We start from the raw sequence: 99,449 nt of genomic DNA on the forward strand, positions 1-99,449 counted from the left end.
TGACTCTCTATTCTGTCTAACATAAAAGAAAACATATTTGTTAATAATGAAAACGCATTTAATGAAGGCATTCTATTGAATTGCGTGACCTCCGTTTGCAAAATAATAGCATCTATATGTGTGGCTCCTCGTTTGATAGCTTCTTCAATTGGCACCATAGAACCCAAACCACCATCAGCATATTCACATCCGTTTTTCTTTACTAAAGACATAAATGGCGTGTAATTACAAGAAATCCAAACCCATTCACAAAACGCTTCATAATCAAAATCATTAATAGACTTGTACTCAACCTGATTTAACGATAAATTAGAAACAGTAATAACAATATCTTTATGAGACACCTTTAGTTGATGAAATTCAGCTTCAGACAAGGTGTTTTTAATCAATTTTTTAAGATTATAACTTTCACCAAAAGTCTTACTACCTCTCAACAAGTTTCGTAAAACATTTAAATGATTAATTTTTATGGTTTCAATCCCTCTTTTATTTTTAATTGCAAAAGGACATACATTAAAAATAGCTTGCTGATTGACATTGGTGTATATCTCTTTAATCTTTTCTACTTGATTTAATGCCAAATGAGACACTAATAAACTCCCAGTAGACGTACCTAAAAACAAATCATATTGATGCTTTTTGTTTTCAATAAGGTATTGCGCCACACCTCCAGCAAATGCACCTTTACTGCCTCCTCCCGAAATAACTAATGCTCTCATTTAATTCGAATTTTGCAATCTTAAAATGGTTTCTTTATAATTTGAGTTTTTTGATAATTCTTCTAGCATATTTTTAGCATACTTTTTAAACTGCCAATTATAATGCCTCGAAGCTTCTACTAAATTAACAAAAACAGTTTCATTAAAAATCCCTAACGAATTTAAGTAATTAAATGCTGTTAATCGGACTTCAAAGTTATACCTGGGATTGGAATAACCAATTAATTCGTTTAAAAAATTTTCTTTTTCATCAGCTTTATATAAAGGCGTTGAAAGTGCTAAAGCCAACCAAAGTTGCCTGACATTTTTATCGTTAAAACCAACAATGCCACGTGTCTGACTTAAATAAAGCTCTCTATCTTCAACAAAATTAATCCACAAATGAAACAAAGCAGACTCTATAGTCTGATAAGATTTATCCATTAACAAAGTCTCATAATCATCTTTCAAATTTAGAGGGATTTTATCCATATTCTGAGCAATGGCTTGTCTTGTTTTTAAAGAGCCTTTAAACACTTTAGAAGTCACTCTGTCTGGAATTTGAGAAATCACCTTCTCTTTTGCTTGGTCTGAAATTGGAGCCGTTAAATAATAGTCGCATTTAGACGTTAGCAACTCACAATCTACCATTTCGTATTCCTGGATAAAAGCTGACTGCATCAAGCTTTCCAGAGCATTTTCAAGAGGAAACTCCACCTGTACCAACCAGGCATTTACAAACTCGGTTAAATCCATGCCACTGGTTTTTTCTACTTCAGAAATAAAATCGTCAGTTTCAACAACTGAAAATGGATATGCTTCTAAATAATTCTTTACAGCCTTTTTAAAAGCCTCATCGCCAACCTGCTCTCTTAAAGCGTGTAAAACCCAGGCGCCACGCTTATAAAACGTGACACTACTCGACTTCGGATTAAACAAAGATGTACTAGTTCCGGATCTGTTTTGATCCATCAGTTGCTGAGCATATTCATATAAGCGCCAGTAATAATAATTCTCACCAAACACATCTCTTTCAGCCAAAAGCGCATAATAGGTTGCAAAACCCTCCTGCAACCAATGGTGTTCGCCACTCTTAGCGGTTACATAATCGCCAAACCATTGATGTGCCAGCTCATGCGCATTCACATTCACATAATTTTTATCTACAAAGGCCGTGGAGTCAATCACAAAGGCATCCGAAAAAATGGTTGCACTTGTGTTTTCCATCCCTGCATACAGAAAATCGTGAACCGGAATCTGCTTGTAATTTTGCCAAGGATAGTCGATACCTATTTCTTTCTCCAGAAAATCGAACATCTGTTTACTGTAGCGATAGGTTGGCTCTACTTTCAAAGAATCTTCCGGATAATAATACATATCTAAAAGTATTCCACTATTTGAAATTTCTTCATGTTTATTGTATTTTCCAATGACCAAAGCCACTAAATAGCTGGACATGGGTGCTTTCATATCAAAATGCCAAACAGTGTTTTCTGCTTCAACAGCCTTATCTACAAGATTCCCGTTGGCAATTACTTCGTATGCGCTATCAAAAGCAACCGATAAATCAAATTCTATTTTATCATTGGTATCATCCAGACTTGGCAACCAATTACTCGTATATTTTCCCTGGCCTTGCGTCCAAATCTGATTAGGTGCTTCATTATCCCAGCCCACAAAATAGAGAGCCTTTTTTGGCTGTGCTTCATATTTAAAACTCAATTTATAGGTTTCCCCAGCTTTATATTTGGAATAAACCACAAGTTGCTTGTCGTTGTTTTCATAAACTACTTTTTCATTATTAAGCAAAATTTCATCAAAATGCATCTGCATGGCATCAATATAAATTGAATCGACAGATTTTAATATTTTAAACTCATACTCTACCAGTCCAAATACCTTAGAGGTATTCACATCAAAACTCAAATCAGCTTTAACACGAGTAAAATCAACATTTTCAAGCTGTTGCGCTTGTGTTAATCCTACCAAAAACAAAAAGACATAAAAAAGAAAATGTTTCATACATATACCATATCAACGACCTGACTAAAATACATAAATTTTGAAGTTTAAAGTTTCAAGATTAAGGTTTATATTCGTGTTATGTCTAATAATTTACAAACCCCCATAGATTATTTAAAAGGTGTTGGACCGAATCGTGCCGATTTGCTCCGAAAAGAACTAAGCATTCACACCTATCAGGATTTAATTAATTTATTTCCAAACAGATACTTAGACAGAACCCAATATTACAAAATCAATCAGTTACAACGCAATACGGCCGAAGTACAAATTATTGGAGAGATTATCAGTTTAAAAGAAGTTGCTCAAAAACGTGGCAAACGTCTAGTAGCCACCTTTAAAGACGACACAGGAACCATGGAACTAGTGTGGTTTCGGGGGCAGAAATGGATTCGCGAAAGCATCAAACTTAAAAAACCCTATGTTGTTTTCGGGAAAGTAAACTGGTTTAATGGTGTTTTTAGCATGCCGCATCCAGATATGGAACTTCTGGAGGAACACCAAAAGAATTTAAGCTCTGCCATGCAGCCCATTTACCCTTCTACCGAAAAATTATCGAATAAAGGCATTTCCAATCGAGTAGTTAATAAAATCATGCAACAATTGTTTCTGGAAACCAAGGGACGGTTTGTAGAATCGTTACCCGAAAGTATTCTTTCAGAACTCAAATTAACATCCAAATCTGAGGCTGTTTTTAACATCCATTTTCCGAAAAATCAAGAGCAATTAGCACGGGCACAATTCCGATTAAAATTTGAAGAATTATTCTATATTCAATTGCAATTAATTCTGAAAAATTTAATCCATAAATCGAAAATTAAAGGCTTGCCTTTTACACAAGTTGGAACCCATTTCAATACGTTTTATAAAAACCATTTACCCTTCCAATTAACCAGCGCACAGAAACGTGTGTTAAAAGAAATAAGACAAGATCTAGGCAGTAATGCACAAATGAACCGTCTCTTACAAGGAGATGTGGGTTCAGGAAAAACCATAGTCGCCTTCATGTCAATGCTCATAGCGCTTGACAACGGTTTCCAGGCCTGCTTAATGGCTCCGACTGAAATTTTGTCAGTCCAACACCATAACGGATTTAAAGAGCTATCTAATAATCTAAATATCAGTATAAAACTACTTACTGGTTCAAGTAATACTTCAGAAAGAAAAGAAATTCATAAATCGCTTGAAAATGGCGAATTAGACATCTTAATTGGCACCCATGCTCTCCTTGAAGATAAAGTAAAATTTCAGAATTTAGGCCTCGCCATTATCGACGAACAACACCGTTTTGGAGTCGAACAAAGAAGTAAATTGTGGCGAAAAGGCCCTCCTAAATTCTCCCAAAACGGACCAGATTCAGGGGCTACTCCACCACACATTTTGGTCATGACTGCAACACCTATTCCAAGAACTTTAGCCATGTCTGTTTATGGCGATTTAGACATCTCGGTGATTGACGAATTACCTCCGGGAAGACAGGCCATAAAAACGGTACATCGGTATGATACTAACCGACTAAAAGTCTTCAGGTTTATAAGAGATGAAATTGATAAAGGTAGACAGATTTATATGGTGTATCCATTAATCCAGGAAAGTGAGAAAATGGATTATAAGGATTTAATGGATGGTTACGAAAGTGTGGCCAGAGACTTCCCCCCTCCGAAATATCAGATTTCGATTGTGCATGGACAAATGAAACCAGCAGACAAAGATTACGAAATGCAACGCTTTATAAAAGGTGAAACCAACATCATGGTTGCTACAACGGTTATAGAAGTTGGTGTAAACGTACCCAATGCCTCGGTTATGATAATAGAAAGCGCCGAACGCTTTGGTCTCTCGCAATTACACCAGTTGCGTGGACGTGTAGGCCGTGGTGCCGAACAAAGCTATTGTATATTAATGACTAGCCACAAATTAAGCAACGACAGCAAAAAACGTATAGAAACCATGTGCAGAACCAACGATGGTTTTGAAATTGCCGAAGTAGATTTAAACCTTCGTGGCCCGGGAGACATTATGGGAACCCAGCAAAGTGGCGTTTTAAACCTTAAGATTGCCGATTTGCTAAAAGACAAAGACATCTTACAGTCTGCCAGATATTACGCTAAAAAAATACTTAGTAGCGACCCGACTCTAAAAGCACCAGAAAACAAAACCATTCTACACACCTACCAGCAGCTTAGCAAATACAAGAATATCTGGAATTATATTAGTTAAATATACGTGTTACTACGTATTTAAATTTTAGTTTAATAATGTTAAATTGCACTCAATTTTAACACAACCCTAAAACTACCTTTTATGAATAAACTGAATTTACTACTAATCATTTTATTTGGATTTACAGTTTTATCTTGCTCTTCTGACAATGATGAACCAAATAATACATCACCAGAACAGACTGAAAAAAAATTAATCAAAATCACTGAAGAAGACAATTATGGTGTATATAAAAACATCTATATCTATAATTCTGAAAATAAAGTTATTGAAATTGAAAGTAGCTTTACAGAATTTGGCCAAAATATCCCTGATGATATTCATAGTATAATTTTTACATATGAAAATGATTTAGTGATTTCAGCCACAGAATATGAGAATGATGAATTGTATCTAACAATTGAATATAATTATGTAAATGATAAACTTGCTGAGAAAATAAGCTACACCTCGAATGGGACTGAAGATGAAAAAATGGAGTTCTTTTATAATGTCAATGGCGAATTGAATGGTTTCATCTTTTATGTAGAAGGAATTCTTCAACAAGAAGTAAGTTATGTTTATTCGAATGGGAATGTTACAATTTCTGAAGACAATTATGACCATTCTGAAATTTCACATGATACTAAGCCAACTCCATATTCTAATTTTACTGATACTAATAAAATAATTTTTGGCCAACTCTTAATACAAAGCTTATCTGATAACAATATTGTGAATGAAATAAGAACTTACAATGTTGGAAATTCCAACGAGTCTATCCGTAATTACGAAACAACCATCACATATGATTCTGATAATTATCCAACAACTAAAATAGTAACAGAAACGTACAATAGTAACACAACTACAATTAGTACTACCACATTTGAATATGAATAAGTTGTTAATTTAAATATTACCAACTATTATAATCTAACGTAAAACATTGAAGCGATTTAATTATAAGTCGTCAACAAAAAATTAAAACCAAATGAAAAAATTGACCTTTACTTTTATAATAGGATTTTTAATAATATCCTGTTCAAATGATGATACTAATAATATTGATGATAATGAAGGACCAAACAATCCTACAGTAATAACTGTAACTACAAGTGATTTTTCAATAACAATTGATGAAAACCCATTATCAGGCCAAGTTTTAGGAACTATTGAAGGAGTTACAAATGAAGGAACCGTAACTTTTTCAATTTTAAATGAATCCTTAAATGGCGCGTTCACTATAAATTCAACCACAGGCAAGTTAGCTGTGAATAATGAAACTTTATTTGATTTTGAAATTAATCCCACTATTACTGGAACCATAAAAGTTTCAAATGGCTCTGTTTTTGAAGAGTCTAATGTAATTATAAATTTAAATGATGTTGAGGAATCAAATATATATGAAGGAAATGTTAGTCTTCTTACTCAGGCAGAAGTAAACGCATTTGGATCAAATCAATATACAGAAATAACTGGAACACTCCGTATAAACGGCTGGGTTACATCATTGAACTCACTTTCTTCAATCATAAAAGTTGGCAGCCTAAACTTAGACAATTGTGTGCAATTAACTAATTTAAATGGTTTGAATAACTTAGCAGAGATAGAATCTGATTTAACTATTTTAAACTGCTATCTTTTAACTGGAATTACAGAACTAAGTAATCTAAATTCAATTGGCAATAACATAAATATACAAGGAAATGAATCTTTAACAAGCTTAAATGAGTTGTCAATCGTCAATTCTATTAATGGTTTTTTAATAATAAATTATAATGAATCTCTTACTAACTTAAACGGGTTAAATAATTTAGCAACTGTCGGCGACTTTCTACGAATTAGTACTAACCAAAATTTAGAAGATATTACGAGCCTAACTAGCCTTACTCATGTAAATGGCCAAGTTATAATCCAAGCAAACACTGATTTGACAACTTTAAATGGCTTAGATAATTTAATTTCTATTGGAGGATTTTTATATATCGATGCTAATTTCTTATTGACAGATTTTTGTAGTATTTCTACTTTAGTGAATAATGAAATAATTGAAGATTATACTGTAACAGGTAATTCTTTTAATCCAACTCAACAAGATATTATTGATGGAAATTGTAGTCAATAATAAATTAAATTAATACGTAATAATGAATTGCTTGGATTTTAGCCCCCTTCTGAAAAACCCTCAAGTTTTTTGCTTTCAGCCAGTTCACTTAGCTTGTGTTTATTTGGTTTATATTTACTGAATTAGTTGCTTAACCACGCAACTACTCATAGTCGAGACCGATAAGCGACAACTCAAAACCCTTCAAAATCATTTACAATAACTCATGAACAAACACCTATTTTGGAAAACTAAAATAAACCCCATATCTTACAGCATCTAATACTATTTCTAACCCATGAACCAAACCCATGAACCACACATTTAAAATTACATTCTTAGCTTTTGTATTCGTTTCATTTACAGCCTGCAAGCAGGAAAACAAAACAATTCCAACCCTACAACCAACTCAAGTAGTTGTTGAAAAACCTATAACCGGATTGGTAGAAGACGTTATAACGAAAGAACAGCAAAAAGCTTTAACACCAGACATGGTGATTCAATCGCTTAAAGATGGGAATGTACGTTTTACCAACAACGATTTAACTTCTAGAAACCATTCGCAACAAGTAAGAAACAGCTCTCTATCTCAACACCCTAAAGCCATTATTTTATCTTGTATTGATAGTCGTGTACCTGTAGAAGACGTCTTTGACAGAGGTATTGGTGGTGTTTTTGTTGCACGTGTTGCTGGAAACTTTAGCAATGAAGATATTTTAGGTAGCATGGAATATGCTTGTAAAGTCTCTGGTTCCAAACTTGTTTTAGTTTTAGGTCACGAGTATTGTGGTGCTATCAAAGCTAGTATTGACGATGTGCAATTGGGCAATATAACACCTATGCTTCAAAAAATTAAACCAGCAATAGACAATGTGGTTTACGATGGTGAAAGAAATTCTAATAACGAAAAGTTTGTGCACCTAGTTTGTGAAAGCAACATAGAAAATACCATGAATCAAATTCGTTTAAACAGTCCTATTTTAAAAGACATGGAAGCCAATGGTGACATTAAAATTATCGGTGGTATTTATAACATGAGCACAGGCTTGGTAGAATGGCTAGAATAAATCTACTCTTGAATTAAGTCTTTGACAAAACTTTCAAATTCATTTACAAATTCCGTGTACTTATCTCCTGTTGCTGGACCATTAAATCCAGTGTGGATTTTACGTACGACACCTGTTTTATCTATAAAAATGGTGGTTGGATAACTCAACACATGATTTAACATAGGCAGTTTTTCTTGTGCAGACACTTTGCTGGCTGTTCCAAATTGTGCTAACAATACTGGATACTCAATATTTAAGCGTTTTTTAAGTCTTTGTATGTTGGCAAAGGCTTGGTCTTCAGTTTTTGTGTATTCAAAAGCCAATCCTACAATTTCAAAGGCTTTGTTTTTGTTGTTTTTATAATAGCTTGTTAAGTATTTGCTTTCATCTAAACAGTTTGGACACCAGGTTCCCATAATTTGTACCAAGACCACTTTGTTTTTGAATCTGACATCATCTAGAGAAACCATGTTACCATTTTCATCAGGAAAGGAAAAAGCCACTTTCTCATAACCTTCCTTTAAAAAGGTTAAATCGTTTGCATCAGGTAATTCGTAAACATCATTACGTTTCGCACTAAAAGGCTCTTTAAAATGGTTTCCAGAGTAGAACATACCTTGCATGGAACTATCTGTTACGGTTGCCGTAAATAGAAAGGCATGAGAACCATCGAAAGTGGAGAGTTTTAATTGATTACCATCTAAAACTCCTTCCAAATACCTGTAATCTCCAGTCGTGGTTCTAAAAGTTCCAGTTACTTTGTTATTGTCTTGTTTAAAAACACCTTTAGCTATATACCTATCAGCTTCAATGTCTGGACTAAACGTGGCCTCCCAGATTCCAGAAACATCTGTTCTAGCTTTATCAACTGTTTCAAAACGTTTGGTTTCACCATACACAGCTGCAAAAGGAACAGTTCGATTTAAATCGTCTTTTATATAACTACCTTCCAAGCCTGTATCAGTAATCTTTGCAGCTATATAACTATCGAATACAGGAGGTTTTATAAAAACAGAATCGTTTCTATAAGTCACCTCATCGACAAAAATCACTTCTTCAGCATTAAAAATCTGAAATTTACTTTCAGATAACACTTCAAACACGAATGGTAGATTGACGCTATCGTTTACTTTCAAAAAAGCTTTGTAAGTTCCTGTTTGTAAAATCTTAAGTTGTTTTGTTTCTTCTTTACAGGAAACCAAAATAATTAATAGACTCAGTAAACTAATGATTCGCATATGTGACAATTTGTATTAAAAGAAAAAAGCGACCAACTGGTCGCTTCTTATTATTTATTTTTTTTTGGGATTAAATATTGGGAGCAACTGAGTCGAGACTTCACCAAAACCAATTCTGGTGCCATCTTTTTCGCAGTAACCACGCATGGTAACCGTATCATAATCGTTTATAAACTTACGTTCTGTTCCGTCTTTCAGTTTAATAGGCTTTTCGCCTCTCCATGTAAGTTCCAACATAGAACCGTAAGAATCTGGTGTTGGACCGGAAATAGTTCCAGATCCCATCATATCACCTGAGTTTACAGGGCAACCATTAACCGTATGATGTGCTAATTGCTGTACCATATTCCAGTACATGTATTTGAAATTAGATTTACTAACAATGGTTTCCTTAGCCGCTTTTGGTGTGATACCTACTTCCAATTTAATGTCATAGCTTTTCTTTCCTTTATATTGTAAATAAGGCAATTGCGGCTTTAGTGGTTTAGGACTCTCCACTCTATAAGGTTCTAAAGCATCCAGTGTTACAATCCATGGTGAAATACATGAAGCAAAACTTTTCGCTAAGAAAGGGCCTAAAGGCACATATTCCCATTTTTGGATATCTCTAGCAGACCAGTCATTAAAAAGAACAAGTCCAAAAATATATTCTTCAGCTTCCTCGATTGGAATGGGTTCGCCAAGATCGTTTGCATCTGTGGTAATAAATGCCATTTCAAGTTCGAAATCTATTAATTTTGACGGTCCGAACACAGGCTCCGTAGCTCCAGCAGGAAGGGTTTGTCCTTGTGGTCTATGAATAGGAATTCCCGAAGGGATTATAGAACTACTTCTACCATGGTATCCTACAGGAATGTGCAACCAGTTAGGCATTAAGGCGTTTTCTGGATCGCGAAACATGGTTCCTACATTGGTAGCATGTTCGATGCTTGAGTAAAAATCTGTATAATCTCCAATTTGAACAGGTAATTGCATTTCAATCTCGTCTAAACGAAATAGGACTATTTCTTTATGCTTCAAGTTATTTTTTAAATCGCCATTTTCAGCATCAAAAATTTGGGCAATTCTATTTCTAACCAAACGCCAAGTTTTTCTTCCATCTGCTATAAAATCATTTAAAGTATCTTGAAGAAAAATATCATCCGTTAACGGTATGCCTTCAAAATAACCTAACTGGTGCAAAGCACCCAAGTCAATAGCTGTATCTCCTATTCTTGTTCCTATGGTAATAATATCATCACGTGTTAAGAACACACCAAAAGGAATGTTTTGAATTGGAAAATCTGAATTTTTATCGACGTGTAACCACGATCTTCTATCTGGATTGTTAGCTGACATTGGCATAACTTTTAGTTGATTAATTTTTGTTAAATTCTATTCAAACCTACATAACTTTTTATTTTTATACTAATTATAAAGAGAAAATGTGGTTTCACTTTCAACATTAAAAAAAATATTAAAAGTGAAGTAAATATATGTTTTTTGATGAATTAAACTAATCAATTTGTTATTTTTGACATGATTTTAACTATAATAGAATTAACACCCAGAAACTCTGAATTTTCGGGTATTTAAAAACAAGACAAATATGCAACGTGACGAACAAATATTCGAATTAATAGAAGCTGAAAAACACAGACAACTAGAAGGCATAGAATTAATTGCTTCAGAAAATTTTGTAAGCAATCAAGTCATGGAAGCTGCCGGCTCAGTTTTAACAAATAAATATGCTGAAGGCTATCCTGGAAAACGTTATTATGGAGGTTGTGAAGTGGTAGATGAAGTCGAGCAGTTAGCTATAGATAGAGCAAAAACTCTGTTTAACGCTGCTTATGTAAACGTACAACCACATTCTGGAAGTCAGGCAAACACTGCTGTTTATGCTGCATGTTTAAAGCCAGGTGATAAAATTCTTGGTTTTGATTTATCTCATGGCGGCCATTTAACTCATGGGTCTCCTGTGAATTTTTCTGGAAAACTATACAATCCTGTATTTTATGGTGTTAAAAAAGAAACTGGACTTATAGATTACGATCATGTAGCTGAAATGGCTGAAAAAGAAAAACCCAAATTAATTATTGCAGGTGCTTCTGCTTATTCAAGAGACATGGATTTTAAACGTTTTAGAGCTATTGCAGACAGTGTTGGTGCTTTACTTTTAGCCGATATTTCGCATCCAGCTGGATTGATTGCCAAAGGTATTTTAAACGATCCGTTGCCGCATTGTCATATAGTAACTACAACAACCCATAAGACTTTACGTGGGCCAAGAGGTGGAATGATTATGATGGGTCAGGATTTTGATAATCCGTTTGGATTAACCCTTAAAAATGGAAACCTTCGTAAAATGTCTTCTTTATTGGATTCTGCTGTTTTTCCTGGAAACCAAGGTGGTCCATTAGAACATATTATTGCCGCTAAAGCTATTGCTTTTGGTGAAGCATTAACGGATGACTTTATGCATTATATGCTGCAAGTAAAGCAGAATGCACAAGCTATGGCAAAAGCGTTTGTAGATAGAGGTTACCATATTATCTCTGGTGGCACAGACAATCACATGATGCTGATTGATTTGAGAAATAAAGATCTTACAGGTAAAGATGCCGAACAAGCTTTAGTAAAAGCAGATATTACAGTCAATAAAAACATGGTGCCTTTTGATGATAAATCGCCATTTGTAACTTCTGGGATTAGAATTGGAACACCTGCGATTACTACCAGAGGTTTAAAAGAAGAAGATATGGAAGGCATTGTGGCTTTAGTAGATGAAGCTTTAATGAATTATCAAGACGAAGATAAACTAACTGCAATTGCAGGGAAAGTCAATGCCTTGATGAGTGGTTTGCCTTTGTTTGCATAAATTATATAGACATAAAAAAAAACCTGCTAATGATGCAGGTTTTTTTTATGTCTATATTTTTCAAGCACAACCTACTAAAGCACCTGTTTTAATTCCGTTTTGTAATTCAACTATAAATTTGTTAATATCATTTTCAATATCGTCTTTGATTATTTTTTAATTTAGAGTCAAATTATTTTAAACATGTGCTTTTCAACTTCATTGCGTAAAAATAGAGAGGAAATTGAGAAAAAACTGCTAAGTCAGATGCCTGCAAATTTTGAAATCCCTTTGGAATATGAACCATATTATCATTTAAACGGATTTACTCATGGTAACTTTTATATTATAAAAATGGATGAGCAAAAATCTATTTATCCTGCAAGTTGGGGTTTAGTACCAGATTGGGCAAAACAAGATCCTAAATCGTTTTTAAAAAAGAGTAATACTTTAAATGCAAGAAGTGAAACAATCTTTGAAAAGAGTTCGTTTAAACAAAGTGCTGAAGCAAAAAGATGTCTAATATTAGCAGATGGATTTTATGAACCACATCATGAAAATGGTTTGTCAATTCCTTATTTCTGTTATCAACCTTCAAAAGAAGTTCCAGAAGGAGATTTATTTATGTTCGCAGGACTTTATACAGAATTAGATGATGATTTGTTTACAGCTACAATTATTACTACTGAAGCCAATGACTTTTTCTCAGAAGTTCATAACAAAAAAAAACGAATGCCTTTAGTTTTAGCAGATGATTTATATGAAGATTGGCTTGATGATGGTGTTAATTCACAAACGTTAAATGAACTTATGGCACATGGTTTTACCACAAATGAATTTCGTGCTCATCCAGTTAGTAGAGATTTTTATAAGAAAGGCATAGACACTAATAAGCCTTATATTGTTGAACCTGTTGAAAAATCCACACTCTTTTAATTATGGATTTAAAGATATTACATTTCAAATGTCAAAGAGTTGTAAAAGGTGCTTATGAAGACTTCAAACATTATATAAAAAATGCCATTTTTGAAGTAAATGATTCTTTAGTAGAAATTGAAATAACATCAATGAAACAAACTATTGGCACTAAGATGAACAATTGGTATGCAGATTGTAATTTTTCTGAAAAACAATATATGTACATGAAACATGTGATTACCTATTATGAAGATATCGCTATTAACTCAGCATTAAGGTTTGCTAAGAAATATTATCGTTCAGAGTTTCATTATCATAAAGAGGATTGCAAGAGACCAACTAAAGGCTAACTGATAAATCAATAGATACCTCCATTAGTCGGAATGACTAAACATTATTTTTATAAAAATCTAAAACATGATATGCTGATAAGCGCCAGCATCTGGTGAAGCTGTTCTAGGTTCACCTAATATATCGAATGGCACTTGACCTGCAATTATTGTATCCCCAATACCATTTGCAGCAGAGTTATTACCAATAATCAAATCGTTTTCATTGGCGTCCCTAAAGTCTGGGCTCAAATTGTAAATATTGTTTTCGTAATGAGGTCCATTTAAATTGTAATTTTCACCAGTAAAACTCCCATTGGTATCTTCGAACCTCAACAAACAGTTTGTGAATTTAAAATTGAACACCACTGAAGGATCTTCAATTTCATCTAAAATAAATTCAGGATTATCGTTTCCGTAAATAATGCAGTTGTTAAAATTAGCCTCGGTTAAATCGGTAATATATCTCGTATCAACAGTATCGAAAAAATTGTTTACCAATAACGCTGGAAATTGTCTAAAACTATTATTCCAGTAATTGGCTATTGTGCAATGCGTTAGGTTATAATTCCCGCCATAGGTGGCAGCAAAGGAACTTTGTCCTGCATTATTAATAACAAGGTTTTCACCCAGAATAGACGTATTTCTTCCTAAAATTCCAAAGTTACTAGAATTGTAAACTTGCGAATTTGTGATGGTTAATTTATTGTTTATAGCATCTGGATTCCCTTCACTTAAAACGCCAACAGCCGCATTTTTAATGGTTGCATAATTGATGATGTTATTAACACTACCATCAAAGAGCCAAATGGTTCCCCACTGTCCTGGAACATCAGAAAATGCAGGTTCTAGCCTATCACCTTCAAAAATAACTTCGTTTTCTAAGAGGTCTTGATCTGCACTTAAATCTCCATTAACATGTAAACTTGCTCCTTCTGCAACTAAAAGTCCAGAATTTGCATGAAAATGTACTCTTGCTCCAGCTTCAACTGTTAAAGTTTCATTATTTGGAACAGCTGCGTAGCCATAGACCACATATGGTTTTTCGTTTGTAAAAGTCAATTCCGTAGGCAATAAGTAACGTCCTTGAATTTCTGTTTCTACTACCTCTCCTCCTATATTTAAAGTCAACGTTTCAATGACTCCGGTGGTATTATCTTTATCTGGATAGATAAAAACAGCGTCTTTGACTAAGGTGACTAATTCAACCGATTGCGAATTAGACCCAGAATCAAATTCTATTTTATCTGTATATAAAAACTCACCATTTAAATTAGGTAAATTATTAATATCAATGGTTGTTTCAATAAACACATACATACTGTCTTTGGCTAGAATCTCCACATTCTGGAATTCTTTTCCTGGCATGCCATCGACATTTAAACGGTATTCTGAACTTTCGCCTAAAGCCAGTCTAATAGATGGAATACTTATATCGTTACTGCTTCTGTTATACACTTTTAGGTTGTAAGTACTTGAACCAATATTGGTGAAAACGGTATCTAAGTAAATGGTGTCTTTTGAAAATTCTAGGTTTCCAGAACTTGGTCCAAAATCTAAATCTTTTCTACAAGAATTGGTGGAGATTAAAACGCTTAAACAAAAAATAAGATAAAAGGCTTGCTTCATTTTTTAATGATCATTTATTAATTGTGAATCATGTACTTGGTAAAAATATAACTTTTGAATTGATGAATTCGTATGAAAGTTCATTTTTACTGAAATATTTTTGAAATCTCAACTGGAATTCTTGCCGGCTTTAAAGTCTTAGAACCCATAAAACACCATGTAGTTTCGGACTTTGCAAGTAACTTACTTGTTTTGTTATTGATAATTTCTACCACTCTTATAGATGTAACGCCTTCAGATTTAATAACGTAGGTTTTTAGTTTAATCACCTCGTTAATTAGCGCCGGACGTTTATATTCTATAAAATGCGACAGCATGATCCAAAAATATGCGTCTGTAATTTCTTTAGGTGCTTTACTTAACCAATGCTGTTTAGCAACCTCTTGAACCCATTGTACATAACGCACATTGTTTACGTGGTTTAGGTCGTCTAAATCATCTTCTGTGACAGTTAATAAGGTCTCGTAAGTTTGCAAGATTAGTTTTCTATAATTTCTACTTCAAAAAGTTTATCCCAACGCTTACCAGTAATAAATAAGGTTTGTGTATCCGGATTGTAAGCAATACCATTTAACACATCTAGCTTTGGATGTTGAGTTACTAATTTTCTTAATGGTGTAAAATCAATTACACCCTCTACAGCGCCACTTTCTGGGTTTATTATGGCTACACCATTTTTATTATAACGGTTGGCATAAATTTTACCATTAACCCACTCAAGCTCGTTTAATTCAACCACTTTTCCTTTATTATGATAAGCTTGAATATAACTTTCTTCAACAAGTGTTTCAGGGTTCAGTGTCCAAATTTTTTCTGTACCATCACTCTTATAAAGTTTCTTTCCATCGTTACAAATCCCCCAACCTTCTTTACTATTTCCGTATTTAAAGCTTCCTGTTTTTTCGAATGTATCAACATCATAAACAAATCCCGTACCTCTCTTCCATGTAAGCTGATAAATTTTATCATTTAAAACAGTTAAACCTTCCCCAAAAAACTCATCGTCTAAATTGATGTTTTTTAACACTTCTCCTGTTTTATAATCTACCTTTCTAAGTTTCGATTCTCTATATTGTCCCGTACTTTCGTATAATTCTCCATTATAAAACTCCAACCCTTGTGTGTAGGAAGTGATGTCGTGAGGATATTCGTTTATAATTTTATAGGAATAGACCTTTGGTGTCTGGTTGTTTAAAATGGTAATATTTTGAGTAATGGTTGCTGTTTCACCTCCAAAATTTAGAGTTGCTTCTACCAGATGATCTCCTAGTCTAAGTGTTTTTAGCTCCACATGTTCAGAAACTGGTTTTCCATCAAGTTTATATTCAACAGAAGCAATCTCATGGCTTTTTGGATTAGAAATTTCTAATTCTAATGTTTTATCTGCTGTTATTGCATGACCTTCAGCATTCGTTTTGATAGAAATATCATTTTTTTTCTGTGCAGAATTACTCCCACAAGACAAGAAAAAAATTCCTAAAATTATGATTGTAAGATGTTTAATAGTATTCATTTTGACTGTTAATATTTTTAGCAAGTTATTTATTAAAATTCAGTTTAAAAAATCATTGTGATAAAATTAAAAGATTGTATCTTTGCATCCGGCAAGTCCTACACAACCAGCTCCTGTTGAATCCTCCAGGGTGGGAACACAGCAAAGGTAAATGGTCGTAGCGGTGTGATGTAGGTAGCTTGCCTTTTTTTGTGCCCAAAAATGAAATCTTGAACGCTCTGTTACAAGATTTTTTTAATTTAAGACGCTCTCACTTTCAAAAGAATCTCTTCTTACATTTTTTAAATCTTTTTCTTTTTATATCAACTTTATGTAATACATTATTAATTTTACATTTTTAACTATACATTTAAAATATGTCTAAAGTTGTATTGATTACAGGTGGTTCTTCAGGAATTGGAAAATCGATTGGCGAATTTTTAATCAACAAAGGCTTCAAAGTCTATGGAACAAGTAGGTCTCCAGAAAAATATCCTCAAAGTAAATTTCCAATTGTAGCTTTAGAGGTTACAAATAATCAAACTATTAAACAAGCTGTCAATGATGTGCTTTCTAAAGAAGGACGTATTGATGTTTTAATTAATAATGCTGGTGTTGGAATTACAGGACCAATTGAAGAAATTCCAGAAGCTGAAATTAAGAACAACTTTGAAACCAATTTATTTGGTCCTATAAATGTGATTAAAGCAATTTTACCAAGTATGCGAGAACATGGTTCTGGATTGATAATAAACATTACATCCATAGCTGGATATATGGGCTTGCCATATAGAGGTATTTATAGCGCAAGCAAAGGAGCTTTTGAATTGGTTACCGAAGCTTTTAGAATGGAATTAAAAGATTTCAACATTCATATGACTAATGTAGCTCCAGGCGATTTTGCCACGAATATTGCTTCTGGACGGTATCATGCACCAATTTTAGAATCATCGCCCTACAAAACACCATATGGAAATACTTTAAGTTTAATGGACTCTCATGTTGATTCAGGCAAAGACCCCTTGCTCATGGCAAAAGCTATATTTAAAATAATAAACACCCCAAATCCTAAAGTACATTACAAAGTTGGTGAGTTTATGCAAAAATTCTCCATTGTGTTAAAACGCATTTTACCCGATAAAGTCTACGAAAAACTATTAATTAATCATTATAAATTATAGTTTCATAAATTGCTTTCTATTAAAAGTGATTTGTAACGTTAACTATGAAAAACATTTTATCCCTCATTATTTTACTCTTTAGTTTTGCTGGATATTCTCAAATTATCAGCATTAATGATTCTGCAGATATAGAATCGGTTTACAGTTTGCAACAATTGGTCGAAGAAGTCTTAATTAGTGGCGACTGTGCTGAAGTCGATAATTTTTCTAGTCAAGTTTATGGTTCTGCAAATCAACATACAACCAAAAGCTATGGTTATTTTAAAAAAGCAACAGGAAGTGCCTTTCCGTTTAATGAAGGCATAATAATTACTAGTGGTAGAGCTCATCCAGCTGGTAACACAACCAATAATTCTTTTCCATTTCCAGATTACAACAATTCTCTACCTGGTGATGCTGATTTAGAATCTGCTTTAGGCATTAACTTTACCAATGATGCTACTTTTATAAAATTTAATTTTGTACCAACATCTCCCGATTTTAGTTTTCGCTTTATAATGGCATCTGAAGAATACGACGGTAATTTTGAGTGTACTTATACAGATGGTTTTGCATTTTTATTACGAGAAGTGGGCACCCCAACTTACACAAATTTAGCGGTATTACCAGACGGTACTCCTGTTAGTGTTACTAGCATAAATAATTCTAATAATTGTGCTGCTAATTCAGACCTTTTTGAAGGATATAATTTGTCTTACACAAACTATGGAGGCCAAACAAAAGTTTTAACTGCAAGTACCACTGTCATTCCTAATCAAGCTTATGAAATAAAATTAGTAGTAGCAGACCAAGGAGATGCAGCATTTGATTCTGCTATTTTTTTAGAGGCAGGTGGATTTAATTTAGGTTTAGATTTAGGAGAAGATCTTACAGTATCTAATGGTAATCCCGTTTGTTCTAACGATGTCCATACTTTAGACACACAAATTCCAACAAACATCGGTACTCATACCTGGTTTTTGAATGGGGTAGAAATTGTTGGTGAAACAAATTCGACTCTAGATGCCATTATTCCTGGAACGTATAGTGTAACCGTTGATTTTAACACCAATTGTGCTGCAACGGATAGTATTAAAATTGAGCATAAAACAATTCCAATGGCCTACCCCATACCCAATCAATTTATTTGTGACGATGATGCTGATGGTTTTTGGAACCTTAACCTCCTTTCTTTAAATAACAATATATTAGGAAATCAATTAGCAACAAACTACTCGGTTAGTTATTATAAAAGTCAATTGGATGCAGATAGTGGCAACAATCCTTTAGGAAATAATTATACGAATCAAGTAGCTTATCAACAAGAAACGCTATTTGCAAGAATTGAAGACAACATCTTTGGTTGCTTCAATACCACTAGTTTTAAAATTAATGTGTTTGATCTACCAATCACAAACCCTTATCTTTATAACCTTTGTGATGATGGTGGAGATGGCAACAACACTAACGGGTTTACTGAATTTGATTTAAGTTCCATTACTAATAAGATATTAGGTACCCAAAATCCAGCGCAATTCAATATTAGCTATCATTTAAATCAGGAAGATGCCAACAATAACGCTTCACCTTTACCTTCTCTTTATACGAATCAGATTAAAGACACGCAAGATATAGTTGTAAGATTAGAAAATACAGATAATACTAGTTGTTTTTCAACTTCAGTAGTGACTCTACATGTACTAAGTATTTCGCTTGAAGAGCTTTATGTGATTTGTTTAGATGCTTCTGATAATGTTATAGATGCTGTTACAGAAACCTTGATTCCTAATCCACCAATAGAAACTTATTACAGCGATGCAGAATACACATTTCAATGGTATTATGGAGAAGAAATTCTTACTACTGAAATTATTTTAGGAGCAACACAATCTTTTTATTATCCAACAACTCCGGGGTATTATACAGTAAATGCTACAGATGTTATTTCTGGCTGTACCATACCTGCAACGACCTTAGTTGTTAGCTCGTATCCTCCAGAAAGTATTTCTGTAGAAATTATAACAACAGCATTCGAAAACAACAATGCTTTAGACGTAAGTGTTGTTGGAAATGGAAGCTATCAATACAGTTTAGATTATGGCGTTTGGCAAGATTATAACATTTTTCAACAGGTAACTGGTGGAGAACACCACATAAGAGTCAGAGATCTTTATAAATGTAACGAGCTCACTTATGACATTACAGTTATAGATTACCCAAAATTTTTCACACCAAATAATGATGGATATAACGATACCTGGAATATTTATGGTATTAGCAATCAATTAGATGCCAAAATATACATTTTTGATCGATATGGTAAATTTATAAAACAATTGAATCCTAATGGAAATGGTTGGGATGGCACTTTTAAAGGAGAGCTTTTAAGCACTGATGATTATTGGTTTACTCTAGAGTATACTGAACCAAAAGACAAAGTAAAAAAGCAATTTAAATCTCATTTTACACTAAAAAGATAACCTAATAAAAGTGTTAATAACTATGATTTTGTTTGTTAAAAACAAAATCGAAACCATTATAAATTGTAATTTTGTACATCGAAAATACACAAGTAAAATATTCACTTATTCCTAAATAAAGGAATATAAAAAATCAATATTTATGAAGTTTTTTATTGACACTGCAAATTTAGATCAAATTAAAGAAGCCCAAGATTTAGGCGTTCTTGATGGCGTTACAACAAACCCTTCTTTAATGGCCAAAGAAGGCATTACTGGTCATGATAATATTTTAAAGCACTATGTAGACATTTGCAATATTGTAGATGGAGATGTAAGTGCTGAAGTGATATCTACAGATTTTGAAGGCATGGTTCGAGAAGGGGAAGCTCTAGCTGATTTACACGAACAAATAGTTATTAAGTTACCTATGATTAAAGATGGAATAAAAGCTTGTAAATATTTTTCAGATAAAGGTATTAAAACCAATGTTACTTTGGTGTTTTCTCCTGGACAGGCGTTATTAGCCGCAAAAGCTGGCGCAACTTATGTTTCGCCTTTTATTGGAAGATTAGATGATATTTCAACAGATGGATTAAATCTTATCGCTGAAATCCGTCACATTTATGATAACTATGGATTTGAAACTCAAATATTAGCAGCATCTGTTCGTCATACTATGCATATTATTGATTGTGCAAAACTTGGTTCTGATGTTATGACTGGGCCATTAAGCGCAATCGAAGGTCTTTTAAAACACCCATTAACAGATATAGGACTAGCTAAATTTCTGGAAGATTTCAAGAAAGGAAATTAAAGTTTAAAAAATCCTCAATATAATTGAGGATTTTTTTATTGGTTTAATACTCCCAACAATTCTTCTTCAAAGTTAATAGAGAACATATTGGTATGTGCGTTCTCAATTAATCCTTTTTTATTTATTATAATAACTTTATTAATTGGATATATAGCCAATGCTTGATTTGCTTCTTTTGGGAATTTGAATAAATATTCTTTTTCTGCAGACAAGCCATATTTTTCCAATGTTTTCAACCATAACTCCTTGTTTTCATTATTTGCATTTACTCCAATAAATGAAATTTCAGGATATTTAGTTTTCAACTCTTTTACTTTATTATGACATTCTTTTAAGTGCATTAGGTTAGCCTGAGACCAAAAGAAAACAACACTAGGTTTTTTATTCGTAACGCGTCTTAAATTTAGCTCATTATCGTTTACATCAAAAACTTTTATATCTGGTAATGGATTGCCTGCTTTTAACCCTTTTAAAGCTTTAACAATCTTTTCTACATAGTTTTTTTGTCCAGAATTGGTGCTTTTACTAGTATATGAGATTAACATAGCATCGTAACTATCTACATCTTTATTATTACTAATAAACTCGATAGCTGTTCCTATTAATAAGGAGTTTTTAATACTTTCGTCTGTTAATAAACTATCAATTAAATTTAGTTTAATTAAACTAAATTCTAACGATTTCTTATCAAAGACACTATCTGTTGAATGCTTAAAATGTTCCGCTAAAGCAACGTTTTCGAAATGATGTTTTAAAAATGAATAGTAAGGGAAATAATCCTTTAAATTATCATCATTATAATTTAATTTCTCTCTAAAATCGTAAAACCCTTCAGGTAATCCTTCTAAAATTTCTCGTTCTGTATTGGTATAATTAACAAAAGGATAAACCTCTTTACTTAAATAATAATCGTAATTTATATTAGCTTCCACTAACTCAATAAACAAATCAGATAATGTTAATTTTCCGCTAAACCTTTTTAGTTTTCTTAATTTACTATCACGAATGGAATCTAATTTACTTTCAAAATCTTTAGCAGGTAACTGACTAAATCCTAAAATTGCTTTTTCTTCAACTTCGCTATTCAAAAACAGATTAATTAGATAATTATTCTTTCTGGCTCCTTTTCCTGTAAATACCAAAGATTCATCAAACTCCATGGTATTAAGTCTAAGCATTAAACTATCATTGGGTTCCAAAAGTATCATTTGATACTCCACACCATGATGAAACTTATATAACCCAGGTTCCATATGGCTTATCTTATAATTAAATCTGTTCTTTTTATTTAGAGTAACTGTATCTAATACTTCTTTCCCTTTTGAAATAATAACATAATTTACTGTAGGATTAATTAATTCACCACCAATAAAAGCTACATCTCCCTCATCTGTCTTGGAATCTTTTTTGCAAGAGATAAGAGTTAAAGCAAATAATAATATTAGATAAAAATACTTCATACGTCTTTTCAATAAAATTCAATATGGTTGTTATTAACTACAAAAGTAAAAGTTGCCCTCTATAAGTGCTGTTAATTCGTTGTTAAATATTAATAAGATTGGTTTTCTTTCATGTTGTTGTTGCTTTTTTCTACTTTTGCAAAACTTACAAGAATATTTTATGTCAAGGAGTAAAATTTATTAAACTGTAAGTTCTCGAAAACCTTTATATTTAGTAATAATTATCTGAGTAAAATTAAATTAATCTATTATGTTATCAGTTTCTAATTTATCTGTTCAATTTGGAAAACGTGTGCTTTTTGATGAAGTAAGCACCACATTTAATCAAGGGAATTGCTACGGAATTATTGGTGCAAATGGCGCAGGGAAATCTACTTTTTTAAAGATTTTAGCTGGCAAACAAGACCCTACTTCTGGGCATGTTCATTTAGAACCTGGAAAACGCATGTCTGTTTTTGAACAAGACCATTCGCTTTATGATGAGCATACCGTTTTAGAAACCATTATAATGGGTAACAAGCCTTTATTTAAACTAAAAACTGAAATTGATGCTTTGTATGCCGATTATTCAGATGAAAACGCTGAGAAAATTGGAGAACTACAAGTACAATTTGAAGAGATGAATGGTTGGAATGCCGATAGTGATGCTGCTGCCATGTTATCTAACCTAGGTATTCCAGAAACATTGCATTACACGTTGATGAAAGATTTAGATGGAAAACAAAAAGTTCGTGTACTTCTTGCACAAGCCTTGTTTGGTAATCCAGATGTGTTAATTATGGATGAGCCAACCAACGATTTGGATTATGAAACTATTTCTTGGTTAGAAAACTTTTTGGCTAATTATGATAATTGTGTGATTGTGGTTTCTCACGATAGACACTTTTTAGATGCAGTTTGCACACATATTTCCGATATTGATTTTGGTAAAATAAATCATTTTTCTGGAAATTACACCTTCTGGTACGAATCGTCTCAATTAGCTGCAAGACAACATGCGCAACAAAACAAAAAGGCTGAAGAAAAGAAAAAAGAATTAGAGGAGTTTATTAGACGTTTTTCTGCTAATGTTGCTAAATCGAAACAAGCAACTAGTAGAAAAAAAATGATTGAGAAATTAAATATTGCAGATATTAAACGCTCTAGTCGTCGCTATCCAGCCATTATTTTTGAAAGAGAAAGAGAAGCTGGAGATCAGATATTAAACATTGAAAATTTATCGGCATCTTTAGATGGTGAACTTCTATTTAGTAAAATAGATTTGAATTTGGTAAAAGGAGATAAAGTGGTATTATTCTCTAGAGATTCTAGAGCAACAACTGCTATGTATCAAATATTAAATGGAAAAGAAAAAGCCGATTCTGGAACTTTTAATTGGGGAATTACCACGACACAGTCTTATCTACCTTTAGATAATAGCGAGTTTTTTCAAAATAATTTATCTTTAGTAGATTGGTTACGTCAATGGGCTAAAACTGAAGAAGAACGTGAAGAAGTGCATATTCGTGGCTTTTTAGGTAAAATGATTTTTAGTGGAGATGAAGCTCTAAAAAAATCAAACGTCCTTTCTGGTGGAGAAAAAGTTAGATGCATGTTAAGTCGTATGATGATGGTAAGAGCCAACGTATTAATGTTAGACGAACCAACCAACCATTTAGATCTGGAAAGTATTACTGCATTTAATAATTCTTTAAAAAACTTTAAAGGAACTGTGTTGTTTTCAACTCACGATCATGAATTTGCTCAAACAGTAGCAAACAGAGTAGTTGAGTTAACTCCAAATGGCGTTATTGACAGACATACAACCTTCGACGATTATATGCAAGATCCTAAAATAAAGGAGTTACGAAATAAAATGTATGCTGTAACAGTTTAAAAAAAAGCTCTGGAAAAAAATCCAGAGCTTTTTTTTTATGATTGTAGTTCGGCTGTTACACTTTCTACAACAGGTACAGCTGCATCAAGTTCATCCTCACTAACAAAAATTTCTTGATATCCAGGAATAGAAGACCCAAAACCAGCTAGCCTTGCAGATTCAGTTTCATCTTTAACAATAGGACTAATACCTACTGCTTCTAACTTATCTACAATTAATTGAGCAATAATAAAACTCCCTGTATATATTTTTTGATAACTAGAATCCATATCATTTATAATTTAGCATTCATCTTAAAGATACAAAATAACAATCTAATAAGATGTTAAGAGTTGCAAAATCTTAGAAAATAATTTAAGTGTAATTTCTGACTATTTCAAAAAATACACCTAAATATGGCATTATAAAATTATATGATTATATTTGTTTAATATTAAATTAATTAAATTATTACAATGAGTAAAGGAACAGTAAAATTTTTCAACGATTCTAAAGGATTTGGATTTATAGTTGAAGATGACACAAACAAAGAACATTTTGTACACATTTCTGGATTAATCGATGAAATTCGTGAAGGTGATGCCGTAGAATTCGATTTACAAGAAGGTAGAAAAGGAATGAATGCAGTAAACGTTAAAGTATTATAATATATTTTAAACTTATTGAAGACATTAAAAGCCTCGAAAATTCGAGGCTTTTTTATGCTTAAAATTTACTGGAATTATCTTAATTCCGCACCTAATTCCTTTTCGAAATTAGCTTGAAGTTTTTTCATTATTTTTTCAATCTGTTTATCTGTAAGTGTCTTATTTTCATCTTGAAGTGTAAAACTTACAGCATAACTTTTCTTACCTGCTGGTAAATTATCACCTTGATACACATCAAACAAATTAACATCTTTAAGTAACTTTTTTTCTGTTTGATTGGCTATATTATCGATATCTTCAAACGTCACATTGTTATCTAATAAAAGTGCAAAATCTCTCTTAACTTCTGGGTATTTAGGAATACTATGAAACTTAACAGATTGGTGTTTTGCCATTTCTATTACATGATCCCAATTAAAATCGGCAAATAAGACATCCTGTGAAATTCCAAAATGTTTCAAAATAGATTTTTTTATTACACCAAATTCAACCAATTGTTTCTTTCCAAAAGAAAAAACAACTCCTTCACTAAACACATCGTTTTTAATTGGTGATGCATTATAATTTGCTAAACCCAATCTTTCTAACACACTCGAAATAGTTCCTTTTAAGAAAAAGAAATCGCTTGGTTTTGTTGTAGTGTTCCAACGATCGTTATGCCTATTTCCTGTTACAAACACAGATAAATGTTTATACTCTTCTCGTGTTTCTTTATAGTTATGATAGGTTTTACCAAATTCAAACAATTTTAAATTATCTCGCTTTCTATTAATGTTGTGGCTCACATTTTCTAATCCAGAAAACAAAACAGACTGTCTTAACACACTTAAATCGCTACTTAAAGGATTAAGCATTTCTACGTTGTGTTCTTCTTTAAGTTGTTCACTTAAGGTTACATACTCTGGAGAAGTAAGAGAATTTGTTAAGGTTTCATAATAACCTTGAGAAGCCAATTGATTACCAATTACGTTTTGCAACTTATAATCTTCAAATCTAGAAGTGTTAGAAATAGAAGCGTTTATTTTTTCGTTTGTTTTTATGTTATTATAACCATAAACACGTAGAATTTCTTCAATAATATCAGCTTCACGTTGCACATCGTTTCTATAAGCAGGAACCGTTAAACCTAAACCAGTTTCTGTAACGTTATTAATTTTAATGTCTAGCGACATTAAAATCTGCTTTATTAAGTCTCTAGGTATTTCTTCGCCAATAAGTTTCTTTGCATTGTCAAAACTAAAACGCACTTGAAAATCTTCAATTTTATTTGGGTAAAAATCTGATACATCGCTCGTTATTTCTCCACCAGCAATGTCCTGAATTAACAAAGCTGCACGTTTTAAAGCATATTCAGTAATATTTGGATCAATTCCTCTTTCAAACCTAAAAGAAGCATCTGTGTTTAGATTGTGCCTTTTTGCAGTTTTCCTAACACTTACTGGGTTGAAATAAGCACTCTCTAAAAAGATACTTGTTGTAGTTGCTGTGACTCCAGACTCCAAGCCTCCAAACACCCCAGCAATACACATTGGTGTTTCGGCATTACAAATCATTAGATCTTCTTCATGTAGTTCTCTCTCAACTTCGTCAAGAGTGATAAACTTGGTTCCCTTTGGTAAAGTCTTTACTTCTATTTTATTTCCAGTAATTTTTGCTGCATCAAAAGCATGAAGTGGCTGTCCTAATTCATGCAACACATAATTTGTAGCATCCACAATATTGTTTTTTGGTGTTAAACCAATGGCTTTTAATCTATTTTGCAACCAATCTGGAGAGGTTTCAACCTTAATTCCAGAGATAGTTACGCCACAATATCTTGGTGCTAAATCTTTATTTATAACATCTACATCTATCCTTAAAGTCCTATTGTCGACATGAAAAGCACTTACTGAAGGTGTAATTAATTCTAATTGTACGTCTTTTTGAAGCAAACCTGCTTTTAAATCTCTAGCAGTTCCTAAATGACTCATAGCATCTGCTCTATTTGGCGTTAAGCCAATTTCGAAAACCTGATCGTTTTCAACTTCAAAAATATCGGCAACCAAAGTACCAACTTTAAGTTTCGTATCAAGAACCATAATACCATCGTGAGACTCTCCAAGACCAAGTTCATCTTCAGCACAAATCATCCCATGACTCTCTTCTCCTCGAATTTTTCCTTTTTTTATGGTCCAAGCTTCCCCTTCTTTTGTGTATAATGTTGTCCCAATTGTTGCTATAGGAACTTTTTGTCCAGCAGCAACATTTGGAGCTCCACAAACAATTTGCAACGGAGTCTCTAATCCAATATCAACTGTGGTTACTTTTAGTCTATCTGCATTAGGATGTTGCACGCAGGTTAAAACTTCTCCAACTACGATACCTTCTAACCCTCCTTTAACAGATTGAAAAGAACTAACCCCCTCAACTTCAAGACCTAAGTCTGTAAGTAATTCGCTAATTTGATCTGGTGTCCAAGTTGTTTTTATAAATTGCTTTAACCAATTGTAAGAAATCTTCATGTTTGCTTTGCTCTTTAAGTTGGCAAAGATAAAATATTGCTTTTAAGCATTCAAAACAATGCTATAAAAATTATGACTAATAGTTTATTAAAATTGCAAAAATTAAAATTAAACTAACTGTTCTAAATTTAAATCATTTATAGATCCATGTGAACCGTGTGCTACGACTACCCCATTTTTAATTATAAGTAGTTGGGGCGACTCGTGCAGAACCTGAAATTTATATCCTGTTTCATTAGACACATCTCTGTAGTTTAACAAGTCTAGATAATACAAATCAGCATCCGTTTCAGATAAACTATAAGCTGCTACAAACTGTTTCATTACCATTCTGCTAATACCACAACGTGTGGAATGTTTGAATATTATTTGGGTTTTTGATTTCGATTTTTCTTCAATCTCATCTAACTGAGCTACACTTGATAAATCTAACCAAGGCAACACTTTTTCTTCTTTAGGTTCAGATGAACCATTAAATATTTTATTAAACAATCCCATATTTCATTTTTTAATTTCAAGTGATTTATCTATTATAATAAATACCAGCCTGACTACAGTCTAGAATTGAGAAAACTTTCTACAAGTACACGTTTTTTCTCTTACAAAAATACTCGAACTAATCAAACTAAACATTTAAGTCGGAGCTATATGTAAATGCTTACAACTGACTAAACGTCACGTTATCAGTGGTTGTTTCAGACATTTTGTCCTATCCTTAGAATTGGTAAGATAATTGACTTAACAACCATGTAAACATAAAAAATAAAATAATCATTCAGAGCGAAAGCAAAAAAATGAAATAAATAATACAAAATGAATTTAAATAATTATACCATAAAATCGCAAGAAGCTATACAGCAAGCACAACAACTAGCTCAAAGCTTAGAACACCAACAAATAGAAAACGAGCATCTTTTTAAAGCCATTTCTGAAGTTGATGAAAACGTATTACCATTTATTCTAAAAAAACTAAACATTAACATTTCGGTTTTAGAACAAGCCATTGATAAACAATTGGAAAATTTTCCAAAAGTTTCAGGAGGAGACCTTATGCTTTCTCGTGAAGCAGGAAAAACTCTTAACGAAGCTTCTATTATTGCAAAAAAAATGAAAGATGATTATGTGTCTATTGAACACTTAATCTTAGCCATTTTTAAATCTAATAGCAAAATTGCTCAAATGCTAAAAGATCAAGGAGCTACAGAGAAGGTCCTTTTAGCAAGCATCGAAGAATTAAGAAAAGGAGATCGTGTGACATCACAAAGTCAGGAAGAAACTTATAATTCGTTAAATAAATATGCAAAAAATTTAAATCAATTAGCAAAAGACGGCAAGTTAGACCCGGTTATTGGTCGTGATGAAGAAATACGTAGAATTCTACAAATTTTATCCAGACGAACCAAGAACAACCCTATCTTAGTTGGAGAGCCTGGAACAGGTAAAACGGCTATTGCAGAAGGTTTAGCACATAGAATTGTAGACGGAGACATTCCAGAAAACCTTATAGACAAGCAAATTTTTGCTCTTGATATGGGAGCTCTAATTGCTGGTGCTAAATATAAAGGTGAGTTTGAAGAGCGACTAAAGGCAGTCATTAAAGAAGTCACAGAAAGTGATGGAGATATTGTTTTATTTATAGACGAAATCCACACTTTAGTCGGTGCTGGTGGAGGTCAAGGTGCCATGGATGCTGCAAACATTTTAAAACCAGCATTAGCACGTGGCGAACTTAGAGCTATTGGAGCTACCACTTTAGACGAGTATCAAAAATACTTTGAAAAAGACAAAGCTTTAGAAAGACGCTTTCAAAAAGTGATGGTCAATGAGCCAGATACAGAAAGTGCTATCTCTATTTTACGAGGTATAAAAGAGAAATACGAAACACACCATAAAGTTAGAATTAAAGACGAAGCGATTATTGGCGCTGTAGAATTATCTGAACGCTATATAACCAATCGTTTTTTACCAGACAAAGCTATAGACCTTATGGACGAAGCAGCTTCAAAATTACGTATGGAAATCAACTCAAAACCTGAAGAATTAGACGTTTTAGATAGAAAAGTCATGCAATTAGAGATTGAAATTGAAGCCATTAAACGTGAAAAAGATGAAGCCAAATTAAAATCATTACGTTCCGATTTAGCAAATCTAAAAGAAGAACGAAATGAGATTAATGCCAAATGGAAAAGCGAAAAGGAAGTCGTAGATAATATTCAAACTGCAAAAGCAGATATTGAAGATTTCAAACTTGAAGCCGAACGTGCAGAACGCGATGGCGACTATGGTAAAGTAGCAGAAATTCGTTACGGAAAAATAAAAGCAGCTCAGGAAACACTTGAGAAACTTCAAAAAGAATTACAAGAAAACCAATCTGAAAATTCTTTAATCAAGGAAGAAGTAACTTATGATGATATTGCTGAAGTTGTAGCAAAGTGGACTGGAATTCCAGTAACTAAAATGATTCAAAGCGAACGTGAAAAATTACTAAAGCTTGAAAACGAATTACACAAAAGAGTGGTTGGCCAAGAAGAAGCCATTATTGCAGTAAGTGACTCTGTAAGACGTTCTAGAGCTGGTTTACAAAACCCACAAAAGCCTATTGGAACTTTTCTGTTTCTTGGAACTACTGGTGTTGGTAAAACCGAATTAGCAAAAGCATTAGCAGAATATTTGTTTGATGATGAAAATGCCATGACTAGAATAGACATGAGTGAATATCAAGAACGTCATGCTGTGAGCAGATTGGTTGGAGCACCTCCTGGATATGTTGGATACGACGAAGGTGGTCAACTTACAGAAGCTGTAAGAAGAAAACCTTATTCTGTAGTTTTATTAGATGAAATTGAAAAAGCACATCCAGACACCTTTAATATTTTGTTACAGGTTTTAGATGAAGGTAGATTAACAGATAACAAAGGTCGTGTAGCAGATTTTAAAAACACCATAATTATTATGACTTCAAATATTGGAAGCCATATTATTCAAGAGCGTTTTGAGGCTACAAAAGATATCGATTCTGCTATTGAAACGGCTAAAATAGATGTCTTGGCATTATTAAAACAAAGTGTGAGACCTGAATTTTTAAACAGGATAGACGATACCATAATGTTTACACCTTTAACAAAAGAAAACATTAAAGATATTGTAGGCTTGCAATTAAAAGGTTTAACAAAAATGTTAGGATTACAGAATATCACTTTCGATGCAACTCATGAAGCTATTGCTTACCTAGCTGACAAAGGTTACAATCCAGAATATGGGGCAAGACCAGTAAAAAGAGTGATTCAAAAAGAAGTTTTAAATGAATTAAGTAAGGAAATTTTATCTGGAACTGTAACAACAGATAGTATTATTCTGCTTGATGCTTTTGACGGAAAACTTGTTTTTAGAAATCAATCTAACATGGTTGCAGAAGAATATTAAATACTAAAATAAAAAATGAAACGTTTTTCATATTAAGTTGGTTAGTTAATTGAAAAAGCAACGTAAATCTGCAAAGAGGCACGTTGCTTTTTGTTTTATATCACTTCTCGCTTTATAAACTTAAAGCTTGTTTAGATAATTCCAAATGTTTTTCAAAAGATGCTTTGGTTACTGGTTTATTCCAAGTAGGAACCATATCGTTTAATATCTCTTGTCCTTTTTTAGAATGAATAATCTCAGGAAACGCTTTTTCAATAACATCTAGCATTATTTTAGCTGCTGTTGATGCACCAGGAGACGCACCTAACAAACATGTAATACTCCCATCTTTACTACTTACTACTTCGGTTCCAAACTGAAGTTTCCCACTTTCAAACTCATCTTTTTTTATTATCTGTACACGTTGTCCTGCTACAATAACTTCCCAATCTTCATCTTTAGCATCTTTTATAAACTTCCTCAAGTCCTCCATTCTATCTTTATGCGACATTTTAACTTGATTTAATAAATACTTTGTCAAAGGCAAATTGTGCCAAAATGCTGTTAGCATAGATGGTATATTATAATATTTTACAGACTTCGCTAAATCTAAATAACTGCCTTCTTTTAAAAATTTAGGACTAAATCCTGCAAATGGCCCAAACAACAACTCTCTCTTTCCATCAATAAATCGGGAATCTAAATGAGGCTCAGACATTGGAGGTGCACCTAATTCTGCTTTACTATATACTTTTGCAAAATGCTTGTTTATTATCTCTTGGTCTTTACAAACCAACCATTCTCCACTAACAGGAAACCCTCCATAACCATGTTTTTCTTCTATCTCAACTTTTTGAAGTAATAGTATACTTCCTCCTCCAGCTCCAATAAAAACATGTTTGGCATCGAAATAACGATTTTCATGAGTCTTCATGTCTTTAACCTTTACAGACCATTCTACTTTGTCTTCAGGATCAATATCTAGAACTTCTTGATTACATTGTACTTTAGTATCAAATTCCTTGTCTAAAATAGCAAACAGCATGTTGGTCAATTCTCCAAAATTGACTTCGGTTCCTCTTTCAATTCGATTGGCTGCCATTACCTCATCAGGAGCTCTATCTGCCATCATGAGAGGAAACCATTCTTTCATTTTATCAATTTCTTTAGTGAATTCGATGCTATTGAACATAAAATGATTTTTTATAGCCTCAAAGCGTTTTTCTAAAAAGCTGCTATTATAATCACCCGTTACCCAACTACAATGTGGCATATTTTGAATGAAAGATTTTGGATCTTTTATTAAATCTTTATTTACCAAATAAGACCAGAATTGTTTAGAAATTTCAAATTGGTTACAGATGTCTATGGCTTTCGAAATGTTTATTGTACCATCTGCATCTTCAGGCGTATAATTAAGTTCACATAATGCAGAGTGTCCAGTACCTGCATTATTCCAAGCAGCTGAACTTTCAAGTGCCACATGTTCTAATTTTTCTAATATTAAAACTCTTAAATTGGGATCCAATAATTTTGTTAAAAGTGCTAAAGTAGCACTCATGATGCCTCCTCCAACACAAATTAAATCGTAATGTTCAATGTTATTATTTAATGATGCTTTCATTTTTATTTTTTTAAAAGAACTAATTTAAATAAGTTTTTAATTAAAATTCAATAAGAGGAAATATAATTAAGATAGACACGTTTTTATAACGGTTTAGTTAATTACAATAAAAAAAGCAACGCAAATCTAAAAAGAGGCACGTTGCTTTTAATTTTAATTTAAATATCTTTTTATTGAGTAACTAACCTTTTAGTATCAATTTTCTTTCCATCTACATAAAGAGTGTAATAATAAATAGCAGATTGCAAATTAGATTTGCTTAAATCTAAAGATCCTTCTTTTCCAAATGTATTCAAAGGAAAATCATATATAACTTGTCCTAAAGACGAAGTCACAACAATTTTAGCAGAATGATATTTTATTGGAATGTAATATTTAATATTTGTTAGCGTGTTAAATGGATTTGGCACATTTTGGTTTAAACGAATATTGTTTTCAGTTGGAACAGATTCCATAACTCCTAAAGTACCACCACAAGCACACTGCTCTATTGCAGTTACACGAGCTAATAAATCGTCAATTTGTGCTTGTTGCGCTGTATTTTCTGCTTGTAAATCTGCTAAGATTGGTGCCAAGTCTACATCTACAGACGCACCACTTTCAATAGCAACTGTTAAAGTTGTACCAGATAAAGTAGCAGAAGTTAAATCTTGATTGTCTTGAGAAGTGTTTACCCATTCGGTTCCATTCCAATAATAGGTAACATTATCATCAGTATCATAAACTGTCATTCCAGCAACAGCACCACTTGACAATGTTGTTCGTTGTGCAGTTGTTAATCTATTCAAAATTAACCCTTTATCGGTTGCACTTAAATCTAAAGAAGCATTTAAATTTGGTCCTTGGGTGCCTAAACCTATCGTACCATTAGCAGCAATAAAAAAAGAATTATTAGGAGCGCCTGGTTTGATTTTAAATGGCAACAAACTACCATTGGTTACATCTCTTATAAAAAAGTTTGTTTCGTTTCCAGCAAGATCCCAGGTTTGAGCTGTCCAACCACTTGCGCCATTTTGCTCTAAACGTAACGTTGGAGAGTCTCCATCTGTTACTTGTAGCTCAACAACAGGAGTATCGGTACCTAAACCAACATTACCTCCAGTTCCAACATATAATGCGTTTGCTCCTACACCTGCTGAAATTCTAAAAGGCATGTTACCGGCTGTTAGATCTGAAACACCAAAATAATTAGCTCCTCCATTATCAGAGTCATTAATGGTTATTTCCCAATCGTTCCCAGGAAAACTAGCCGAATTACTTGTGTCATCGAAATGAATACGCAAATTGTTTTCCATTAATCTTAATGTGTGAAATCCAAAGCTTGGTGCTGTTGGACAATCTACTCCAACACATTCACTCCCTTGTACAATTAAGTCTTCATTATAGACAAAACCGTTTTCAGGGATATCTGAATCTGAAACTTGAGCTTGAATCATGGCACTAAAGCATAGTGCAATAGTTAAAAAATAATAGTTTAAAGTTTTCATAAATTATATTTAATTGGTTAATAGCACTTAAACATAACTTAATAAAAACACAACTCTTTAATTTGCTCGATTAATAACCACTATACTAGCTAATCTACATCTTAAAAAATATAATTAAACTCATAAAATTTTAATAATTTTTCATATTGCATGATGTCAATATAAACAGTTAATCGTATTTTTGTTACAACTTAACCTATTTTATATTATGGAAATTCACAAATACATAGATCATACCCTTTTAAAACCAAGTGCTACCAAAACAGATATTAAAATGCTTTGTGATGAAGCCAAACAATATAATTTTTACTCGGTATGTGTTAATAGTTTCTATGTAGCTTTGGCTAAACATCTTTTAATTAGAAGCAATGTTAAAGTTTGCTCAACTATTGGCTTTCCATTAGGTGCTATGAGCACAGAAACTAAAGTTTTTGAAGCCGTTAAAGCAGTAGAAGACGGAGCAGATGAAATAGATATGGTAATAAATATTGGCATGTTAAGAAGTAAAAACTATGTGGCTGTGTACAAAGATATTTGTGATGTTAAGTTAGCTATTGGAAAAACGCCCTTAAAAGTGATTCTGGAAATTAGCGAACTCTCTAAAAACGAAATATTAAAAGCCTGCCAGATTTGTTTAGACGCAAAGGCCGATTTTATTAAAACTTCAACAGGTTTTTCTAAAGGAGGAGCGACTCTAACAGCTGTTAAGATGATTAAAAAAACCATTAAAAATAGAGCAAAAATAAAAGCATCGGGAGGTATCAAAGATTTAGAGACAGCTTTAAAATATATCGATGCTGGAGCAGATAGAATTGGAACCTCATCAGGGATAACAATTGTTACTGCAAAAAAATCTACACTACAAAACTCGGGTTATTAACTTTTAATTCAACTAAAATTTATGAGTGTTCATATTGAAGCGAAACAGGGAGAAATTGCAGAAACTATTTTATTGCCTGGCGATCCACTTCGTGCTAAATGGATTGCTGAAACCTTTTTAGAAAACCCAGTTTGCTTTAATAAAGTGAGAGGTATGCTTGGATTTACTGGGACATATAGAGGGAAACGTGTTTCTGTTATGGGCACAGGAATGGGAGTTCCAAGTATTTCTATTTATGCTCATGAATTAATTACAGAATATGGTGTAAAAAATTTAATTCGAGTTGGAAGTTCAGGTTCTTATCAAAAACATGTTAAAATTAGAGATATTGTTTTAGCCATGGCAGCTTCGTCTAACTCTGGAGTAAACGAATTACGATTTGGTGGGGCAGATTACGCTCCTACTGCAGATTTTGGACTGTTTCAAAAAGCTGTTGAAGTAGCAAAAACAAAAAACATTCCGCTTAAAGCTGGCAATGTATTTACTTCGGATGAGTTTTATGCAGACGATTTCGAGTCGTATAAAAAATGGTCCAAATTTGGAGTGCTTTGTGTTGAAATGGAGACAGCTGGCTTATATACAGTAGCAGCAAAACACAATGTAAATGCATTGACTATTCTAACCATTTCAGATTCTTTAGTTACTGGTGAACGTACTACAAGCAAAGAACGAGAAACTACTTTTAAGGATATGATTGATATTGCTCTTGAATTAGCTTAACCCTTATTTTTTAACAAATTAATTTACAGAAATATTTTTTAACTCTATTTTAGAGAGTAGTTTTAATTTGTTGGTTTCAAATAACATACCTAATTCTGTTACAGATGTTATATCTGTTACTACATTGTAATTGTTATAATCTACAAAACGTAATCCGTTAACATATCGTTCGTTATAAGCTTCTCTAAAACGAAAACCTACACCATCTGTTTCTTTATAAGAATAAGCAAGGTAATCCACTTTATAGGTATCTTTATTTACCCAATACACAAATACATCTTCAAAGTCCTCGCCTCCTCCTTCTTGTTTAAAAGTGACTTGGATTTTATAATAGTTTTGATCTTTAATCGTTTCTTCACCCAACCCTGTTTTCATTACTGCTGCATCATTCAACCCATAAGGCAATACAGAAAAATAATGAACAGAATTTACCGAAGCTGCATATTTTACAGCCATAGAGTCTGGCACTTTTTTGAGTTCATCTTCAATATAACGTTTAAAGCCATCATTAGAAACCACATCTTTCATATTAAAAATAGAATCCTTATACTGTCTTACCAATTGAAAAATCCCGTTGTTACGCTTAGCTATATAATGTTTATCTCTAAAATTGAATGCTATAGTAGAAGCGTCAAATGTCTCACCTCCAGATACATCAATAGATTTATTGATGATTTCATTAGCATTTAAAACTGTTGTTTTTTGGTTCTTACAAGATAAAATTGAAAAACCAATGCATATTATTAAAAATACAAACTTATTCATACTTATAGCATTTTGAAGTTTTGTCGTAAAATTAAACATAACTTTCCAAGAGTCTTTTAAAAAGTTCTTCTAAATTATTTACCTTTGACATATATGCAAAAGATTGTCAATATAAAAAACAAAAAAGCTAAGTTTCAATACGAAATACTGGATAAATATACTGCTGGGATTGTTTTAACTGGAACTGAAATAAAATCCATACGAGATAGTAAAGCTTCTATTGCTGAAAGTTTTTGTGAATTTAATGAGCAAGGCGAATTATTCGTTGTAAATATGACTATTGAAGAGTATCTTTATGGAACTTACTACAATCATAAACCTAAGGCTACAAGAAAACTTTTATTAAATAAAAAAGAATTAAAAAAACTTGAGAAAGAAGTTAGAAATACAGGACTTACTATTATTCCACTTCGATTATTTATTAATGATAAAGGTTTAGCAAAACTTGTAATTTCTCTTGCACGAGGAAAAAAACTTTTTGATAAAAGAGACACTATAAAAGACCGTGAAAACAAAGTAAGATTGGATAGAGTTAAGAAAAGTTTCAATTAGTATTAAGACAACTTTAATAAACACCATTTAAATGAAAAAATTAATCTCATTTCTGTTTATAATATCAATTACTTTTACATTAAAAGCTCAAGAAAGCCCAGAAAATTACGCTAGCTACGTAGAAACTTTAGATAGTACTTTAGAAACTTTATATTCTGTTATTTCAGGAGAAAAAGGAGAGGAAAGAGATTGGGGTTTGTTTAAACACTTATTTAAACCTGACGCCAAACTTATACCAACCAGTAAAAACAAAGAAGGTGTTTATATTTTAAAATACTTATCACCTTCAGATTACATAACAACTTCTGGGTCTTGGTTGATTGAAAATGGTTTTTTCGAAAAAGAAATACATCGACAGGTAAACACTTATGGAAACATCACTCAGGTTTTTAGTACCTATGAATCGTTTCAAAGTATAACAGACACTGAACCTTTTATGAGAGGCATTAATAGTATCCAGTTATTAAACGATGGTGAAAGATGGTGGATAGTAAATGTGTATTGGACTCAAGAAACTCTAGAGAACCCAATACCAATTGAGTATTTGCCTAAAAATTAATTTTTATCCTCTAGTAATGGAACAAACCTAAATTCTCCAAACTCGTGTTTTTCAAATTCTTTAGGTCCTTTTCGTATAAATAAAGTCATTACCTGAACATCGTCTCCTACAGGAATCACTAATCGTCCACCTATTGCTAGTTGACTCAATAAAGGTTTAGGAACAAATGGTGCGCCTGCTGTTACAATAATTCCACCAAATGGAGCTTCTTCTTTTAAACCTATATAGCCATCGCCAAAAATAAGCTTCTTAGCTCTGTAACCTAATTTTGGTAAAAACTTGCTGGTTTTTTTAAAAAGTTCACGTTGTCGTTCTATACTAAACACAAGTGCATCAAGCTCACATAAAACAGCTGTTTGGTACCCACTTCCAGTACCAATTTCTAATATTTTATCTCCAGGTTTTACTTGTAATAACTCTGTTTGGAAAGCTACTGTATATGGTTGAGATATGGTTTGGTCTGCAGCAATAGGAAAGGCTTTGTCTTGATAGGCATGATCTAAAAACCCAGAATCCATAAACAAATGTCGTGGAATTTTCCCAATTGCCTCCAGTACTTTCTCATCGGTAATTCCTTTATTCCTAACAGTTTCTACTAATTGCTGTCTTAATCCTTTATGTTTAAAAGTGTCTTTCAATGGAAATCTTGTTTCAAGCAAAATTAATTCAAACAAATTGAAGCTAAAAATTAAATCTTCAACATTTATCAATACTTTTTAATTAATGACATTTATTATTAAATTCACATAAATAAATAGCGAAAAATCTTATTTTTGTTGAAAACGTAAAAACATGTTAAAAGCTGGAGTTCTAGGTGCTGGACATCTTGGAAAAATTCATTTGAGACTTCTAAATCAATCTGAAAAATATGAATTGGTTGGTTTTTATGATGCAAATGAAGCCAATGCAAAAAAAATTGAAGCTGAATTTGGCTACAAATACTTCAATTCTATCGATGCATTAATTGAAGCTGTAGATATGGTCGATATTGTTACTCCAACGCTTTCTCACTACGAATGTGCTAAGAAAGCCATAGCAAAAGGCAAACATATTTTTATAGAGAAACCCATTACAAATACCGTTGAAGAAGCTGAACACATTAGAGAACTTTTAGCACAACACAACATTCGTGGACAAGTTGGACATGTAGAGAGATTCAATCCGGCTTATTTGGCTGTAAAGGACCAAATTGTAAACCCCATGTTTATTGAAGCACACCGTTTGGCAGAATTTAATCCACGTGGTACAGATGTTCCTGTAGTTTTAGATTTAATGATTCACGATATTGACATTATTTTAAGTGTGGTAAAATCTAAAGTTAAAAAAGTTAATGCAAGTGGCGTTTCAGTTATTAGTGACACACCAGATATTGCAAATGCTAGAATAGAATTCGAGAATGGATGTGTTGCCAACTTAACAGCAAGTAGAATTTCATTGAAAAACATGCGTAAATCACGGTTTTTTCAGAAAGATGCTTATATCTCAGTAGATTTCTTGGAAAAGAAATGTGAAGTCGTTAAAATGAAAGATGCCCCAATAAACCCTGGAGATTTTGATATGATTTTACAAAACGCTGAAGGTATTAAAAAACAAATTTATTTCGACAATCCTGAGGTGGAAAACAATAATGCTATTTTAGATGAATTAAATTCTTTTGCAGACGCCATTAACAATAATAGATCTCCTATAGTCACACTACATGATGGCACAGAAGCCTTACGTGTGGCAACGATGATAATCGATCAATTTTAAATAATTAATATCAATATTCCATACTTCTTGTCTACCAATAGACAAGCAACGGAATGACAAAACAATTTTTATATGAAAAATGTAGCAGTAATTGGAGCTGGAACCATGGGAAATGGTATAGCACATACTTTTGCTCAAAGTGGATTTAAAGTACAACTTATAGATATTAGCGAAGCCTCATTAAAACGAGGTATGGATACCATTGCTAAAAACTTAGACAGAATGGTTGCTAAAGAAAAAATATCAGAAGCTGATAAAGCTGAAACGTTAGACAACATAACAACCTTTACAAGCATCAACGAAGGTGTAGAATATGCTAGTTTAGTTGTTGAAGCTGCAACCGAAAACATTGATTTAAAACTTAAAATATTCAAACAGTTAGACGAAGCTTGTCCAGAAGATACTATTTTGGCAAGTAATACGTCTTCAATATCTATTACACAAATTGCAGCTGTTACTTCCAGACCAAAAATGGTTATTGGTATGCACTTTATGAATCCAGTTCCAATTATGAAGTTGGTAGAAATTATTCGTGGTTATAATACTAGCGACGAAGTGACAAATACCATTATGGAGCTTTCAAAAACATTAGATAAAACTCCAACAGAAGTAAACGATTATCCTGGTTTTGTAGCCAATAGGATTTTAATGCCAATGCTAAATGAAGCCATTGAAACGCTTTATAATGGAGTCGCAGGCGTTGAAGAAATAGATACGGTTATGAAACTTGGTATGGCTCATCCAATGGGACCATTACAATTAGCAGATTTTATTGGACTAGACATTTGTCTATCTATTTTAAACGTGATGTACGATGGGTTTAAAAACCCTAAATATGCACCTTGTCCTTTACTAGTAAATATGGTGAATGCCGGAAAATTAGGTGTTAAATCTGGGGAAGGATTTTACGATTATTCTGAAAGCAGAAAAGCAGAGAAAGTAGCTTCACAATTTTTGAAGTAAACATCAACACTAAATATGACCAAAATAATTCCTTTTAAAGCCGTACGTCCTACACGAGACAAAGTCAGTCTTGTGGCTGCACGTTCATATCAAAGTTATACAAAGGAACAGCTTGAATCTCGATTACGTGATAATCCGTTTTCATTTTTACAAATAGTGAACCCAGGGTATCGATTCGATAAAGACATTTCGGGAGAAGCAAGATATAATTTAGTAAAAAATAGATATTTAGAGTTTAAGGAAGATGGTATTTTTACACAAGATGAGAATCCATGTTACTACATTTATAGAATAGTTGATAGAGAACAACAGGAGTTTAATGGTATTGTAGCTGCTGCAAGTGCAAAAGATTATGAAACCGATATTATTAAAAAACACGAAGACACCATTGCCTATCGCGAAATAGTTTTTAAAGATTACCTAAAAACTGTTGGTTTTAATGCAGAACCTGTACTTCTAACCTATCCTGATAATCCAGTTATTGAATCGATAATAACAAACACGCAAAAAGAAAGAGCCGAGTTTGAGTTTACTACAACTTATAGAGACACACACTATTTATGGAAGGTTGATGATCCAGTTACACTTGAAACCATTCAAAGAGAATTTGAAAACATCCCAACTATTTATATAGCAGATGGTCATCATCGTTCTGCTTCTTCCTATTTACTCTATAAGGACTTAAAAGATGCCAATCCAGATCATCAAGGAGATGAGGAATACAATTTCTTCATGAGTTATTTAATTCCGGAATCAGATTTACAAATTCACGCATTTAACAGATTGGTTAAAGATTTAAACGGATTAAGCAAAGAAGAGTTTTTAATTCAATTAGATGCTGTTTATCGAATTGAAAATAGAGGTAAAATACCTTATCAGCCATCAAAAAAGCATCATTTTAGCATGTATTTAGATGGCGATTTTTATTCGCTATATTTACGCAGAACCATTTATAATATGGAATCTTCGTTAGACAGTTTAGACTCTCAAATTCTTTATAAAACCATTTTAAATCCCATTTTGGGTATAGAAGATTTAAGAAACGATCAACGAATTTCTTATATCAATGGAAAAAAAGATTTGGTCAATATTAAAAGCAGTGTGGACAGTGGCGAATCTAAAGTTGGATTTGTTATGATTCCCGTTATTGTAGAAGAAATGAAACAAATTGCAGACGATGGCCTTATCATGCCTCCAAAAAGCACCTACATAGAACCCAAACTCCGGAGTGGTGTGACTATTTATGAATTCTAATTAAAATATATATTCGTGAAGCTGTTTGTGGTTTAGTGGCACCAACTAAGCAACAAACATCTTAGCAACAAACAATAATTCATGTCCATACAACAAAACCTCAACAACATAAAATCCTCATTGCCAAAACATGTCACTTTGGTTGCTGTTTCTAAAACCAAGCCTGTTAGCGATATCATGGAAGCTTACCAATCTGGGCAACGCATTTTTGGAGAAAATAAAATTCAGGAAATGGCCGAGAAACAGGAATTAATGCCAAAAGATATTCAATGGCATATGATTGGTCATGTCCAGAGAAACAAGGTTAAGTATATGGCTTCTTTTGTAAATTTAATTCATGGTGTTGAAAACTTTAGAACGCTTAAAGAAATTAACAAACAAGCTAAGAAACACAACAGATCAATAGATTGTTTACTTCAAATAAAAATAGCATCAGAAGATTCTAAATTTGGCATGGGTGCTCACGAAGCTTCAGATATATTACAATCCAATGAATTTTCAGAATTAAAAAATATCAACGTGATTGGCGTTATGGGAATGGCAACTTTTACAGACAATCAAGAACAAATAAAAGAAGAGTTTACACAGTTAAAATCTGTTTTCAATCAACTTAAAGCCCTGAACCCAAGGCTAGAAGTTATTTCTATGGGAATGAGTGGCGATTATACCTTAGCAATTGCTTGTGGGAGCACCATGATTCGTGTAGGAAGTAGTATCTTTGGGGAACGAAATTATAATTAACAAATTATTACGAGGAGTAATACGACTTGATAATCTTATTCTTTGAGATTACCGAGGCTTTTTAGAATCTCGCAAAAACAATAAAAAAGCAAAACACCATTTACGCCATATTAGACATAGAAACCACAGGTGGAAAGTATAACGAAGAAGGTATTACAGAAATAGCCATCTATAAATTCGATGGCCATAAAGTCGTCGATCAATTTATTAGTTTGGTAAATCCTGAGAGAGAAATTCAACCTTTTGTTGTAAATCTTACAGGAATTAATAGTAAGATGCTTAAAAATGCACCTAAATTCTATGAAGTAGCCAAGCGTATTATTGAAATTACAGAAGACTGTGTGATTGTGGCTCATAATTCTGAATTTGATTACAGAATTTTACGAACCGAATTTAAACGCTTAGGATTTCCATATAAACGCAAAACCTTATGTACCGTTTCGCTTTCAAAAACGCTCATTCCAGACCAAGCATCATACAGCTTAGGTAAACTAGCCAGGGCTTTAGGCATTCCTGTTAGCGATAGACATAGAGCCAATGGAGATGCCGTAGCTACAGTTAAGCTCTTTAAAATGCTTCTTGCTAAAGACGTCAAAAAAGTTATAGTTCAAGACGCTATTATAGTTGAACCTACTTTTAAAATGGAACCAAGTTTAAAGCAGATTTTAAACGATCTTCCAAACATCACTGGTGTTTACTATATACACAACAAAAATGGAGATATCATTTATATAGGAAAAAGTAAAAACATAAAAAACAGACTTAGCCAACATTTTTCAAATACCAATGCAAAATCAAAAAAAATACAATTACAAACAGCAACAGTAACATATGAAGCTACTGGTAATGAACTCGTAGCCCTTTTAAAGGAAAGCGAAGAAATAAAACGTAATAAACCTATTTTTAATAGAGCACTTCGAAGAAACACATTTACTCATGCCTTATATAGTTTTGTGGATGAAGACGGTTATATCAATTTAAAAATTGACAAAGCAGATGGTAGAAAAAAACCTATAACCACATTTAGCACTAGAAGTAGTGCCAAGCAGTTTTTATTTAAAGCTGTAGAAGATTTTAATTTATGTCAGAAACTCACTGGGTTAGACATAGCAAAAAGTAGTTGTTTTAATTATAGTTTAAAACAATGTGAAGGAGCTTGTATAAAAGAAGAATCAAACAGCACATATAATAGTCGCGTAACCAAGTTTATAGAAAAAAATAGCTATAAAAATGTAAATATGGCAATTATTGATAAAGGTCGAGATATAAGTGAGCGCAGTGTTATATTGATTAAGAATGGTCTTTTTGTTGGTCTAGGATATGCAAACCTTAATTATCAAATTACAAATACAGATGTACTAGAATCTGTTATAACTCCAATGGAAAACAATAGAGATACCCAACATATAATCCAAAGTTACTTAAGGAAAAATAAGAATCTTAAAACAATAATATTTGAGAGTCAATGAAATTTATCTACTTAACCCTACTATTATTAATAGCATTGCATGTTAATGCACAAACTGATTTTTATTCAACAGATTATTCAGTTAGCCGAAGTGATTTGACCACCCAAGTTTACACAAAAGATTCTACTGCAAATGCGTTAGTAATCTACGAATATGGCAAAAGCTATATTGATGATGAAACCTTTAAATTAGTTTCTGAATTTAAACGAAAATTAAAAATAATTAGTAGTAAAGGTTTTGACAAAGCAACCGTCTCAGTTTATCTGTATAATGATGGAAATAAAAATAAAGAAAAAATAAAAAACGTTATTGCAACAACCTATAATTTAAAAGGAGAAACGGTTGTTAAAACGAGCTTAAGAAGTAATGAAATCTATGAAGAAAGGTATAACGACCATTATACTATTGCTAAATTCACGCTTCCTAATGTTAAAGAAGGCTCTGTAATTACATATAGTTACACCACAGAAACACCTTATGTTTATAATTTTAAAAGTTGGGCATTTCAGGATGATATTCCAAAGATTTATAGTGAATACAATACAAGTATTCCTGCCAATTATGAATACCATATAAAATTGGTTGGTTTCTTAAAACTGGATGTGAACGAAAGTGTTATTGAAAGCCAGTGTTTAACCGTTTATGGTGGTGGCTATGCCGATTGTACAGTTTCTAAATATGTAATGAAAGATATTCCTGCTTATATAGATGAAGACTACACAACAACGAAAGACAATTATTTAGCAAAAATTGGATACGAATTAAATACCATAAAAAAATTCGACGGTAGAATAGATAAAATAAGTAAAACCTGGAACGATGTTGATAAAGAATTAAAAACTGATAGTAGATTTGGAAAACAATTAAAAGTCAACATATCTAATGATACTTTCACATCTGAAGTAGATGCCTTAAAAAGAGCCGAAAACATTTTCTCTTATGTTCAAGATACATATACTTGGGATGGAACCTACAATATTTTTGGTGATATTTCTGTTAGAGATTTAATGAAAAACAAATCTGGTAATGTTTCCGAAATAAACATTCTTTTACACAACCTTCTTGAAGAAAATGGCATAGACGTTAAGCCTGTTTTATTATCTACAAGAGCAAATGGTTTTGTAACAAAAATATTTCCTGTTATTTCAGAGTTCAACTATTTAATAGTACAAGCAACCATTAACAATCAAATATACCTTTTAGATGCTACAGATACCTATGTGTCCTTTGGCGAATTACCTTTTAGATGCCTCAATAGAGATGGTAGACTTTTAGATTTTAAAAATGGAAGTACTTGGGTTGAAATCAATCCAAAAACCCTTTCAACAATGCAATACAAAGTCGATTTAAAATTAGAAGAAAACGACTTATTAGTAGGAAAAGCAGATGTTACTTCAACAGGATATCATGCTTATCCTTTAAAAAAATCTTATTACAGTAATAAGTCTGAATACCTAAAACATTATCAAGAAAAATACAATTCAATAAACTTTACCGAACATAAGGTAACTAGTCCAGGTCGAACCAGTTATGAGTTTCAAGAAGAGTTCAATATTGAATATCAAGCAGAAAATATTAATGATAATCTATACATTAACCCGTTTTTGTTTAAATTAATGTCTGAAAATCCATTAAAGTTACAAGAAAGAACCTATCCTATAGATTTTGGTTATAAAGATGCTTATTTATATACTTTAAAAATCGATTTAAATGATAATTACGACATACTTGAAATTCCTGAAGACCTAAATATTAGCTTACCCAACAATAAAGGATTGTATATATTTAGCACAAAAGTAATAGACAATGACATTGTATTATATTTTAAATTTACCTTTAAAGAAACAATCTATAATCCTGAATATTATGAAAGTTTAAAAGTGTTTATGGGAACTATTATAGATACTCAAAAAAACTCTCTAATCGTATTAAAGCATAAATAATAAATACTTTCTTACATTTGATACATGTCTATTAAAAAACCACATAGTAATTGGAGAGCAAAAGTTCATGAAATAATTTATGAAGCAGATACACCTGCTGGAAAACTATTCGATATAATCCTTCTTATTGCTATTTTAGCAAGTATCTTATTAGTCATGCTTGAGAGCATTGAGTCTTTGGATAATGAGTATCATATGTTCTTTGACATTTCAGAATGGGTTATAACCATTTTGTTTAGTATAGAATATATCTTACGTATTATTTCGGTTAAACAACCTATAAAATATGTTACTAGCTTTTATGGAATTATAGATTTACTTTCAACAATTCCAAAATATCTATCCTTAATATTTGTTGGTACACATGCGCTTGTAGCTTTTCGAGCTATAAGGTTGTTACGTGTCTTTAGAATTTTAAAACTTGTGCGCTTTTTATCTGCATCAAATCATTTGGTTACAGCATTAAAAGCAAGTAGAGCAAAAATCTCTGTTTTCATGCTAGCCGTTCTTATCATCACTATCATATTAGGAACTGTTATGTACTTAATTGAAGGCAAAGAACATGGATTCGATAATATTCCTAAAAGTGTGTATTGGTGTATTGTAACCCTTACTACTGTTGGTTTTGGAGATATTACACCCCAAACACCTTTAGGTCAGATAATTGCTTCCTTAATTATGATTATGGGTTATGGTATTATTGCTGTTCCAACAGGAATTGTTTCTGCTGAATATTCAAAACAAGGGAAAGATAAATCTGATGATGATTCGCATAGTGCTCACCCATTACCTCCACATCCTTCTGAAATAGATACCAACTCACAAACTTGTGCAAATTGCTTAGCCAGCAAACATAAAGACCAGGCTAAATTTTGTTTTAAATGTGGTTATCACCTTCATCATGACTAAAACGCTTATAAGCATTATGGGCCCAACTGCCATTGGAAAAACCTCACTAAGTATTAAACTGGCAAACCATTATAATACAGAAATTATCTCTGCCGATTCTAGACAGTTTTATAAAGAAATGTCCATTGGTACTGCAGCTCCTACTCCAACAGAATTAGCTACAGCTAAACACCATTTTATCCATCATAAATCTATAGAAGATAAGTATAGTGTTGGTGCTTTTGAAAAAGATGCGACAACACTTTTAAACATTTTGTTTAAAACTCATGATACAGTGATTATGGTTGGTGGTTCTGGTTTATATGTTGATGCTGTTAGCAAAGGATTGGATAATTTTCCTGATATAGATTCAAGTATCAGAGAGAATTTAAACAACCAATTAGAAGCTGAAGGACTAGAGAAACTTCAAAAAAAATTGAAAATTTTAGATGTTGAAACATATAACACAATTGCTTTAGATAATCCGCAACGTGTAATTAGAGCTTTAGAAGTTTGTATGGGCACAGGCAAACCTTATGCTTCATTTTTAAATAAAAATAAAGAGAAACGTCCTTTTAAAACTATAACTATCGGACTTGCTGCCAATAGAGATATAATATATAACAGAATCAATCAACGAGTTGATGTCATGATGAAAGAAGGCCTGTTAGATGAAGTAATAAAACTACAAAACAAACAGCATTTAAACGCTTTAAACACCGTTGGATATAAAGAATTATTTAAGTATCTTGAAGGAGAATGGACTCTGGATTTCGCCATTTCTGAAATTAAAAAAAATTCTAGACGTTTTGCCAAAAGACAACTTACCTGGTTTCGGAAAAATGAAGCCATTAAGTGGTTTGACTATGAGGATGATTTTATGAGTATTACTGATTATATAAGTCAAAAAAAATGAAAACTATTAACATATTATTACTGGTTTGTTTTTTAGCCACATTTCATAGTTTTTCTCAAAATGAAACAAATTTAAAAGAGATAGACAATCAAATTTGGTTGCCATTTACAAAAGCTTTTGAAACATTTGATTATAGTTTGTTTGCAAGTATACATAGTATTGATTTAGTTAGAATTAATGCAGATAACAACCAAATACAAAATAAAATATCTTATATAAATAATTATAAAGAACGATGGAAATTTAAAGAAAGAGAACAAACTATTACATTTCGTTTTTTTGAACGTTTAAATAATGAAAATACAGCCTCAGAACGTGGCATTTATAAATTAACTATTAATCCAGAAACTGATCAAGAACAAAGTTATTATGGCCAATTTCATGTAATTTTAAGAAACGAAAGTGGTCAATGGAAAATAATGGTAGATTATGATTCTAGTGAAAATAAGACTATAGATGCTTCGCGTTTTAACCAAGCCTTTGCTATCGATGATTACACAAAGTACTAAATAAAAAAACCAGCAAAATTTGCTGGTTTTTTTATTTCAATAATATGTTTATTTAAGCATTCTGATTGACTACAAGCCTAAACCCTTCGCCATGAATGTTTAAAATCTCAACATTTTCGTCTAATTTTAGATACTTTCTTAACTTGGCAATATATACATCCATACTTCTGGAAGTAAAGTAATTGTCGTCTCTCCAAATTTTAGTTAATGCTAACTCTCTTGGCATTAAATCATTTTCATGTAAAGCTAACAAACGTAATAATTCGTTTTCTTTTGGAGATAATTTCACTTGTTCTCCTTCGTTATACGTTAAGAATCGTAGTTTAGAATTTAAATGAAATCCACCTATTTTAAATTCAAATTGTTTACTATCTGCAACTGTTTCGGTTGCTTTGCGTTGCATGATTGCTTTAATCTTCATCAATAGCACTTCGCTATCAAATGGTTTGTTTAAGTAATCGTCTGCTCCTACCTTATAACCTTTAAGCACATCTTCTTTCATGGCTTTAGCTGTAAGGAAAACAATTGGAACATCGGTATTTTTATCTCTAATTTCTTTAGCCAAAGTAAAACCATCTTTATATGGCATCATGACATCAAGTATACACAAATCGAAATCGTCTTTCTTAAATTTTTCAAAGCCTTCCATACCATTTTTAGCATGGGTAACTTGATAATCGTTCATCATTAAATAATCTTTAAGAATGGTTCCAAAATTTGGATCATCTTCAACTAATAATATTTTCTTTTGTTGTTCACTCATAGCATTATGATATTAATGGAAGTTTAATTATAAAAGTACTTCCTTTGTCCTTTTCACTCTCTACTGATATATGACCTTGATGGTCTTCTACAATTCGTTTAACATAAGCTAAACCTAATCCATGACCTTTTACATCATGTCTATCTCCTGTATGTTCTCTATAAAATTTTTCAAAAACACGTTTTTGTGCAGCTTTACTCATGCCGCTACCTTGATCTGTAATTTTTAATAAAATATTTGTCCCGACATTTTCGGTAGAAATATTAATTATTGGAGCTCTAGATTCTGGCGTATATTTTATAGCATTATCTAGAACATTTACTATAACATTTGTAAAATGTGTTTCATTTGCTAAAACAGAAGATGTATCTGCTAACAAATTACTATTAATTTTACCATCTCTATCTTCAACGATTAATTGTACATGGGTTATTGCATCTTCAATTAAGTCGTGTAATATAACTCGTTCCTTACTTATGTTTAATTCGTTTCTTTCTAGTTTAGATATTCTTAATACATTTTCAACTTGAGCATGCATACGCTTGTTCTCGTCTTTAATCATTTTTAAATAGCGTAACACTCTTTCTTTATCATCTATAACTTGTGGATTTTTAATGGCATCTAAAGCTAAATTTATAGTAGCAATAGGTGTTTTAAACTCGTGAGTCATGTTATTAATAAAGTCTGTTTTAATTTCAGAAATCTTTCGTTGTCTAACAAGTTGCATTAAAGCACTTGAATATGCGATAATGATAATTGACGTAAAAATAATTGAAAGCAATGTCATTTTAATAATTGACGATTGTACAAAAACATTTCTTTTAGGAAAATTTACTAAAAGCCTATAGTTGCTTAAATCATTTTTGTTTTGAAAGATTGGAATACTAAACGTTGATTCATTTTCAAGTTCAAAATCTTCACTTTGAACTTTCGTTGCCAAATCATTACTATAAATAGCAAACTGATAATCTATATCGATATTATCTTCAGCTAACTTACTTTTAAGCAGACTGTTTACTTCTTCTTGAGAAATACGTTTGTGAATTGGCACTCGATAAGATAAATCTTCATAAGCTGTATCATAAAAAATTTCTACACCTTTAGATAATTTACCAAATTCAAACATCATAGCATCTAAATTCAAATTAGGGTTAGACTCTATGGAGTTGCCTTTCAAAACTTTGGTCTCTCTATCGCTTAATACTTTTCTAATATTAATACTATCTAAACCTATGTCAAAGATCGATGAAGACAATTTATAATTCTCTTCTAAAATACTATTTCTATATATGAGTTTTTCGTTGGAATCTCTATTATCTTCTTTTAGATAAAACTCCCTAAAAGCTGTTGAATCTGGTGTCACACCTTGATCAATCAACGGCTGAAGCTTTATAACATAATCTTTAAATTCTCTGTCTTCAATGGCTTTAGAAGTATAGCTTAATGCTTTCTTTACATTGAACGTAAATTGCTCTTCTTCGTTTTTTAAAGAATTATTGATATAATAGGCCTGAACGAAAATGATACCGATTAAAGATAAACTCATTAATAGTATCAGTATGATGAATAACTTTTTGCTCATCGTTCAAAATTAACATTTTAACATTTAGGGTACTTATCATTTAACCTTACATTAACAAAAATGTTAAAATTTAGGATTTATTGTGTGAAGTTAACGATTTTATTATGAGTTAGTTGTACCTGACGCTTGGTTTCTTCAATATCTTTATTGATTATCACAAAATGAGACTTTTCCATCTTTTTAGCATCATTCCACTGATTTTTCATAATAGCTTCAATTTTTTCTATACTAGTCTCGTGTCTTTTTAATAGCCTTTCAATCCGTAATTCTTTTGGAGCAGTAACGGTAATAATGTAATCGTAATTTTTATAAGCCTCATTTTCAAATAAAATTGCGGATTCTTTTATTACGTATGGTGCTTCTTGTTTATTTACCCATCTTTTAAAATGAGAAGCGACTTTAGGATGCACAATGGCATTCATTTTTTCTAAATTGGAAGCATTATTAAATATTTTATCCGCTAAAAAGGGTCTATTTAAAACGTTATTAGTATATGCTTGCTCTCCAAAAAGCTCAATTAATTTTCGTTTAATGATTTTGGATCTGTTCATTAGTTTTTTAGCCTCGTCATCAGCAATATATACAGGAACACCTAAAGCTGCAAATAGCTTTGCTACTGTGGTTTTACCACTTCCAATTCCACCTGTTAATCCAACTACAATCATTCTATAATAATAAATTCGATTTGTTCTTGAGATAATTTCACATGCTTAACCTCATTAGGCTGTGTTACTATTTGTGGTATTAAAAATTCCGATTCTTTTTCAATTTGATTAAAATCGCAAGTCACCATAAAATCGTTTGCTGTAATTTTATTATAATTAGATAAACTTGTATAGTAAGTTACATAAAGTTTTTTAGGAAAATATTTTATTTGTAAACTATCTGGAATATTAATTACTGTAATAGGTATTTTAAGATGTCCTTCTGTAAATTTATCTACTTCTGCATGAATACCAACTTTACTATCAGAGAAAATTAAATTGTTATTTTTGTTATTAGGAAGGTTTAATGAAACAGTCTTGTCTACATTAGCCTTTATATCTTTTAGACTTAAGGTATCAGTTTCTATAAATGCTATTTCCGACACCAGTATTTCGGGACCAATTATTTTAACAGAATCTGGACTTATTTTAATAGAATCTAATAAATCGAATCCTGTAGTAAATGATAATTTACTATTTAATTTTACAGGAACTTTTTTAATTGCATTTACATCAAATCTAAATTTTAAAGTATCTGGAGTAATGCTTATAATCTCAATATCTTTATTAAATTGATGATTTAAATCTGAAAAACCTTGATGCTTATTCCAAATATAATATTCTTTTGACATCTCGATATTTTCACTAAAATTAATGTCTATTTTAGGTTTTTTAAAATAATATTTTAGCAAATTAAACCCGTTAGTTTTCAAAGTGATTTTTAATAAACTTGTACTATCATTTAATACTAAATAACGTTCGGGAACATCCGTTTTATTTATTTTAAAAGTTATGGTATTGGTATATGTTGTTGACAATTTCAAAACCATAAGCACAATAAAAGACAACATAAGAAACAACAAAAAAACATTTATTTTCTTGTTTTGTATCGATGCTATTATTTTAGATTTAATGTTACTTAGCATATCTTTTTAAAAAAATAATTCTGGAAAATATTCTTTCGGTTTCTTGTTAAATACCTGAATCGCTACAGTCGATTTTAAAAAACCCAAACCATAACCCATAAATTGTATGTTAATGGCACATAGAGACAAAATAGCAATATAGATGTTTTTAGTTTTGATTATAGCATGAATAAAGACTATTAAATAATATAGCAAATACAGGTCAAATAACCATTTAAATTGAAAGGAAACTAGTAGAATAATAGCTGCAAAAAACCCCAACACAAAAATAGTAGGAAACCAATAGGTTATTTTTTTTGTTTCTGGATGCCACAGGTTTAATATAGGTCTTACCAAGCCAAACTTGTTTACTTGCCTATAAAATTTAGACCAAGATATTCTTCGTTTATGAAATACAAATGCTTTTGAAATAAGTTTTGTTTTATAGCCTAATTTCCATAACCTAATGGTTAGGTCTGGGTCTTCGCCAGGATGAATCTTTCCAAATCCTTTTGTTTTTAAAAAGGCTTCTTTTGAAAGTCCCATATTAAAACTCCTTGGCTGAAACCTATTCATGCTTTTTTTATTTCCTCTAATCCCTCCTGTAGTTAAAAAGGAAGTCATTGAATAATTAATAGCTTTTTGCAAATATGAAAAAGATTCATGTGCTGCATCTGGTCCTCCAAAACAATGCACAAAATCTTCATGCAAACTTTTTGCAACTTCATTTAAATATTCAGATGGGAGTATACAATCTGAATCTAATATGATAAAATAATTGCCTTTAGCATGTTTCATTCCATAATTCCTAGAGTCTCCAGGTCCAGAATTGTCTTTAAACAGGTATAAAATATCTAATTGATTTTGATACTTATTTACAACTTCTTCTGCTGTTAGGTTTGAACCGTCTTCAATTATTACAATCTCAAAATTTGTAGTTGTATTTAACTTAGAAAAACTGTTTAATAACTCGTCAATCTCATCAGGACGATTAAATACAGGAATAATAAATGAGATTTGAAGATTCATCTAACAAATGTAATTAATCCCATAAAAAAAGCCACTCTATTTGAGTGGCTTTTTAAGATATATAAAAGTGTTAAATTATTTCTTAATCACTTTAATAGTTTTAGTCGCATTCTCGACAGTTACATTTACAAAGTAAGCACCTGGCTGAAGGTTTGACATATCCACTTCGCTATTAACAGTGTTTGGAGCAGTACGTAGTACTTCTTGACCTAACATGTTGTAAATAGCTACATTTTGAATGTCTTTTTGTGCATTTAACGTTAAGCTATTATTTACCGGGTTTGGATAGTAAGTAAAAGCTGAATCGATATTAAAATCTTGTATAGATAATAAAGTTGGATCTGTAGCATGAGCTGCAATTTCAAAAATACCATCTTGAGCTCCACTAGTTGCGGAAGTTGCATATTCATTTACTCTAACATAAAGTATAGCTCCAGGAGTTTGTCCTGTTAAAGTAACTATAGAGAAATATCCATCAGGACTACCATCTGTGTCACATCCTACTTCTGTGCCTACAAAAGCACCACAGGTACCTGAGAATACAACCACCTCGGTATCTAACATTGGAGAGCCTGAAACAGATCTTGTTTCAATAGTAATATCACCAGCTGCAGGCACTTCTACTGTGTACCAAATATCTCTACCATTACCAAATGAATAAGAACTTATACAAGAAATATCTGCATCTGACACCTCACCTGAAGCAGTATTATTAGCAGTTGTTCCTGTAGACCAAACTATAGCTGAAGTTGGAGATGGAACAATGTTTTCTGCTCCAGCACAATCGTCATTTGCTGGAGGTGGTCCATTTGTTGTAAAAGCAAAAGGTCCAGCCCAAGCACTTAAATCACCACCACCACAATCTGCTTGCACATAAAATTCATAAGCTGTTGATGGCGTTAAAGGGTTTAATGATTCTGGATTATTTGTCGTACCAGTAATCATGGTACCTGTTCCTTGTGTGAAAGTTGCTGCTCCCCACTCAACATTCCAAGTAGTAGCCGTTCCTGCTTCAGTCCATCCAAGGTCTGCCGAAGTCTCTGTAATATTACTAACATTTAATCCTGTAGGCACTAAACAAGATGGAGGTGTACTTAAACAAAATACCACATCACCAAAATCATCATTAGTCCAATCGTACATACGTAACAAGTAAGTATCTCCTGCTGTTAAACCTGTAACTGCAATATTACTACCTGCATATGCATTAACAGAATATTCTTCAACTAAAGAACCACAGGCCATAGTTGTATTATATACGGCTAGGATTGTAGTAGAAAATGCAGAAGATTCAATTTCTACATTTACCTGTGTGCTTCCAGCTGGAACCACAAATTGATACCAAATATCTCCACCAGAATAGTAACCATACGATGGAGCAGCTTCTCCTGAATCGGTAGCATTAACATTTGAACCTGTAACAGTTGGTCCACACATGCCTTCACCTACTGTAATAACCTCAGCTGTTGCACAAGTATCATTTGCTGGAGGTGGTGGAGCAGATTCTGTAGTAAAGCTCCAATAAGGGCATCCAGTGGCTACAGCAGTTCCGTTTACAGGAACTATTTGCCAATAAAAAGTAGTGTCATAACCTGTAATAGTAATTAAAGCACTTTCGGTTGTAAAATTACCTACTAAAGCTTGATCTGAATAATCTGCCATGGTTCCAGCAAAGAGATTATAACTTGTTGGTGTTGGACCACTTGTTGGCGCAACCCAGGTAAATGTTACATCTCCTGTTGCTACATCTGTTGTCACATCTCCTGGAAACGGAGTTGTTGCACATTCTGGAGCAGCAGATGGTGGAGCTATAGCAAAATCATCTATATATAACTCATCTGCCCAATCGCCAACATACTTAAATGCAACATAAACTGTTTCTCCCACATAAGTAGTTAGGTCATGTGTATTTAATGTCCAAGCCTCATTAGAAAAATTTGCGTCCAAATCATAAATTTCTGTAAAATCACCTGGGTTAGCAATAGGGTCTCCAGATGTCGTAGAAATCCATACTCCAGATTCAACAGCATATGTAGGGTAAGTCTGATTGTAAAAATAAGACAACTGTTCTCCAGCAAGTACTGTATAAGCAGGAGAAATCATCCAAGAAGTTGATTCTACTGTAATATTATCATCGTTATGATAAAATGAAGCGGCTCCAGAATTAGCTCGAGCCGTTGTTTGAACAAAACCTGGATCATCAGCTTCTGTTTGCAATAAAGTCCATCCTGCTAAAGGAGTGTTTTCAAAATCCTCGGTTAATTGTGCATTAGCCTGCCAACAAAAGGCAACACATGCAAATAACAAAAATGTAATTTTTTTCATGTTAATTAATTTTAATTTAGTTAATTATCTTAAAAATATTGATAATTGTCTTTATAATTTGACTAAACATTAACTAATCGATTAAATGTGTTTTATTGCGACTAAATGCTTGCGCCAATACTGTATATTAAAAAAATACCCCTTTTAATAATTCAAAATAATAAAATCATCTTCAATCTGGAATATTAAATAAAAATGGAGGCAATTATTAAAGTGATTTGTAATTCTGAAAATCTTCATTTAATTAATAAAATACATCTATAAACAATGAAAATTATAAATAAAAAAAAGCCACTCTATTTGAGTGGCTTTTTTAAGATATATAAAAGTGTTAAATTATTTCTTAATCACTTTAATTGTTTTAGTCGCATTTTCAACAGTTACTTTTACAAAGTAAGCACCTGGCTGAAGGTTTGACATATCTACTTCGCTATTAACAGTGTTTGGAGCAGTACGTAGTACTTCTTGACCTAACATGTTGTAAACAGCTACATTTTGAATGTCTTTTTGTGCATTTAACGTTAAGCTATTATTTACCGGGTTTGGATAGTAAGTAAAAGCTGAATCGATATTAAAATCTGTAGTCGATAAAGGAGCTAAAGTAATAACTTCAATATTAAATTCTCCCGCTTTATTACCATATGCATCAACTTGAATATAATACATGCTACCAGGTGTTAATGGTGTTGCATCGTCTGTTGTATTAATAATCGAATTCCATCCGCTTCCAGTAGTACCACCATCTTCGTCACAAGATATTTGAGTTGCAGTTAGTAAATCGTTACAATCGGTTATTGAATATAAAGCAATCTGTGTATCATCCAATGGAGTAACAAAATCAGTAGAAATCTGTACTTCTCCTGAAGCAGGAGCTACAAATGAATACCAAACTGAATTTGAGTTAGCAGTAGAAGTAAAACATGATCCAGGAACTTCATTCGCTTCGAAAGTAGAATATCCATTATTTCCTGTTACTGGTGCTGCATCCATTGTCAATGCCTCAGCATTACACGCATCATCATTTGCAGGTGGACAGTTTAAGAAGAAAGGTCCTAACTCAGTATCACATGTAGCATTTGATTCGTGTGCTATAAATATAGTCCAACTTGTTTGTGGAACTGGCACATCTGTAATTGTAAATATTCCAGTTGCACTTACAGTACCACCAGTTCCTGCTGGGTTACCTAAGTCATCTTCAGCATATATCGTTAATGTCCCAGAATCACCTAAATCATCAATAGATATTGAAACATCTACAGTTGTAGGGCAATTTGCATTATCGATAGGATCTGCAGGAATTGTAGCTGTTGCAGCTGTACAAACTGGTGTACCCACACAAACATCAAAACTGTTATATGAAAGTGCAGAGTACCAACCATACACTCTTACATAATATTCTACTCCAACTGATAATCCAGTAAGATCAAGTGTTTCCGGATCACTGTCATCAAAGAATACCAAACCAGCACATCCGCCAGTGGCATCATAAACACCAATTCCCATATCAACACTCGTATCTCCACCAGCTTCATTTACTATATTTAGTAATGAAATTCTATGATCTGTTGAAGTTGCAACAAAAGAATACCAAACATCATTATTAGGTGTTCCAGTTACATCGTCTGCTTGAGAAGAAGCAGTAGCACCAACAGTTGTTCCTGCTGTTACTGTACCACATGCATAATCAGCATTTACAGTTAAGCCTATAGCTCCAGAACAATCATCGTTTGCTGGTGGTGTTGCTGGTGTTTCTAAAGTAGCATCTATACAAAACTGACCTGGACTTTGAGGAGAAGGGTAAGTTGATACATGGATGTAATAAGTTGCTCCTATGGTCATTGCAGGAGTTGTCAAAGATTCATTTATGGAAGAACTAGTAGCACTTGCAAAACAGGTTCCAGTTGTTGGACAACCTTCTGTAACCATTATTCCTGTCCATGTGTTTGTTGCAAAAAGATCTAACTTTAAAGCATCTGTTGTAGTTGCAGTATATTCAAAAATAAAATCATCACCTCCTGAGTAACTTGAAGAACAAACATTTCCGTCTGTGTCGTCATTTCCTGTTGGGTCTCCTGAATTTGCTCCACCAGAAGTTCCTGCACATGCAGTACCACCAATTGTTAAGGGAGCAGCAGTTGCGCATGTAGAATTTTGAGCATTTGCTTGCCATGTAAAGGCAACCATTGCAAATAATAAAAATGTAATTTTTTTCATAATTAATTAATTAATTTATTGATTAGAATCTAAAAATATTGATAATAATTAGTTAACGAAGTGTTAATTCAGATAAATCGATAAAGTGTAATATTTTTAAGTTGAAATACTCAGATATATGAAATCTAATAAGTTTTGAATAGACTCCTAATATTTTGTAAGAAAAAACGCTGGCATCCATACACTATCCATGGAGTATCTATGGAGTATCTATGGAGTATCTATGGAGCATCTATGGAAAAGTTATTGAGTTAGTTCGAGAGCTACTAGGAAAGTATTTATGTATATAGGGTTATAAGGGAGGTACCTATTATGCTTTCTCGAATCCCTAAAAGTTTGGTGCCTTTCTTAATTATATAGGTAGGTGAAACTTTATACGGACTTTATACGGACTATGTACGGACCATCTACGGACCATCTACGGACCTGACCGAACACAAAATAACTTTACAGGTTTTAAAAAGATTCCAATACATTACATGACAGCATTACATTGGCATTTTAGTAACACTTTAGACCGTTTGTAATGGCTACACGTATGATTAAAAAAAAAAAAAAAGAGTCAAATATAATATGACTCTTTTTATAAACTTATTTTATGGCTTGCATAAGCCTTATTCGCTTCCTTTAATAAACGCCTCCATAACCTCGTTGCTCACACCTACATTGCTAAAGCCACCATCGTGGAATAGGTTTTGTAAGGTTACCATTTTGGTAAGATCGCTAAACATGGCAACCGTATAATTGGCACAATCCAAAGCTGTGGCATTTCCTAAAGGAGACATTTTATCTGCATAGGCAATAAATCCGTCAAAGCCTTTTACACCAGAACCAGCTGTTGTAGGTGTTGGCGATTGTGAAATGGTGTTCACGCGAACGGTTTTGTCTTTCCCGAAGAAATATCCAAAACTACGTGCGATACTTTCTAAATAAGCTTTATTATCTGCCATATCATTATAATCAGGAAACACACGTTGGGCTGCCATATACGTTAATGCCACAATGCTTCCCCAAGTATTCATGGCGTCTTTTTTATATAGAGTTTGCATGACTTTATGAAAAGACATGGCTGATATATCTGTTCCTTTTTGAGTCCAATCGTAATTTTGATTGGTATAAGCATTTCCTTTTCTTACATTAATAGACATTCCTATGGAATGCAATACAAAATCTAATTTTCCGCCTAAAATCTCAACTGATTTTTCAACCAGATTTTCTAAATCTTCTAAAGAAGTAGCATCTGCAGGAATAATTTGTGACCCCGTTTTTTCAGCCAAAGCATTAATTTGCCCCATACGTAATGCCACAGGTGCATTAGTTAAAACAAAAGTTCCACCTTCTTCGTGAACACGTTCGGCTGTTTTCCAAGCGATAGAATTTTCGTCTAATGCTCCAAAAATTATTCCTCTTTTTCCTTTTAATAAGTTATATGACATATTATAAAATTTAGTCGTCAGTTAATGGACGTTGATGATATTGTTAGTTGGTTTAAAGAACAAATATAGTATTAATTCAATAATTGTTTAGCATGTGCCAATGCTGAATTTGAAATTTCTATACCTCCAAGCATTTGTGCTATCTCTACCAAACGTTCGTCGTGATTTAGTTTTTTTAAATTTGTTACGGTTAAATTATCTACATCTTCTTTATAAACTTTAAAGTGTGTATGCCCTTTTGCAGCAATTTGAGGAATATGTGTAATAGCAAAAACCTGCATGGTATGACTCATTTGTAGCATGATTTGCCCCATTTTATTCGAAATTTCACCAGAAACACCTGAGTCTATTTCATCGAACATGATGGTTGGTAATTGCTTATACTTTGATAATATTGATTTAATTGCCAGCATGATTCTAGATAACTCTCCTCCTGATGCTGCTTTTTTAAGCTCGTTAAACTGTCCTCCTTTATTGGCTGAAAACATAAAAGACAAATCGTCTTTACCATTGTTGTAAAACGTTTTAGAATCCTGTAAGACTATATTAAATTTGGCATTTGGCATGCCTAAATCCTTCAGGATAATTTCTAATTGCTTGGTCAAGTCCGGAATGGCCTTCTTTCGGTTTTTATGAATTGATTTGGCTGTCTTATTTAAAGTGGTTTCTATTTCAAGGAGTTCTTTTTCTTTCTTTTGAATGGTTTCGTCTAAATTCTCAGTTTCAGACACTTTTAATGTTAATGACTCTTTAATTTGAATTAACTCAGGAACTGAACTCACCAAATGTTTTTTAAACAAGTTGTTTAATATTTGTAACTTGGTATTTACCTGTTCCAATCTTTCAGGATCTGCATCTAAGTTTTCCTGAAGGGTTTCTATTTCAGAAAATACATCGTCTAGTTCTATAAAACTACTTTCTATTCTATGAAATAAATTCTCATATGCCTTAGAATAACCACTAATGCTTTTAAAATTACTTTTTAAAGTGGTTAAAATTGAAAGCAATCCAATTTCATCGTCGTTAAATAACTGATTAGAACTTAATAAAGAGTCTCTAATTTCTTCAATATTATTTAAGGTTTCGTAGTCTTCTTCTAGGGTTTCTAATTCGTCTTCAATAAGATTAGACTCGTTTAATTCGTTTAACAGAAAAGAGTGATAATCGTATTCTTTAATAGCTTCGGCTTTAAACAATAACAACTCTTCCAATTCTTTTTGAATGGTTTTAAACTGTTTTAGCTGCTGAGAATAGGTGTTTAATACAGTTCTATTATTTGCTAATGCGTCAATTATTTCAAATTGAAAAACATCGTCTGTTAATTGAAGTGTTTGGTGTTGCGAATGAATATCTATTAATTGTTCGCCTAAAACTTGAAGGCTATTTAAATTCACTGGAGAATCGTTTACAAAAGCTCTAGATTTTCCTGAAGGCAATATTTCTCTACGAATAATGGTTTGTGGTTCGTAGTCTAAATCGTTGAAGTCAAACAAGTTTTTTAAATTGTAATTTGTGACATCGAAAACAGCTTCAATTATGCATTTTTTAGTAACATCTTTGATGCTTGATAAGTCTGCTCTTTTACCTAAAATTAGAGATAATCCTCCAAGTAAAATAGATTTTCCTGCGCCAGTTTCGCCAGTAATAATAGAAAACCCTTGATTAAAGTTAACCTGTAAGTTATCTATTAACGCATAATTTTTTATGGATAGAGATGTGATCAATTTTCTATTAAGAATTTAGTTAAAGGTAATTAATATTCAGAAAAGATATATTAAAAGCTTCAAAATATGTTACTGGAATATTAGTATTTAATATTTCTCCATTGACTAGAATACATTGGAGCAATATTTCCAAGGGCAGATACTAATTTTGTTATTTCTACATTTGGACCAGCACTGAAGATATCTTGTATTTCGTCTGCTTTAGCATCGAAAAACGTTCTTAATATGTAAGAATTTGGTCTAACTCTATTCATTTTCTCAAGACTAATTATAGCATCAGCAATGTTAGATTTTGCTTCTTTTTGATCTTGAGACATCAAGTCTAAACCATTTCTATGGTAATTATACATAACTGTTCTATAGTCTTCAAAAGTTGGAGACAACATGTTATCTATTAAAGCATATCTGTTCTGTGTTCCATCACTTAATTTCCATCCTTTTGTGTTTTCACCTTGAGAATAGTTTAAGATAACTTGAGCTTGATTAAAATACGTATCTCCTCCTTTTAGTGAAAATGTATCTGCATCAATACCTATAACCATATACACATGAAAAGCCAAAACCGAAATTAAATTAGATTCAAACTGATTAGGGTTGTAAACCATGTTTTGAAATTCTAAATATCTAAACGAAAAATCTTTATCGTTTAAGTTATGAACTGGAGTTGTGTAAGACGACCCATAAACTGGTCTTGAAGACTGCACTTGAATGGTTCCATTAAAGACATCGCTTGCGTATTCGGTAATGTTTATATAAATAGAACATTCTATACGTTCTTTATTTGTAAATTCTTTATTGGTCCATTTGGTGTTATTTACAAATTCTCGTATTTGTTTTTCTAACGTTTTAAATACAGGCAAATTAGGGTTTCCAGTTTGTTCTGCATTTATCACCACATTACAATTTAATTCTTGCGTGAATGCAGAAACACAAAAACTCAACATTAAAATTAATAGAATTTTACGCATCTAATTGTTTTATAATTTCTTTTAAAAGGTCATTAGCGACCTCTGCTTTAGACTTTAATTGGTATTCGGTAACCTTATTTTTATTGTCGATAATGGTTACTTTATTGGTTTCTGTTTTAAATCCAGCTCCTTTATCTTTCAACGAATTTAATACAATTAAATTTAAATTCTTCTTTTTTAATTTTGCTTTTGCATTTTCAAGTTCATTTTCTGTTTCAAGTGCAAAACCAACTAAAATTTGATTTGATTTGATATCTCCTAACGAAGCTAAAATATCTTTTGTTTTCTCTAGTTCTAATACTAACGTCTTATCGTTCTTTTTTATTTTCTGACTGGCAACTTGTTTGGGTCTGTAATCTGCAACAGCTGCTGCTAAAATAGCGATATTTGTTTGATTAAAATATTTATGCGCTTCTTGATACATCTCCTCTGCAGAGGTTACTGAAATGACATTTATTAAACTATGTTTTAAAGTCTGGTTAGTTGGCCCTGTAATTAAATATACTTCGGCTCCGAGATTTGCTGAAGCTTTAGCAATTTCAAAACCCATTTTTCCACTAGAATGATTTCCTATAAAACGAACCGGATCTAGGGCTTCGTATGTTGGGCCTGCAGTAATTAAAACTTTATTTCCACGAAGTGGTAATTTATCTAGAATATCATTCTCAATAAAAGTAACGATATCTTCAGGTTCTGCCATTCTTCCTTCGCCTACCAATCCACTTGCTAATTCGCCACTTGTTGCTGGAATAATACTATTCCCAAAGCTTTTAAGTTTTTCGAAAGATTGTTTTGTGGTTGGGTGTTTATACATGTCCAAATCCATAGCTGGAGCAAAATAAACAGGACATTTTGCGGATAAGTATGTTGCTAGAAGTAAATTATCGCAAACCCCATTTGCCATTTTAGACAAGGTGTTAGCTGTAGCTGGAGCAACAATAAAGAAATCTGCCCATAGTCCTAATTCTACATGATTATTCCACAGATCTTCATCTGCATTGTCTACAAAAGTAGTGTGTACAGGATGTTTTGATAAAGTCGATAATGTTAAAGGGGTAACAAAATCTTTTGCTGAAGGAGTCATAACAACTTTTACATGGGCTCCGGCTTTAATAAAAAGCCGGACCAATGTTGCTGTTTTATAAGCAGCAATACCAGCACTAATGCCTAAAAGTATGTTTTTGCCGCTTAATATTGACATATAATTTATTCTTGTATATCGTCTTCTGTGTTTCTGTAATAAATTTTACCATCTAACCATTCCTGAACTGCTAATGCATGAGGTTTAGGTAGTTTTTCATAAAATTTAGAAACTTCAATTTGCTCTTTGTTCTCAAAAATTTCTTCTAAACTATCGTTAAAAGTAGCGAATTCTTCAAGCTTTTCAATTAATTCTTTTTTAATTTCAGAATTAATCTGTTCAGCTCTCCTAGATATAATAGAGATAGACTCGTAGATATTTTGCGTTTCAGCATCTACTTTATTTCTATCATAGGTAATTGTATTAACAGGAGCTTTGATTTTTTTTAAATCCATTTTATTGTATTTAGCTTTTAGTTCTATATTTTTCTAATTCTTTAATGGCATTTTCTACCATTTCATCTGCATCTTCCATTCGTTTAGAATCGCTATAACTCTTCTTATAGTTATTATAATGCAATTCTACCTTTTTTAAACGTTCTTCTCTTTTAACTTCTACACTATTCATTGCCATTTTATAGGCAGAATCTAATTTAAGAAAAAAGGCTTCTTCTCTATACGTGGATCCTGGGAAATCTAAAATAAAGTTATCCAATGCTTTAATTGGTGCTGTGTAATCTCCAGTATATCCAGCAATTTTATTGTATTGTTTAGCAATTTCGAAAGCTTTTGTTTCTAATTTATAATCTAATTCCTTTACTAACTCATTTGCTTGAGGCAAAAATTCTGATTCTGGAAATAGATTGATAAAGGTTTGCAATTTTTCTAAAGCATCTTTTGTTTCTATTTGATCTTTAGAAAAAACCGGAGAAAGCATGTATGCACTTTTTCCACTTAGAAAGGCTGCTTCTTCAACTTTTTCACTTTGAGGATAAGACGATACAAATCTCTCAAATTGATAACTAGCCAAATAATATTCTTTCATTTCAAAATAGGTGTTCGCATATAGAAACATCAATTTTTCAGCTTGAGGTTTCCCTCTATAATTAGGAACAATTTGAGCAAAAAGCTTATTTGCTTTATCAAATTTACCATCATCATACAGCTCCATACCAACTCTAAATTTCTCACTAACATCGGGCTTTTTCAAGGCCTTCTGATATTGACTACAAGAACTTAATACAGTGAAAGTTATAAATAAATAAAAAAGTTTCTTCATAATTTTTAAACAGGATGCAAAATTAAGCTATTAATATGGATTTTAAAAATATTTTATTCAGCTAAAATAATTGCTTCAATACGCATTATACAAGGATTAAGTATTATTTAACTTTTTTGAAAGTTATTCACAAAATTACCGATCTTAGTTTTCAAGGAATCTGTAGCAACAACAAGTGGTAATCTTACAGTGTCGTTACATAGATTTATTTTATCTAAAACCGTTTTAATTCCTGCTGGATTATTCTCAGAAAAAATAAGCCCAATCATGTCTAATAACTCATAATGAAGCTTAAAAGCCTCTTTAGCATTTCCTTCTAACCCTAAATGAATCATGTTTGAAAATTGTTTTGGAAAGGCTTGTCCAATAACAGAAATAACTCCGGCTCCCCCAGCTAGAACAACTGGCAAAGCAAGATCATCGTCTCCTGAAATCACTAAAAAATCTTGTGGCTTATTCTTTATTAATTGAAAATATTGAGGCATGCTTCCAGCTGCTTCTTTAATAGCGATAATATTTTTGAAGTCTGTAGCTAATCTAATAACCGTTTCAGGCAGCATGTTAGATGAAGTTCTACCAGGAACGTTATACAGGATAATAGGAACTGGAGATGCTAAAGAAATAGTTTTAAAATGCTGATAAATGCCTTCTTGTGTTGGTTTACTATATGCTGGAGACACCGATAGGATGGCTGAAATATAATTAAAATCAGTCGTTTTTATTTCTTCAATAACATCTGCTGTATTATTCCCTCCAATTCCTAAAACCAATGGCACTCGATTGTTATTGGCTTTAATAATAGTGGTTATAATTTCCTTTTTTTCCTGTTTGGTTATAGTAACACTTTCTCCAGTCGTACCACTAATAACTATATAGTCGGTTCCGTTTTCGATATTGTAATTTACAAGTTTCGAAAGTGCTTCATGGTCTACACTTAAATCGGTATTAAAGGGAGTTACTATAGCAATACCCATACCAGTTAATTTATTTCTCATGTGTTTAATTTATTTAATACACTCAAGTATTTTTTTAATTCAGTTTTAAAAGCTTCAATATTTTTAAATTCTGTTTTTATTATTAGGTCGTTAATCCGTTTATCTTCTTGAAAAATCCCAACCTTAAATTGGGCTTTAGAAGCAGTTGTTAAATACTTTAACTCTAAAACATCTTTTGAATAATAACTAATTAACAAATCAAATTTTGTGTCTAAAAACGTTTGCAATTCAATGTTGTTAACCTTGCCATTCCAGGTGAAATCTTTCGGGTTAAAGCAGTCGTTCCAAGAATAAGTCACCTCTTTTTTAGACTCTGTAAACGCAATAATTTTTAATTTATTGGGTCTTAGATTAATTGACTGTGCAATGGTTTTAATAGATTCGAAATCATTAGTTTCATCTGCATTTAATATAATCCCTAAACTTTCAATTTTATTGGTGTTAAAATGTTCTCCCCTATTTTTTAAAATGGTGTTTAAATTCTTTTTAATAGATTTTTCTTTTAAACCCTTTAAAATCATTATATCTTTATACTTTGTTACAAAGGTAGTAAAAGTACACACAAAAAATTAGTTAAACTCAGATGTTTCGTCATGAATTTTAAACCGTTTTTCGCACTAACAATTATCTTCTTTATATTTTCTTGCAAACAGGAAACACAACGCCTAACAAGAATTGAAGGCAAACAAATTGCCATTACAGACAGTTTAGAAACCGACGCTAGTATTGAAGCATTTGTGAAACCTTATAGAGAACATATTAATAAAAATTTAGATAGCGTTATTTGCTATGCTGTAAATACGTACTCTAAAAGTGATGGTGAATTGAATACAGCCATTGGAAATCTCTTTGCAGATGTGATTTTTGAACAATCGAACCCCGTTTTTAAAGCACGAACTGGAAAAGATATCGATATGGTTCTAGTTAATCATGGTGGTATTCGATCTATTATTTCTAAAGGCGATATCACTACTAGAACGGCTTACGAAATCATGCCATTTGAAAATAGCGTTGTAGTTGCTGCTATTAACGGGAAACAAGTAAATGAGTTAGTTAATTATTTAGTAGAAGGCAAAAGAGCTCATCCAATCTCAAAGTTAAACGTCGTGGTTGACAACAACTATCATCTTGTGAATGCTACCATTAATAATAAACCTATAGACACATCTAAAGTATATTATGTAGCTACAAACGATTACCTCTACAATGGAGGAGATAGCATGAATTTCTTTCAACCAAGTGATAGCTTGTTTATTTTAAATTATAAAATAAGAAATGCCTTTTTAGACTACTTTAATAAAAAAGACACCATTAATCCTGTTATTGACAATAGGTTTATTCGATTAAAAAAATAAGCTCATGAAAAGAAGAGATTTTATTCAGCAAACAACAGCAACTACAGCATTAATAACTATTGGAGGCCTAACGTTACCCTCGTTTACTTCAGCTGCTAAAAATAAACATATAACAATATTACATACAAACGATGTTCACAGCCATATAGATCCATTTGGGCCTGAAGATGGTAGAAACCCTAATAAAGGTGGTGTAGCAAGAAGAGCTAGTTTGGTGCAGGCAATAAGAAACGAGAATCCTAACACCCTATTATTGGATGCTGGAGATATTTTTCAAGGGACTCCTTACTTTAATTATTATGGAGGAGAATTGGAATTTAAACTTATGAGTAAGTTAAAATACGATGCTGCAACTATTGGAAATCATGATTTCGACAATGGTATCGATGGTTTGTATGCACAATTACCTCATGCTAATTTTGATTTTCTCTCGTCAAATTACGATTTTTCGAACACCATTATGGATACCCATGTCAAACCATACAAGGTATTTATTAAAGACGGAATAAAAATTGGTGTCTTTGGAGTTGGTATTAAATTGAATGGTTTGGTTTTAAAAGATCTCTATAAAGAGACCAAATATTTGGATCCTATCGAGATAGCTCAAGATATGAGTCGTGTCTTGAAAGATGAAGAGCATTGCGATTTAGTAATTTGCTTGTCGCATATAGGTTATCATTATTCAAATTATCCTGAAAGACCTAGCGACTTAAAACTAGCAGAACAAACAAAAAATATCGACTTAATCATTGGTGGACATACACATACTTTTTTACCAAAACCAACAATTACTAAAAACGTTGAAGGTAAAAATGTGCTCGTAAACCAAGTAGGTTGTTATGGTATTAATTTAGGAAGACTCGATTTCTATTTCGATTCGGAAAAAAACAAAACTGCCAACGGAACTTCTATTATTGTCTAGTTAACGTTAATGAGCTTTCTGAAGCGATTCTTTCTACTACAATTTGTTTTTTCTTAATTCTATTTTCTCCAATAATATAATTAAACAGGAAGAATAAGCCTACAACATGCAGTACGCGATCCAACATCACAAAGCTCCAGTTGTAGATATAATAATTACTTATATAATAAAGTACATCTGAAAACACAAGACATAGAGCCATTAAAAAAAAGATAATTGATTGTCTTGTATCTGAGTTTAAATAAACCACAAACGACAAAAAAGTTAGAGCAATTAAAGACACGCTTTTAGCTGCAAATAAATAAACTTCCATAGGATCTGTGATTTGCACTTTTAAGATGGCATATAATTCATAAATAAAATACGAATTAATACTTACAACAATAAGCAAGTAAAGCGCTATCACAGAGTCTATCCTTACACGTTTAAATTTAGAAAACGTATAATATATAAGAGTTAAATAACTTAAAAAATATATAAAGCTTGAAAATTTTATAAGCGTACTACTTGAAGAAAAGACAGATGAAAAATCACCAATAAAAGAGAATACCATAAACAGCACAAAAATGAAATTAAAGTATCTATTTTTAATAAAATAGTACATAATAAACACAGGTACAAATAGTGGTTTCGTAATTTGCAACAATAGTCCACTCTCGCTAATGGTAGCAAGGATGTTGATTAGGATAAGTAAAAACAGAACACATAAAAATATTCTGTTATAACTAATTTTTAGCCATTCTTTCACAGTAGTAATTCATAAGTAGGTTGAAACAAATATATATAATTACAACGATAATAACGTGCAGTTCATCGAAAACACTGTTAATATTTTTTTGAAGAATGTATTAAAGGGAATAAAACAATGAGGAAAATAATTAAGAAGCCGCTTTAAAACGGTATTCCAAACTAATTCTTGAATGATAATAATAAAAGCTAAAAGCCATGACAAATAATACTGTTGAAACAAAGTTTAAGATATCTTGATCAGTAATATAGAAATAAGCAATTTGTATTACTTCAGAAAACACAATACTTAATGAGCCCAGAAATAGAGCTAACGACTTTTTATTATCGTTATAAAAATAAGCAATTAGAGATAGAGAAAGCAACAGCAACATAACAATATTGTATATTAACTCAATCCCAATCATAAATGAATTATTAAATAAAAATGGATTGACAATCGTTATTAAAACATACACCATATATCCATTTAATATTGATAATACTGCTAAATGTGCTTTATAGTTTTTAAGTACAGCTTTAAAATCAAGGCTTTTACAAACCTCAAGTAGCAACAAACAATAGGCTGCTATATATAGTAAATTACCAAACATGTAATATAGGTCGAAAATCTTATCGGTATTTATATAAAATTCTGCGAAAACCAATAACTCTGAAATAGAAAATAAAATTAAAAACCAAGAGAAATATCGCGACTTATCTTTTACATTAATAAAGTATAATAATGTAAATAAAGGCACAATAAAAGATTTGGAAATACTAGAAATAAAATACTCTTCTTTAATCTCGCAAAGAGTAAAAGAAAGACAGAGCAGTATTATAAAAACAATTAAAATATTTGATTTATTTAAAATCATTTTATTAGCATTTGAAAGCAAATATATACAAAATATACAATTAAACGATAATATCATGCAGTTTAACGATGAAATACTATTATTTATAATGATTCTAAATAATTTATTTTTAATAAATTAGAAATTCTTTTGGTGTAAATGGGAAATAGTGGATTGTAGCATTCTCAATGAATTATTGTAATTCTATTGATTCTTCTTTATATGATTTAATTTTAGAATAAAAATAAAATAAAACAAATGCACAAACATGTAATAAGGTAGAGACAAATCCAATAGCCAGCATTTGTTCAGATAGATAGTAATAGCCTATTAATAACAATTCTGCAAAAGTAATGGATAAACAACCACAAAATAAAAGAAGTGTTTTGTTGTCTTCATGTAATAAATAATTTAGAAAAGACATGCTAAGTAAAGAAAGTAACACGAAATTATACAGGTGTTCTATAATTCTAACAATACCAAGGTGGTTAGTCTCAAAATCAATCGGATTTATAATGGTTGCCATAACAAAAATAATATACAGATTTAGCAACAACAGAATAATAAAATGAGCTGGGAATTTTTTTAAAATAGTTTTTAATTTGATCGTTTTTAAAATTTCGAACAATAAAAACACATAAGCAAGTATATAAAGACAATTACAAATAAAATAAATAACTTCTGAAAGCATGTCTTGATCCATAATGTTTATGAGATCTGAAACAGAATAAGTTATTAAAAACAAAGTAAACAATAGTGATTTCTCTTTTATGCTTATTAAATAAACAATTGTTAATATAGGCACAAACAATAATTCTAATATTTCGAAAATATTAGAATCTACTATCCCTAAAATCATAGATGAAAACAAAAGTTGAATCATAATAAGCAATGAGTTTAAATATTATTATTAGAAAACAATTTCCTCATTAGACTACAAATATATTTTAAATATTAAAATTAATCGGTAATAAAGTACAGTTTATCGGCTTGAAACCAACAATGATGTTAGTATTGGATCATTCTTAAAAAATCTTGCTCTGTAATTATTGAGATTTTTAGTTTTTCAGCTTTTTCTTTTTTACTTGGCCCCATATTATCGCCAGCTATAATATAACTAGTTTTTCCTGATATGGAAGAAGACACCTTGCCTCCATTATCTTCAATAAGTTTTTTTAGTTCATCTCTTGACACAATGTGAAACACGCCAGAGACAACAAAAATATTCCCGTCCAGTTTATTGGTTTGATTGGCTAGTTTTTCAGCTGAAATTTCTAATTGCACCCCAAATCCACGAAGCCTATTAATCATGTCTTTATTAAGCTCTGAGCTAAAAAAATCGATCACGCTTTCTGCTATTTTTACACCTATTTCATCTACATGAATTAAATCGTCATGAGTTGCTTGAATTAAAGCATCTATGTTTTTATAGTGATTTGCAAGTTTTTTTGCGACAGTTTCACCAACAAACCTAATCCCCAATGCAAATAAAACACGTTCAAATGGTACTGTTTTAGATAATTCAATTCCTTTAATTAAATTTTCAGCACTTTTTTCAGCCATACGTTCCAACGGAATCACTTGTTCTTTTGTTAGTTCATATAAATCTGAATAATTATGTATCAAACCTTCATGTACTAACAATGCAACTGTTTCTCCTCCCAACCCTTCTATATCCATGGCTTTCCTAGAAATAAAATGCTGAATCCTTCCAATAATCTGTGGTTTACAGCCATTGTAATTAGGACAATAATGTTGTGCTTCTCCTTCGGTTCTTACTAATTCTGTTTCACATTCCGGACAATGCGTAATATATTTTGTTGGCTGAGAATTTTCTGGTCTTTTACTTAAATCGACTGCAATGATCTTTGGAATAATTTCTCCTCCTTTTTCAACAAATACCTCATCTCCAACTCGAATATCTAATTTCTCTATTTGATCGGCATTATGTAAGGATGCTCGTTTTACAGTTGTTCCTGCCAATTCCACAGGCTCTAAATTAGCCACAGGTGTTATAGCCCCAGTTCTTCCAACTTGATATGTAATCTCATTTAATCGTGTTGAAACCTGTTCAGCTTTAAACTTATAAGCTATTGCCCAACGTGGTGCTTTTGCAGTGAAACCAAGTTCTTCTTGCTGTTGCAGGTTATTAACTTTTACAACTACACCATCCGTTTCATAAGGCAAATGATGTCTGTGCTCGTCCCAATAATTTATAAATTCAAAAACCTGGTCGATAGAATTTACCAGTTTCGCAGCATTTGGCACTTTAAATCCCCAAGCATGTGCTTTTTCTAAGCTTTCAAATTGTGTGTTTATATTTAAATTGTTTCCTACAATACTATATAACAAACATTCTAAAGGTCTTTTTGCTACTTCGCTACTATCTTGAAGCTTTAAACTTCCAGAGGCTGTATTTCTGGGGTTTCTGTATGGCTCCTCTCCTATTTCTATTCGCTCTTCATTCATTTTGTTAAAGCCTTCCCAAGGCAAAACTATTTCGCCACGAATATCAAATTTTTCTGGAAAATCACCTTTTAATTGTAATGGTACAGACTTAATGGTTTTAACATTAGCTGTTACATTATCTCCTTGAACACCATCTCCTCTAGTAACAGCTTTTATGAGGTTTCCATTTTCGTAAGTCAGACTTATGGATGCACCATCATATTTAAGTTCGCATGTAAATTGCAATTCACCATCAACTAGTTTTTTAATTCTAGTTTCCCATTCCAACAAATCCTCTTTAGAATACGAGTTATCCAAAGAATACATACGCTGTTCATGAATAAGGGTTTCAAAATTTTTAGTAATCTCTCCTCCTACTCTTTGTGTTGGCGAATTGGCATCGAAAAACTCTGGATAACTGGCTTCTAATTCTTGAAGCTGTTTTAATTTTGTATCAAAATCAAAATCACTAATAGTAGGATTATCCAACACATAATAATTATAATTGTGCTTATTTAACTCGTCTCTTAATTGTAAAATCTGTTCTTTAATAGTCATGAATTAAATATTCTTTATTCCTTTTAACATACGATTATTCCCAAAAATATCTGGTTTCAGATCCAAATCAACAAAAGCTTTATCTTGTAATAATTGCTTCGTTTCGGTTCCAAGATATTGATTAATTTCAAAAAACAAGAGTCCTTTTTCCTTCAATTTATCAACAGCAAAATTTGCAATAACCTCATAAAACTGCAAAGGATTCTTATCCTCTACAAATAAAGCTAAATGTGGCTCGTATTTTAATACATTATTCTTTATTTCTATTTTTTCTAATTGCCTTACATATGGCGGATTGGACACAATCAAATCAAATTCTAATGCTTTAAATTCCGAATTCCATGATTTTTTATTCAAAATATCTGCTTTAATAAAGTTTACTTTTACATTATTTAATTCAGCATTTTGTTTCGCAATTTTTATAGCTTCTTCACTAACATCTAAAGCATACACTTGCACATTAGAAAGGTTTTTTGCCAATGAAATGGCAATACAACCTGTTCCTGTTCCAATGTCTAAAATTGTGGTTATAGATTCTTTACTTCGCTCTAATTGACATTTTAAAATCCATGCAACCAATTCTTCTGTTTCTGGTCTTGGAATTAAGGTGTACTCATTCACCTTAAAAGGCAATCCATAAAATTCGGTTTCACCAATAATGTATTGAATAGGCTCTTCCTGTTTCAATCTGCTTAATGCTTCAAACAATGGCTGCTCTTCTTCTTTTGTTATTGTTAAATCTGGATCAAGAATCAAAGCTATCCGATTTAATTTTAAATAATGAGATATTAATATATTGAAGAAACTGCCTACTTCGTCCTTTCCAAATACAGCATCCAGCTCTTTATGAAAAATGTTTTGTATGTCTTTTAATCTCATAATTCTTTTATCATCCAAACATTACAGGAAAAATGACCTGTATTTCCCATAGGTTTCTCTAAAGACTCAAAACCTTCTTTAGCATATAGTTTTCTAGCATCATCCATATATGGCATGGTTTCTAAATAACATTTTTCAAACCCAAAAGCTTTGGCTTTTTTAAGACAGGCATCCATCATTTGCTTTCCTAAACCCATTCCTCTAGCTTCAGGAAGAAAATACATTTTTTGAAGCTCACAAACATTCCCTTTAAAATTGTCTAATGGAGCTATTCCTGCTCCTCCTATTATTTTCCCATTGTTATCAATTACAAAATAACTCGACTTTCCACCATGATATGTTTCTGTCATTTTATCTAATGAGACATCTGCATAAGCAGTACCAACCTTAGGCACACCAAATTCAATTAGTACATCTCTAATTACTTGTGCTATTTGCTTATTATCTTTTAATGTAATTTCTCTAATTACAATATTATTATTGCTCACTTTATTGTGCTATTTTTACGCCTGTGAAGATACATGAAAAATACATAAAACGTTGTATTGAAATCGCCAAAAATGGATTAGGAACTACAGCTCCAAACCCAATGGTGGGCTGTGTTATTGTTCATAATAACAAAATAATAGGTGAAAGCTATACAAGTCCATATGGTGGAAATCACGCAGAAGTAAATGCTATAGAATCTGTTACAAACAAATCAATATTATCTGAAGCGACTCTTTATGTTACCTTAGAACCCTGTAGCCATTTTGGAAAAACACCTCCATGTAGCGATTTAATTATTAATAATCACATACCTCATGTAGTTATTGGCACTATAGATACACATAGCAAAGTAGCCGGAAAAGGTATAGAAAAATTAAAAGCTGCTGGATGCAAAGTGACTGTTGGTGTATTAGAAGATGCCTGCAAAGAGCATCATAAACGCTTTTTTACATTTCACGACAAAAAACGTCCTTACATTATTTTGAAATGGGCTGAAACACAAGATGGTTTTATAGCTCCTAAATCTAAAATCAACCAACAGCCTGTTTGGATAACAAATAAATTATCTAGACAATTAGTTCATAAATGGCGATCGGAAGAACAAGCAATCTTAGTTGGCACAAATACAGTAATAGAAGACAACCCTAGTCTAACCGTTAGAGATTGGACTGGAAAAAACCCCATACGAATCGTTTTAGATAAAACAAATAAGCTTTCTAAAGATTATCAGATCTTTAATAATGATGCTGAAACTATAGTTGTTACCAATAATGAGATAGACTATACAAGTCATGTCGCTTTACAAATTTGTAAGCTACTACACTATAAAGATATTCAATCTGTAATAATAGAGGGAGGATCTCAAACTCTTCAAACATTTATTGATGAAAACCTTTGGGATGAAGCTCGGGTTTTTATTGGGAATACAACTTTTACACACGGAATAAAAGCTCCTAACTTTAAAAAAAAGCAAAATCAAGAGTCTTCCATTCTAGAAGATTCTTTAATTTTTTTTATAAATGATTAAAACTCTTATTTTCGATTTTGGTGATGTTTTTATCAATCTAGATAAGCAAGGAGCCATGAAACAGGTTTTAGAACTTTTTAAGCTTGAAACACTTTCAGATGAAATAATTGCCTTTAACTGCCTTTATGAGCAAGGCTTAATATCAACTGAAGAATTCATTGCTTTTTACTTAGAAAATTTTCCAGATTTAGATGAAGAAGATGTGCTTTATGCTTGGAATTGCATCCTAAAAGACTTCCCAGAACATCGTTTAGAATTTATTAAAAAACTTGCTAAGGAAAATAGATACACCCTGATTCTATTAAGTAATACAAACGAACTTCATATAGATTGTATTAAAGAACGCGTATCTTTTTATAATGATTTTAAAAATTGTTTTCATAAATTTTACTTGTCGCATGAAATTCAATTAAGGAAACCAGATAGTAGTATTTACAATTTTGTTTTAAAAGAAAACAATCTTAATCCTACTGATTGTTTATTTATTGACGACACTTTTGAAAATACTGAAGCCGCAAAACAACTAGGAATGCATGTTTGGAATATAGACGAAACTAGTCAAGACATTGTAGATTTATTCACTGCTAAAAAAGAATTCTTTTGATTTATTTATTATTAAGCATTTTAGCTTCTACACTCATTTTTTTAATCTTCAAATTATTTGATAGATTCAAAATAAATACGTTGCAAGCTATTGTTTTTAATTATATCACAGCGTGTTTCTGTGGATTTATCACTTCTAAAAACCCATTAAACACTCAAGAAATTATCCATACTGAATGGTTTTTTGGCGCTTTAATTCTTGGGTTTTTATTTATAAGTATTTTTAATGTTATGGCAATAACATCACAACGAAACGGCTTATCGGTCGCTTCGGTTGCTACAAAAATGAGTGTCATTATTCCTGTAGTATTTGGCATTTACATGTATAATGAAAGTACTGGGTTTCAAAAACTTTCAGGCATCTTACTTGCTTTATTTGCAGTCTATTTTGTGTCGATTAAAAAAGGGGCGAAATTTCACTTTAAAAACAACTTGCTTTTACCTTTAATTTTATTTTTAGGCTCAGGAATCATTGACACCTCAATAAAATATATTGAAACTACCTACCTTAAAGAAGGTGGTATTCCATTATTTTCTGCTACCATTTTCTTTTTTGCAGCCTGTATTGGAATTGGCATTCTAATCGTAAAAATGATTCGAAAAGAATTTATATTCAATCCACAAAGCATCCTTGGAGGTATTGCATTAGGAATCGTGAATTACGCGTCTATATATTATCTATTAAAAGCATTAAATCATGAAAATTTAGAGAGCTCTGCTATTTTTACTATAAATAATGTATCTATTATATTGTTTACATCTTTAATTGGTTTGTTACTTTTTAAAGAAAAGTTATCGTTTAAAAACTGGATTGGTGTTGGATTAGCCATTATTTCAATCTTATTAGTAACTTTAGCATAATGATAAAAGATATTTTCAAAACTATAAGCAAACCCTCAAAAGAGGTTCTTTTTAAAGACAAAAACAGCAAGTTTTTTGGTTACACATTTCCGGTTTTAAATGAAGATACTGTTAAAGACCACTTAGACGAATTAAAAAAACAACATCACTCTGCAAGACATTGGTGTTATGCCTATCAAATAGGTACTAACGAAAATAATATTCAGTTTAGAGCCAATGATGATGGCGAACCCAATAATAGTGCTGGTATGCCTATTTATGGGCAAATACAATCGTTTGAGGTTACCAATATTTTAATAGTTGTTGTAAGATATTTTGGAGGTGTAAAGCTTGGCGTTGGCGGTTTAATTAATGCTTATAAAACTACGGCACAAATGGCTTTAGAAGCATCCAAAATTGTATCTAAAACCATCAATAAACAGTTTGAGATACGTTTCGATTACAAAAACATGAATAAAGTTATGCGTGTTATAAAAGAAAAAAATCTAATTATTGTCAATCAGACTTTAGAATTAGATTGTAAGATTGTAATTTCTGTAAGATTGAAAGAAGTAGAAAAAACTCTAAAAAACTTTAATTCAATTTTTGAAGTTGAAATAAAAGAGCTTGAAGATTAATAATCTAGTTTTTCCAGAATATAATCGGGACATTTCATAGGTCTTTTAGTTTTCATATTAATAAAAGCCAATTCGGTATTTGCAATAACTAAAATGTCTCCAGCTTCATTTGTAATTTCATAATCAAATTCAATTCTAACAGAAGGTCTTTTTTTTAGTTGTGTTTTCACTTTAACAACCTCATCATAAACTGCTGACTTTTTGAAATTTAAACTCATGGAGATTACAGGTAACATCACACCATCTGCTTCCATTTCTTTATACGAAACACCTTTTTTTCTCAACCATTCTGTTCTACCCATTTCTAAGTATAATGCATAATTTCCATGATGAACTACTCCCATTTGATCTGTTTCACCATATCTCACTCTTATTGGTATTTCATCGAAAATCATAACGCTTTTAGAATTATTTTTTGTAGTTTAGGCAATGCTTTAAACATGCGAAAAAATTTCTTTAAATTCAATAGCAATTGATTTTTTTTTTAAGAATTTTGTTCACATATTTGTCAAGCTATAAAATCAGTCAGAGAATTCCATTTCTCTTTTAATAACTAACGAGTAAATTTCAAAAATAATAATGAGTGTAACTGCGCAATCGGTATGGAACAATTGTCTTGAATTCATAAAGGATAACATTCAACCTCAAGCCTATAAAACTTGGTTTGAACCTATTTTAGCAGTGAAGCTTTCTGAAAACTCTCTAAGCATTCAAGTGCCTAGTAAATTCTTTTACGAATGGCTAGAAGAACATTATGTTAAGATTTTAAAAGTAGCGCTTACAAAAGAATTGGGCGAAACTGCCAAACTTGTTTACATTATTAAAATGGAAAACACTTATGGCAACAAACAACCTTTTACTGAAAGAATTCCAAGTTCTAACAGAACAGCTGTCAAAGCCCAAGATGTAGATATTCCATTGAATAATAAAAGTCCAGAATTACGTAATCCGTTTGTAATACCTGGAATTCGAAATGTAAAAATAGAGTCGCAATTAAACCCTAATTACAATTTTGAAAACTTTTTAGAAGGTGATTCTAATCGATTGGCTAGAAGTGCAGGATTAGCTGTTGCTTCTAAACCAGGAGGAACGTCTTTCAACCCACTACTTATTTTTGGTGGTGTTGGTCTAGGAAAAACACATTTAGCGCATGCTATTGGCGTAGATATTAAAGATAAATACCCAGAGAAAACGGTTTTATATATTTCTGCTGAAAAATTTACACAACAATATATAGATTCAGTTAAAAAGAATAATAGAAACGATTTTATCCATTTCTATCAAATAATAGACATCTTAATTATTGATGATGTTCAGTTTCTTTCTGGAAAAACAGGAACTCAAGATGTGTTCTTTCATATATTTAATCATCTGCATCAAAATGGGAAGCAAGTTATTTTAACTAGTGACAAAGCTCCTGTAGATATGCAAGATATTGAACAACGTTTATTATCTAGATTTAAATGGGGTCTTTCTGCCGAATTACAAAGTCCTGACTTTGAAACTCGTGTTTCTATATTAAAAAACAAATTATATCGTGATGGTGTAGAAATGCCTGATGATATTGTTGAATATGTCGCCAAAAATATTAAGTCTAATATTCGCGAATTAGAAGGAGCTATCATTTCATTAATTGCTCAATCTTCATTTAACAAAAAAGAGATCACCATTGATTTGGCAAAACAAGTGGTTGAGAAATTTGTTAAAAACACAAAAAGAGAAGTTTCAATCGATTATATCCAGAAAATTGTTTCAGATTATTTTCAAATGGATATTGACACGCTACAATCTAAAACTAGAAAACGACATATCGTACAAGCAAGGCAATTAGCTATGTTTTTTGCAAAAAAACTAACAAAAGCTTCTCTAGCTAGTATTGGCTCTCAAATAGGAAAAAGAGACCATGCTACTGTTTTGCACGCATGTAAAACAGTAGATAATTTATCTACTACCGACAAGCAATTTCGAAAATACGTTGAGGACCTTTCTAAAAAATTATCTGTTTAAATTTTAATTACTTTTTTAATTTACAATTATGACTAAAATTCTAATGGTCTGCTTGGGCAATATTTGTCGTTCGCCATTAGCAGAAGGTATATTAAGAGATAAATTACCGTCCAGCAAATACATTATTGATTCTGCAGGAACAGGAAATTACCATGTTGGAGACCCTCCAGATCTTCGCTCTATTAAAGTAGCAAAAAAATATGGTTTGGACATTTCTAATCAAAAAGGGAGACAATTTACTGAAATAGATTTCGATAAATTTGATCTTATCTATGTTATGGATAGTTCCAACTATCAAAATGTTATTAAGTTAGCTAGAACCGAAACCGATAAAGAAAAAGTTAAATTTATTCTTAATGAAATTTATCCAGATCAGAATTATAATGTTCCAGATCCTTATACTGGAGGTATTCAAGGCTTTGAGAGCACATTTAAAATGCTAGATGAAGCCTGTAATGAAATTGCCAAAAAAATTCTATAATAATTGATTTTCTTCAATCTTAGTTTTCTTCATGTTTTTTTGTAATTTGTATTATAATTCCTAAAAAAAATAGAATGAAAAAAAGTTTGAATTTCCTATTTATATTAATAATATTTCCATTTATTCTATTTTCTCAAGATATAGAATTAAATTTATTTGCTTCTGGATTTACAAACCCAGTAAGTATAAAACATGCAGAGGACGAGAGACTCTTTGTTGTAGAAAGAGACGGCATCATTAAAATAGTTAATCCAGAAGGCTCTACAAATACAACTCCTTTTATTAATATTAGTTCCCGTGTATTAAGTGGTGGCGAACGTGGTTTATTAGGTTTGGCTTTTCACCCTCAATACATCTCAAATGGTTTTTTCTTTGTTAATTATATTAATAGTAATGGAGATACTGTTGTATCTAGGTTTATTACAAACCCACCAAATTCTAATGTGGCCGACGATACAACTGAAGAAGTTTTAATGACTATCTCACAACCCTATTCCAATCATAATGGAGGTGATTTAGCTTTCGGTAACGATGGATATCTATATATAGGTTTAGGAGATGGAGGGAATGGAGGAGATCCAGGAGACCGATCTCAAGACCTAACAACGTTACTAGGCAAAATGCTTCGTATAAATGTGAATAATTCTCAAGGAGGCAATAATTATGCTATTCCAAATGATAATCCTTATCCTAATGCAGAAAACCCTAATGCTTTACCAGAAATTTGGGCTTCAGGATTAAGAAACCCTTGGAGGTTTTCTTTTGACAGAGACACATACGATTTATGGATTGCCGATGTTGGTCAAGGCCAAATAGAAGAAATAAACATGAATCCCATAAATCAGGCAGGAATTAATTATGGATGGCGTTGTTATGAAGGAAATCAGGTTTATGACACATCGGGAGACTGCCCTGACGATACTAACGATTTAACCTTTCCAGTTTCTCAATACACACATACAACTAGTGGTAATTTTAAATGTTCCATCACAGGAGGCTATAGATATAGAGGAACAGCGCAACCAGCATTACTAGGCTTGTATTTTTTTGCAGATTATTGTAGTGATGAAATTGGAATTCTTGAAAACACAGGAGGAGCTTGGAATATGACTTTTACAGAACAATATAACGGTAATGGCTGGACTGCATTTGGAGAAGATGTTCAAGGCGAAATCTATATTGCTGGTATCGATTCTGGAGATATTTATAAAATTGTAGACGCCAATTTAAGCGTTGATGAAAACTCGTTTTTTGATGTGCAAATTTTCCCAAACCCAGCTACAAATCAATTTACAATAGAAATTACTAATTCTCTTTTGACTATTGAAACCATCAATATTTATAATTTACAAGGAAAATTAGTAAAATCGATTTCTGATAATAAATCATCTTCCGTGAAAATTTCAACAAAAGACATGTCTAGAGGATTTTATTTAACAGAATTAATTTCTGAAACCGGATCTAAAAGAACCCACAAACTCATCTTAAATTAAAATGACAAGCCAAATCGGAAAACTCTATCTAATTCCTACTACTCTTGGAGACACAGAGCCTTTAGAAGTATTACCTATTTCTGTAAAGAAAATCATTGAACAAATAGATATATATATTGTTGAAAATGAAAAAACTGCCAGACGTTTTATTAAGAAAATAAAACCAAGTAAAAGACAGTCTGCATTACACATGTTTCATTTAAACAAGTTTACAGATACAACCGAAATTCCTTCATTTTTAAACCCTTGTTTACAAGGGAAAAATGTAGGTTTACTTTCTGAAGCTGGGTGTCCTGCTGTTGCAGATCCTGGTGCAGATGTTGTAAAAATAGCACATAAAAAAAACATTCAAGTAGTTCCTTTAGTAGGACCTTCTTCCATTATTATGGCTATTATGAGTTCTGGTATGAATGGTCAAAGTTTTGCTTTTAATGGCTATTTGCCAATTGAAAAATCTGAAAGGAAAAAAGAATTAAAACGTCTCGAGCAACTATCCTTTAGTCAAAATCAAACTCAAGCCTTTATAGAAACTCCTTATAGAAATAACAAACTACTAGAGGATATTTGTGCTACTTTAAACGAACATACTTTGGTTTGTGTCGCTTGCGACATTACAATGTCTACTGAATATATAAAAACACAAACAGTAAACGACTGGAAAAAAAATAGCGTAGACCTTCATAAAAGACCTACGCTATTTATTATTCATAAAGAATAGCTAATTATGCCGTATGTTTCACTTTAGCTTTTCTATTTGGTTTAATTTTAGAGGTATCGTAACCTGAAAACTTTTTAATATAATATGAAATAGATGTTCCATAAGCATCAGAGAATCCAAACTCACCATAGCTTCTTAGATATTTTTTTACGTTACCTGCTCCTGCTAAATGTGCTGCTGCTAAAATACCTGATTCGGTAATTTTAGTACCATTTATCACTTTTCCTGAAAAACGCTTAATATCTTTTCTTAAAATCCACTTGTTACGTTCTGCGTTTGCAATAAACGCTTTTTCTTGCAATTCTGGATTTTTCAAAAAATGAACTGGATTATAAATTCCAATCATTTTCAATGTTTCTTTACCAAATTGGTACTTTCCTAAGTAACCAAAAGTATTCACTGTAAAATAATCACCACCAGACTCTTTAAAACCTAGAGCTTCTTTAAAGCCAACTAGAGTTTTACCTAAAGTAGGTGAATAAATAGGTTGTGGTTCGTGAACAGGAAATAAGTTGTCTTTAATTACCTCGCCATGATTTGCAATATTAGCTGCATATCTTGGAGATGTATAGTTTTTTTCTTTAACCGATTTATTCATATAAATCGACCCAAACAATAAGAAACATATTGTAAGTGATAACGCTAAGTAACTTCCAATATTTTTTATCATATTTTTAAATTTCTTCAGTAAAAATCTATGTGATAATTACTTGAAAATTTCAGCATGCAAATATAAGGCTTTTTTTTAATATCTGAAACTTAATCGATTAAGTGCTTTTAAAAGTAGATTCCATGTAGCTTTATGCCATTTTCTCCGTTGAACTCCAAGGCTGGAAAAGGCACTTTTATCACGTTCAAAACGTCAAAAATCGTTCTTAAAACATGAGAATTTGTTTTAATTCTTGTTAAATCCACATCCAAACTAAAGTAATATTGTCTGTATGGACTTTGATATGTTTTAGCTTCGTTTCCATTAGTATTCGTGCCAGAAATCATACCATCTGCTCCATAACCTAAAGCGACATTCAACCATGTTGGGATCTTGCTGTCTTTAAAAAATGAATGGATGTTAAAGCTCAACCAATAGGTTTGTCCGTTGTAATCCTTTAAAAATTCTTCTGAAAAACCATTCCCTAATTTATCAGGGTTTTGCTGCGCATAATCTGTTCTATGAAAAGAATATTTTAAAGTAAAGCGCTGTTCATCCCAAAGTAATTCTTGACCTACATACAATCCTGCACCAGTAACATTCGCTGCCATATCTCCCCACGAAAAACCCCATTCTTCAGAATACCCATCAAAAACCTCTACAACTGTTAAAAAAGCAACTCCAATGGTAGAACCATAAATAAGTTGGTCTTTTTTACTAACACCACTCCAAGCTAACATGTTAGCTCCTATCCTACCTAGTTGATAGGATGAGTATACATGTCCAAGCTTATCCATTTGCAACCATTCGTTATTATCATTTAATGTATGAAACTTGGATTTAGGGTAATCTGCATACCAAAGTTGGTTTAATCCAACTAAAGTAAGAGTAGCAATAGAAGCTTCAGAAATGACTACAGTATTTCGTCTTGACTTATTTAAAGAATCGCTTGGCTTAAGAAAAGTGTTTAGTTGACTTTGCGAAAAAGAAGTTCCTGTTATTAAACATGCTAAAACGATATGCTTAAAGAGTCTTTTCAAAAGCCTATTTCTTAATGCCTTGAGACGACAAATACCTTTGATACTCCCTAGCATTTGCATTATGCTGACTAAGTGTTTTAGCAAATTTATGATACCCTAATTTTGTTGCGTCTGCAGCAAAATAAAGATATTGATGTGTTTCAGGGTTTAGTACAGCATCAATAGCTGAAATATCTGGCATAGTAATTAATCCTGGAGGCAGACCTGCATACATATAAGTGTTATAAGGTGAATTGATTTCTTTATGAATGTTCAAAACACGCTTAATCACAGTTCCCTTATATTCTGGTAATTGGTAGGCAGCAAATTTTAAGGTTGGATCTGCTTGCAAAGGCATACCTATTCGTAACCTGTTTAAATAAACACCTGCTATTCTAGGTTGTTCAACAGCCTGTTTAGATTCTTCATGAACTATAGAAGCTAACGTCATGACCTCCTCTTCTGTTAACCCAATTGCTTTGGCTTTGGCTTTTCTGCTGTCATTCCAAAAACGGTTGTATTCTGTTAACATTTTATCACGAAATTGTTTGGCTGAAGTATTCCAAAAAAACTCATAACTATTAGGGATATACATACCTAATGCTGTTGCTTTTGTAAAAGATTTCTTAGTAAGAAATGATTCATCATTCATAACCTCAACCAATTTCAGGCTATCAGCTTCAATTTGCATAGACACTCTTCCAGCCAATGCTGTTAGATTTGGTTGATTATTAAAAGCTAGTTTTATTGGTAGGTTCTTACTTCTTATTGAATTAATAATATCGTTATTGTTCATTCCTTTTTTAATAGCATAGCGACCAGCTTTAATATTAGATATGTATTTTTTTTGTTTAGCTAGAGCATCAAACTTTTCAATGTCTTTCAACAAGGGCATTAATTGCTCTCTTACATCAGAATAAGTAGCTCCAGTTGGCACATAAATAAATGCCTGTTCGTTGTTAAAAGCTGTATTATCCACCAACATAACGCGATAAACATAGTTTGCAAATAGACCAGCAATAACTAATCCGATTAAAAGAATGGCGAGTAGAATTTTTTTAAAATACATTAATTTATATGTTGAAGTAAATATTCGTTTTTATAGGAACCATCTACATAGTTCCAATCTTTTTTTAATCCTATAATTTGAAATCCATGTTTTGAAAATAGCTTTAAACTTGCATCATTTTCTTCTGAAATATTACAATACAATTGATGTAGGTTTAAATGAGATTTACAATAATCAATAAGCAAACCTAGAGCTTCATTACCAATTCCTTTTTGTCTTTCTTTGGTCTCTTTAATTAGAATTCCAACACCAGCCTTCCGGTTTTTAAAATCAAAATCAAACAAGTCTATCATACCAAGTGCTATGTTGCTATAATTTGAAATTACTAAACGTAATTGTTTAACTTCGTAAATATCTTTATGTGAATTTTCAAGATATTGCTTGATTAAAAACTTAGAATATGGCGTTTCTGTACCACTTAATTCCCAAATTGATTCGTCGTTTTCAATAGCATGGATAAACTCTAAATCTTCTGGTTCTAGAGCACGCAAATAGATATGTTCTCCTTTTAGTGTTAGCATAAAATAGTTCCATTAAAAACATAAGTTGCTGGTCCAATAAGCCAAATATTTTTATACATATTATCATGTTTTTCAAAAGACACTTGCAGTTTTCCACCTTCTGTTTCAAGGTTTACCAAATGGCTTAAAGTCTCACCGGTTTCAAACATGGCTAATGCCACGGCAGTAACTCCTGTTCCACAAGATAAGGTTTCGTCTTCTACGCCACGTTCGTAAGTTCGTACCTGAAAACTATCACTCGAAAGTTTTTTTACAAAATTCACATTAACTCCAGCTTCATTATAGGGGTGTCCATAACGAATTTTTGAACCGACCTCTTTAATTGCTAATGCTTTTAAATTAGTTTCTAATTGCACATGATGTGGTGAGCCAGTATCTAAAAATTGATGTTGCTGATAATTTTCAACCAAATCAACATCTTGCATTTGAAGCTTAATAACCTCATGTTCTATTATGGCTTGATGCAAACCATCGATAGCCTCAAAAGTAGCTTGATTCTCAATAATTCCTAATTGCTTAGCAAAAGCAACAATACAACGTCCGCCATTTCCACACATGGTGCTTTCGTTTCCATCTGCATTAAAATAGACCATTTTAAAATCTAATTTCGAATGGTTTTCTAATAAAATAAGCCCATCTGCACCCACGCCAAAACGTCTGTCGCAAAGTTTGGCAACTAGATTTGTGTTGGTTTTATCAAAAACCTGCTGACGGTTATCTATCATGACAAAATCGTTTCCTGTTCCTTGATATTTATAAAATGTGAATTCCATAGGCAGACAAATATAAGAATTATACATGGTTTATGTCATGTTAAATAGGCGTTAAAACAAGCGTTAAAAATCGTTAAAAATTAAGAGGCTATTCAATAAAAAATTAATTTTAATCGTTATTAATTTACAAATCATTTATACCTAATAAATTATGAAGAAGATTTTAACTTTAGTTTTAGTTTCTGTGTTAGGTGGAGTTATTACATTATCTGCCTACAAAATTTTTATTGAGAACAACCAAACTGTTCAAACGTCCCAAACAGATGGACTGCCATTCGCAATTCCTGTAAGCAATACAACGAACACAAGTTATATTCCAGAAAACAGTATTAGTTTTGCTAAGGCTGCTGAAAAAACAGTTCATACTGTGGTCCATGTTAAAAATACCACATTGGGAAATTCTAGGCAAATGACCTTTGAAGATTTGTTTTACGGAAGGTCTCCACAGCGTTATCAAGTAGGAACTGGTTCTGGCGTTATCATTTCACCTGACGGCTATATTATTACTAACAACCATGTTATTGATGGTTCAAGAGAATTGTCTGTTACTTTAAACGATAATCGAACTTATAATGCTGAAATTATTGGGACGGACGACAAAACCGATATTGCCTTATTAAAAATTGAAGCTGATGAAGATTTACCGTTTACTACTTTTGGAGATAGCGATCAAGCAAAAATTGGTGAATGGGTTTTAGCTGTTGGCAATCCCTTTAATTTAACATCTACAGTAACAGCCGGAATTATTAGTGCTAAATCTAGAGATTTATCTGGTAGAAACACCCAATCTTTTATTCAGACTGATGCTGCAGTAAACCCAGGGAATTCTGGTGGCGCATTAGTAAATTCTAATGGCGATTTAATTGGAATTAACACAGCTATATCATCTCAAACGGGATCTTACATTGGGTACTCATTTGCAGTTCCAAGTAATATTGCAAGAAAAGTTGTTCAAGATATTATTGAATATGGTAACGTACAAAATGGGATTTTAGGAGTTACTGGTGGTGCTTTAAACAGTGGATCTGCTGAAAAATTAAGCCTCAATGAAACCGAAGGGTTTTACATAGATTCTGTAGAAGAAAATTCAGGAGCTGAAATAGCAGGATTAGAGTCTGGTGATATTATAAAAAAAATCGATCATGTTAAAATCTCCAAATTTTCAGACTTGTCTGGATATTTAAGCACCAAACGACCAGACGATGTTGTGAATGTTAGTATACTTAGAGATGGTTCTGTTAAAGAAATTCCAGTGACATTAACTAGAAATCAAACTTTTACCATTCCTCAATTTGGGATGGTGAAAAATGCATCAAAAGAAGATCTTAAAAAATATAAGGTTTCTAATGGTGTTAAAATTTCTAGGTTAGGTGAAAACTATTCAAAATATTTAAGAGCAAATGGCGTTGATGAAGGCAATATTGTTACAGCAATCAATAATATAAAGGTTAATAACATAGAAGACGTTCAAGAAATAATTAAAAACAAATCGCCTTACGAACCAATGAGAATTGAACTCATTAACTCAAATGGAGAAGTTGAACGCTATAATTTTAAATAATTTTGCTAAGAAAAAGACACTCAATCCTTCAGAAAAATCTGAAGGATTTTTATTTTATAAAAATGGCAATAAATACAACATAAATATCTTATTTTTGCAACCAAATTCAAGGAGGCTTTATACCGAATTGAAAAATATTAACAACACACTAAACATTATATCCAATGAGTTTTAACGAGACTTATGAAAGCGAACTAGCTTTTCAAGCAGACAGAAGAAAAGCAACTGTAGAATTTATTAAAATTGTAAGCGACCTATGGTACGACAAGTCTATTGAACTGGTTCTTTTTAGAAACCAATTAATTGATAGAAATGTAAGCCAAATACTAAACTTACATGAATATGCAGGCGAGTTTGTACAAAAGCCTATTTCCATCTTTGATTCAGTAGAAATTGCGCAAGCCATCCAAACATTAGACTTGCCTCCTGCAAAATTAGATATTGGTAAATTAACATACGAATATCATTTAGAAGAGAAAAAATTCAACAATGCATTAGCATTTGTTGCCGATAAATTAAAAGATGCTAATAAAGATGAAGCTATTAAACCTAAAGATGTTGTTCTTTATGGTTTTGGTAGAATTGGACGATTAGTTGCTAGAGAGTTAATGACTCGTACCGGAAAAGGAAGTCAGTTACGTTTAAGAGCCATTGTAACTCGTGGTACTATTGATCAAACGGTTCTTGAAAAAAGAGCTTCTTTATTAAGAAATGACTCTGTTCATGGAGATTTCTCTGGAACTGTAGTAGCAGACTTAAAAAACAGTGCATTAATCATTAATGGTACAACTGTAAATATTATTTCGGCTAACAATCCAGAAGATATCGATTATACCGTTTATGGTATTAACCATGCTTTGGTTATTGATAACACAGGAGCTTTTAGAGACAAAGAAGCCTTAAGCAGACACTTAGCTTCAAAAGGAGTTGATAAAGTATTATTAACTGCTCCAGGAAAAGGTGTTCCTAATATTGTTCATGGTGTAAATCAATTGGAAAACAACCCAGATAAGATAGACATCTTTTCTGCTGCTTCTTGTACAACTAATGCTATTACGCCTATTTTAAAAGCTGTTGAAGATTCTCTTGGTGTAAAAAGTGGACACCTTGAAACCATTCACGCATACACAAACGACCAGAATTTAGTTGATAATTTTCATAAAAAATACCGTCGTGGACGTGCAGCTGCATTAAACATGGTTATTACTGAAACTGGAGCTGGAAGTGCTGTTGCAAAAGCGTTACCAGCATTAGAAGGAAAACTAACATCAAACGCAATTCGAGTTCCTGTTCCAAATGGCTCCTTAGCTATTTTAAGTTTAGAATTAGAAAAAGAAACTTCGGTTGAAGGAATAAATGAAATCATAAAAAAATATGCTCTTGAGGGAGACCTAGTTGAGCAAATTAAATATGAAATGAGCGACGAGCTTGTATCTAGCGATATTGTTGGAAGCTCTGCACCTTCCATTTACGATAGTAAAGCAACCATAGTTAGAAAAGATGGTAAAAATGCCTTACTTTATATTTGGTATGATAATGAGTATGGTTACAGCCATCAAGTTATTAGACTTGCAAAATACATAGCTAAAGTAAGACGTTTTACATATTATTAATATATAAAACATCTAAAACGAATATTTCATTCGTATATACAAAAGCCTCACTTTCGTGAGGCTTTTTAATTAATTTCAATTGATACTTAACATAATTTATTATTTTCGTAAACACAAAACTCAACAAAGCCTAATGAATACGTTTAAAATTTTCGCTATTACCGTATGTATGTTATACGGTTTCAACACCTTACATGCCCAAACTGAATCTTCAAATGAAGAAGATGAATTATCTTTAAACAACAGTACCATCAATAATCAATTTGAATATGTCCTTAAAAAATCAGGTGATTTTAGAGGCACCAACGGCTCTATGTATGAAGCTGTTAAGCGTAGCATGCTAACAACCTTGCAAGCACATACAAACGACTCATTAAACACGTTTCGTAAAAACTTAGCAGATACACAAGCTGTAGTTGAAGCTCAAGCTAAAGAGATTACAGGTTTAAAAACCAGCCTATCAACAACTCAAGCCACATTAGACAAGACTACTGACGAAAAGAATAATATGTCCTTGTTTGGTTTACAAATGAGCAAAACAAGCTATAATATATTAATGTGGTCGATAATTGGTGGATTATTAGTGTTCTTGATATTCTTTATTTATAAATTTAAAAACAGTCAATTAATAACGAAAGAAGCAAAAATTACTCTTGAAGAAATTGAAGAAGAATTCGATGAACATAGAAAAACGGCATTAGAAAGAGAACAAAAAGTAAGACGCCAATTACAAGACGAATTAAACAAACAAAAAGGGAATTAACAACTTATTTTCCCTTTAGATATATTAAAAATCTGTAAATTCACGTTTACAGATTTTTTTATGACTATAATTAAAGCACACATAGAACACTTAGATCAACTAACGCCATTATTCGATGGATATCGTGTGTTTTATGAGCAACCTTCAGATTTAAAAGCTGCCAAGCACTTTTTATTTGAAAGGTTAAAGAATAAAGACTCCCTGATTTATATAGCTTATATAGAAAATAAAGCAATTGGCTTCACCCAATTATATCCTTTGTTTTCTTCTGTATCTATGGAAGCCATATATTTACTAAACGATTTATTTGTAGATGAAAATTATCGTGGAAAAGGTATTGGAGAAGCATTAATAAATAAAGCTAAAAATTTCTGTAAAAAAAATCAATTAAAAGGATTGGCTATACAAACAGCACCAGATAATCCAGCACAACATTTATACCAACGCTTGGGTTTTAAAAAAGATACCGACTTGCATTTTTTTTGGTCGAACAAATAACTTGGCTTTGTTAAATAAATAAACGAATTAATTTCAAAACGAAACTTCCCAACCCAAACCAAAAAATTCATAAAACATTTCAAGTATATTTGCAGTTCTAAAGTCATGTTATGCGTATCGATATTATAACCGTTTTACCAGAATTACTTAAAAGTCCGTTTGAAGCTTCTATTCTCAAAAGAGCTATTGATGCTGGATTGGTGGAAGTCCATTTTCATAATCTACGTGATTTCACTACAGACAATCATAAAACTATAGACGATTACCAATTTGGTGGTGGCGCTGGTATGGTGATGATGGTTGAGCCCATAGATAAGTGTATTAGCAAATTAAAATCTGAACGCCATTACGACGAAGTCATTTACATGACTCCAGATGGTGAAACTTTAAATCAAGGTATTGCCAATCAGTTATCATTAAAAGAAAATATTATTATTCTTTGTGGACATTATAAAGGTGTAGACCAACGTGTTCGAGATCAATTTATCACACGAGAAATTTCTATTGGAGATTACGTACTTTCTGGAGGTGAACTTGGAGCTGCTGTTTTATGCGACTCAGTTATTAGGTTAATTCCTGGTGTTTTAGGTAATGAAACATCAGCTTTAACAGACTCTTTTCAAGATAATTTACTAGCTCCTCCTATTTATACACGTCCAAGAGACTATAAAGGATGGCAGGTTCCAGAGGTTTTATTTAGTGGCAATTTTCCAGAAATAGAAAAATGGCGAGAAGAAAAAGCCTATGAAAACACTAAAAACAGACGTCCCGATTTGTTAGATGATTAAATTTTAATCGATTCGTCATTTCGAGTGTTGCATAGCATCGTATCGAGAACAAGTAAACAAAATAAGTGCTAAAAAACTTTTTACTTTTTACTTATAACTTATAACTTTTTACCTATATTTGCACCCAATTTCGGGTTAACCTCTGGCGAGAATCGTGAATGTTGTTTCGAATTAATTATAATAAAATTTAAAGATATGGAATCTTTATTAAAATTTGTACAAGACGAATTTGTAACAAAAAAAGATTTTCCAGAGTTTAGCGCTGGAGACACAATTACAGTTTACTACGAAATTAGAGAAGGAGAAAAAGTTCGTACTCAATTTTTTAGAGGTGTAGTTATTCAAAAAAGAGGCTCTGGAGCTTCTGAAACATTTACCATTAGAAAAATGTCTGGAATTATAGGTGTAGAACGTATTATACCTGTAAACATGCCAGCTTTACAAAAAATTGAAGTGAACAAAAAAGGTAGCGTTCGTAGAGCTCGTATCTATTACTTCAGAGGTCTTACTGGTAAAAAAGCAAGAATTAAAGAAAGTATGAAACGTTAATAAACGTTTAATAACATTGAAAAGCCCTGTAATTACAGGGCTTTTTTTATTAACAAAAGTTAATAACTTCAGTTTATAAAATGTTGATATCTAATATGTTAAATGTCTTGATTTTTAACCCTTATTATCTTATCTTAGTATAAGAATTTATAAACAACGTCAGTTGGTTTCATGTAAATGAATTAGTTATAGACTCTTTTAAAGATACGTTCTTTAAAATAATTGTTTTTTGAGATTTCAAGGTGGCAGGTGTATGCGTGTTTAACCAAGAGATCATGAAGCCTTAATAAGTGTTGCATGCTTAGCAGACAATAACTGGAATGGTGGAAAGTTTCAAAAAATAGTATATGTGAAAACAAATACTAGAATAAGAAACAATGTTTTACAAGATGTAAATTGTGAAAACGACGTACAATAAGTAAATCATCAAGAAAAGCAATTAAACTAGAAACATTTAGCAACAGATCAATACATTTTGAAAATTGCACCAAAGAATGTTTCTTTTGAAATAGTGACACTTGAATTGAAATGTGTAAATAAAAATTTTATGCTATTTAGTAGCAATGCTAAATTAAATCATGTGATACTATCTCAAAGAAAGCCATATCAGATATAGATTTCGGTCTATTGTGATATGGCTTTTGTTTTATAGAAACCTCCTTATCTTTGATGTAAAAAAAGATACTTAAACGCCATGAGTCTACTTTTAATAATAGAACAAGATTTTAAAAAAATTGATTTTACTAAAGAAGAGTTTCAAAAAGCAGAATATGATACCTGTACCTTTATAGGTTGCAATTTTTCTGAAACATTTCTTTCTGACATTACGTTTATAGAATGTGAATTTATAAACTGTAACTTAAGTGGTGTAAAAGTTAGAAATACAACATTTAAAGAAGCAGTTTTCACAGATTGTAAATTACTTGGCATTCCTTTTAACGATTGTAATCACTTTTTGATGTCGTTTACTTTTAATCAATCTAATTTAAGTTTTTCTTCATTCTATAAATGCAATGGAACTAAAACAGTATTTGATAACTGTATTCTAGAAAACATCGATTTTTCTGAAGCTAATTTTAATCAAGCTAAATTTATAAACTGTAATTTATTCCAAAGTGTTTTTAATAATTCAAATTTAGAAAAAGCAGATTTTAGAACTTCATTTAATTTCTACATAAATCCTGAAATAAATAGGCTGAAACAAGCAAAATTCTCAAAAGAAGGTGCTTTAGGATTATTAGAATCTTATAATCTGGACATAGAATAATCAAATTATCAATAAGTAATTTAATTATTTGTCAACTTCATAAAATAGGTGTGTTTAAGAGTATCTTCACTAAATACTGTTTGAAAATTCATATATTTGCAAGGCTTAAAAAAACAAGCTCTTCAATTAAATTAAACTAATTAACCTTATGTCAGATACATCTACAATTATTTATACAAAAACGGATGAAGCTCCTGCTTTAGCAACCAATTCATTTTTACCAATTGTTAAAGCCTTTACAAAACCAACTGGAGTTACTGTAGAAACAAAAGATATTTCATTAGCTAATAGAATTTTAGCTGTTTTTCCTGATTTTTTAAATGAAAATCAGAAAGTAAGTGACGATTTAGTATTACTTGGAGAACTTGTTAAAAAACCCGAGGCAAATATTATTAAGCTTCCAAATATAAGCGCATCTATACCTCAATTAAAAGATGCTATTGAAGAATTACAAGCTAAAGGATATAAGTTGCCAACCTATCCTGATGAACCTCAAACAGATTCTGAAAAAGACATCAAATCTCGCTACGATAAAATTAAAGGATCGGCTGTTAATCCAGTATTACGTGAGGGAAATTCAGACAGACGTGCTCCAAAAGCTGTAAAAAATTACGCAAAGAAAAATCCTCATTCTATGGGAGCTTGGAGCAAAGATTCTAAAACACATGTCGCAACAATGAGTGAAGGCGATTTTGCACATAACGAAAAATCGGTGACTTTAGATAAGGCTACATCAGTTACTATTCAGTTTAAAGGAAATAATGGTGAAATTGAAACTCTAAAAAGTAATTTAGACCTACTAAAAGGAGAAATAATTGATGCAACCGTATTGAGTAAAAAAGCTCTAATTACGTTTTTAGAAGCCCAAGTAAATGACGCTAAAAATAAAGACGTGCTTTTTTCATTACACATGAAAGCAACCATGATGAAGGTTAGCGATCCAATTATTTTTGGTCATGCCGTAAGAGTGTTTTTTAAAGAATTATTCACAAAACATGAAGCTACTTTCGAAAATATAGGCGTAGATGTTAACAATGGATTTGGAAATCTTTTAGAAAAACTTCAAGAATTACCTGAAGCCAAACGCAAAGAAATAGAGCAAGATATTGCTTCTGCATACAAAAATGGACCAGCTTTAGCTATGGTAAATAGCGATAAAGGCATTACCAACCTTCATGTACCAAGCGATGTGATTATAGATGCTTCCATGCCAGCCATGATAAGAACATCTGGACAAATGTGGAATGCCGAAGGAAAACAACAAGACACAAAAGCTGTAATTCCAGATAGTAGCTATGCAGGTATTTATACAGCAACTATCGCTTTTTGTAAAGAACATGGAGCTTTCGACCCAACAACAATGGGTACAGTACCAAACGTAGGCTTAATGGCCCAAAAAGCCGAAGAATATGGCTCTCATGATAAAACATTCGAAATACAAGCCAATGGAACAGTAAGCGTAATCGATGCTTCTGGAACAACTTTAATTGAGCACCAAGTAGAGACTGGAGATATTTGGCGTATGTGTCAAGTAAAAGACGCTCCAATTCAAGATTGGGTAAAATTAGCTGTAACAAGAGCTAGAGCTTCTCAAACTCCTGCCGTTTTCTGGTTGGATGAAAACAGAGCTCACGATGCCGAATTAATTAAAAAAGTAAATCAATATTTAAAAGATCACGATACAACTGGTTTAGATATTAGAATTTTATCTCCTCTTAAAGCAACAATATTTACTCTTGAAAGAGTTAAAGATGGTAAGGACACTATATCTGTTTCTGGGAACGTATTAAGAGATTATTTAACCGACCTGTTCCCTATTTTAGAATTAGGAACAAGTGCTAAAATGTTATCTATTGTTCCTTTAATGAACGGTGGAGGTTTATTTGAAACTGGAGCTGGTGGCTCTGCCCCAAAACACGTTCAACAATTACTTGAAGAAAACCATTTACGTTGGGATTCTTTAGGAGAATTTTTAGCATTAGCTGTTTCTCTAGAACATTTAGCCGAAGTAGCTAATAATCCTAAAGCACAAATATTGGCGGACGCCTTAGATTTGGCTACCGAAAAATTATTGGATAATAAAAAAGGACCTTCAAGAAAAGTTGGTGAATTAGATAATAGAGGAAGTCATTTTTATTTAGCCATGTATTGGGCAGAAGCTTTAGCAAATCAGTCAAAAGACAAGGATATTCAAAAACTATTTATACCAATAGCAACAACCTTTTCAAAAAATGAAGAGCTCATTATTAAGGAGTTAAACGAAGTACAAGGACAACCTACAAATATTGGTGGTTATTACGAACCTGACACTCAATTAACAAATATGGTTATGCGTCCAAGTATTACGCTAAACAACATCTTAGATTCCATTAAATAATTATAAAGATTATGTTAAAAGCTCCTTCTTAGGAGCTTTTTTTTTATAGATTTATTAAAATTACCAATCTTCATGAACTTACGTTTTATCTATTTAATTCTTGTTATATGTTTAAATATAAATTGGGTCTATTCACAAGATAAAGTAACGTTAAGTGGTATTGTTTCAGACAAAAAAAGCAACGAAACACTTATTGGTGTTAATATTTTATTCCCTGAATTAAATACTGGTGCAACTACTAATGAGTATGGATTCTACTCCTTAACACTTCCAAAAGGCACATATAATATTGTAATTAGTTATTTAGGATTTAAAGATATTTCTGAAACTATAAGTTTAAATGAAGATCTTACTAAAAATGTTAGTCTGGAAGAAGCTATAGAGAGCCTTAATGAAGTGGTTATTGAAAAAAATGTTGAAAGACTCAATATTCGCAAACCACAAATGAGTATGAATTCATTAACATCAAATACTATTAAGCAAATTCCAGTTGTTTTAGGTGAAGCTGATGTTATTAGAGCTATTACATTATTGCCAGGAGTAACAAATGCTGGTGAAGGTGCATCTGGGTTTAATGTTCGTGGAGGTGCAGCAGACCAAAATTTGATATTATTAGACGAAGCAACAATTTATAATTCTTCTCACCTCTTTGGCTTGTTTTCTGTTTTTAATCCAGATGCAATTAAAGATTTAAAATTATATAAAGGAGGAATTCCAGCACGATATGGAGGACGAGTTTCATCTGTTTTAGATATTTATCAAAAAGAAGGAAACAGTAATGAATTTCATGTAAATGGTGGCATTGGATTAATTTCTAGCCGTCTTTTAGCCGAAGGACCTATTACCAAAGGAAAAGGTTCGTTTCTTTTGGGTGGTAGAGCAACTTATGCACATTTATTTTTACCTTTATTCGACATCGAGAATAAAGCATATTTCTACGATCTAAACACCAAGATTAGCTATAAACTTAATCAAAAAAATAATGTATATATCTCAGGCTATTTTGGGAGAGATGTGTTTAGTTTCGATGAAAGTTTTAAAAACACCTATGGAAATTCTGTCTTGAATTTTAGATGGAATCACTTGTTTTCTAATAAACTATTTTCTAATCTGTCTTTAATCTACTCTGATTATTACTATGGATTGAACTTAGATTTTATAGGATTTAACTGGGATTCTGGTATTAGAAATTTCAATTTAAAATATGATTTTAAACATTATGTAAGCGAAAACATTAAACTTCAATATGGTTTCAATAGCATCTATCATAAATTTAACCCAGGAGAAATTAAACCCTCAGGAGAAAATTCAGGAATTAATGCCGACAAATTAATAGATAAGTACGCTTTTGAAAATGCCATTTATATTGATGTAGAACATAAATTAACCGAAAAGCTCATGGCTTCTTATGGCTTAAGGTATAGTTCGTTTTTACGATTGGGCCAAGAAGAATTAAATATATACAAAAACAATCAAGCTGTACTTTATAATCAAGAACTTCAAATCTATGAAAAAGCAGATCCTATTGGAACCGAAACTTTTAAACGAAGCGATATAATTAAATCTTTTGGGAATTTTGAGCCTAGAGTAGCTTTGGCTTATGAGCTTAATTATAATACGTCTATCAAAGCTAGTTACAACCGAATGAGTCAATTTCTTCACTTGTTATCAAATACAAGCTCACCTACTCCATTAGATATTTGGACTCCCAGTGGTAAATATGTAAAACCTCAAATTCTAGATCAAGTAGCTTTAGGTTATTTTAAAAATATTAACGACAATACTTATTCTTTAGAAATAGAAACTTTCTATAAAAAAATAAAAAACAGAATCGATTATATTGATGGGGCTGATCTTATTGCAAATGATGCTATCGAACAAGTTATATTAAATGGCAAAGCAAAAGCATATGGCTTAGAGATTTTATTCAGAAAAAATGAAGGCCGATTTAAAGGTTGGATAGCCTATACATTATCAAAGTCTGAACAACAAACACCAGGAAGAACACCTGAAGAACCTGGAATTAATAATGGTAAATGGTACAGCACAGCTTACGATAAAACTCATGATATATCCTTCACAGGGAGCTATGATCTTAACAATAAATGGCGTTTTAATGTCAATTTTTTATTCCAAACGGGACAACCAGTTACTTATCCTAATGCACAATACGAATATAATGGTATCACGGTACCCAACTATGGATTAAGAAATGAATATCGATTACCAAGCTATAATAGATTGGATTTTTCTGCCACTTATGTCCCAAAACCAGAAAAATTAAAGGGCTGGCAAAGCGAATGGGTTTTTGGGATATATAATGTGTATAACAGACGAAACGCTGCCTCTATTTCTTTCAGAGAAAACGTAGATACTAGTACAAATGAAGCTGTAAAACTATCAATTTTCGGTATTGTACCATCTATTTCTTATAATTTTAAATTTTAAACTTATGAAACTACAACTTCTATATTTTCTTATTATATTTTTAGGTTGTCTTTCTTGTGAAGATGTTATCGAAGTAGATGTTCCGACTTCTCAACCAAAATTAGTAATTGATGCATCTATAAATTGGTATAAAGGAACTAGTGGTAACGAACAATTTATTAAACTCTCTCTCACAGCACCCTATTTCGATGAAGAAATTCCTCCAGCTAATAATGCTCAGGTATTTATTACAGACGAAAACAATAACATCTTTAATTTTATAGAAGGTGGAGAATCTGGTATTTATTTAAATTCGACGTTCAATCCTGTTATTAATGCAGAATATCAATTAACTATTATCTATAAAGGTGAAACTTATACTGGCACTGAGACTCTATTAGCTGTACCAGAATTTGAGTATATAGAGCAAGATTTAGAAGGTGGTATAACTGGTGAGGATACCGAAATTAAAGCTTATTTTATAGATCCTATTGATCAAGAAAATTATTATTTTTTCGAATACACACCTAGTATACCTGTAGTTAAAACCTTAGATACTTTTAAAGATGAGTTCGTTAATGGAAATTTAATTTTTGGGTATTATGTTCAAGAAGATTTAAATCCCAACGATAGCGTAATTATTAGAAATTATGGTGTTTCAAAACGGTTTTACGAATTCATGTATATTCTATTACAACAAACTGGAGATAATGCTGGTGGTCCATTCGGAACCCAACCAGCTACTGTAAGAGGAAACTGCGTCAATACATCCAATTCTAATAATTATCCATTAGGCTATTTTAGACTGTCTGAAGTTTCAGAAGTTACTTATACCATTATAGAATAATATAAATCTTGACATTTAATCTATTCCATTAGGAATAAATAAGTAATTTTGCTTCTATGAAATTTATAAAAACGACAGAACAAGATTCTAATTACAATGATTTAGAAAAAATGTCTGTTTCAGAATTATTAACTAATATTAATTCTGAAGATAAATCAGTACCTCTTGCCGTAGAAAAAGCCATTCCTCAAATTGAAGTATTAGTGAATCAAATTGTTGAAAAACTTCAAAATGGTGGTCGTTTATTTTATATTGGAGCAGGTACAAGTGGTCGGTTAGGAATTCTTGATGCCTCTGAATGCCCTCCAACATTTGGAGTATCTCACAACTTAGTAATTGGTCTTATTGCTGGAGGCGATATTGCTATAAGAGAGGCTGTAGAATTTGCTGAAGATTCTAAAACACAAGCCTGGGAAGATTTACAAGCTTATAAAATCAATCCAAAAGATGTGGTAGTTGGTATTGCTGCTTCAGGTACAACACCATATGTAATTAGTGGTTTAGATATCTGCAATCAAAACCACATTGTAACAGGTTGCATTACTTGCAATAGTGAAAGTCCATTATCTAATACTGCTAAATATCCTATAGAAGTTATTGTTGGACCAGAATTTGTAACTGGAAGCTCTAGAATGAAAGCTGGAACAGCACAGAAATTAGTACTCAATATGATAACGACTTCTGTCATGATTAAATTAGGTCATATAAAAGGCAATAAAATGGTAGATATGCAACTAAGCAATAATAAACTAGTTGAAAGAGGCACAAAAATGATTATGAATGAATTACATATATCAAAAAAAGAAGCAGAGCAACTTTTAAATAAATACAAAAACGTTAGAAAAGCAATTCAAAAGTATAATGATGGAAACAAAAAGAACCAATAAAGAAATACTTGTTAAAGGAATAAAAAAAATGGGGTTTTCTCTTCTATGTATGTTTCTTGGGCCAACATTAATGTATGTGGCTTTTAGTAATCAAGAAAAGCCACTATACATTCCGCTTTTAATTCTTTCATTATTGATATGTAGTCTTGCAATATATTTTGCGTTTATTGGTCTTAAAACTATTATGGATAGTATGTTCCATAAAACTTCTAATTAAAATGTATTAATTTTTGGCGTTGTTGGGTTATACCCAAAAGTATCATCTTCTAAACGCATTCCTATCCCTTCTAAAATATAATTTATTATAGCATAATGATGAATCGTATGACTGTTGGCTTGTGAAAGTAATCCAGAAAAAGTATAGTTTATGTCTGTTTTTCCTAAACCTAAATCATCCGATACAAAAACTATTCTATCTAAATCTGCATCATCAATGCTCTCCATTTTTTTAATAATTTCATTGAAATAATTTAAAGCCTTAATACAGCAGTTTTCCACCTCTAAATCTCTCGTTCTTATAGTTAAATCAATTATTTGATTTTTGGGAGTTAATATACAATCATAAAAATCAAGAATATGTCTTAAATGAGAGCCAATACTAGAATAATATGGAGAAACAGTCTTATTCTTTAAAATATCGTCCGTAATACTAGCTAATAAAACCTCAGATTTCTTTAGTGATAATAAATTAGCTTTTAAAATAAGGTTCATAAATATTTATTATAAATATAGAAATCTAATATTTCGAATATAATCAAATTTGATGAATTGGTCTTAAAAAACCAAGAACCTTACATAATATATTTAAAAAAAAATCCCGATTCAAAAAAATGAATCGGGATTCTAAAAAGGCGATGACCTACTCTTCCACAAATGCAGTACCATCGGCGCTAATGGGCTTAACTTCTCTGTTCGGAATGGTAAGAGGT

At 31.9% G+C, this 99,449-nt stretch carries 91 protein-coding genes, 1 rRNA gene and 1 other RNA gene (1 of these 93 only partly in view); 49 read left to right on the forward strand and 44 right to left on the reverse strand.

Features of this window, described 5'->3' with window-relative positions; all coding sequences use genetic code 11:
• Together ACI5KZ_RS12450 and ACI5KZ_RS12455 are read right to left on the reverse strand one after the other, a co-directional pair.
• A protein-coding gene (locus ACI5KZ_RS12450) for a patatin family protein (protein ID WP_109310064.1) crosses the window boundary here: on the reverse strand, nt 1-719 show its 5' portion. It extends 187 nt beyond the left edge of the window; only the first 719 of its 906 coding nucleotides appear in the window; the start codon lies at nt 717-719; its stop codon lies beyond the left edge, outside the window.
• Nucleotides 720-2,720: a M1 family metallopeptidase gene (locus ACI5KZ_RS12455; RefSeq protein ID WP_406847797.1), complete on the reverse strand. Its 2,001-nt coding sequence runs from the start codon at nt 2,718-2,720 to the stop codon at nt 720-722.
• 81 nt (nt 2,721-2,801) lie between these two features.
• Between ACI5KZ_RS12455 and recG the strand changes: the two genes are divergently transcribed.
• From recG to ACI5KZ_RS12475, 4 genes are all read left to right on the forward strand, one after another.
• On the forward strand, nt 2,802-4,940 hold the full coding sequence (recG, locus tag ACI5KZ_RS12460; protein WP_406847798.1) for an ATP-dependent DNA helicase RecG: 2,139 nt from the start codon (nt 2,802-2,804) through the stop codon (nt 4,938-4,940).
• An 84-nt stretch (nt 4,941-5,024) separates the two neighbouring features.
• Nucleotides 5,025-5,825: a hypothetical protein gene (locus ACI5KZ_RS12465; protein WP_406847799.1), complete on the forward strand. Its 801-nt coding sequence runs from the start codon at nt 5,025-5,027 to the stop codon at nt 5,823-5,825.
• Nucleotides 5,826-5,916: 91 nt separating this feature from the next.
• Complete coding sequence (locus ACI5KZ_RS12470; protein WP_109310068.1) at nt 5,917-7,050, forward strand: cadherin repeat domain-containing protein; 1,134 nt, start codon at nt 5,917-5,919, stop codon at nt 7,048-7,050.
• A 290-nt stretch (nt 7,051-7,340) separates the two neighbouring features.
• A complete protein-coding gene (locus ACI5KZ_RS12475) occupies nt 7,341-8,096 on the forward strand; it encodes a carbonic anhydrase family protein (protein ID WP_406847800.1) in 756 nt (251 codons plus the stop codon).
• Nucleotides 8,097-8,098: 2 nt separating this feature from the next.
• Here the strand turns inward: ACI5KZ_RS12475 and ACI5KZ_RS12480 are convergent, their stop codons facing one another.
• Nucleotides 8,099-9,316, reverse strand: coding sequence for a TlpA disulfide reductase family protein (locus ACI5KZ_RS12480; RefSeq protein WP_406847801.1), 1,218 nt, complete (start codon nt 9,314-9,316; stop codon nt 8,099-8,101).
• 54 nt (nt 9,317-9,370) lie between these two features.
• Nucleotides 9,371-10,660, reverse strand: a complete 1,290-nt coding sequence (gene fahA / locus ACI5KZ_RS12485) for a fumarylacetoacetase (RefSeq protein WP_406847802.1) — start codon at nt 10,658-10,660, stop codon at nt 9,371-9,373.
• 244 nt (nt 10,661-10,904) lie between these two features.
• Here fahA and glyA point away from each other — a divergent pair, with 244 nt between their 5' ends.
• The 3 genes from glyA to ACI5KZ_RS12500 all read left to right on the forward strand — a co-directional run bounded on the left by glyA (nt 10,905) and on the right by ACI5KZ_RS12500 (nt 13,423).
• Nucleotides 10,905-12,176, forward strand: a complete 1,272-nt coding sequence (gene glyA / locus ACI5KZ_RS12490; RefSeq protein ID WP_109310072.1) for a serine hydroxymethyltransferase — start codon at nt 10,905-10,907, stop codon at nt 12,174-12,176.
• 183 nt (nt 12,177-12,359) lie between these two features.
• The gene (locus ACI5KZ_RS12495) at nt 12,360-13,091 is read left to right on the forward strand and encodes an SOS response-associated peptidase (RefSeq protein ID WP_109310073.1); all 732 of its coding nucleotides are present in this window, start codon (nt 12,360-12,362) and stop codon (nt 13,089-13,091) included.
• 2 nt (nt 13,092-13,093) lie between these two features.
• On the forward strand, nt 13,094-13,423 hold the full coding sequence (locus ACI5KZ_RS12500) for a hypothetical protein (RefSeq protein ID WP_406847803.1): 330 nt from the start codon (nt 13,094-13,096) through the stop codon (nt 13,421-13,423).
• Nucleotides 13,424-13,483: 60 nt separating this feature from the next.
• Here the strand turns inward: ACI5KZ_RS12500 and ACI5KZ_RS12505 are convergent, their stop codons facing one another.
• From ACI5KZ_RS12505 to ACI5KZ_RS12515, 3 genes are all read right to left on the reverse strand, one after another.
• On the reverse strand, nt 13,484-15,031 hold the full coding sequence (locus ACI5KZ_RS12505; RefSeq protein WP_406847804.1) for a hypothetical protein: 1,548 nt from the start codon (nt 15,029-15,031) through the stop codon (nt 13,484-13,486).
• An 86-nt stretch (nt 15,032-15,117) separates the two neighbouring features.
• Nucleotides 15,118-15,507, reverse strand: a complete 390-nt coding sequence (locus tag ACI5KZ_RS12510; RefSeq protein WP_109310076.1) for a thioesterase family protein — start codon at nt 15,505-15,507, stop codon at nt 15,118-15,120.
• 2 nt (nt 15,508-15,509) lie between these two features.
• Complete coding sequence (locus tag ACI5KZ_RS12515) at nt 15,510-16,544, reverse strand: glutaminyl-peptide cyclotransferase (protein ID WP_406847805.1); 1,035 nt, start codon at nt 16,542-16,544, stop codon at nt 15,510-15,512.
• 89 nt (nt 16,545-16,633) lie between these two features.
• Here ACI5KZ_RS12515 and ffs point away from each other — a divergent pair.
• The 4 genes from ffs to fsa all read left to right on the forward strand — a co-directional run bounded on the left by ffs (nt 16,634) and on the right by fsa (nt 20,959).
• Nucleotides 16,634-16,732, forward strand: an RNA gene (gene ffs / locus ACI5KZ_RS12520) — signal recognition particle sRNA small type.
• A gap of 168 nt (nt 16,733-16,900) precedes the next feature.
• Nucleotides 16,901-17,704 carry an SDR family oxidoreductase gene (locus ACI5KZ_RS12525; RefSeq protein ID WP_109310078.1) on the forward strand — a complete coding sequence of 268 codons (804 nt, stop codon included), beginning with the start codon at nt 16,901-16,903 and terminating at the stop codon, nt 17,702-17,704.
• A 44-nt stretch (nt 17,705-17,748) separates the two neighbouring features.
• Complete coding sequence (locus ACI5KZ_RS12530) at nt 17,749-20,163, forward strand: choice-of-anchor L domain-containing protein (protein ID WP_406847806.1); 2,415 nt, start codon at nt 17,749-17,751, stop codon at nt 20,161-20,163.
• A gap of 142 nt (nt 20,164-20,305) precedes the next feature.
• Nucleotides 20,306-20,959: a fructose-6-phosphate aldolase gene (gene fsa, locus ACI5KZ_RS12535; RefSeq protein WP_109310080.1), complete on the forward strand. Its 654-nt coding sequence runs from the start codon at nt 20,306-20,308 to the stop codon at nt 20,957-20,959.
• 35 nt (nt 20,960-20,994) lie between these two features.
• Here fsa and ACI5KZ_RS12540 read toward each other — a convergent pair whose 3' ends face one another.
• Nucleotides 20,995-22,419 carry a TlpA family protein disulfide reductase gene (locus ACI5KZ_RS12540; protein WP_406847807.1) on the reverse strand — a complete coding sequence of 475 codons (1,425 nt, stop codon included), beginning with the start codon at nt 22,417-22,419 and terminating at the stop codon, nt 20,995-20,997.
• Between the two features lie 250 nt (nt 22,420-22,669).
• On the opposite strand from ACI5KZ_RS12540, the gene ACI5KZ_RS12545 reads away from it, so the two are divergent.
• Nucleotides 22,670-24,295 (forward strand): ABC-F family ATP-binding cassette domain-containing protein, encoded by a 1,626-nt coding sequence (locus tag ACI5KZ_RS12545; protein WP_109310082.1) that lies wholly within the window; start codon nt 22,670-22,672, stop codon nt 24,293-24,295.
• A gap of 35 nt (nt 24,296-24,330) precedes the next feature.
• On the opposite strand, the gene ACI5KZ_RS12550 is transcribed toward ACI5KZ_RS12545, so the two are convergent.
• The gene (locus ACI5KZ_RS12550; protein WP_109310083.1) at nt 24,331-24,564 is read right to left on the reverse strand and encodes a putative signal transducing protein; all 234 of its coding nucleotides are present in this window, start codon (nt 24,562-24,564) and stop codon (nt 24,331-24,333) included.
• Between the two features lie 186 nt (nt 24,565-24,750).
• On the opposite strand from ACI5KZ_RS12550, the gene ACI5KZ_RS12555 reads away from it, so the two are divergent.
• A complete protein-coding gene (locus ACI5KZ_RS12555; protein ID WP_109310084.1) occupies nt 24,751-24,942 on the forward strand; it encodes a cold-shock protein in 192 nt (63 codons plus the stop codon).
• Between the two features lie 74 nt (nt 24,943-25,016).
• Here ACI5KZ_RS12555 and pheT read toward each other — a convergent pair whose 3' ends face one another.
• On the reverse strand, nt 25,017-27,443 hold the full coding sequence (pheT, locus tag ACI5KZ_RS12560) for a phenylalanine--tRNA ligase subunit beta (protein ID WP_406847808.1): 2,427 nt from the start codon (nt 27,441-27,443) through the stop codon (nt 25,017-25,019).
• A 108-nt stretch (nt 27,444-27,551) separates the two neighbouring features.
• The gene (gene ytxJ, locus ACI5KZ_RS12565; protein WP_406847809.1) at nt 27,552-27,941 is read right to left on the reverse strand and encodes a bacillithiol system redox-active protein YtxJ; all 390 of its coding nucleotides are present in this window, start codon (nt 27,939-27,941) and stop codon (nt 27,552-27,554) included.
• A gap of 315 nt (nt 27,942-28,256) precedes the next feature.
• Here ytxJ and clpB point away from each other — a divergent pair, with 315 nt between their 5' ends.
• The gene (gene clpB / locus ACI5KZ_RS12570) at nt 28,257-30,866 is read left to right on the forward strand and encodes an ATP-dependent chaperone ClpB (protein ID WP_406847810.1); all 2,610 of its coding nucleotides are present in this window, start codon (nt 28,257-28,259) and stop codon (nt 30,864-30,866) included.
• 112 nt (nt 30,867-30,978) lie between these two features.
• Here the strand turns inward: clpB and mqo are convergent, their stop codons facing one another.
• Both mqo and ACI5KZ_RS12580 read right to left on the reverse strand, forming a co-directional pair.
• Nucleotides 30,979-32,469, reverse strand: a complete 1,491-nt coding sequence (gene mqo / locus ACI5KZ_RS12575) for a malate dehydrogenase (quinone) (protein WP_406847811.1) — start codon at nt 32,467-32,469, stop codon at nt 30,979-30,981.
• 170 nt (nt 32,470-32,639) lie between these two features.
• Nucleotides 32,640-33,956, reverse strand: a complete 1,317-nt coding sequence (locus tag ACI5KZ_RS12580; RefSeq protein ID WP_109310089.1) for a T9SS type A sorting domain-containing protein — start codon at nt 33,954-33,956, stop codon at nt 32,640-32,642.
• Nucleotides 33,957-34,164: 208 nt separating this feature from the next.
• On the opposite strand from ACI5KZ_RS12580, the gene deoC reads away from it, so the two are divergent.
• Nucleotides 34,165-34,836 (forward strand): deoxyribose-phosphate aldolase, encoded by a 672-nt coding sequence (gene deoC, locus ACI5KZ_RS12585; RefSeq protein WP_406847812.1) that lies wholly within the window; start codon nt 34,165-34,167, stop codon nt 34,834-34,836.
• 21 nt (nt 34,837-34,857) lie between these two features.
• A complete protein-coding gene (gene deoD, locus ACI5KZ_RS12590; RefSeq protein ID WP_109310091.1) occupies nt 34,858-35,556 on the forward strand; it encodes a purine-nucleoside phosphorylase in 699 nt (232 codons plus the stop codon).
• Nucleotides 35,557-35,574: 18 nt separating this feature from the next.
• Here the strand turns inward: deoD and ACI5KZ_RS12595 are convergent, their stop codons facing one another.
• Nucleotides 35,575-36,321 carry a DUF6503 family protein gene (locus tag ACI5KZ_RS12595; protein WP_406847813.1) on the reverse strand — a complete coding sequence of 249 codons (747 nt, stop codon included), beginning with the start codon at nt 36,319-36,321 and terminating at the stop codon, nt 35,575-35,577.
• A 93-nt stretch (nt 36,322-36,414) separates the two neighbouring features.
• Here ACI5KZ_RS12595 and smpB point away from each other — a divergent pair, with 93 nt between their 5' ends.
• Nucleotides 36,415-36,873, forward strand: a complete 459-nt coding sequence (gene smpB, locus ACI5KZ_RS12600) for an SsrA-binding protein SmpB (protein ID WP_406847851.1) — start codon at nt 36,415-36,417, stop codon at nt 36,871-36,873.
• 31 nt (nt 36,874-36,904) lie between these two features.
• On the forward strand, nt 36,905-37,432 hold the full coding sequence (locus tag ACI5KZ_RS12605) for a hypothetical protein (protein WP_109310093.1): 528 nt from the start codon (nt 36,905-36,907) through the stop codon (nt 37,430-37,432).
• Here ACI5KZ_RS12605 and ACI5KZ_RS12610 read toward each other — a convergent pair.
• Complete coding sequence (locus ACI5KZ_RS12610; protein ID WP_109310148.1) at nt 37,429-38,070, reverse strand: protein-L-isoaspartate(D-aspartate) O-methyltransferase; 642 nt, start codon at nt 38,068-38,070, stop codon at nt 37,429-37,431. The two genes, ACI5KZ_RS12605 and ACI5KZ_RS12610, sit on opposite strands and share 4 nt — an antisense overlap.
• Before the next feature lie 154 nt (nt 38,071-38,224).
• On the opposite strand from ACI5KZ_RS12610, the gene ACI5KZ_RS12615 reads away from it, so the two are divergent.
• From ACI5KZ_RS12615 to ACI5KZ_RS12655, 9 genes are all read left to right on the forward strand, one after another.
• On the forward strand, nt 38,225-39,184 hold the full coding sequence (locus ACI5KZ_RS12615; protein WP_406847814.1) for a Gfo/Idh/MocA family protein: 960 nt from the start codon (nt 38,225-38,227) through the stop codon (nt 39,182-39,184).
• Between the two features lie 72 nt (nt 39,185-39,256).
• Nucleotides 39,257-40,147, forward strand: a complete 891-nt coding sequence (locus tag ACI5KZ_RS12620; protein ID WP_406847815.1) for a 3-hydroxyacyl-CoA dehydrogenase family protein — start codon at nt 39,257-39,259, stop codon at nt 40,145-40,147.
• Between the two features lie 15 nt (nt 40,148-40,162).
• Nucleotides 40,163-41,401 carry a DUF1015 domain-containing protein gene (locus tag ACI5KZ_RS12625; RefSeq protein WP_406847816.1) on the forward strand — a complete coding sequence of 413 codons (1,239 nt, stop codon included), beginning with the start codon at nt 40,163-40,165 and terminating at the stop codon, nt 41,399-41,401.
• Nucleotides 41,402-41,482: 81 nt separating this feature from the next.
• The gene (locus tag ACI5KZ_RS12630) at nt 41,483-42,142 is read left to right on the forward strand and encodes a YggS family pyridoxal phosphate-dependent enzyme (protein ID WP_406847817.1); all 660 of its coding nucleotides are present in this window, start codon (nt 41,483-41,485) and stop codon (nt 42,140-42,142) included.
• Nucleotides 42,143-42,240: 98 nt separating this feature from the next.
• Nucleotides 42,241-43,611, forward strand: a complete 1,371-nt coding sequence (locus ACI5KZ_RS12635; protein WP_109310098.1) for an exonuclease domain-containing protein — start codon at nt 42,241-42,243, stop codon at nt 43,609-43,611.
• On the forward strand, nt 43,608-45,554 hold the full coding sequence (locus ACI5KZ_RS12640) for a DUF3857 domain-containing protein (protein WP_406847818.1): 1,947 nt from the start codon (nt 43,608-43,610) through the stop codon (nt 45,552-45,554). The genes ACI5KZ_RS12635 and ACI5KZ_RS12640 overlap by 4 nt, the downstream gene beginning before the upstream one ends.
• Nucleotides 45,555-45,578: 24 nt before the next feature.
• Nucleotides 45,579-46,463, forward strand: a complete 885-nt coding sequence (locus ACI5KZ_RS12645) for an ion transporter (RefSeq protein WP_406847819.1) — start codon at nt 45,579-45,581, stop codon at nt 46,461-46,463.
• A complete protein-coding gene (miaA, locus tag ACI5KZ_RS12650) occupies nt 46,456-47,358 on the forward strand; it encodes a tRNA (adenosine(37)-N6)-dimethylallyltransferase MiaA (RefSeq protein ID WP_406847820.1) in 903 nt (300 codons plus the stop codon). The genes ACI5KZ_RS12645 and miaA overlap by 8 nt, the downstream gene beginning before the upstream one ends.
• A complete protein-coding gene (locus ACI5KZ_RS12655) occupies nt 47,355-47,867 on the forward strand; it encodes a DUF4440 domain-containing protein (RefSeq protein ID WP_406847821.1) in 513 nt (170 codons plus the stop codon). The genes miaA and ACI5KZ_RS12655 overlap by 4 nt, the downstream gene beginning before the upstream one ends.
• A gap of 52 nt (nt 47,868-47,919) precedes the next feature.
• Here ACI5KZ_RS12655 and ACI5KZ_RS12660 read toward each other — a convergent pair whose 3' ends face one another.
• The 15 genes from ACI5KZ_RS12660 to ACI5KZ_RS12730 form a co-directional block, all read right to left on the reverse strand.
• The gene (locus tag ACI5KZ_RS12660; RefSeq protein ID WP_406847822.1) at nt 47,920-48,630 is read right to left on the reverse strand and encodes a response regulator transcription factor; all 711 of its coding nucleotides are present in this window, start codon (nt 48,628-48,630) and stop codon (nt 47,920-47,922) included.
• A 4-nt stretch (nt 48,631-48,634) separates the two neighbouring features.
• Nucleotides 48,635-50,212 carry a sensor histidine kinase gene (locus ACI5KZ_RS12665; RefSeq protein WP_406847823.1) on the reverse strand — a complete coding sequence of 526 codons (1,578 nt, stop codon included), beginning with the start codon at nt 50,210-50,212 and terminating at the stop codon, nt 48,635-48,637.
• Nucleotides 50,213-50,289: 77 nt separating this feature from the next.
• Nucleotides 50,290-50,877: a dephospho-CoA kinase gene (gene coaE, locus ACI5KZ_RS12670; RefSeq protein WP_406847824.1), complete on the reverse strand. Its 588-nt coding sequence runs from the start codon at nt 50,875-50,877 to the stop codon at nt 50,290-50,292.
• On the reverse strand, nt 50,874-51,734 hold the full coding sequence (locus tag ACI5KZ_RS12675; protein WP_406847825.1) for a CdaR family protein: 861 nt from the start codon (nt 51,732-51,734) through the stop codon (nt 50,874-50,876). The genes coaE and ACI5KZ_RS12675 overlap by 4 nt, the downstream gene beginning before the upstream one ends.
• Before the next feature lie 114 nt (nt 51,735-51,848).
• Nucleotides 51,849-52,850 (reverse strand): glycosyltransferase family 2 protein, encoded by a 1,002-nt coding sequence (locus ACI5KZ_RS12680; RefSeq protein WP_109310106.1) that lies wholly within the window; start codon nt 52,848-52,850, stop codon nt 51,849-51,851.
• A 75-nt stretch (nt 52,851-52,925) separates the two neighbouring features.
• On the reverse strand, nt 52,926-55,175 hold the full coding sequence (locus ACI5KZ_RS12685) for a choice-of-anchor J domain-containing protein (protein ID WP_406847826.1): 2,250 nt from the start codon (nt 55,173-55,175) through the stop codon (nt 52,926-52,928).
• Between the two features lie 336 nt (nt 55,176-55,511).
• Nucleotides 55,512-57,389 (reverse strand): T9SS type A sorting domain-containing protein, encoded by a 1,878-nt coding sequence (locus ACI5KZ_RS12690; protein WP_406847827.1) that lies wholly within the window; start codon nt 57,387-57,389, stop codon nt 55,512-55,514.
• A 614-nt stretch (nt 57,390-58,003) separates the two neighbouring features.
• Entirely contained in the window at nt 58,004-58,825 is an 822-nt protein-coding gene (locus ACI5KZ_RS12695; protein WP_406847828.1) for an enoyl-ACP reductase, read from the reverse strand.
• A 71-nt stretch (nt 58,826-58,896) separates the two neighbouring features.
• Nucleotides 58,897-60,549, reverse strand: a complete 1,653-nt coding sequence (recN, locus tag ACI5KZ_RS12700) for a DNA repair protein RecN (protein WP_406847829.1) — start codon at nt 60,547-60,549, stop codon at nt 58,897-58,899.
• A gap of 80 nt (nt 60,550-60,629) precedes the next feature.
• On the reverse strand, nt 60,630-61,517 hold the full coding sequence (locus ACI5KZ_RS12705; protein WP_109310110.1) for a DUF4835 family protein: 888 nt from the start codon (nt 61,515-61,517) through the stop codon (nt 60,630-60,632).
• On the reverse strand, nt 61,510-62,718 hold the full coding sequence (gene coaBC, locus ACI5KZ_RS12710) for a bifunctional phosphopantothenoylcysteine decarboxylase/phosphopantothenate--cysteine ligase CoaBC (RefSeq protein WP_109310111.1): 1,209 nt from the start codon (nt 62,716-62,718) through the stop codon (nt 61,510-61,512). Before coaBC ends, ACI5KZ_RS12705 begins: the two co-directional genes overlap by 8 nt.
• Before the next feature lie 5 nt (nt 62,719-62,723).
• Nucleotides 62,724-63,053 (reverse strand): DNA-directed RNA polymerase subunit omega, encoded by a 330-nt coding sequence (locus tag ACI5KZ_RS12715; RefSeq protein ID WP_109310112.1) that lies wholly within the window; start codon nt 63,051-63,053, stop codon nt 62,724-62,726.
• A 10-nt stretch (nt 63,054-63,063) separates the two neighbouring features.
• Nucleotides 63,064-63,876 (reverse strand): outer membrane protein assembly factor BamD, encoded by an 813-nt coding sequence (locus tag ACI5KZ_RS12720; protein WP_109310113.1) that lies wholly within the window; start codon nt 63,874-63,876, stop codon nt 63,064-63,066.
• A 107-nt stretch (nt 63,877-63,983) separates the two neighbouring features.
• Entirely contained in the window at nt 63,984-64,871 is an 888-nt protein-coding gene (gene dapA / locus ACI5KZ_RS12725; RefSeq protein ID WP_109310114.1) for a 4-hydroxy-tetrahydrodipicolinate synthase, read from the reverse strand.
• Entirely contained in the window at nt 64,868-65,392 is a 525-nt protein-coding gene (locus ACI5KZ_RS12730; protein ID WP_109310115.1) for a DUF6913 domain-containing protein, read from the reverse strand. The genes dapA and ACI5KZ_RS12730 overlap by 4 nt, the downstream gene beginning before the upstream one ends.
• Before the next feature lie 72 nt (nt 65,393-65,464).
• Between ACI5KZ_RS12730 and ACI5KZ_RS12735 the strand changes: the two genes are divergently transcribed.
• Together ACI5KZ_RS12735 and ACI5KZ_RS12740 are read left to right on the forward strand one after the other, a co-directional pair.
• Nucleotides 65,465-66,226 carry a 5'-nucleotidase C-terminal domain-containing protein gene (locus tag ACI5KZ_RS12735; protein ID WP_406847830.1) on the forward strand — a complete coding sequence of 254 codons (762 nt, stop codon included), beginning with the start codon at nt 65,465-65,467 and terminating at the stop codon, nt 66,224-66,226.
• A 4-nt stretch (nt 66,227-66,230) separates the two neighbouring features.
• On the forward strand, nt 66,231-67,148 hold the full coding sequence (locus tag ACI5KZ_RS12740) for a bifunctional metallophosphatase/5'-nucleotidase (protein WP_406847831.1): 918 nt from the start codon (nt 66,231-66,233) through the stop codon (nt 67,146-67,148).
• Here the strand turns inward: ACI5KZ_RS12740 and ACI5KZ_RS12745 are convergent.
• From ACI5KZ_RS12745 to ACI5KZ_RS12770, 6 genes are all read right to left on the reverse strand, one after another.
• On the reverse strand, nt 67,138-67,554 hold the full coding sequence (locus ACI5KZ_RS12745) for a hypothetical protein (protein WP_123808431.1): 417 nt from the start codon (nt 67,552-67,554) through the stop codon (nt 67,138-67,140). The two genes, ACI5KZ_RS12740 and ACI5KZ_RS12745, sit on opposite strands and share 11 nt — an antisense overlap.
• 472 nt (nt 67,555-68,026) lie before the next feature.
• Nucleotides 68,027-68,635 carry a hypothetical protein gene (locus tag ACI5KZ_RS12750; protein ID WP_406847832.1) on the reverse strand — a complete coding sequence of 203 codons (609 nt, stop codon included), beginning with the start codon at nt 68,633-68,635 and terminating at the stop codon, nt 68,027-68,029.
• 289 nt (nt 68,636-68,924) lie between these two features.
• Nucleotides 68,925-69,614 (reverse strand): hypothetical protein, encoded by a 690-nt coding sequence (locus ACI5KZ_RS12755; RefSeq protein ID WP_406847833.1) that lies wholly within the window; start codon nt 69,612-69,614, stop codon nt 68,925-68,927.
• Between the two features lie 125 nt (nt 69,615-69,739).
• The gene (ligA, locus tag ACI5KZ_RS12760; RefSeq protein ID WP_406847834.1) at nt 69,740-71,737 is read right to left on the reverse strand and encodes an NAD-dependent DNA ligase LigA; all 1,998 of its coding nucleotides are present in this window, start codon (nt 71,735-71,737) and stop codon (nt 69,740-69,742) included.
• A 3-nt stretch (nt 71,738-71,740) separates the two neighbouring features.
• Nucleotides 71,741-72,616, reverse strand: coding sequence for a peptide chain release factor N(5)-glutamine methyltransferase (gene prmC, locus ACI5KZ_RS12765; RefSeq protein ID WP_406847835.1), 876 nt, complete (start codon nt 72,614-72,616; stop codon nt 71,741-71,743).
• The gene (locus ACI5KZ_RS12770; RefSeq protein WP_109310122.1) at nt 72,613-73,104 is read right to left on the reverse strand and encodes a GNAT family N-acetyltransferase; all 492 of its coding nucleotides are present in this window, start codon (nt 73,102-73,104) and stop codon (nt 72,613-72,615) included. The genes prmC and ACI5KZ_RS12770 overlap by 4 nt, the downstream gene beginning before the upstream one ends.
• Before the next feature lie 23 nt (nt 73,105-73,127).
• On the opposite strand from ACI5KZ_RS12770, the gene ribD reads away from it, so the two are divergent.
• Genes ribD through ACI5KZ_RS12790 form a run of 4 tightly spaced genes read left to right on the forward strand, consistent with a single transcriptional unit; the run spans nt 73,128 to nt 76,213 of the window.
• Nucleotides 73,128-74,132, forward strand: coding sequence for a bifunctional diaminohydroxyphosphoribosylaminopyrimidine deaminase/5-amino-6-(5-phosphoribosylamino)uracil reductase RibD (ribD, locus tag ACI5KZ_RS12775; RefSeq protein ID WP_406847836.1), 1,005 nt, complete (start codon nt 73,128-73,130; stop codon nt 74,130-74,132).
• Nucleotides 74,125-74,736 (forward strand): HAD-IA family hydrolase, encoded by a 612-nt coding sequence (locus ACI5KZ_RS12780; protein WP_406847837.1) that lies wholly within the window; start codon nt 74,125-74,127, stop codon nt 74,734-74,736. The genes ribD and ACI5KZ_RS12780 overlap by 8 nt, the downstream gene beginning before the upstream one ends.
• A complete protein-coding gene (locus ACI5KZ_RS12785; protein ID WP_406847838.1) occupies nt 74,733-75,596 on the forward strand; it encodes an EamA family transporter in 864 nt (287 codons plus the stop codon). Before ACI5KZ_RS12780 ends, ACI5KZ_RS12785 begins: the two co-directional genes overlap by 4 nt.
• The gene (locus tag ACI5KZ_RS12790; RefSeq protein WP_406847839.1) at nt 75,596-76,213 is read left to right on the forward strand and encodes an IMPACT family protein; all 618 of its coding nucleotides are present in this window, start codon (nt 75,596-75,598) and stop codon (nt 76,211-76,213) included. Before ACI5KZ_RS12785 ends, ACI5KZ_RS12790 begins: the two co-directional genes overlap by 1 nt.
• Here the strand turns inward: ACI5KZ_RS12790 and ACI5KZ_RS12795 are convergent.
• A complete protein-coding gene (locus ACI5KZ_RS12795) occupies nt 76,210-76,608 on the reverse strand; it encodes a thioesterase family protein (protein WP_109310127.1) in 399 nt (132 codons plus the stop codon). The genes ACI5KZ_RS12790 and ACI5KZ_RS12795 overlap by 4 nt on opposite strands.
• Nucleotides 76,609-76,792: 184 nt before the next feature.
• Between ACI5KZ_RS12795 and dnaA the strand changes: the two genes are divergently transcribed.
• From dnaA to ACI5KZ_RS12815, 4 genes are all read left to right on the forward strand, one after another.
• A complete protein-coding gene (gene dnaA / locus ACI5KZ_RS12800; RefSeq protein ID WP_406847840.1) occupies nt 76,793-78,220 on the forward strand; it encodes a chromosomal replication initiator protein DnaA in 1,428 nt (475 codons plus the stop codon).
• 28 nt (nt 78,221-78,248) lie between these two features.
• Nucleotides 78,249-78,701 (forward strand): low molecular weight protein-tyrosine-phosphatase, encoded by a 453-nt coding sequence (locus ACI5KZ_RS12805; RefSeq protein ID WP_406847841.1) that lies wholly within the window; start codon nt 78,249-78,251, stop codon nt 78,699-78,701.
• Nucleotides 78,702-78,775: 74 nt separating this feature from the next.
• Nucleotides 78,776-80,194, forward strand: a complete 1,419-nt coding sequence (locus ACI5KZ_RS12810; protein ID WP_406847842.1) for a PQQ-dependent sugar dehydrogenase — start codon at nt 78,776-78,778, stop codon at nt 80,192-80,194.
• A gap of 1 nt (nt 80,195) precedes the next feature.
• Nucleotides 80,196-80,912, forward strand: a complete 717-nt coding sequence (locus ACI5KZ_RS12815; protein WP_406847843.1) for an SAM-dependent methyltransferase — start codon at nt 80,196-80,198, stop codon at nt 80,910-80,912.
• A 4-nt stretch (nt 80,913-80,916) separates the two neighbouring features.
• Here the strand turns inward: ACI5KZ_RS12815 and ACI5KZ_RS12820 are convergent, their stop codons facing one another.
• The 5 genes from ACI5KZ_RS12820 to dapF form a co-directional block, all read right to left on the reverse strand.
• Nucleotides 80,917-81,582: a peptidoglycan-binding protein LysM gene (locus ACI5KZ_RS12820; protein ID WP_165815851.1), complete on the reverse strand. Its 666-nt coding sequence runs from the start codon at nt 81,580-81,582 to the stop codon at nt 80,917-80,919.
• Nucleotides 81,583-81,689: 107 nt separating this feature from the next.
• Complete coding sequence (locus ACI5KZ_RS12825; protein WP_406847844.1) at nt 81,690-82,601, reverse strand: DUF2279 domain-containing protein; 912 nt, start codon at nt 82,599-82,601, stop codon at nt 81,690-81,692.
• 4 nt (nt 82,602-82,605) lie between these two features.
• Entirely contained in the window at nt 82,606-83,649 is a 1,044-nt protein-coding gene (gene mltG, locus ACI5KZ_RS12830; RefSeq protein WP_109310131.1) for an endolytic transglycosylase MltG, read from the reverse strand.
• A complete protein-coding gene (locus ACI5KZ_RS12835) occupies nt 83,649-84,170 on the reverse strand; it encodes a GNAT family N-acetyltransferase (RefSeq protein ID WP_109310132.1) in 522 nt (173 codons plus the stop codon). Before ACI5KZ_RS12835 ends, mltG begins: the two co-directional genes overlap by 1 nt.
• A complete protein-coding gene (gene dapF / locus ACI5KZ_RS12840; protein ID WP_109310133.1) occupies nt 84,164-84,943 on the reverse strand; it encodes a diaminopimelate epimerase in 780 nt (259 codons plus the stop codon). The genes ACI5KZ_RS12835 and dapF overlap by 7 nt, the downstream gene beginning before the upstream one ends.
• Before the next feature lie 151 nt (nt 84,944-85,094).
• On the opposite strand from dapF, the gene ACI5KZ_RS12845 reads away from it, so the two are divergent.
• From ACI5KZ_RS12845 to ACI5KZ_RS12900, 12 genes are all read left to right on the forward strand, one after another.
• Nucleotides 85,095-86,504 carry a trypsin-like peptidase domain-containing protein gene (locus tag ACI5KZ_RS12845; protein WP_406847845.1) on the forward strand — a complete coding sequence of 470 codons (1,410 nt, stop codon included), beginning with the start codon at nt 85,095-85,097 and terminating at the stop codon, nt 86,502-86,504.
• 164 nt (nt 86,505-86,668) lie between these two features.
• Complete coding sequence (locus ACI5KZ_RS12850; protein ID WP_406847846.1) at nt 86,669-88,117, forward strand: glyceraldehyde-3-phosphate dehydrogenase; 1,449 nt, start codon at nt 86,669-86,671, stop codon at nt 88,115-88,117.
• Between the two features lie 133 nt (nt 88,118-88,250).
• Nucleotides 88,251-88,880, forward strand: a complete 630-nt coding sequence (locus ACI5KZ_RS12855) for a tRNA (guanine-N1)-methyltransferase (protein ID WP_109310137.1) — start codon at nt 88,251-88,253, stop codon at nt 88,878-88,880.
• A 60-nt stretch (nt 88,881-88,940) separates the two neighbouring features.
• Nucleotides 88,941-89,378, forward strand: a complete 438-nt coding sequence (locus ACI5KZ_RS12860; protein WP_406847847.1) for an N-acetyltransferase family protein — start codon at nt 88,941-88,943, stop codon at nt 89,376-89,378.
• Between the two features lie 110 nt (nt 89,379-89,488).
• Nucleotides 89,489-90,166 carry a tRNA (guanosine(37)-N1)-methyltransferase TrmD gene (trmD, locus tag ACI5KZ_RS12865; protein ID WP_109310139.1) on the forward strand — a complete coding sequence of 226 codons (678 nt, stop codon included), beginning with the start codon at nt 89,489-89,491 and terminating at the stop codon, nt 90,164-90,166.
• Nucleotides 90,167-90,361: 195 nt separating this feature from the next.
• Nucleotides 90,362-90,715, forward strand: coding sequence for a 50S ribosomal protein L19 (rplS, locus tag ACI5KZ_RS12870; protein WP_109310140.1), 354 nt, complete (start codon nt 90,362-90,364; stop codon nt 90,713-90,715).
• 694 nt (nt 90,716-91,409) lie between these two features.
• Nucleotides 91,410-91,982: a pentapeptide repeat-containing protein gene (locus ACI5KZ_RS12875; RefSeq protein WP_406847848.1), complete on the forward strand. Its 573-nt coding sequence runs from the start codon at nt 91,410-91,412 to the stop codon at nt 91,980-91,982.
• Between the two features lie 148 nt (nt 91,983-92,130).
• Nucleotides 92,131-94,359, forward strand: coding sequence for an NADP-dependent isocitrate dehydrogenase (locus tag ACI5KZ_RS12880; protein ID WP_406847849.1), 2,229 nt, complete (start codon nt 92,131-92,133; stop codon nt 94,357-94,359).
• 72 nt (nt 94,360-94,431) lie between these two features.
• The gene (locus ACI5KZ_RS12885) at nt 94,432-96,807 is read left to right on the forward strand and encodes a TonB-dependent receptor (RefSeq protein WP_109310143.1); all 2,376 of its coding nucleotides are present in this window, start codon (nt 94,432-94,434) and stop codon (nt 96,805-96,807) included.
• Nucleotides 96,808-96,811: 4 nt separating this feature from the next.
• Nucleotides 96,812-97,633, forward strand: coding sequence for a DUF4249 domain-containing protein (locus ACI5KZ_RS12890; RefSeq protein ID WP_109310154.1), 822 nt, complete (start codon nt 96,812-96,814; stop codon nt 97,631-97,633).
• A 56-nt stretch (nt 97,634-97,689) separates the two neighbouring features.
• Nucleotides 97,690-98,520, forward strand: a complete 831-nt coding sequence (murQ, locus tag ACI5KZ_RS12895; RefSeq protein ID WP_406847850.1) for an N-acetylmuramic acid 6-phosphate etherase — start codon at nt 97,690-97,692, stop codon at nt 98,518-98,520.
• A gap of 28 nt (nt 98,521-98,548) precedes the next feature.
• The gene (locus ACI5KZ_RS12900) at nt 98,549-98,737 is read left to right on the forward strand and encodes a DUF6095 family protein (RefSeq protein ID WP_109310155.1); all 189 of its coding nucleotides are present in this window, start codon (nt 98,549-98,551) and stop codon (nt 98,735-98,737) included.
• Here the strand turns inward: ACI5KZ_RS12900 and ACI5KZ_RS12905 are convergent.
• Together ACI5KZ_RS12905 and rrf are read right to left on the reverse strand one after the other, a co-directional pair.
• The gene (locus ACI5KZ_RS12905) at nt 98,734-99,231 is read right to left on the reverse strand and encodes a DinB family protein (protein WP_109310145.1); all 498 of its coding nucleotides are present in this window, start codon (nt 99,229-99,231) and stop codon (nt 98,734-98,736) included. The two genes, ACI5KZ_RS12900 and ACI5KZ_RS12905, sit on opposite strands and share 4 nt — an antisense overlap.
• A gap of 135 nt (nt 99,232-99,366) precedes the next feature.
• Nucleotides 99,367-99,449, reverse strand: a 5S ribosomal RNA gene (gene rrf, locus ACI5KZ_RS12910); the annotation flags it as partial.

Source organism: Xanthomarina sp. GH4-25 (assembly GCF_045363175.1).
GTDB lineage: Bacteria > Bacteroidota > Bacteroidia > Flavobacteriales > Flavobacteriaceae > Xanthomarina.

Coding starts and splice junctions, on each gene's coding strand:
- deoC (WP_406847812.1), top strand. CDS start 34,165: ATGGAAATTCACAAATACATAGATCATACCCTTTTAAAACCAAGTGCT.
- ACI5KZ_RS12715 (WP_109310112.1), bottom strand. CDS start 63,053: ATGGATTTAAAAAAAATCAAAGCTCCTGTTAATACAATTACCTATGAT.
- ACI5KZ_RS12835 (WP_109310132.1), bottom strand. CDS start 84,170: ATGCTAACACTAAAAGGAGAACATATCTATTTGCGTGCTCTAGAACCA.
- recG (WP_406847798.1), top strand. CDS start 2,802: ATGTCTAATAATTTACAAACCCCCATAGATTATTTAAAAGGTGTTGGA.
- ACI5KZ_RS12455 (WP_406847797.1), bottom strand. CDS start 2,720: ATGAAACATTTTCTTTTTTATGTCTTTTTGTTTTTGGTAGGATTAACA.
- ACI5KZ_RS12580 (WP_109310089.1), bottom strand. CDS start 33,956: ATGAAAACTTTAAACTATTATTTTTTAACTATTGCACTATGCTTTAGT.
- ACI5KZ_RS12900 (WP_109310155.1), top strand. CDS start 98,549: ATGGGGTTTTCTCTTCTATGTATGTTTCTTGGGCCAACATTAATGTAT.
- ACI5KZ_RS12555 (WP_109310084.1), top strand. CDS start 24,751: ATGAGTAAAGGAACAGTAAAATTTTTCAACGATTCTAAAGGATTTGGA.
- ACI5KZ_RS12550 (WP_109310083.1), bottom strand. CDS start 24,564: ATGGATTCTAGTTATCAAAAAATATATACAGGGAGTTTTATTATTGCT.
- dnaA (WP_406847840.1), top strand. CDS start 76,793: ATGAGTGTAACTGCGCAATCGGTATGGAACAATTGTCTTGAATTCATA.
- ACI5KZ_RS12720 (WP_109310113.1), bottom strand. CDS start 63,876: ATGAAGAAACTTTTTTATTTATTTATAACTTTCACTGTATTAAGTTCT.
- fsa (WP_109310080.1), top strand. CDS start 20,306: ATGAAGTTTTTTATTGACACTGCAAATTTAGATCAAATTAAAGAAGCC.
- ACI5KZ_RS12660 (WP_406847822.1), bottom strand. CDS start 48,630: ATGAGTGAACAACAAAAGAAAATATTATTAGTTGAAGATGATCCAAAT.
- mltG (WP_109310131.1), bottom strand. CDS start 83,649: ATGTATTTTAAAAAAATTCTACTCGCCATTCTTTTAATCGGATTAGTT.
- ACI5KZ_RS12795 (WP_109310127.1), bottom strand. CDS start 76,608: ATGATTTTCGATGAAATACCAATAAGAGTGAGATATGGTGAAACAGAT.
- ACI5KZ_RS12850 (WP_406847846.1), top strand. CDS start 86,669: ATGAGTTTTAACGAGACTTATGAAAGCGAACTAGCTTTTCAAGCAGAC.
- ACI5KZ_RS12615 (WP_406847814.1), top strand. CDS start 38,225: ATGTTAAAAGCTGGAGTTCTAGGTGCTGGACATCTTGGAAAAATTCAT.
- ACI5KZ_RS12705 (WP_109310110.1), bottom strand. CDS start 61,517: ATGCGTAAAATTCTATTAATTTTAATGTTGAGTTTTTGTGTTTCTGCA.
- ACI5KZ_RS12875 (WP_406847848.1), top strand. CDS start 91,410: ATGAGTCTACTTTTAATAATAGAACAAGATTTTAAAAAAATTGATTTT.
- ACI5KZ_RS12905 (WP_109310145.1), bottom strand. CDS start 99,231: ATGAACCTTATTTTAAAAGCTAATTTATTATCACTAAAGAAATCTGAG.
- miaA (WP_406847820.1), top strand. CDS start 46,456: ATGACTAAAACGCTTATAAGCATTATGGGCCCAACTGCCATTGGAAAA.
- ACI5KZ_RS12505 (WP_406847804.1), bottom strand. CDS start 15,031: ATGAAGCAAGCCTTTTATCTTATTTTTTGTTTAAGCGTTTTAATCTCC.
- ytxJ (WP_406847809.1), bottom strand. CDS start 27,941: ATGGGATTGTTTAATAAAATATTTAATGGTTCATCTGAACCTAAAGAA.
- ACI5KZ_RS12475 (WP_406847800.1), top strand. CDS start 7,341: ATGAACCACACATTTAAAATTACATTCTTAGCTTTTGTATTCGTTTCA.
- prmC (WP_406847835.1), bottom strand. CDS start 72,616: ATGAGATTAAAAGACATACAAAACATTTTTCATAAAGAGCTGGATGCT.
- murQ (WP_406847850.1), top strand. CDS start 97,690: ATGAAATTTATAAAAACGACAGAACAAGATTCTAATTACAATGATTTA.
- ACI5KZ_RS12680 (WP_109310106.1), bottom strand. CDS start 52,850: ATGAATCTTCAAATCTCATTTATTATTCCTGTATTTAATCGTCCTGAT.
- glyA (WP_109310072.1), top strand. CDS start 10,905: ATGCAACGTGACGAACAAATATTCGAATTAATAGAAGCTGAAAAACAC.
- ACI5KZ_RS12630 (WP_406847817.1), top strand. CDS start 41,483: ATGTCCATACAACAAAACCTCAACAACATAAAATCCTCATTGCCAAAA.
- ACI5KZ_RS12525 (WP_109310078.1), top strand. CDS start 16,901: ATGTCTAAAGTTGTATTGATTACAGGTGGTTCTTCAGGAATTGGAAAA.
- ACI5KZ_RS12640 (WP_406847818.1), top strand. CDS start 43,608: ATGAAATTTATCTACTTAACCCTACTATTATTAATAGCATTGCATGTT.
- smpB (WP_406847851.1), top strand. CDS start 36,415: ATGCAAAAGATTGTCAATATAAAAAACAAAAAAGCTAAGTTTCAATAC.
- ACI5KZ_RS12845 (WP_406847845.1), top strand. CDS start 85,095: ATGAAGAAGATTTTAACTTTAGTTTTAGTTTCTGTGTTAGGTGGAGTT.
- ACI5KZ_RS12540 (WP_406847807.1), bottom strand. CDS start 22,419: ATGAAGTATTTTTATCTAATATTATTATTTGCTTTAACTCTTATCTCT.
- ACI5KZ_RS12780 (WP_406847837.1), top strand. CDS start 74,125: ATGATTAAAACTCTTATTTTCGATTTTGGTGATGTTTTTATCAATCTA.
- ACI5KZ_RS12735 (WP_406847830.1), top strand. CDS start 65,465: ATGAATTTTAAACCGTTTTTCGCACTAACAATTATCTTCTTTATATTT.
- ACI5KZ_RS12605 (WP_109310093.1), top strand. CDS start 36,905: ATGAAAAAATTAATCTCATTTCTGTTTATAATATCAATTACTTTTACA.
- dapF (WP_109310133.1), bottom strand. CDS start 84,943: ATGGAATTCACATTTTATAAATATCAAGGAACAGGAAACGATTTTGTC.
- ACI5KZ_RS12595 (WP_406847813.1), bottom strand. CDS start 36,321: ATGAATAAGTTTGTATTTTTAATAATATGCATTGGTTTTTCAATTTTA.
- ACI5KZ_RS12665 (WP_406847823.1), bottom strand. CDS start 50,212: ATGAGCAAAAAGTTATTCATCATACTGATACTATTAATGAGTTTATCT.
- ACI5KZ_RS12880 (WP_406847849.1), top strand. CDS start 92,131: ATGTCAGATACATCTACAATTATTTATACAAAAACGGATGAAGCTCCT.
- fahA (WP_406847802.1), bottom strand. CDS start 10,660: ATGCCAATGTCAGCTAACAATCCAGATAGAAGATCGTGGTTACACGTC.
- ACI5KZ_RS12810 (WP_406847842.1), top strand. CDS start 78,776: ATGAAAAAAAGTTTGAATTTCCTATTTATATTAATAATATTTCCATTT.
- ACI5KZ_RS12890 (WP_109310154.1), top strand. CDS start 96,812: ATGAAACTACAACTTCTATATTTTCTTATTATATTTTTAGGTTGTCTT.
- mqo (WP_406847811.1), bottom strand. CDS start 32,469: ATGAAAGCATCATTAAATAATAACATTGAACATTACGATTTAATTTGT.
- ACI5KZ_RS12470 (WP_109310068.1), top strand. CDS start 5,917: ATGAAAAAATTGACCTTTACTTTTATAATAGGATTTTTAATAATATCC.
- ACI5KZ_RS12860 (WP_406847847.1), top strand. CDS start 88,941: ATGACTATAATTAAAGCACACATAGAACACTTAGATCAACTAACGCCA.
- ACI5KZ_RS12855 (WP_109310137.1), top strand. CDS start 88,251: ATGAATACGTTTAAAATTTTCGCTATTACCGTATGTATGTTATACGGT.
- ACI5KZ_RS12730 (WP_109310115.1), bottom strand. CDS start 65,392: ATGATTTTAAAGGGTTTAAAAGAAAAATCTATTAAAAAGAATTTAAAC.
- ACI5KZ_RS12820 (WP_165815851.1), bottom strand. CDS start 81,582: ATGATAAAAAATATTGGAAGTTACTTAGCGTTATCACTTACAATATGT.
- ACI5KZ_RS12755 (WP_406847833.1), bottom strand. CDS start 69,614: ATGATTCAACTTTTGTTTTCATCTATGATTTTAGGGATAGTAGATTCT.
- dapA (WP_109310114.1), bottom strand. CDS start 64,871: ATGAGAAATAAATTAACTGGTATGGGTATTGCTATAGTAACTCCCTTT.
- ligA (WP_406847834.1), bottom strand. CDS start 71,737: ATGACTATTAAAGAACAGATTTTACAATTAAGAGACGAGTTAAATAAG.
- ACI5KZ_RS12685 (WP_406847826.1), bottom strand. CDS start 55,175: ATGAAAAAAATTACATTTTTGTTATTTGCATGTGTTGCCTTTTGTTGG.
- ACI5KZ_RS12620 (WP_406847815.1), top strand. CDS start 39,257: ATGAAAAATGTAGCAGTAATTGGAGCTGGAACCATGGGAAATGGTATA.
- ACI5KZ_RS12655 (WP_406847821.1), top strand. CDS start 47,355: ATGAAAACTATTAACATATTATTACTGGTTTGTTTTTTAGCCACATTT.
- ACI5KZ_RS12500 (WP_406847803.1), top strand. CDS start 13,094: ATGGATTTAAAGATATTACATTTCAAATGTCAAAGAGTTGTAAAAGGT.
- ACI5KZ_RS12695 (WP_406847828.1), bottom strand. CDS start 58,825: ATGTCATATAACTTATTAAAAGGAAAAAGAGGAATAATTTTTGGAGCA.
- pheT (WP_406847808.1), bottom strand. CDS start 27,443: ATGAAGATTTCTTACAATTGGTTAAAGCAATTTATAAAAACAACTTGG.
- ACI5KZ_RS12885 (WP_109310143.1), top strand. CDS start 94,432: ATGAACTTACGTTTTATCTATTTAATTCTTGTTATATGTTTAAATATA.
- deoD (WP_109310091.1), top strand. CDS start 34,858: ATGAGTGTTCATATTGAAGCGAAACAGGGAGAAATTGCAGAAACTATT.
- coaBC (WP_109310111.1), bottom strand. CDS start 62,718: ATGTCAATATTAAGCGGCAAAAACATACTTTTAGGCATTAGTGCTGGT.
- clpB (WP_406847810.1), top strand. CDS start 28,257: ATGAATTTAAATAATTATACCATAAAATCGCAAGAAGCTATACAGCAA.
- ACI5KZ_RS12645 (WP_406847819.1), top strand. CDS start 45,579: ATGTCTATTAAAAAACCACATAGTAATTGGAGAGCAAAAGTTCATGAA.
- ACI5KZ_RS12625 (WP_406847816.1), top strand. CDS start 40,163: ATGACCAAAATAATTCCTTTTAAAGCCGTACGTCCTACACGAGACAAA.
- ACI5KZ_RS12690 (WP_406847827.1), bottom strand. CDS start 57,389: ATGAAAAAAATTACATTTTTATTATTTGCAATGGTTGCCTTTACATGG.
- ACI5KZ_RS12495 (WP_109310073.1), top strand. CDS start 12,360: ATGTGCTTTTCAACTTCATTGCGTAAAAATAGAGAGGAAATTGAGAAA.
- ACI5KZ_RS12790 (WP_406847839.1), top strand. CDS start 75,596: ATGATAAAAGATATTTTCAAAACTATAAGCAAACCCTCAAAAGAGGTT.
- ACI5KZ_RS12815 (WP_406847843.1), top strand. CDS start 80,196: ATGACAAGCCAAATCGGAAAACTCTATCTAATTCCTACTACTCTTGGA.
- ACI5KZ_RS12740 (WP_406847831.1), top strand. CDS start 66,231: ATGAAAAGAAGAGATTTTATTCAGCAAACAACAGCAACTACAGCATTA.
- ACI5KZ_RS12545 (WP_109310082.1), top strand. CDS start 22,670: ATGTTATCAGTTTCTAATTTATCTGTTCAATTTGGAAAACGTGTGCTT.
- ACI5KZ_RS12515 (WP_406847805.1), bottom strand. CDS start 16,544: ATGAATACTATTAAACATCTTACAATCATAATTTTAGGAATTTTTTTC.
- rplS (WP_109310140.1), top strand. CDS start 90,362: ATGGAATCTTTATTAAAATTTGTACAAGACGAATTTGTAACAAAAAAA.
- ACI5KZ_RS12465 (WP_406847799.1), top strand. CDS start 5,025: ATGAATAAACTGAATTTACTACTAATCATTTTATTTGGATTTACAGTT.
- ACI5KZ_RS12480 (WP_406847801.1), bottom strand. CDS start 9,316: ATGCGAATCATTAGTTTACTGAGTCTATTAATTATTTTGGTTTCCTGT.
- coaE (WP_406847824.1), bottom strand. CDS start 50,877: ATGATTGTAGTTGGATTAACAGGTGGAATTGGAAGTGGTAAAACCACA.
- trmD (WP_109310139.1), top strand. CDS start 89,489: ATGCGTATCGATATTATAACCGTTTTACCAGAATTACTTAAAAGTCCG.
- ACI5KZ_RS12805 (WP_406847841.1), top strand. CDS start 78,249: ATGACTAAAATTCTAATGGTCTGCTTGGGCAATATTTGTCGTTCGCCA.
- ACI5KZ_RS12530 (WP_406847806.1), top strand. CDS start 17,749: ATGAAAAACATTTTATCCCTCATTATTTTACTCTTTAGTTTTGCTGGA.